The 115,343-nt window shown below is 61.3% G+C and carries 100 protein-coding genes and 5 pseudogenes (1 of these 105 running past the window's edge); 39 read left to right on the top strand and 66 right to left on the bottom strand.

Features of this window, described 5'->3' with window-relative positions:
* Positions 1-317 precede the first annotated feature (317 nt).
* Entirely contained in the window at positions 318-1,490 is a 1,173-nt protein-coding gene (locus FHT79_RS00005; RefSeq protein ID WP_183902836.1) for a tyrosine-type recombinase/integrase, read from the top strand.
* 93 nt (positions 1,491-1,583) lie between these two features.
* Here FHT79_RS00005 and FHT79_RS00010 read toward each other — a convergent pair whose 3' ends face one another.
* A complete protein-coding gene (locus FHT79_RS00010) occupies positions 1,584-1,961 on the bottom strand; it encodes a hypothetical protein (protein WP_168332975.1) in 378 nt (125 codons plus the stop codon).
* Positions 1,962-2,277: 316 nt separating this feature from the next.
* Between FHT79_RS00010 and FHT79_RS00015 the strand changes: the two genes are divergently transcribed.
* Positions 2,278-3,444 carry an ATP-binding protein gene (locus FHT79_RS00015; protein WP_097542437.1) on the top strand — a complete coding sequence of 389 codons (1,167 nt, stop codon included), beginning with the start codon at positions 2,278-2,280 and terminating at the stop codon, positions 3,442-3,444.
* 270 nt (positions 3,445-3,714) lie between these two features.
* Here FHT79_RS00015 and FHT79_RS00020 read toward each other — a convergent pair whose 3' ends face one another.
* A complete protein-coding gene (locus FHT79_RS00020; protein ID WP_183902837.1) occupies positions 3,715-4,596 on the bottom strand; it encodes a DMT family transporter in 882 nt (293 codons plus the stop codon).
* A gap of 60 nt (positions 4,597-4,656) precedes the next feature.
* Between FHT79_RS00020 and FHT79_RS00025 the strand changes: the two genes are divergently transcribed.
* Positions 4,657-5,262: a TetR/AcrR family transcriptional regulator gene (locus tag FHT79_RS00025; protein ID WP_097596194.1), complete on the top strand. Its 606-nt coding sequence runs from the start codon at positions 4,657-4,659 to the stop codon at positions 5,260-5,262.
* A 330-nt stretch (positions 5,263-5,592) separates the two neighbouring features.
* On the top strand, positions 5,593-6,501 hold the full coding sequence (locus tag FHT79_RS00030) for a nucleotidyltransferase and HEPN domain-containing protein (RefSeq protein WP_183902838.1): 909 nt from the start codon (positions 5,593-5,595) through the stop codon (positions 6,499-6,501).
* Between the two features lie 207 nt (positions 6,502-6,708).
* Here the strand turns inward: FHT79_RS00030 and FHT79_RS00035 are convergent, their stop codons facing one another.
* Positions 6,709-7,470 carry an SDR family NAD(P)-dependent oxidoreductase gene (locus FHT79_RS00035; protein WP_183902839.1) on the bottom strand — a complete coding sequence of 254 codons (762 nt, stop codon included), beginning with the start codon at positions 7,468-7,470 and terminating at the stop codon, positions 6,709-6,711.
* Between the two features lie 117 nt (positions 7,471-7,587).
* On the opposite strand from FHT79_RS00035, the gene FHT79_RS00040 reads away from it, so the two are divergent.
* Both FHT79_RS00040 and FHT79_RS00045 read left to right on the top strand, forming a co-directional pair.
* On the top strand, positions 7,588-8,481 hold the full coding sequence (locus FHT79_RS00040; protein ID WP_281414609.1) for a LysR family transcriptional regulator: 894 nt from the start codon (positions 7,588-7,590) through the stop codon (positions 8,479-8,481).
* A 241-nt stretch (positions 8,482-8,722) separates the two neighbouring features.
* Positions 8,723-8,938 carry a DUF3072 domain-containing protein gene (locus tag FHT79_RS00045; protein ID WP_097630254.1) on the top strand — a complete coding sequence of 72 codons (216 nt, stop codon included), beginning with the start codon at positions 8,723-8,725 and terminating at the stop codon, positions 8,936-8,938.
* 443 nt (positions 8,939-9,381) lie between these two features.
* Here the strand turns inward: FHT79_RS00045 and FHT79_RS00050 are convergent, their stop codons facing one another.
* On the bottom strand, positions 9,382-10,404 hold the full coding sequence (locus FHT79_RS00050; RefSeq protein WP_183902841.1) for a PHB depolymerase family esterase: 1,023 nt from the start codon (positions 10,402-10,404) through the stop codon (positions 9,382-9,384).
* Complete coding sequence (locus tag FHT79_RS00055; RefSeq protein ID WP_183902842.1) at positions 10,401-10,856, bottom strand: NUDIX hydrolase; 456 nt, start codon at positions 10,854-10,856, stop codon at positions 10,401-10,403. The genes FHT79_RS00050 and FHT79_RS00055 overlap by 4 nt, the downstream gene beginning before the upstream one ends.
* A gap of 63 nt (positions 10,857-10,919) precedes the next feature.
* On the opposite strand from FHT79_RS00055, the gene FHT79_RS00060 reads away from it, so the two are divergent.
* Positions 10,920-12,821, top strand: a complete 1,902-nt coding sequence (locus FHT79_RS00060) for an EAL domain-containing protein (protein ID WP_246713887.1) — start codon at positions 10,920-10,922, stop codon at positions 12,819-12,821.
* Between the two features lie 64 nt (positions 12,822-12,885).
* Here the strand turns inward: FHT79_RS00060 and virB11 are convergent, their stop codons facing one another.
* Genes virB11 through FHT79_RS00125 form a run of 13 tightly spaced genes read right to left on the bottom strand, consistent with a single transcriptional unit; the run spans position 12,886 to position 23,026 of the window.
* Positions 12,886-13,917, bottom strand: coding sequence for a P-type DNA transfer ATPase VirB11 (virB11, locus tag FHT79_RS00065; protein WP_097542445.1), 1,032 nt, complete (start codon positions 13,915-13,917; stop codon positions 12,886-12,888).
* Between the two features lie 6 nt (positions 13,918-13,923).
* Positions 13,924-15,096 carry a type IV secretion system protein VirB10 gene (gene virB10 / locus FHT79_RS00070; protein WP_097622517.1) on the bottom strand — a complete coding sequence of 391 codons (1,173 nt, stop codon included), beginning with the start codon at positions 15,094-15,096 and terminating at the stop codon, positions 13,924-13,926.
* A gap of 9 nt (positions 15,097-15,105) precedes the next feature.
* Positions 15,106-15,963, bottom strand: coding sequence for a P-type conjugative transfer protein VirB9 (virB9, locus tag FHT79_RS00075; protein WP_183902843.1), 858 nt, complete (start codon positions 15,961-15,963; stop codon positions 15,106-15,108).
* Positions 15,960-16,631 carry a virB8 family protein gene (locus tag FHT79_RS00080; RefSeq protein ID WP_183845171.1) on the bottom strand — a complete coding sequence of 224 codons (672 nt, stop codon included), beginning with the start codon at positions 16,629-16,631 and terminating at the stop codon, positions 15,960-15,962. The genes virB9 and FHT79_RS00080 overlap by 4 nt, the downstream gene beginning before the upstream one ends.
* Position 16,632: 1 nt before the next feature.
* Positions 16,633-16,917 (bottom strand): hypothetical protein, encoded by a 285-nt coding sequence (locus tag FHT79_RS00085; protein ID WP_097595445.1) that lies wholly within the window; start codon positions 16,915-16,917, stop codon positions 16,633-16,635.
* Positions 16,918-16,969: 52 nt separating this feature from the next.
* Positions 16,970-17,890, bottom strand: a complete 921-nt coding sequence (locus FHT79_RS00090) for a type IV secretion system protein (RefSeq protein WP_183902844.1) — start codon at positions 17,888-17,890, stop codon at positions 16,970-16,972.
* Positions 17,891-17,893: 3 nt separating this feature from the next.
* Positions 17,894-18,127 carry an EexN family lipoprotein gene (locus FHT79_RS00095; protein WP_097622515.1) on the bottom strand — a complete coding sequence of 78 codons (234 nt, stop codon included), beginning with the start codon at positions 18,125-18,127 and terminating at the stop codon, positions 17,894-17,896.
* Complete coding sequence (virB5, locus tag FHT79_RS00100) at positions 18,124-18,789, bottom strand: P-type DNA transfer protein VirB5 (protein WP_246713900.1); 666 nt, start codon at positions 18,787-18,789, stop codon at positions 18,124-18,126. Before virB5 ends, FHT79_RS00095 begins: the two co-directional genes overlap by 4 nt.
* Positions 18,790-18,821: 32 nt before the next feature.
* Entirely contained in the window at positions 18,822-21,188 is a 2,367-nt protein-coding gene (locus FHT79_RS00105; protein ID WP_183902845.1) for a VirB4 family type IV secretion system protein, read from the bottom strand.
* Positions 21,181-21,519, bottom strand: a complete 339-nt coding sequence (locus FHT79_RS00110; RefSeq protein WP_097542452.1) for a type IV secretion system protein VirB3 — start codon at positions 21,517-21,519, stop codon at positions 21,181-21,183. The genes FHT79_RS00105 and FHT79_RS00110 overlap by 8 nt, the downstream gene beginning before the upstream one ends.
* Before the next feature lie 5 nt (positions 21,520-21,524).
* Positions 21,525-21,824, bottom strand: a complete 300-nt coding sequence (locus FHT79_RS00115) for a TrbC/VirB2 family protein (protein ID WP_097542453.1) — start codon at positions 21,822-21,824, stop codon at positions 21,525-21,527.
* Entirely contained in the window at positions 21,821-22,483 is a 663-nt protein-coding gene (locus FHT79_RS00120) for a lytic transglycosylase domain-containing protein (RefSeq protein ID WP_097542454.1), read from the bottom strand. Before FHT79_RS00120 ends, FHT79_RS00115 begins: the two co-directional genes overlap by 4 nt.
* Before the next feature lie 3 nt (positions 22,484-22,486).
* On the bottom strand, positions 22,487-23,026 hold the full coding sequence (locus FHT79_RS00125) for a hypothetical protein (protein ID WP_097542455.1): 540 nt from the start codon (positions 23,024-23,026) through the stop codon (positions 22,487-22,489).
* A gap of 90 nt (positions 23,027-23,116) precedes the next feature.
* Between FHT79_RS00125 and FHT79_RS00130 the strand changes: the two genes are divergently transcribed.
* The 6 genes from FHT79_RS00130 to FHT79_RS00160 all read left to right on the top strand — a co-directional run bounded on the left by FHT79_RS00130 (position 23,117) and on the right by FHT79_RS00160 (position 37,112).
* Positions 23,117-23,470: a MarR family transcriptional regulator gene (locus FHT79_RS00130; RefSeq protein ID WP_097542456.1), complete on the top strand. Its 354-nt coding sequence runs from the start codon at positions 23,117-23,119 to the stop codon at positions 23,468-23,470.
* Positions 23,471-24,601: 1,131 nt separating this feature from the next.
* On the top strand, positions 24,602-32,905 hold the full coding sequence (locus FHT79_RS00140) for a hypothetical protein (protein WP_183902846.1): 8,304 nt from the start codon (positions 24,602-24,604) through the stop codon (positions 32,903-32,905).
* 176 nt (positions 32,906-33,081) lie between these two features.
* On the top strand, positions 33,082-35,157 hold the full coding sequence (locus FHT79_RS00145; protein WP_132573423.1) for a glycosyl transferase: 2,076 nt from the start codon (positions 33,082-33,084) through the stop codon (positions 35,155-35,157).
* 6 nt (positions 35,158-35,163) lie between these two features.
* Positions 35,164-36,330, top strand: a complete 1,167-nt coding sequence (locus FHT79_RS00150; protein WP_097595458.1) for a UDP-galactopyranose mutase — start codon at positions 35,164-35,166, stop codon at positions 36,328-36,330.
* A gap of 379 nt (positions 36,331-36,709) precedes the next feature.
* Entirely contained in the window at positions 36,710-36,907 is a 198-nt protein-coding gene (locus tag FHT79_RS00155; protein ID WP_097595561.1) for a hypothetical protein, read from the top strand.
* A gap of 13 nt (positions 36,908-36,920) precedes the next feature.
* Positions 36,921-37,112, top strand: a complete 192-nt coding sequence (locus FHT79_RS00160; RefSeq protein WP_164735891.1) for a hypothetical protein — start codon at positions 36,921-36,923, stop codon at positions 37,110-37,112.
* A 134-nt stretch (positions 37,113-37,246) separates the two neighbouring features.
* Here the strand turns inward: FHT79_RS00160 and FHT79_RS00165 are convergent, their stop codons facing one another.
* A complete protein-coding gene (locus tag FHT79_RS00165) occupies positions 37,247-37,654 on the bottom strand; it encodes a carboxymuconolactone decarboxylase family protein (RefSeq protein WP_097542660.1) in 408 nt (135 codons plus the stop codon).
* 274 nt (positions 37,655-37,928) lie between these two features.
* Here FHT79_RS00165 and FHT79_RS00170 point away from each other — a divergent pair, with 274 nt between their 5' ends.
* From FHT79_RS00170 to FHT79_RS00195, 6 genes are all read left to right on the top strand, one after another.
* A complete protein-coding gene (locus FHT79_RS00170; protein WP_097542461.1) occupies positions 37,929-38,858 on the top strand; it encodes a TauD/TfdA family dioxygenase in 930 nt (309 codons plus the stop codon).
* A 292-nt stretch (positions 38,859-39,150) separates the two neighbouring features.
* The gene (locus FHT79_RS00175; RefSeq protein ID WP_164735890.1) at positions 39,151-40,047 is read left to right on the top strand and encodes a cyclase family protein; all 897 of its coding nucleotides are present in this window, start codon (positions 39,151-39,153) and stop codon (positions 40,045-40,047) included.
* 278 nt (positions 40,048-40,325) lie between these two features.
* Entirely contained in the window at positions 40,326-41,354 is a 1,029-nt protein-coding gene (locus tag FHT79_RS00180) for an NADP-dependent oxidoreductase (RefSeq protein WP_097542463.1), read from the top strand.
* A 162-nt stretch (positions 41,355-41,516) separates the two neighbouring features.
* A complete protein-coding gene (locus FHT79_RS00185; protein ID WP_097542464.1) occupies positions 41,517-42,470 on the top strand; it encodes a sulfonate ABC transporter substrate-binding protein in 954 nt (317 codons plus the stop codon).
* A gap of 251 nt (positions 42,471-42,721) precedes the next feature.
* Entirely contained in the window at positions 42,722-43,039 is a 318-nt protein-coding gene (locus FHT79_RS00190) for a succinoglycan biosynthesis protein exoi (RefSeq protein WP_097630243.1), read from the top strand.
* A gap of 955 nt (positions 43,040-43,994) precedes the next feature.
* Positions 43,995-44,678: a redoxin domain-containing protein gene (locus tag FHT79_RS00195; protein ID WP_097542467.1), complete on the top strand. Its 684-nt coding sequence runs from the start codon at positions 43,995-43,997 to the stop codon at positions 44,676-44,678.
* Positions 44,679-44,708: 30 nt separating this feature from the next.
* Here FHT79_RS00195 and FHT79_RS31985 read toward each other — a convergent pair.
* The 9 genes and pseudogenes from FHT79_RS31985 to FHT79_RS00235 all read right to left on the bottom strand — a co-directional run.
* Positions 44,709-44,875, bottom strand: a pseudogene (locus FHT79_RS31985) (nucleotidyltransferase); the annotation flags it as partial.
* A 131-nt stretch (positions 44,876-45,006) separates the two neighbouring features.
* Positions 45,007-45,255 (bottom strand): hypothetical protein, encoded by a 249-nt coding sequence (locus FHT79_RS00200; protein WP_164735889.1) that lies wholly within the window; start codon positions 45,253-45,255, stop codon positions 45,007-45,009.
* A 28-nt stretch (positions 45,256-45,283) separates the two neighbouring features.
* Positions 45,284-46,681, bottom strand: coding sequence for a dihydrolipoyl dehydrogenase (lpdA, locus tag FHT79_RS00205; RefSeq protein WP_097542469.1), 1,398 nt, complete (start codon positions 46,679-46,681; stop codon positions 45,284-45,286).
* Positions 46,682-46,686: 5 nt separating this feature from the next.
* On the bottom strand, positions 46,687-47,928 hold the full coding sequence (locus FHT79_RS00210; protein WP_127429936.1) for a dihydrolipoamide acetyltransferase family protein: 1,242 nt from the start codon (positions 47,926-47,928) through the stop codon (positions 46,687-46,689).
* A gap of 3 nt (positions 47,929-47,931) precedes the next feature.
* Positions 47,932-48,945, bottom strand: coding sequence for an alpha-ketoacid dehydrogenase subunit beta (locus FHT79_RS00215; RefSeq protein ID WP_097542471.1), 1,014 nt, complete (start codon positions 48,943-48,945; stop codon positions 47,932-47,934).
* Position 48,946: 1 nt separating this feature from the next.
* Complete coding sequence (locus FHT79_RS00220; protein WP_097542472.1) at positions 48,947-50,179, bottom strand: 3-methyl-2-oxobutanoate dehydrogenase (2-methylpropanoyl-transferring) subunit alpha; 1,233 nt, start codon at positions 50,177-50,179, stop codon at positions 48,947-48,949.
* Positions 50,180-50,242: 63 nt separating this feature from the next.
* Positions 50,243-51,370, bottom strand: a complete 1,128-nt coding sequence (locus tag FHT79_RS00225) for an acyl-CoA dehydrogenase family protein (protein ID WP_097542473.1) — start codon at positions 51,368-51,370, stop codon at positions 50,243-50,245.
* A 13-nt stretch (positions 51,371-51,383) separates the two neighbouring features.
* Positions 51,384-52,571: an acetyl-CoA C-acyltransferase gene (locus tag FHT79_RS00230; protein WP_097542474.1), complete on the bottom strand. Its 1,188-nt coding sequence runs from the start codon at positions 52,569-52,571 to the stop codon at positions 51,384-51,386.
* A 23-nt stretch (positions 52,572-52,594) separates the two neighbouring features.
* Complete coding sequence (locus tag FHT79_RS00235; protein ID WP_097595464.1) at positions 52,595-53,362, bottom strand: 3-hydroxyacyl-CoA dehydrogenase; 768 nt, start codon at positions 53,360-53,362, stop codon at positions 52,595-52,597.
* A 92-nt stretch (positions 53,363-53,454) separates the two neighbouring features.
* Between FHT79_RS00235 and FHT79_RS00240 the strand changes: the two genes are divergently transcribed.
* Entirely contained in the window at positions 53,455-54,519 is a 1,065-nt protein-coding gene (locus tag FHT79_RS00240) for an AraC family transcriptional regulator (RefSeq protein WP_244604744.1), read from the top strand.
* Here FHT79_RS00240 and FHT79_RS00245 read toward each other — a convergent pair.
* A complete protein-coding gene (locus FHT79_RS00245; RefSeq protein WP_127430147.1) occupies positions 54,503-54,922 on the bottom strand; it encodes a hypothetical protein in 420 nt (139 codons plus the stop codon). The two genes, FHT79_RS00240 and FHT79_RS00245, sit on opposite strands and share 17 nt — an antisense overlap.
* On the bottom strand, positions 54,912-55,172 hold the full coding sequence (locus FHT79_RS00250; RefSeq protein WP_097542661.1) for a type II toxin-antitoxin system prevent-host-death family antitoxin: 261 nt from the start codon (positions 55,170-55,172) through the stop codon (positions 54,912-54,914). The genes FHT79_RS00245 and FHT79_RS00250 overlap by 11 nt, the downstream gene beginning before the upstream one ends.
* Before the next feature lie 168 nt (positions 55,173-55,340).
* On the opposite strand from FHT79_RS00250, the gene FHT79_RS00255 reads away from it, so the two are divergent.
* From FHT79_RS00255 to FHT79_RS00275, 5 genes are read left to right on the top strand one after another with little or no spacing between them, the layout of a single operon-like run.
* Positions 55,341-56,486 (top strand): isovaleryl-CoA dehydrogenase, encoded by a 1,146-nt coding sequence (locus FHT79_RS00255; RefSeq protein WP_127429934.1) that lies wholly within the window; start codon positions 55,341-55,343, stop codon positions 56,484-56,486.
* Positions 56,483-58,093, top strand: coding sequence for a carboxyl transferase domain-containing protein (locus tag FHT79_RS00260; protein ID WP_127429933.1), 1,611 nt, complete (start codon positions 56,483-56,485; stop codon positions 58,091-58,093). Before FHT79_RS00255 ends, FHT79_RS00260 begins: the two co-directional genes overlap by 4 nt.
* A 7-nt stretch (positions 58,094-58,100) precedes the next feature.
* The gene (locus FHT79_RS00265; protein ID WP_183902847.1) at positions 58,101-59,966 is read left to right on the top strand and encodes an acetyl/propionyl/methylcrotonyl-CoA carboxylase subunit alpha; all 1,866 of its coding nucleotides are present in this window, start codon (positions 58,101-58,103) and stop codon (positions 59,964-59,966) included.
* Positions 59,966-60,418, top strand: a complete 453-nt coding sequence (locus FHT79_RS00270; protein ID WP_047612454.1) for a MaoC family dehydratase — start codon at positions 59,966-59,968, stop codon at positions 60,416-60,418. Before FHT79_RS00265 ends, FHT79_RS00270 begins: the two co-directional genes overlap by 1 nt.
* Complete coding sequence (locus tag FHT79_RS00275; protein WP_047614756.1) at positions 60,415-61,251, top strand: CoA ester lyase; 837 nt, start codon at positions 60,415-60,417, stop codon at positions 61,249-61,251. Before FHT79_RS00270 ends, FHT79_RS00275 begins: the two co-directional genes overlap by 4 nt.
* Before the next feature lie 34 nt (positions 61,252-61,285).
* Here the strand turns inward: FHT79_RS00275 and FHT79_RS31990 are convergent.
* The 6 genes and pseudogenes from FHT79_RS31990 to FHT79_RS00305 form a co-directional block, all read right to left on the bottom strand.
* Positions 61,286-61,450 (bottom strand): annotated as a pseudogene (locus tag FHT79_RS31990) (BA14K family protein); the annotation flags it as partial.
* Positions 61,451-61,625: 175 nt separating this feature from the next.
* Positions 61,626-61,982: a hypothetical protein gene (locus tag FHT79_RS00285; RefSeq protein ID WP_088930359.1), complete on the bottom strand. Its 357-nt coding sequence runs from the start codon at positions 61,980-61,982 to the stop codon at positions 61,626-61,628.
* A gap of 76 nt (positions 61,983-62,058) precedes the next feature.
* Entirely contained in the window at positions 62,059-62,901 is an 843-nt protein-coding gene (locus FHT79_RS00290) for a DUF3313 domain-containing protein (protein ID WP_047612445.1), read from the bottom strand.
* A 254-nt stretch (positions 62,902-63,155) separates the two neighbouring features.
* A complete protein-coding gene (locus FHT79_RS00295; RefSeq protein ID WP_097542484.1) occupies positions 63,156-64,610 on the bottom strand; it encodes an efflux transporter outer membrane subunit in 1,455 nt (484 codons plus the stop codon).
* Positions 64,611-64,687: 77 nt separating this feature from the next.
* The gene (locus FHT79_RS00300; RefSeq protein ID WP_063475889.1) at positions 64,688-66,001 is read right to left on the bottom strand and encodes an ATP-binding protein; all 1,314 of its coding nucleotides are present in this window, start codon (positions 65,999-66,001) and stop codon (positions 64,688-64,690) included.
* A gap of 2 nt (positions 66,002-66,003) precedes the next feature.
* Positions 66,004-66,690 (bottom strand): response regulator, encoded by a 687-nt coding sequence (locus FHT79_RS00305; protein WP_047614748.1) that lies wholly within the window; start codon positions 66,688-66,690, stop codon positions 66,004-66,006.
* Positions 66,691-66,895: 205 nt separating this feature from the next.
* Between FHT79_RS00305 and FHT79_RS00310 the strand changes: the two genes are divergently transcribed.
* From FHT79_RS00310 to FHT79_RS00320, 3 genes are all read left to right on the top strand, one after another.
* Positions 66,896-67,996, top strand: coding sequence for an efflux RND transporter periplasmic adaptor subunit (locus FHT79_RS00310; RefSeq protein ID WP_176707395.1), 1,101 nt, complete (start codon positions 66,896-66,898; stop codon positions 67,994-67,996).
* Positions 67,996-71,142 carry an efflux RND transporter permease subunit gene (locus FHT79_RS00315; RefSeq protein WP_063475887.1) on the top strand — a complete coding sequence of 1,049 codons (3,147 nt, stop codon included), beginning with the start codon at positions 67,996-67,998 and terminating at the stop codon, positions 71,140-71,142. The genes FHT79_RS00310 and FHT79_RS00315 overlap by 1 nt, the downstream gene beginning before the upstream one ends.
* 640 nt (positions 71,143-71,782) lie before the next feature.
* A complete protein-coding gene (locus tag FHT79_RS00320) occupies positions 71,783-72,166 on the top strand; it encodes a hypothetical protein (RefSeq protein WP_143541108.1) in 384 nt (127 codons plus the stop codon).
* 68 nt (positions 72,167-72,234) lie between these two features.
* Here FHT79_RS00320 and FHT79_RS00325 read toward each other — a convergent pair whose 3' ends face one another.
* The 13 genes and pseudogenes from FHT79_RS00325 to FHT79_RS00385 form a co-directional block, all read right to left on the bottom strand.
* The gene (locus FHT79_RS00325) at positions 72,235-72,954 is read right to left on the bottom strand and encodes a ribonuclease activity regulator RraA (protein WP_047612424.1); all 720 of its coding nucleotides are present in this window, start codon (positions 72,952-72,954) and stop codon (positions 72,235-72,237) included.
* A 29-nt stretch (positions 72,955-72,983) separates the two neighbouring features.
* On the bottom strand, positions 72,984-74,726 hold the full coding sequence (gene araD, locus FHT79_RS00330) for an L-arabinonate dehydratase (protein ID WP_183902848.1): 1,743 nt from the start codon (positions 74,724-74,726) through the stop codon (positions 72,984-72,986).
* The gene (locus FHT79_RS00335; protein WP_348649665.1) at positions 74,717-75,490 is read right to left on the bottom strand and encodes an SDR family oxidoreductase; all 774 of its coding nucleotides are present in this window, start codon (positions 75,488-75,490) and stop codon (positions 74,717-74,719) included. Before FHT79_RS00335 ends, araD begins: the two co-directional genes overlap by 10 nt.
* 11 nt (positions 75,491-75,501) lie before the next feature.
* On the bottom strand, positions 75,502-76,923 hold the full coding sequence (locus FHT79_RS00340) for a mandelate racemase (RefSeq protein WP_097622498.1): 1,422 nt from the start codon (positions 76,921-76,923) through the stop codon (positions 75,502-75,504).
* Positions 76,920-77,936: a hydroxyacid dehydrogenase gene (locus FHT79_RS00345; protein ID WP_183902850.1), complete on the bottom strand. Its 1,017-nt coding sequence runs from the start codon at positions 77,934-77,936 to the stop codon at positions 76,920-76,922. The genes FHT79_RS00340 and FHT79_RS00345 overlap by 4 nt, the downstream gene beginning before the upstream one ends.
* Before the next feature lie 4 nt (positions 77,937-77,940).
* The gene (locus FHT79_RS00350) at positions 77,941-78,759 is read right to left on the bottom strand and encodes a TIM barrel protein (protein ID WP_183902851.1); all 819 of its coding nucleotides are present in this window, start codon (positions 78,757-78,759) and stop codon (positions 77,941-77,943) included.
* Between the two features lie 29 nt (positions 78,760-78,788).
* Positions 78,789-80,659 (bottom strand): annotated as a pseudogene (locus FHT79_RS00355) (glycosyl hydrolase).
* A gap of 69 nt (positions 80,660-80,728) precedes the next feature.
* A complete protein-coding gene (locus FHT79_RS00360; protein WP_063475879.1) occupies positions 80,729-81,562 on the bottom strand; it encodes a 5-deoxy-glucuronate isomerase in 834 nt (277 codons plus the stop codon).
* Positions 81,562-82,583, bottom strand: a pseudogene (locus tag FHT79_RS00365) (oligopeptide/dipeptide ABC transporter ATP-binding protein). The gene FHT79_RS00360 and the pseudogene FHT79_RS00365 overlap by 1 nt, the downstream one beginning before the upstream one ends.
* Entirely contained in the window at positions 82,583-83,632 is a 1,050-nt protein-coding gene (locus FHT79_RS00370; RefSeq protein ID WP_097595477.1) for an ABC transporter ATP-binding protein, read from the bottom strand. The pseudogene FHT79_RS00365 and the gene FHT79_RS00370 overlap by 1 nt, the downstream one beginning before the upstream one ends.
* Positions 83,622-84,755: an ABC transporter permease gene (locus FHT79_RS00375; RefSeq protein WP_047612395.1), complete on the bottom strand. Its 1,134-nt coding sequence runs from the start codon at positions 84,753-84,755 to the stop codon at positions 83,622-83,624. Before FHT79_RS00375 ends, FHT79_RS00370 begins: the two co-directional genes overlap by 11 nt.
* 12 nt (positions 84,756-84,767) lie before the next feature.
* Positions 84,768-85,754, bottom strand: a complete 987-nt coding sequence (locus tag FHT79_RS00380; protein ID WP_063475876.1) for an ABC transporter permease — start codon at positions 85,752-85,754, stop codon at positions 84,768-84,770.
* Positions 85,755-85,856: 102 nt separating this feature from the next.
* The gene (locus tag FHT79_RS00385; RefSeq protein WP_063475875.1) at positions 85,857-87,782 is read right to left on the bottom strand and encodes an ABC transporter substrate-binding protein; all 1,926 of its coding nucleotides are present in this window, start codon (positions 87,780-87,782) and stop codon (positions 85,857-85,859) included.
* 192 nt (positions 87,783-87,974) lie between these two features.
* Between FHT79_RS00385 and FHT79_RS00390 the strand changes: the two genes are divergently transcribed.
* On the top strand, positions 87,975-88,982 hold the full coding sequence (locus FHT79_RS00390) for a LacI family DNA-binding transcriptional regulator (protein ID WP_080759860.1): 1,008 nt from the start codon (positions 87,975-87,977) through the stop codon (positions 88,980-88,982).
* A gap of 89 nt (positions 88,983-89,071) precedes the next feature.
* Positions 89,072-90,409, top strand: a complete 1,338-nt coding sequence (locus FHT79_RS00395; protein WP_097595478.1) for an alpha-L-fucosidase — start codon at positions 89,072-89,074, stop codon at positions 90,407-90,409.
* Between the two features lie 87 nt (positions 90,410-90,496).
* Here the strand turns inward: FHT79_RS00395 and FHT79_RS00400 are convergent, their stop codons facing one another.
* Together FHT79_RS00400 and FHT79_RS00405 are read right to left on the bottom strand one after the other, a co-directional pair.
* Positions 90,497-91,237, bottom strand: coding sequence for a DUF4231 domain-containing protein (locus FHT79_RS00400; RefSeq protein ID WP_063475873.1), 741 nt, complete (start codon positions 91,235-91,237; stop codon positions 90,497-90,499).
* 117 nt (positions 91,238-91,354) lie between these two features.
* Complete coding sequence (locus FHT79_RS00405) at positions 91,355-92,059, bottom strand: GntR family transcriptional regulator (protein WP_183902852.1); 705 nt, start codon at positions 92,057-92,059, stop codon at positions 91,355-91,357.
* A 148-nt stretch (positions 92,060-92,207) separates the two neighbouring features.
* On the opposite strand from FHT79_RS00405, the gene FHT79_RS00410 reads away from it, so the two are divergent.
* Positions 92,208-93,119: a dihydrodipicolinate synthase family protein gene (locus FHT79_RS00410; protein ID WP_097595479.1), complete on the top strand. Its 912-nt coding sequence runs from the start codon at positions 92,208-92,210 to the stop codon at positions 93,117-93,119.
* Between the two features lie 112 nt (positions 93,120-93,231).
* Here the strand turns inward: FHT79_RS00410 and FHT79_RS00415 are convergent, their stop codons facing one another.
* Positions 93,232-94,293: a LacI family DNA-binding transcriptional regulator gene (locus tag FHT79_RS00415; RefSeq protein WP_097595481.1), complete on the bottom strand. Its 1,062-nt coding sequence runs from the start codon at positions 94,291-94,293 to the stop codon at positions 93,232-93,234.
* Between the two features lie 143 nt (positions 94,294-94,436).
* On the opposite strand from FHT79_RS00415, the gene FHT79_RS00420 reads away from it, so the two are divergent.
* From FHT79_RS00420 to FHT79_RS00450, 7 genes and pseudogenes are all read left to right on the top strand, one after another.
* Positions 94,437-96,758, top strand: a complete 2,322-nt coding sequence (locus FHT79_RS00420; protein ID WP_097595483.1) for an alpha-L-rhamnosidase — start codon at positions 94,437-94,439, stop codon at positions 96,756-96,758.
* Positions 96,759-96,795: 37 nt separating this feature from the next.
* Positions 96,796-98,079 carry an extracellular solute-binding protein gene (locus FHT79_RS00425; protein WP_183902853.1) on the top strand — a complete coding sequence of 428 codons (1,284 nt, stop codon included), beginning with the start codon at positions 96,796-96,798 and terminating at the stop codon, positions 98,077-98,079.
* Positions 98,080-98,145: 66 nt separating this feature from the next.
* On the top strand, positions 98,146-99,024 hold the full coding sequence (locus tag FHT79_RS00430) for a sugar ABC transporter permease (RefSeq protein WP_097595486.1): 879 nt from the start codon (positions 98,146-98,148) through the stop codon (positions 99,022-99,024).
* Complete coding sequence (locus FHT79_RS00435) at positions 99,021-99,848, top strand: carbohydrate ABC transporter permease (protein WP_047612366.1); 828 nt, start codon at positions 99,021-99,023, stop codon at positions 99,846-99,848. Before FHT79_RS00430 ends, FHT79_RS00435 begins: the two co-directional genes overlap by 4 nt.
* Before the next feature lie 3 nt (positions 99,849-99,851).
* On the top strand, positions 99,852-100,829 hold the full coding sequence (ugpC, locus tag FHT79_RS00440; RefSeq protein WP_063475867.1) for a sn-glycerol-3-phosphate ABC transporter ATP-binding protein UgpC: 978 nt from the start codon (positions 99,852-99,854) through the stop codon (positions 100,827-100,829).
* 127 nt (positions 100,830-100,956) lie between these two features.
* Positions 100,957-101,536 (top strand): annotated as a pseudogene (locus tag FHT79_RS00445) (ABC transporter permease); the annotation flags it as partial.
* A gap of 16 nt (positions 101,537-101,552) precedes the next feature.
* Entirely contained in the window at positions 101,553-101,909 is a 357-nt protein-coding gene (locus FHT79_RS00450; RefSeq protein ID WP_097595488.1) for a RidA family protein, read from the top strand.
* Positions 101,910-102,002: 93 nt separating this feature from the next.
* On the opposite strand, the gene FHT79_RS00455 is transcribed toward FHT79_RS00450, so the two are convergent.
* The 12 genes from FHT79_RS00455 to FHT79_RS00510 form a co-directional block, all read right to left on the bottom strand.
* Positions 102,003-103,457: an NAD-dependent succinate-semialdehyde dehydrogenase gene (locus FHT79_RS00455; protein WP_097595490.1), complete on the bottom strand. Its 1,455-nt coding sequence runs from the start codon at positions 103,455-103,457 to the stop codon at positions 102,003-102,005.
* Positions 103,458-103,467: 10 nt separating this feature from the next.
* Entirely contained in the window at positions 103,468-104,547 is a 1,080-nt protein-coding gene (locus FHT79_RS00460) for an ABC transporter ATP-binding protein (protein WP_097595491.1), read from the bottom strand.
* A complete protein-coding gene (locus FHT79_RS00465; protein ID WP_047612339.1) occupies positions 104,544-105,344 on the bottom strand; it encodes an ABC transporter permease in 801 nt (266 codons plus the stop codon). The genes FHT79_RS00460 and FHT79_RS00465 overlap by 4 nt, the downstream gene beginning before the upstream one ends.
* A gap of 1 nt (position 105,345) precedes the next feature.
* Positions 105,346-106,218 carry an ABC transporter permease gene (locus tag FHT79_RS00470; protein WP_097622474.1) on the bottom strand — a complete coding sequence of 291 codons (873 nt, stop codon included), beginning with the start codon at positions 106,216-106,218 and terminating at the stop codon, positions 105,346-105,348.
* Between the two features lie 113 nt (positions 106,219-106,331).
* Positions 106,332-107,342, bottom strand: coding sequence for an ABC transporter substrate-binding protein (locus FHT79_RS00475; protein ID WP_097622473.1), 1,011 nt, complete (start codon positions 107,340-107,342; stop codon positions 106,332-106,334).
* Positions 107,343-107,389: 47 nt separating this feature from the next.
* Positions 107,390-107,713, bottom strand: a complete 324-nt coding sequence (locus tag FHT79_RS00480) for an NIPSNAP family protein (RefSeq protein WP_097622472.1) — start codon at positions 107,711-107,713, stop codon at positions 107,390-107,392.
* A gap of 5 nt (positions 107,714-107,718) precedes the next feature.
* On the bottom strand, positions 107,719-109,182 hold the full coding sequence (locus tag FHT79_RS00485; protein ID WP_028756785.1) for an aldehyde dehydrogenase: 1,464 nt from the start codon (positions 109,180-109,182) through the stop codon (positions 107,719-107,721).
* 4 nt (positions 109,183-109,186) lie between these two features.
* On the bottom strand, positions 109,187-110,227 hold the full coding sequence (locus FHT79_RS00490) for an LLM class flavin-dependent oxidoreductase (protein ID WP_028756784.1): 1,041 nt from the start codon (positions 110,225-110,227) through the stop codon (positions 109,187-109,189).
* Positions 110,224-111,159 carry a flavin reductase family protein gene (locus FHT79_RS00495; RefSeq protein WP_028756783.1) on the bottom strand — a complete coding sequence of 312 codons (936 nt, stop codon included), beginning with the start codon at positions 111,157-111,159 and terminating at the stop codon, positions 110,224-110,226. The genes FHT79_RS00490 and FHT79_RS00495 overlap by 4 nt, the downstream gene beginning before the upstream one ends.
* The gene (locus FHT79_RS00500; RefSeq protein ID WP_028756782.1) at positions 111,156-112,001 is read right to left on the bottom strand and encodes an alpha/beta fold hydrolase; all 846 of its coding nucleotides are present in this window, start codon (positions 111,999-112,001) and stop codon (positions 111,156-111,158) included. The genes FHT79_RS00495 and FHT79_RS00500 overlap by 4 nt, the downstream gene beginning before the upstream one ends.
* 14 nt (positions 112,002-112,015) lie before the next feature.
* The gene (locus FHT79_RS00505; protein WP_028756781.1) at positions 112,016-112,618 is read right to left on the bottom strand and encodes an amino acid synthesis family protein; all 603 of its coding nucleotides are present in this window, start codon (positions 112,616-112,618) and stop codon (positions 112,016-112,018) included.
* A gap of 338 nt (positions 112,619-112,956) precedes the next feature.
* Positions 112,957-113,487, bottom strand: a complete 531-nt coding sequence (locus FHT79_RS00510; RefSeq protein WP_127429919.1) for a hypothetical protein — start codon at positions 113,485-113,487, stop codon at positions 112,957-112,959.
* Positions 113,488-113,535: 48 nt separating this feature from the next.
* Between FHT79_RS00510 and FHT79_RS00515 the strand changes: the two genes are divergently transcribed.
* Entirely contained in the window at positions 113,536-113,907 is a 372-nt protein-coding gene (locus FHT79_RS00515) for a hypothetical protein (protein WP_168332953.1), read from the top strand.
* A 47-nt stretch (positions 113,908-113,954) separates the two neighbouring features.
* On the opposite strand, the gene FHT79_RS00520 is transcribed toward FHT79_RS00515, so the two are convergent.
* On the bottom strand, positions 113,955-114,647 hold the full coding sequence (locus tag FHT79_RS00520; protein ID WP_028756780.1) for a GntR family transcriptional regulator: 693 nt from the start codon (positions 114,645-114,647) through the stop codon (positions 113,955-113,957).
* A 140-nt stretch (positions 114,648-114,787) separates the two neighbouring features.
* Positions 114,788-115,343, bottom strand: partial view of an FAD/NAD(P)-binding protein gene (locus FHT79_RS00525; protein ID WP_028756779.1) — the 3' end only. It continues 800 nt past the right edge of the window; 556 of the gene's 1,356 nt are visible here — the last part of the coding sequence; its start codon lies beyond the right edge, outside the window — the gene reads right to left on this strand; its stop codon occupies positions 114,788-114,790.

Here is a 115,343-nt window from a genome sequence, read left to right on the forward strand (position 1 = left end):
CCCCGCCGCTCACCGCGTTGGAGGGAAGGTCACATGGCTCAATTCTCAATGGAAATTATGCGCCTAACCGGCTCAGTTCTGCGTGGAAACCAACACCGGCCGCATCAGGGCAGTCATGCTGATTTTCGTGGGATCGTAAGCCATTGAAATCATGGTAAATGATTTGCTAAAGGAATGCTATCTTGGAGTTATCATTCCTCACTCCTTATGATGCACTAGGCCACGCCTAGCCATCGATAAGTACCAAGTATCGATAGTGATGGATTTGGCGGCGCAGAACCGCTAGAGTCGGGCAAGTCACAGCGCCAGAGACCGCCATGCCAGAGCCAAAAGCCCTCCCCTCCCCTGTCGATCCGGTGCTTCGCCGCGCCGAGGAAATTGATGCACTCGACGCCATCCTGCCGTTTGCCCGTCGTGATCAGCTAGCCGCATTGCTGACGGACGATGATGTCGCCACCTTAAAACATCTGGCGCAACAGGGCATGGGCGGCAACACGCTCAGGGCGCTCGCTTCCGATCTCGGCTATCTTGAGGCTTGGTGCGCGCTTGCCATCGGCTCTCCCCTGCCCTGGCCGGCGCCGGAGAGCCTGCTGTTGAAATTCGTCGCTCATCATCTCTGGGACCCTGTTGAACGTGCCGAGGATCCGAACCATGGCATGCCGGTCGAGGTCGAGACAGGATTGCGCGCCGAAGGGTTTTTACGGGTCAACGGCCCGCATGCGCCCGACACGGTGCGCCGGCGCCTGACCTCGTGGTCGATCCTGACACGCTGGCGCGGACTAACCGGAGCGTTTTCGGCGCCATCATTGAAGACCGCGCTCCGGCTTGCTGTGCGCGCCGCGCCGCGGCAAAGCCGCCGCAAGAGCAAAAAAGCGGTTACCGGCGATGTCCTGGCAAAGCTCATGGTCACCTGCGCCGGCGATCGTCTGGTCGATGTTCGCGATCGTGCCCTGCTGCTGACCGCCTTCGCTTCCGGCGGCCGCCGACGCTCCGAAATTGCAAGCCTTCGCATCGAGGATCTGATTGACGAGGAGCCGGTGCATGCCGACCCGCAGAATTCCGCCTCCCCTCTCCTGCCCTGCCTGACACTCAACCTCGGCCGCACCAAGACGACGAATGTAGAAGATAAGGCCCATGCCGTCCTGATCGGCCGTCCGGTCGGGGCTTTGAAGCGATGGATCCAGGAGGCAAAAATTGAGGCAGGGCCAATCTTCCGTCGTATCGACCAGTGGGGCAACGTCGATCGCCGCGCCTTGACACCGCAGTCCGTCAATTTCATCCTCAAGGCCCGCTGCAGGAAGGCTGGTCTCGATCCAGAGATATTTTCAGCCCACGGGCTGCGATCTGGTTATCTCACCGAAGCGGCCAACCGCGGCATCCCGCTTCAGGAAGCCATGCAGCAGTCATTTCATAAATCGGTGGCGCAGGCTGCAAGCTACTACAACAATGCAGAACGGAAGAACGGGCGGGCCGCAAGGCTGGTCATTTGACGGATTGACCCTCAAATCGCACCGTTGGCGCAAAAGTTCTACGAGGCAATTCAGGTCGCCGTCATGGAAGGCTGGAAATGTACTTGGTCTGCATCAACGCCAGCCACTGTCATAACGATAGCCTGTGCCGTCAAAATCGCGATAGCCGGAGTTGTCCTCATGACGCGGACCAACTCTGTAACGGTAGCCCGAGTCACCATAGTCGCGATAACCGACATTACCTTCATAGCGCGGGCCGCGGCTGTAGCGATAATCTGCGCCTTCATCATACCGCGGACGGTCCCTGTCCTCGATGAGAGCACCGGCAACCAGTCCGCCGATGAGCCCCGCCGCCAGCCCACCAACGATGGCAGCACTCCTGTCGCCGTGCCGGTGCTCGCGATAATCATGTGCGCTCGCGGAGCCATAGGAAGTGAAGATGCTGCCGGTCGCGACCAATGTAGCAAGTGTCGAGAGGATGATCTTTTTCATCGGCTACTCCATCAGAGCCTGTGTTGGGAGGTAAGGCTCTTTCTGGTTACTTGATGACATTGGCGCGCTGAACAGGCTGTGAATGTTGCGTTTCGCTGCCGTTCATCGACCGTTGGAGTTAAGGCCCCACGCCATCGGCCGCGGTAGAAATCAATCCAGTCATCGACCTTGGGTTAAAGATGGCGTTCCGAACAACCGACGCGGCGAGCCTTTAGGCACACGGCAATGTGAACGCCGCGCGACCCGCCAGCGGACGCAGCCGAGCTATCAACATATCGTCCTTGCAATTACGGAATTATACTCCATAAATGCAAGGATGATTGAACGTCGAATATCTACAAAACTGACTGAGTTGATCGATTCGAGCCCCGCCGTTGCGCTCATTGGCCCGCGTCAGGTCGGCAAGACTACGCTGGCTCTCGCCATAGCCGAACAACGCCCATCAATCTATCTCGACCTGGAATCGGATGCCGACCGCGCCAAACTCACCGAGCCGGAACTATATCTCAGCCAGCATAGCGACAAGCTCGTTATCCTGGATGAGGTTCACCGGCTACCAAATCTTTTTCAGAATTTGCGTGGGCTTATCGATCGGGGCCGGCGAAATGGGAGGAAGGCTGGCCATTTCCTGCTGCTCGGGTCCGCATCCATCGATCTATTGAAACAGTCGGGTGAGACGCTGGCCGGTCGCATCGCCTACCTTGAAATGGGTCCGATCGACGGCCTGGAAGTACCAGTTGATGATCTGAATAAGCTATGGGTGCGAGGCGGCTTCCCTGATAGTTTCCTTGCGGTAAATGATCGTGCAAGCCAGCGCTGGCGGCAGGACTTCATACGAACCTATCTGGAACGAGATATTCCCGTGCTTGGTCCTCGTATTCCTGCCGAGACATTGCGGCGCTTCTGGATAATGCTCGCACATCATCAATCCGGACTTCTGAATGCCGCAGAATTTGCGCGTTCGCTCGGCGTCGATGGCAAGACGGTCGCCTCCTATCTCGATCTCCTGGTTGATCTACTCCTCGTACGACGCCTTGAGCCTTGGCATGCGAATGTTGGCAAGCGCCTTGTCAAATCACCGCGGGTCTATGTTCGCGATAGCGGCATCACCCACACCCTTTTGGGACTGACCACTCAGGAGGACCTGCTTGGACACCCAGTCGCCGGGGCAAGCTGGGAAGGTCTCGTGATCGAGACGTTGATTGCAGCAGCCCCCCCCGGAACTCAGAGCAATTTTTACCGAACATTGGCTGGTGCGGAGATTGACCTCCTTCTGACGCCCCCGGGTGAACGACCTTGGGCTATCGAAATCAAGCGGAGCCTGACGCCGAAACTCGAGAAAGGCTTCTATCTTGCATGCGAAGATCTCGACCCAGCACGACGCATCGTCGTTTACCCTGGGCAGGAAACTTTCCGCCTAAAGCACGATGTGGAAGCAATGCCCCTAGCCTCGATAGGCAAAGCTCTGGTTGACCTTACCTAGCGGGCGTATCGCCTATAGAAGCCCGCTCCAGCATCTCTCTGGGCAACAATGCGCGAACAATGCGATAGCGCTCATTCAAACACACAGTTCTGCGGCATTACGCCGGTGGAAGGCCGCTGACGCGCGTTCCGTGTCGACCGGAAGACGCGCTGGAAGCGCCTCCTCTTTGATCATAAAACATACTCGCAAAGGGTCATTTCTTCGCGCATTCCTTATTTGTACAAAGCACCTGAAAAGCAGCCGCAAATACCCATGGCAAAACGACCAGCTTCAAATCAGCCGCCAAACGGGGGTAACAACCTTACGGCTCGGTAGGAGATACCAAAAGACAGAAGTCAAAACGACTGCACCGCCCAGAAGGACTGGTAGCGTGATCTCCTCGCTGTAGAAAATCCAGACCCATATTGGGCCAAGGATGACATCAAGCATGGATAATAGTCCGGCTTCACCTGAACCAATCCGGCGAGAGCCAAGCAACAAAAGCACATAACCAATGCCAGTCGTGAAAATCCCATAGAAAGCGCATGCGAGGAGTTGTGTCGATGTCGGTATCGAGTACTGCATGAGCGGAAGGGCGATGCAAAAGCAGGCCAACGCGGCCAAGACCGTCATCATCGTCGAATCCATGCTTGGAAACCGTTTGGCAATGACAATCTGCGTGGCGCATCCAGCCGTCATGATAAAAGCAGCCAGGATGCCAAGAAGGTCGTTTGCCGACATAGCTGCTCCGACCGAAATAACTACTCCCAGGAAAGCTAGACAGCCAGCGATCACGAAGCGGTATGTCACGGGGTCGTGCAGCCATAAGAAAGCGATCCCGGTCGCTACAAACGGAAGCGTGGCGTACACCGTCATGACATTCGCGACGGTCGTCCACTGTAAAGACGCAATATAGGTGATCGCCGCTACTGTAGAAACGACACATGCAACCACACCAGGCATGCCGAAAGTCCCTTTAACACCTTTCTTCGTCCATCTTCGGCGGATCAATACAAATGCGCCAAGCGTGACGAATGAGAAGGCCGACCGCCAAGCGACCATTGACCAGACATCCATGTCGGCGATGCGCACAAAAAGCCCGGCCGTGCTCCACAAAACAGCAGAAGAAATCACGAGATAGATGCCGACAAGCCTACTGCGTGCTATGCTCATATGAGGTCACTCCGTGGAGAGAGATGTGCATAAACAACCTAGTAGACGATTGGTCTAGTTATGGATGGTCAATCTGCGACGCGTGAACGCCTCATTTCCGAAGGTATGCGGCAATTGCTGGCGCATGGCTATGACGGTGTGGGGATCGGCCCGATCCTGAAGGCCGTCGATGTCCCGAAAGGGTCCTTCTATTATTTCTTTCAGAGCAAGGATGACTTCGTCGTTGCGGTCGTCGAAGCGTATGAGGAGAAGTACCGGCAGGTGCGGGAGAAATTCTTCACTGACATGTCGCTCCGTCCGCTGGCCCGCCTCGATGCCTATTTCGCAGCTCTTGAACAAGAGTATAAGGCGGCCGCCCCATATGCAGGGTGCCTTTACGGTATGATTGCCCAAAGCGCTGCAGGCCGGAGCGCAGTCGTTCTCGATGCGCTCGCCGCTTCATTCGAACGCTGGGAGAAAAGTATTCAAGGGGTGCTGGCCGCTGCGCAGCAGGATGGCGATATCGACAGTGACGAGAACATCAATGATCTAACAGCGAGTATCGTGGACGCTTACGAAGGGGCGCTCATTCGAGCTAAAGCCAAGGATGGTGTGTTGGCATTCACCCGCTTCCGTGAAATCGGGCTGAAACGTTTGATTTCGCCCACGAAGCTAAATGTCCGCTAGTCGCATTCAGCCAATCCGGAAGATTCCAATGATCCTGGCAGGTAATAAAGTGGTATCATTCCAACGAAATTGATTCCGCGTAATCAAGCTGATCGACATCCCCATTCAGAGGCGAAAGGGCATCTGCCTTTTCGGTGGCCAACGCGCCGGTGACGCAGCGTGTGCTCCCCGTTCCTGGAGTGCAGGACCTTCTTGGGAAGCCACATTCACGGTCGTCTTCGATTAACGCGGTTCCTCGAGAGAACGTGATCTCCGAGGCGATTAGTTCCCACAGATTCCCTCTCAAAACTGCGAGTAGACGATATTGGATCTTTCGCCTATCGATTGCTTATGAAATCGTCGCTCGATCATATGCCGCTTCGCAAGCAACGAGAACTCGGCCGGGTCCTCGAAATCCTCCACGAGGAATTCGGGGACGCGCTGAGGGAGGGCACGGCCGATTTCAAGAAGCGCGGTAGGATCTTGAAGATCATCCTGTTCGGCTCCTATGCCAAGGGCGGCTGGGTCGATGAACCCTTCACCATGAAAGGGTATCGCTCCGATTTCGACCTCTTGATCATCGTCAACAACCGCAAGCTCTGCGAGTTCTCCGAATACTGGTACAAGGCGGCCGACCGGCTGATCCACGAGGCCTCGATCGAAACGCCAGTGAGCTTCATCGTCCATTCCAGGCGTGAGGTGAATACCTACCTCAAGGAGGGGCAGTATTTCTTCTCTGACATTCGCAAGGAGGGCATCGTTCTCTATGAACTGGACGATGAGCCACTGGCGGAGCCCGAACTGCTTTCGACGGAGGATCGGCTTCGCGTCGCGAGAGAGCATTTTGATCACAGATCCAGGGCGGCATCGAAATTCCACAAAGGCGCGATGTTTTATTTGCGAGAAAGTGATTTCAACGAATCTGCCTTCTTAACTCATCAAGCACTCGAACAGGCCTATTCCTGCGTCCTACTCACTCTGACCAACTACGGCCCACCATCGCACAACATCAAGTTCCTGCGCTCGCTCGCCGAGGAGCAGGACCGCCGGCTGGCCGAAGCCTTTCCGCGTGATCAGCACCGGGAACGCGCCTGGTTCAACACGCTGAACGAGGCGTATGTTAAGGCGCGCTATTCGAAACATTACGAGATCAGCGAGGAGGCGCTCACCTGGTTGGGCGAGCGGACGACCGTTCTGCTTGAATTGGTGCAGCTGGTTTGCTCCGAACATCTCGAAAAGCTCAAACAAGACGGCCAGTAGGAGCCGGGTAGCGCGGCACAAGCTACGCAATCGGTGTGGTCGTTAGCCTCAGTTGCCCCCGGATCATTACACGTGGAAGACGGAAGGCTTGATCAGCAGCTTCAACGATGGCTTCAAGCCCGAGGGTGGAACTGCCGCCGAAGAACCAGCGAGCCGGCCTTGCGAGGTGTATGCGGTCAGTTCCCTGACGGATACGACAGCACCGCACTAGAGCCGGATACCGCCTATTGTGAAACCACCGTCGACAGTGATTTCCTGGCCGGTGACGAAACTGGCATCGTCCGACAGCAACCACGCCACGGTGCCCGCGACGTCTTCTGATCTGCCGTTACGGCGAAGAGGCGTGTGACTGGCGAGGCGAGCCGCGAAGACAGGGTCGATGACGTCATCGGCCATCGGCGTCAGGATGATGCCAGGGTTTATGGCGTTGACGCGGATGTTCCGTGGGCCTTGTTCCACCGCAAGGGTGCGCATCATCGCCTGCAGGGCACCCTTCGTGCCGGCATAGGCTCCGGCGCCTGGCATCACGCCACCAGCCGTCCAGGAGGCGTTGATGAGGATCGCACCATCGGCCAGAAACGGCAGGCATTGCTTGATGGTGAAAAAGGTGCCACGCAGATTGGTGGCGATCAGAGCGTCGAATTCGTCCGCTTCCGTAACAGCCAATGGCTTGAACTCGCCAAGCAAGCCGGCGTTGGCGAAGAGGGCATCCAGTTTGCCAAAGCGGGTTATCGTCGTCTGGACGGCCGCGGCGACCGCCTCGTTGTCGGCGATATCGCAGGCGATCGCGATGGCTGTGCCGCCGGCGGCCTCGATCTCCGACTGCAATTGGCTGATCGGCTCGGGCCGGCGTCCGACGAGAGCGACCTGGCCACCCTCTTCGACCAGTCGAAGGGCGGCGGCCCGCCCCATGCCCGTTCCCGCCCCCGTAATGAGGACCGTTTTGCCCGTGTATCTGTTCTGCGCCATGTCGTGCTCCTTGTTTGCAGCGTCACAGGAGTTGTAATTTCGCCCATACAAATGGATAATCGCGAAAATAATATCATCATTTAAAAGCAGAGCTATCGAATGGGCCTCTTCCGATCCATGCAGGTATTCGTGACAACCGTGCAAGAGGGCTCGATGAGTGCCGCATCCGGCAAGCTCGGGATGTCACCGGCAATGGTTGGGCAGCATGTGGCAGCACTTGAGGAGCGCCTCGGAACGCGTCTTCTGAACAGGACGACCCGCCGTCAGAGCCTGACGGATTTCGGCGCCAGCTATGTCGAACAGTGCCGAGATATTCTGGAGCGCGTGGCGATTGCCGATCAGGATGCCGAGGCTTTGCAAGCAGAGCCTCGTGGCAAGCTGAAGATGACGGCTCCGACGACGTTCGGCGCAGAGATGCTGATGCCGAGACTGCAGCGCTACCGCGCGCTTGCCCCGGATGTCACGCTGGATATCACCTTGACGGATCGCAATGTCGATATTGTCGACGAAGGATTCGATATTGCCTTCCGTATCGGCGAGTTGCCCGATAGCCGCTTGATCGCGCGCCGTCTTGCCCCTTACCAGATGATGATCTGCGCTGCACCAGACTACCTTGCTCGAAGGGGCAATCCAGGTCATCCAAGTCACCTGGCCAACCATGATGCCATCGGCTTTGCCCCGGCGGCACGGTCGCCATGGAAGCTGGCGAACGGCGACGTTACGGTCGAAGTCATTCCGCGGATATCGATCACTGTCAATAGCGGTCAGGCCGTGCGCATGGCCGCGTGCGCGGGCCTGGGAGTGATCATGCAGCCATCCATTCTGCTGCGTTCGGATGTCGAGGCAGGCCTGCTCGTTCAACTCTTTCCAGAATGGCATCTCCGTGAGCGACCGATGTCGCTTGTCTATCATCGCGATCGCCGCATGACGCCGCGCCTGCGCAGCGTCATCTCGTTTGCCATTTCAGAATTCGGCGCGACATCCGAATGGCGGGAAGATCCCCATTCCTAATGACCCGTCGTGGCGGGCTGGTCAGCCGACGGCTATCGGACTGGCGCGCTGCTTTCTCGGACGAACCGATCGACCACCGTTTTCGGCACTGACCAAGCGGCTGTTGCAATGAGCGGAATTCCTCTCGCTCGGCGGGGGCGCCTTTACGTCCGAACAAGAGCCATCGATGCCCAACGCGACGAATACAGCGGGAACAGCAGCACCACTTGGAACGTTTAGAGAACGAATTCAGGAGGCCGCTATGAGTGACAATCCGAAAAGCAAGACATCATCCAACACAGAGAAAGACCCCGACGATTGGGTCAGTGGCGACGAGCCGATGACCGGCGCGCAGCGGTCCTATCTGAAGACCTTGTCGGAACAGGCGCACCGGCCTGAAGCCTATGCCGAGGATCTGACCAAGGCCGAAGCGTCCAAGCGGATCGACGAACTCAAGCAGTCGCTCGATCTGGAATGAGCGGCCGTCTTGTCGTAGCCGATTGATTGAGGCCGAACGCCGAGGGCAGACTTTTGCGCCCCACTGTATTCCGATTGCGAAACGGCAAAAGGGCTGCTGCAACGCGAACCAGTCCGCGTGATTTTTGGTCCACAAAGGATTTACGCCGTTGGCCAGCGTGGTGGTCGCTGCGAGCACCCTCGCCGATCTTGGTTCCGGCCGCGGCCCGATAGTAGATCCCAGTTACCCGAAAGCGGCCACCGCCGCATTTGCATTGGCGATGACGTGATCGCGATCTTCAACATCTCACGAACCTCGTATCCCCGGGCCTGGGTATTTCCTTCACCTGCACTGTCAGCTGCTCGAAGACAAGCCTGGCATTTCATTGCGCGCACTGAGATGGTGTAGGTGACCCCATCGCGACCGGACTTTGCCTGGTGCGGTCGAACATGCCCGCGAACTGGTTACACTCGAAACCTCGACAAGCCCCATAATCGCATCATCTCAGCTGGAGCCGAGATATCTGCCGGGATCACATAAGGGTCAGCGGATCGTGGTGTTATGACGCTCTTGCTTTTCTTGATCGGAAGCCCGTGGCCCATGTTGCTGACCGAATAGAGGGCCACTTTCCTCTCGCCGGTCACTTTCCACGACTGCAAGCTGCCCCATGGTTTTTTCTCCAAGCGGCCGCTGCTTTCTACAATGCCCTGAACTTCGAGCCACTGAGCAACACAAGCGAGCGCATTGGCGGGCTTGACCACCCGGTCTTCCATGCCCTGCCAGATGGTTATCGGAGGCCATGCCCTGACTTCTGGCGAAATCTCGGCGATCGGCCGTCCCCATCCGCCCGGTGGCGGCGTCGCGCCTGACTTCATCGCGCGCAGGGCCGACATCGCGTCGCGGACGGATCCGAATGGCATGCCGGCGATGATTGCGGCGCCGGCAAACAGTGAGGGATAGATCGCGACAAGTGCGCCCGTCATCGCCCCGCCGGCGGACAGCCCCGCGATGAAGATCCTCGACCGGTCGATGCGATGTCGCTCGCATAGGTGCTCGATCATCTGCTTGATCGAACGGACCTCGCCGCGGTCTCGCGCGACGGCACTTGGTCGAAACCAGTTGAAGCAATCTTGCGAATTGTTTGCTCTCTTCTGCTGTGGATAGAGAAGAACGAAACCGCGCTCTTTCGCGAGCTTGGAAAAGCCCGCCGCGGCATCCAGGCTTTCAGGAGTCTGATGGCATCCGTGAAGCAAGACGACAAGCGCAGGGTTCTTCGGCAGCCGCGACGTCGGAACGAAGGATTTCATCACCAGGCGGCCCGGGTTGCTTCCAAAGGCGGTTGTCTCGACCAAAATCGGTTTCGCGGGACGGGGCGTTGAACGTTTCGTTTTGCGTCGGGTCTTTGCGACAGCTTTCTCGATCCGCTTGCTGATTTTCTTTTGAGCTCTGAGGACCTTTAATAGCGATCTGCCGAAACTGAGCTTCATAGGTCGATGTTCTCAACCCGACACAGGAGCGCTCGCAGACCCGGCCGGGCGGCCTCGCGCATGGCATCCTTCAGTGGGAACCAATGTGTTTTACGGATGCTTTTCTCCGGAAACTCGTCCGCGATGCGCGACACCTGGAGAAGATGGACGGACACATGGTAGTGGTTGGGACCCGTGTCCTTTCGATACGAAAAGGAACCGAACACGGTCGTGTCGACGAGGCCCACCACTCCGGCTTCCTCGAACGCTTCTCTGAGCGCCGCAGCGCTGGTGATTTCACCATACTCGACGCGCCCTTTCGGAATGCCCCAGCGACCGTTCCGTCGGCTGCCTACAAAAAGAATTTCAAGTCCACCGCCTTCGGTCCGACGATAGCAAAGAGCACCAGCCTGCGCGACATCGCGACCAGACAGGGTATTCGTAAGTTCCGTCTGGTCGTTTTCGTTGAGCATTGTCCGCCTCCGGTTTCGAAGCCCGCGCACGCTAGCGGGGCAACGTTCAAGAGTCCAGTTTGCTTGATCACCTCTGGTGGCACTCTCGAGTTGCGCTATTCTGGGCTTTTCTGCCAGCGGCATGCACGCGACTTAAATCAATGTTCACGCATGTATTCCATGGTGATTGTGCTTGGCCGGCAGTTTCCCCAACCGGATAATTTCGAAACCAGGCCCGGCACGATGCACGAGGCACGCATGACACCCAAGTCGTCTTCAATGAGCAGCTCGGAGCGGCGCATGCCGTTCACGGTGGTGAAATTTGCCGAGGCGACGAAATTATCCCTGATCTCGATCGACAGCCACGGAGATATCGAGTTCGTCAATCCCTCCGCCTGCGCGCTGTTCGGCTACACCAAAGGCGAGATGATCGGAAAGCCCATCACTATCATCATCCCGGAGCGGATGCGGGGCGCCCACATGGCAGGGCTGCAAAACGTGTCGGCGGGGCAAAAGCCAAATCTCGGTGGCAGGCCGGTCGAGGTGTCGGCGGTCAGGAAGGACGGCACGGAGTTTCCGATCGAAATCACCCTGTCGACCTGGCGTGGCAAACGCGGCTTCTGTGCCGGCGCCGTCATCACCGATATTTCAGAGCGACGGGAGAAGGAAGGGCGACTGTTGCGCCTGGCAAGCCAGGATACCCTGACGGGACTGCTTAATCGTCATCGCTTTTCCGCGCTGCTTGCCGATACGCTTGCTGCGGGAAACGCTGCCGCCATCATGCTCTTGGACCTGGATGGCTTCAAGGAAGTCAACGACACGCACGGACATTTGGTCGGCGATTGCCTTTTGCAGGCCGTCGGTGTCAGGCTCCCATACACGCTGCGTCCTGACGCTCATATTGCACGTGTCGGCGGCGACGAATTTGCGGTGCTGTTGCAGAATGTAAGCGACCCGCGTGCCGTTTATGCCCAAGCCGATGCTATCCTCCAGGCATTTGCAAAGCCGTTTGAACTCGGCGGACATGTCCTGGAACTCGGCACCAGCATCGGCTTTGCTCTTTCACCGGCCCACGGGGTGGAAGCCGAAGAGCTGATTGCCAGTGCCGACTACGCCCTGTATCGAGCGAAAGCCGCAGGCGGACACTCGATCCGGATGTATGACGCCACCATGCGAAGCGAGACGTCGGCGCGGCGCGAACTGCGCGATGAGCTTCTTGCCGGGATGCGTCAAGGTGAGCTGGAGCTCTTCTATCAGCCCCAGGTCAGACTCTCCGACGGTAAAATCATCGGGCTTGAAGCATTGATCCGTTGGCATCATCCCACCCGGGGCCTGCTGACGCCCGGAGCCTTTCTTCCTGCTCTCGATCAGAGCGCATTGGCTCTGGATATTGGCTGGTGGACGCTTGACGAAGCAGCGAAGCGCGCCAGCGAACTGCAGGCGTCAGGCTACAAAATCAAGATCGGCGTCAACCTCTTCCCGGGGCAACTCCGCGGCCCCAATCTCATCCACAAAGTGGCCAACGCACTTCAAAGGCACTCCCTTGCACCCGAGGGACTGGAGCTCGAAGTCACCGAAACGATCGCACTTGCCGATGACGATCGTTCTCTGGAGGCGATGACGGCCCTGCGGGAGCTTGGCGTTGGCATCGCCTTCGACGACTTTGGAACGGGATATGCTTCGCTCAGTTCCTTGCAGCGCTATCCACTGACGACGCTGAAGATCGATCGCGGTTTCATCCAGCAGATTCGCAGCAGGCCGAACGATGCTGCGATCACACGCGCACTGATCGGGCTCAGCCGAGACATGGGACTGAACACCGTCGCGGAAGGCATTGAAACCCGCGAACAGGAGGAGGCTCTCTTGGCCTTGGGTTGCCCATATGGCCAAGGCTACCTCTTCGGTCGGCCTATGCCGTTCAGCGCGGCCGTCGGTGTCATCGAGCAGAATGCAGCATCCACCCCGCCCAAAGCTGACTGCATTTGATGCTGTCCCGCGATGCATCCGACGCTTCGCCTTGACAGCTATGGCGTGCCGGGAAACCCCGGCGTCAGCAGTTTTGACCATCGCCGCGAGCGATTTTAGTTGCCGCGGCGGCGCGATAGTAGATTTCAGTCACCCGAAACCGACCCTCGAGGCGTTTGCACTGGACGATGACGTCGATCGCGATCTTCAGCATCGCGCGTATGTCGTTTCGCTCCAGGTCTCTCCCACCTTCGGATTCCTTCACCAGCAGAGTCAGCTGTTCGAATGCAAGGTCGGCGGAGTCGGCATGCACCGTTGTGATCGAACCCGGATGGCCTGAGTTCACATTGCGAATGTAGTAGAACGCGGTGCCGTCGCGCAGCTCCTGCAGAAGAATGCGATCCGGCCGCATGCGCAGGCAGGACTCGAGCAGATCCTTCGCCCCGACTTTTGCCAGCCCTTGGCCGCCCTTGGAGTAGAAGAGACGGACGTGGTTCGGCTGCGGGATGACGAGCTCCGGCGTGTCTTCAATCGAGATGATGCGTTCGCTCGACGGGATATGGCGAATCAAGGCTTTCGAGAGCGTCGTCTTGCCGGATCCTGTCGCCCCGGAGATGATGATGTTCTTGCGTGCGTAGACGGCCTCTCGCAGAAATGCCTGGTAGGACCCCGTTCTATAGAATTCCAGAAGCCTACGGTCGGCCGAGGAGATGTCCGCCTCGTGCCTCGCAACCTCGGCGAACAAGCCGCCCTGCTCAAGATCGTTGAGGCTGAGCGACACGGAAGACGGTTTTCTGATCGTGATGCTGACGGTTCCTTTCGTCGTAGCGGGCGGGATGACGATCTGGATCCGCTCGTCGCCGGGCAGCGTTGCCGAGAGGATGGGCCGGGTTTCGTCGATCGACTGGTTGGAAAAGCTTGCGACAGCGCGCGCCAGACGCATCAGCTTGTCGAACGACAGCTCCGGCAGATCATGGGCCTGCCACCCGGCCGTGCCCTCGGTGACCACCTGGGTCGGCCAGTTGACGATGATCTCATAGAGGGATTTGTCGCGCAGGAAGGGCGACAGGGGTGCCAACAGCTCTCGCACGACGCCTGAATCGGCTCCCTCTGTCATGGCGGGCTATTTCGTGACCAGGGTCGAGGCTGGCGCGAAGTCCCCGAGAACCGCCCGATCGGAGACTCGGTTGCGCGGTTCCGTCACGCGGAGGCGATAGACGCTCGAGAAATCGAGATCACGCGCAACGAAGATCGAGACGAGCTCCCCTTGATGCTTCAATAGCGTCGGCGCAATGTTGATCGACTGCTCGACGGCGATGGTCGCGGCCTGCTTGCCGGCGCTCGTCGTGTTGTCTGCATCGACATCGCTGTCCTGCAGCTGGCTGTTGACGTAGGAGGTGGCGTCGCCGACGATCGACAACAGGATCGCGCTGCCGAAACGCTCCCACCAATGGGTATCGACGTAACCGTCGACTCCGGCACGCCCAAGGGCGTCGGTTGCCGGCGACGCCAGGGTGATGATCACCCCCTTGGGCGTCTTTGCCCGGTTCCAGAGCACAAACAGGCGCTTCTGGCCGCGGCGAAGGCCGCCGCGATATTCGCCGACCACCTGCGTGCCCTTCTCCATCAGCACGACCCGGCCGTTATCCGAAAGGACGTCGCGGCTGATGACACAGCTCGTGAACCCGGGTTGGTCCGACGACAGTGCCGTCTCCAGAACGCATGGAATGGAGGTTCCCATGGCGACGATGAAGTCGCGATTCCCAAGCGTGCCGGCGCGCGAGCCCTGCAGCTGGGTCGGCGTCAACAGCCGATTGAAGCGCTGGTCCTCGTTTTCGGCCTGGGCACCGGGACCGCCCGAGTTGCTCCCGAGCGGAACGTAATTTGACGCGGTATCGGCGCTGGCGTCCTGGTCTCGAGAATGAGACGGAGAGGATTGCTTCCCACCATAGGCGATGACCGGCGCGCGTCGGGCAGCGTCGAGAAGCTTCTCGTCCTCGCCCGCCTGTTCGGGCATCCCGGGTGTTGGCAGCAGCGTTTCCGGCGGCGTGGCGACCGGTTGGACCGGTTCCTTCGCCGGCTCGAAATCCGACGTCTGCCGGATGACGACGCGTTCGGGCTGGATGCCATCTACGGGCTTATCCTGGCCGCGCATCGACCAGAGGGCAAAGCCGACGAAGGCGACGATGGCGAGCGCCACCGCACCGCGTCTCACCGTCGGATTGCTGTCGAGACCGCGGCCCGTCGTCGTTTCGGCGCGCTCACCGGGAATGTGGGTGCTGTCTTCCTCGGCCATGGCGTCCTCCTATTGTCCTGCCACAGCCTGCGTCTTCACGACGCGCTCGACAGAGGGTGAGGTCGTATTCGTATCGGGATCGATGCCGATACGGTCATAGGCCTCGTTGAAGACGCAGAGGACGTCGCCTCCCCTGCGCAGGATGAACTTGCGGCTGATCGCGTGCACCAGCACCAGGTTGTTCTCGACGGACTTCGGCACGAGGCTCTCGCTGCCGTCGGACTTTTCCATGTAGATCGCCGGCATTTCCTGGTTGCCGGCAAAGGAAAAGGTCGTGACCTTGCCATTGTCGTAGACGGCCTGCGGTTCAAGTGCCGAGGTCCCTTGAGCCGAATAGCGCCAGTTGCGTGGCCCATAGGCCTCGTGGAGAGCCAGAACCTTGTCAGCTTCTCCGGCCTGAGCTGCTTGCGCGCGGGCAGCGGTCTCCAGCTTCCGGCGTTCGGCCTCGTCGGCGGGATAGCGATACTTCACATAGAAGTAGGTGTTCTGCCCGGCCTCGACGCTGCCATCGCGCACCGTCAGCTCCATCTGGTAGCTGCGGGTCGAGCCATCCCGCCTGGTCGTGACGACCGAGATGTTCGTCACCGGCTGGTTTTCGCGGGGTTTTAAAAACAGGATGTTGCCGGCCGGCGCCACTTCCCACGCGACGCTGTTGCCGAGTGCCACATGGGCGATCTCCTCATCGGCGGCGAACTCTATCTGCACCGAAGACCGCAACGTGCCGACGATCTTGGTGATGTTATAGGGCTGGTAGTCGATGAAACGGACGCGGCTATCCTGCGATGCGCCTCGCGGGATATCGAGCGCCAGCGCGGTCGTGGTGAGTCCTGCGGTCACCGTCAGGGCGATGAGGAAACTCTGCTTCAATTGATGGCCTCCGGATCGGCGCGATAATCGCTGACGGCAAAACCAAGCGGATTGGTCAGCCGGTCGGTCGAGGACATCGGCGCGTTGACATAAGAAAAGGTGAGCGTCGCCACCCAGTGGGTGGTCCGGACGTCGTCACCACGCGTGACGGTCCTGGTATAGCGCACCGATACGACATTGGCGTTGATCAGCGAGATCGAGACGATGTTGACGCGTGCCGTCGCGCCGCGGCCATAGATATTCTGCGGAGAGTCCGGATTGCCGCCTCGGTAGATCGCCGCAAAACGCGTCTGCTCCGGCTGGGTCGAGAGCAGAGCGACGGTGCGAAAATTCTCCTCGGCCTCGCTCCAGACATAGGCTTCCCGCGCACGCACATATTTGGCGGCGAAATACTTGGTCACCGCCTCGTCGTAGCTGCCGGCAGTCGACGTCAGCGCCGAGACGACGTCGACGATGCCGGTCGAATTGTCGACCCGAACGACGAAAGGCTCGACCGTCTTCAAAGGCGTCAGCCCGGCAACGGCGACGATCGAGGTGGCGGCAAGCACGCTTGCGGCAATCGCGATAGACCAGGCGATGCGCGCCGACCGCTCCACCTGGACCAGCCGATCCTGATCGAAGCGGCGTGCCCTTTCGAAATAGCTCTTCAGACTGTCGGTACTCACGATCTCACCCCTCCTCGCATGGCCGATAGGAACCCGCGGCATCGAAATGCGCGAAGTCGGCTGGCCCCTCCGTCAGCGGCTCTTTTCCATAGGAAGACACCTGGCCGGCCGCCGTCGCCGGGACTGCGTCATTGCCGCTTTGCTTGGCGGGCTTGTTGTCCTCCCACTGCCACATGGCGCGGTTAAGCGGCCGGCGCGAATAGCCATCGCATTTGGGCAAAGGATGGGACCTCGATGCGCAGCCGGTGAACTCCAAGGCAAGGAGGAGCGAGACGATAATACGGATCATTGAAATGCAAACCTCTGAAACATTTGTCGTGGAGAAGTCGTCGTCCGGCCCCTCAAGATCTAAGACGGCGGCCGGCGGAACGGGCGCCGCGACCAACAGCTCTGGCACCATGCGAGGCGGCCCAGGCGAGCGTGCCCTCATGGGCGTCTCGGGCAGCACCATAGCCGTAGGTCAGCGACGCCCCGCCCGCTGCAAGCGCTGAGGCGATTCCGGGCAGTTGGTAGAAGACGTAAAGGGCAGCAAGGCAGATGGCGCAAAGGGCGACCGGGCGCATCATGACATCGGTATAGCTTTCGACCGCCGTGAAGGTCGTGTCGATACAGCTGATCAGCAGTGAACCGATCGCGACGACCAGGACCTGGAGAATGACGAAATTGGCGAGCTGACCGATCCAGGATTCGGTAAAACGACGGGTGGACTGGAACATCGCCAGCGCCACGAAGATCGGCCCGATGGCCAGCACGATGGCGAGCGCCAGCCGGGCATAGAGCGAGACGATATAGCCGATCGCCGCCACCGTGAAGCTCGCGCCGATGGCCATCATCCCGCCGATGCCGTTGACGATGTCGGCAGGCCAGGTGGCACGCGCCCAGATGTCCTTGGCGCATTTCTGGCCCTTGTCGAGCAGGCTGTCGAAGGTGGAGGCACTCGGTGCGCTACCCGAGTTCAGCGCCTGGGAAATCTCGCGCGGCAGCGTCTCGAAGAAAATCTGGGTGACATAGGTCTGATATTCGCTGGCGTTGCGCACCAGCATGACGATGATCGCAAGTTTCATCGCCCGGAAGGCGAATTCGACAATCGGCTCCTGGACCGAGCCCCGCAGGACAAGATAGCCATAGAGCACGACGTAGAGCGTCAGCGCCGCGGTGAGTGGGCCGCTGATCCAGCTGGTGATGTTCGACGTGCCCGACGAGATGAAACTCTCGAGCGGCGACTTGAACTGACCATCGACGAAGCTGAAGACCTGGTACATGGCTCAGCCTCCAAGCGCCCTGTTCATGCGTTCAAGCCGGAGCTTCCAGTCCGCCGCCTCGGCGTTTTGGCAATTCGGCGTCTGACGCAAGGCGCCAGGGTTGTTGCGGCATTTGCCTGTGATCTTTGCCAGCAGGGCCTGATCAGCCATCAGTTCGTCGACGGTATAGATCCTGTCGACCTCGCCGAAGCAGCCGGAAAGCGCAAGCGCGGCGATACCAGGAACGAGATATTTCATTTGAGCGCCTCTGCCATGGCATCCAGGCGCTTGCGCCAATCCTCGGCCTTGCGCTGGTCGTCGACCTGAACCTGTGCCTGCTGGACCATCTGCAGAGCCTGCATGCGCAGCACGTCGGTTTGCAGAAAGGCGGTTTCGGCCTGCAGGCGTGCCTGAAGGTCGGCGATATCCTTGGCGTCGGCTGCACCCGAGATCTGCTGGCGTAGCTGATCGATGCCGTCGATGCGCTTGGTGGCGGCATCGTAGATCTGCTGGCCGAGGCTCATCTGCCCGGCATTCTGGTTCTGAGCGCGGGCCAATTCCTGCGCATAGAAATCATTGGCATCGGTGCGATAGGTCGAATTTTCTTCGAGGAATTTCGAGGCGGAGGTGGCGAAGACACCGCTGCCCGAGCCTTTGAGCAAGCCTTCGATGGCATTGAAATCCTGCGGCAATGCCTTGCGGATCGAAGGGTCGTTCAGCAGACCGGCGACATCGGCCATGTTGGTAAGCTTGTTCAGCGATGCGTAAAGCTGCTGCGCCTGCTGGAGCTGCTGATTGAGCGTGTCGAGCTGGGATTTCAGCTGAGTGATGCTCTCGATCTGCTTGGCGATCGCCGTCTCGTCGATGACCGGAATGCCCTGTGCGAATGCCGTTCCAGCCGGCAACAGTGCAACCATCATCGCCAGAGCAAACTCTATTCTGATCCTCTCCATCAATCCGTCCTCCTTCTTTGCCGAAACACGGGTAGCCAGTCTTCCAGCCGGTCGCCGATCTCCGCCCGGATCGTCTCGGCGAGTTCGACGTTGGCGGTGCGGCCGGACAGGATGTCGAGCTCGTCGTCGAAGCCCCTGAGGTTCAATTCGGCGACGACGCTGTTGTGGCCCTGCTTGACGATGAAGCGCCGGCTTTCGACCGAAAGCTCGCGCGAGAGCAGTTCGAATTCGCGCTCCGTCAGTTTGAACCCGTCGACGTAATCGCCATGGTCGCCGCGCGGATTGGGAAGGAAGATCTGCGTCGGGCACTGCTCGATGATCGTATGGGCAATCGGCGAGACGATCGCGTCGCGCGGGCTTTGGGTCGCAAACAGCATCAGGCCGTTCTGTTTGCGGATCGTCTTCAGCTTGTTCTGCGCGAGGTCGCGAAAGCCTTCGTCCTGCAGCGCCTTCCAGAACTCGTCGATGACGATGATGATGCGCCGCCCGTCGATCAGTTGCTCGATGCGGAAGAACAGGTAGGCCATCAACGGGGTGCGGATTTCCTCATTGTCGAGGAAGTCGGTCATGTCGTAGCCGATGAACTTGGCGCCGATGCCGATGTCGTCGGTCTCGTTGTCGAACACCCAGCCGAGCGGCCCACCCCTTTCCCACCGCCTGAGCCGCGCCGCGATGCCTTCGGGGTCGGTATTGTTGAGGAAGGTGCGCAAGGCGCCGATCGAGCGTCCTTCGACCGGCAGGTCCGCCAGCCCGTCGATCGCCGAGGCGATGTCGCGCAGCTCCAGGACCGTCAGTTGACGCTTTGCCGACCCGACCAGCTGGCCGACCCAGCGGGCGAGGAACACCTTGTTTTCCGGGGTGAGTTCAAATGCCTTCAACGGCGCGCAGCCGGTGGCGACACCGTTTCGAAGCGGCAGGTAGGTGCCACCCGCGGCCCGGACGAACAGGTCGGCTCCGCGATCCTTGTCGAAGAAGACCATGTGCGGATCATGTTTTTCGAGCTGGGACAGCATGAAGTTCAAGAGCACCGTCTTGCCCGTGCCGGACGGGCCGCAGACGAAGGTGTTGCCGAGATCGCTATGGTGGAAATTGAAATAGAAGGGCGAACCGGAGGCGGTCTTCAGCATGGCGACGGCCGGTCCCCATTCATTGCCGTCTTTCCTGCCGGCGGGATAGGAATGGAAAGGGGAAAGTGCGGCAAAATTTCGCGAGGTGATGGCGCCCGATCTTGCCCGGTAGCGGAAATTGCCCGGCCCCTGCCCCCACCAGGCCGCCTCAAGGCCAAGATCCTCGCGGGCGACGACCGCACCCCCATTGGTGAGATAGGCGCGTGCCTTGGCCATATTGTCGGTGAGTTCCTTCACCGAGGGCGCAAAGACCGACAGGGCCAGATGATGTTCTCCAAGCACGAAGCGGTTCGATTCCAGATCGTCCATCGCATCGCCGAGCTCTTCGATCTGCGACGCCGCCTTGTCGCCGGCGCTGACCATCTGGTTCTGCTTGCGCCCCATGATCGTGCGCGCATCGGCTTTCGCGACGAAGGCGAAAGATTGCGTCAGGATAAGCTCGAAGGGCGCCGTCAGGATGCCGTCGAGCATGCCGCTGCGGGTGGTCGCCGGATATTCCTTCAACCCGAATATGCCGGCGTAACGGCTTGCGGCCTCATGACGGATCTCGACGGTCTCCCGCCCGAAGATCACCCGGTCCGAATAGATCGCCGAGGATATACGGCCTTCCGTCAGCGGGACGCGCTCGCGCCGGCCGCCGACGATCTGATGCAAAACCTCGCTCGGCTCGGAAAAGACGATGTCGTCCTGTTCGTAGAGGCAAAGCACACGAGGCTCGAAGCGTTTCAGCCCGGCAGTCACGTCGGAGACCTTGTCCCTCAGATGCTTCAGGGCATCCTCATCAAGCTCGACACGGTCGCGGCGCGCCTTGCGCAGGCGGGAGAGAAGATGGGCGGCTTTTTCTGCGGGATCCCGGCCCGGATGCCAGACAAGCGAGAGGTAAAGATCATTGCGAAACAGATCCTCTTCGATCATGCGGTCGCGATATCGAGCGTTCAGACCTTGCGAGAAGGGGTTGGCGAAGGCTCCGTCCGGGTAGGCGTTGTCGCGGCGGCGGATGACATGACTCCAGAGCGCCAGATGGTCGTCGGCGATATTGCGGTAAAGCGTATTGAGATCGCGGTGCAGACTGTTGAGGTCCATGACATCGGCAGTTTCGAAGGATATGCCTTCAAGCGCGACCATCACCATCAACGCCCTGGATTCGAGCGCGATCGTCGTCTCGTCGACATGACGGACGTATGGAATGAAAGTTTCGGGCCCGAGTTCGCGCGAGCGAAGCGTTGCGGTGCTAGGCAAAGCTCAAATCCTTTTCGTCATAGCGCCGGATGAGCCTCAGGGGCGACAAGCTGGCGCCGCCCCAATAGGCGGCGTTGCGCGACCGGCCGCGGGTCTCGATCCAGGAGATCAGGATGCGGAACATGTTGTGGTCATGCTTGACGAGCGTGCGGAATATGAAATGGAAGACGACGCCGACAAGTGCGTAGGCGATCGATCCCGCGGTGATATAGAGGATGGTCGTCAGCATGACGTTGACGCCCATCGCCTCCATCGTCACGCCGGCAATCATCGCCGGGCGCGTGCAGGCAAGAAACAAGATATCTTCCTCGATAGCGGCGGCTGTTTGCATGATGATCAGCTTCCGACGATCGTATTGACGAGTTCCGTCGCACCGAAGATTCCGCCGATGCCGATAATCCAGAAACCGGCGCGGCGAAGATCCATGTAGCCGAACATCCAGGCGATGCAGATGATGATGACGGCGATGACCGCAAGCAGCCTGGCAATATTGCCGGTCAGCATGTCGACGATGTTCTGCAGGACGGTTTCGACGCCGGCCGCCTGCGCGAAGGCCGGCTCTACCAGGCAGGCGCTGATGACGGCGGCCATCAGGAGAGGGGCTGCGACAGGGCGAAAGTCTGCTCTTGAGATCATTTTCGTTGCTCCGATCGTTCGTCTTGAAACACGAGAACCTGGGATGACCGCCGGACGTTGAAGACGTCCCACGATGCGGCTCCGCCGGATTGGGAAAGCAATTGTGTAGCCGGCGATATCTCCCGCCTGGCTGACGGGTCCGCGACAGGGGTTTCTTGCCGCGGCTCGGCGATAGTGAGAGACGCAAGGTCGGAAGGCAGGCGGCTCATTTCCTGGCGGACCTCAGCGTCATATTTGATCATTTCGCCAACAGACGGATCGTCACGCCCGTAGTAGGACTGAAGCATCACCTTTTCGGCTTGCGTCGCATCGGCCCCGGAGCGCAAGGCAAGGCGGTAGTAGCCATCGAGCAGAGTGGCCGTCGCCTTGAGGTTCAAGCAGGGATCGAACGCATCCGAAATCGAAAGCTTCAGTCTGCCCAGCTCCGCCGCCCCAATGCCGCCCAGACCGATCCGGATGTCCTGCCGATCGGCAACAAGGGAGGTCGCGCGCTCGATCGCCTCCGCCTTCGACGCGGGTTGGCGCTCAGGCGGCGGACCGCTGTTGATAGCAATGGCGAGTGGATTGAAGCCGCTCTCCAGACTGACGACGGCGGCAAGCGTCCTGACGTCCACCACGGGTGCGCAGTTCTGGGCGAGATCAACGAATGCCACAGCCATAGTTCAGTACCAGACCCGTTGCGTGCCCACCCCATCGATGGTGACGTCGACATAGTGGGGCTGCGATCTCACCATCGGGCGAGCGGTCGGATAACCCATGCATTGGCGCCGACCATCGACCAGCTGCCATCGCGGCGCCAAAACCGAATTGTTGCTGGAACTGCTGCTCTCCCCGAGATCGGGGCAGAACGCGTCGCTCACCGGCTGAAGGGCGATCGACACGCAGGTTATTTCCTGCCCGCGCGGACCATAATCGCTTTGCAGCCGGTATCCGCTTTCGCAGTAATACGGCTCATAGCCCGGGCGGGAACTGTGGAAGGTGGCGCCGCTGCAAGTGGGGAACGAATGCCCCTCGGCAAGCTCGCGCCAGAGCTTTTCGATCGGCGGGCGGCATTCTGCAAACTGCGTCGGGCCTCCGGGGTTGGAAAGGCACAGAATAACCTCGCAACCCCACTCATTTGCTTGCGCCCTGCCTGGTGAATTAAGATAGGGTGGCAATATGCAGCAGGCCGCGACAACCGTGTTGAACAGAAGGTTTTTCATGAGCACGACCCTTCAAAGACGTCCCATTGCGGAAGAGGTAGCGTGGTGCTAGTGCGATTTATACTGATTTATATAACACAGTAAAAAGACATGACAAGAGCAATTGCAACCCAGTGGCGTAATCTGGCTTTCTCAGGCCTTATCCTGCATGAGATCCTCGATCACCCCCAGGAAGACGAGACGCCTCAGGCAAGGCTGAAGCAGGTCGGCATGATGACGGTCCTCTACAGCATGAACCAAGCGCACCAGAAGCTAACTCTTTCCAGTATCATGGAAATCACGGCCCTAACGCGCAGCGGCGTCAAGGAGACGGTGGACCTTCTGGTGAGGCGAGGAATGTTGACCGAGACGATCGTCAAGAACTCTATGGGTCGTGGAACGGCGCGTCAGTTCGAGATCTCGGAAGCGCTTCTGGAGAAGCTAAGTTCGTTCGGAAACGAATGAGCAGCGGATTTAAGTGACGTTTTTCAGATCGTCCAGCATTCGGCTGCCATACCCTCCGGCGGATGATCTGGTAAACTGAGCTCATGATGACACCCGATCAATACAGTTTTCGCAGAGCGACACTGAACGACCTCGATTTGCTCATGGAATGGCAATCAAAGCCTCATCTGCGTGAATGGTGGAACTCGGATGAGCCATACGATGAAGAGCTGACCCTCGGGTAGCACGCTGGATTGTTTCATCCTTCGGACTTCCCTTCGCGTTCATGCAGGACTACACAGTCCATGGGTGGGAAGATCACCATTTTGCCAAACTTCCCGAGGGTTTCGCGGGGAATTGACCAATACATTGGCGACCCCGATACGATCGGTGTTGGGCACGGATCAGCATTTATCGGCGCCAGAATGCAGGCTCTCTTTGATGAGAAGGCGCCGTGATCGCAACCGATCCTCATCCTGGCAACGAACGAGCGATTGCCGTCTACAAAAAACTGGTTTTCGAACCGTTCGGACCGCCCCAGGAAACTCGGTGGGGCCTGATCTTGCCAATGATGGCGACGCGCTAAGGGTGGCAATCCACGGCAGCTTTATCCTCGGAGCAGAGCTTCTTTACATCGGCGTGATCCGACCCGGCACAGCTTAACAATCCCGAACAGGACGTCTTTGAGCGCGGCTGTCTCCCTGCCAGCAGGCGCCTAGGCTCCTGTTGTATTTAGACTAGAAGTTAGAGTTGAAGTGTCCGTGTTTGTGCAAAGTTGGAATGTCACTCCGCCCGGGTTTCGATGAGGTGGGGGTGCCATCTCGATCGAAACTGCATCAAGCCCTTTATGCGAGCCGTCGCATAGCCGTCAGCTGTTTGCCAACGCCTCTCCCCAACGTCCTTCTCGAACCGACGCGTGACATCGACCTGCAAATCAGGCCCTTGGACGGGATCGAGCGGCGGCTCACCGCACAATTCCGGTACCGATCAGTTTGACAACTACAGGTTCGCGCAAGCCAATCTGATTACACTCCTCTTTGCTGGGCAGTGAATTTTCAGAGCGTTGGTTCTTTTCAGAGCCCGGCCAAACAGGCGGTGCAGGCTTCGAAACGCTGAACTTTATTGTATTGGCTAACGCAAGAGTTTTTACATATGACGTCGATTGTTTCCTCCCTTACCAGCAGTCAGATCAGGTCTCTTGCAACGTCCACGGTTGCAGCCTGGACGACGGAAGATGTGGCCTCGCTTACCACCAAGCAGATCAGCGCCCTTTCGTCGTCTCAAATCGCTGCTTTGGACACGGAAGATGTCGATGTTCTCAGCTCGCAGCAATTAAGTGCCATTTCACAAAGTGCCATTGTCGGTTTGACCGTGGATCAACTGGCTGTCTTGAACAGCACTGACATCGAAAGCCTGAGCTCGCTTCAAATTGCGGCAATCACGACCGCGCAGATTGGCGCATTGACGACAGATCAGGCACAGGCCCTGACCTCATCTCAGGTGGGTGCTCTCAGTTCGTTGCAGCTCGCCGCTTTAAGCGCCGCGGATGTGGCGACTTTCTCGACCACCGATCTCGCGGCGATCACCAGCAAAGCCATATCGGGCCTGTCCACGGCCGCTATCGCAACCCTCTCGACGGATCAGATCTCTGCCTTGAGCGCGAGCGCGATCGCGGGGCTCACCACCAGCCAGATCGCGGCGCTGAGCACATCGCAGATCGCCGCCTTGACGACGGCCCAGGTCGGCGCCCTCAAGGCATCGCAAATCGCGGCCATGGGCACGAAAGACATTGTGGTGCTTTCCACCGCCCAGCTTGTTGCTCTCAGCACAGGTGCGGTTGCGAGCTTGACGACCAACCAGATCGCCGCCCTGAGCACGGCACAGGCCGAGGCACTGTCGGCCACGCAGGTAAAGGCGCTGAGCTCTACCCAGATTGCGGCCCTGGGGACAGACGACTTGGCCACCTTCTCGACCGCCGATATGGCGGCGATCACCAGTCAAGCCATATTGGGCTTGAGCACGGGCCTTGTCGCCGCCCTTTCCACCGAACAGGTGGCTGCCCTGAGCACGATCGCGATCGCTGGTCTGACGTCCAGCCAGATCGTCGCCTTGAGCACGGCGCAGATTGCCGCCATGACGACGAGCCAGGTCAGCGCGCTCAAGGCATCGCAAATCGCGGTCCTCGACACGAACGACATCACGGTCCTTTCCACCGCGCAGGTTGCCACCATGAGCAAAGCCGCGATCGCTGAGCTGTCGACCAGCCAGATCGTCGCCCTCAGCACCGCGCAGATTGCCGCCTTGACGACGACCCAGGTCGGCGCCCTCAAGGCGTTGCAAATCGCGGTGATGGACACCAACGACATCACGGTGCTTTCCACCGCGCAGGTTGCCGCCCTCGGCACATCAGGCATTGCGGGTCTGACGTCCGGCCAGATCGCCGCCCTGAGCACGGCACAGGCCGAGGCATTGACGACGATCCAGGTCGCAGCCTTGAGCTCGACCCAGATCGCGGCCCTGGGAACGGACGACATAGCCACTTTCTCGACCGCCGATATGGCGGCGATCACCAGTCAAGCCATGCCGGGCCTGAGCACGGCCGTGATCGCCTCCCTCTCGACGGACCAGATCGAGGCACTGAGCAAGGCCGGCATTGCGGGCTTGACGAGCGAGCAGATCGCCGCCTTGAGCACGGCGCAGGCTGGAGCATTGACGGCGAGCCAGGCCGCGGTTTTGAGCTCCAGGCAGATTGCGGCTTTAGGTACGGCTATCGTCGCATCCCTGTCCACCGCGCAGGTTGCCGCCCTCAGCACATCAGGCATCACCGGGCTGACCTCCGACCAGATCGTCGCCTTGAGTACGACACAGACCGAGGTCCTGTCTGCCGCACAGGTGAAGGCGCTGAGCTCAACCCAGATCGCGGCGCTCGGAACGGACGACATAGCCACCTTCTCGACCGCCGATATCGCGGCAATTACCGGCAAGGCGGTCACCGGCTTGAGCACGGGCCTTGTCGCGGCGCTTTCCACCGCGCAGGTCGCGGCCCTTAGCACGAGCGCGATCGCGGGTCTGGCGACCAGTCAGGTCGAGGCCCTCTCGACGGAACAGCTTGTTGCTCTGAACACGAGCGCTGTCGTTGCCCTGACGACCGGTCAGATCGCCGCCTTGAGCCCATCGCAGGTCGCCGCCTTGACGACGACCCAGCTTGGCGCCCTCAAGGCATCGCAAATCGCGGTCCTGGACACGGCCGACATCGCGGCGCTTTCCACCACGCAGCTTGCCGCCCTCAGCACATCAGGCATCACGGGTCTCACCTCCGATCAGATCGTCGCCCTGAGCACGGCGCAGGCCGAGGCACTGACCACCTCACAGGTGAAGGCGCTCAGCGCCGCCCAGATCGCGGCGCTCGGAACGGACGACTTGGCCACCTTCTCGACTGCAGATATGGCGGCGATCACCAGTAAAGCGGTAACCGGCTTGAGCACGGCCGGCATTGCCGCGCTTTCGACGAATCGGATCGCTGCTCTGGGCACGAGCGCCGTCGTTGCCCTGACGACCAGTCAGATCGCAGCGCTCGGCACATCGCAGATTGCCGCCTTGACGACGGAACAAGTTGGCGCCCTCAAGGCGTCGCAAATCGCGGTCGTGAACACCAAAGACATCACGGTGCTTTCTACCGCGCAGGTTGCCGCCCTCAGCACATCCGGTGTCACGGGACTGACCTCCGACCAGATCGCCGCCTTGAGCACGGCGCAGGCCGAGGCACTGTCCGCCTCACAGGTGAAAGTGCTGAGCTCCGCCCAGATTGCGGCGCTCGGAACGGACGACTTGGCCACATTCTCGACCGCCGATATGGCGGCGATCACCAGCAAGGCCATGGCCGGCTTGAGCCCAGACGGCATTGCAGCACTCTCGACCGATCAGATCGCCGCCTTGAGCACGAGCGCCGTCGTTGCCCTGACGACCAGCCAGATCGCCGCCTTGAGCACCAGCCAGGCTGGCGCGCTGACGACGACCCAGGTCGCGGTCCTCAGCTCAACCCAGCTCGGCGCTCTTGGGACGGATGACATAGCCACCTTCTCGACCGCCGATATCGCGACGATCAGCAGTAAAGCCATATCGGGCTTGAGCGCAGAACAGATCGCAGAGCTTTCCACCGCACAGGTTGCGGCCCTCAGCGCGAGCGCGGTTACTGGCCTGACGACCAGCCAGATCGCAGCCCTGAACACCAGCCAGGTTGCCGCCTTGAGCACCGCTCGCGTTGCGGTGCTGAGTTCAACGCAAGTCGCGGCCCTGGGGGCGAATGTCGTCGCATCCCTTTCCACTGCGCAGGTTGCGGCCCTCAGCGCCGCCGGTACGGCGGGTTTGACCACCGAACAGATCTCCGCCCTGAGCACGACGCAGGCGGAAGCATTGACGACGACCCAGGCTGCAGCGCTGACTTCAACACAGTATTCCGCCTTGGGGACGGATGATATCGCGACCTTCTCGACCGCCGATATTGCGGCGATCGGCAGCAAAGCCATATCGGGCTTGAGCACGGCCGTCACGGCAGCCCTCTCGACGGATCAGATCGCTGCCCTGAGCGCAGCAGGGGTTGCAGGTCTTTCGAGCAGCCAGATCGCGTCCCTGAAGCCGGCGCAAATTGCCGCCTTGACGACCGCGCGGGTTGCGGTGCTGAGTTCGGCGCAAGTGGCGGCTCTCGACAAGGACGCCGTTGCTTCCCTTTCCACTGCGCAGATCTCTGCCCTGAGCGCGGCCGGCATTGCGGGTCTGACCACCGAACAGATCGACACCCTGAGCACGGCCCAGGCAGCGGCATTGACGACGACGCAGGTCGCCATGTTGAGCTCGACCCAGCTTGCGGCCCTGGATGCGAACGATATCGCCGCATTCTCGACCGCCGATATTGCGGCGCTCGGCAGCAAAGCCATATCGGGCTTGAGCACGGCCGTCATAGCAGCACTCTCGGCGGATCAGATCGCCGCACTGAGCACGGCCAGCGTCACAGGCCTGACCACCAAACAGATCGACGCGCTGAGCACCGGTCAAATTGATTCCCTGCTCACCAAGCAGGTTGCGGCGCTGAGTTCAACGCAAGTCGCCACCCTCGGTACGGATGTCGTCGCTTCCCTTTCCACCGCACAGATTGCCGCCCTGAGCACATCCGGCATTGCGGGTCTGACCACCGATCAGGTCGAGGCCTTGAGCACGGCGCAGGCAGAAGCATTGACGACGGCTCAGGTCGCCGCGCTGAGCTCGACCCAGGTGGGTGCTCTGGAACCCAATGACGTCGCCACTTTTTCGACCGCCGATATCGCGGCGATCACCAGTAAAGGCATGTCGGGCTTGAGCACGGCTGTCATAGCGGCGCTTTCGACGGATCAGATCGCCGTCTTGAGTGCATCCGCGATCGCCGGGCTGACCACCAGCCAGATCGCCGCCCTCGGCACGTCGCAGATTGCCGCCTTGACCACCGCGCGGGTTGGGGTGCTCAGCTCAGCGCAGGTGGCTGTTTTGAGCACCGATGTCATCGCCGCCCTTTCCACTGCGCAAGTCGCCGCTCTGAGCGCATCCGGCATTGCGGGTCTGACCACCGAGCAGATCGCCGCCCTTTCCACTGTACAGGCGGAGGCCCTGACGACGACGCAGGTCGCCATGCTGAGCTCAAATCAGATAGCCGCCCTGCAGACGGATGATCTGGCCGCTTTCTCGACCAAGGACATCGCGGCGATCGGCTCGAGCGCCGTATCAGGCTTGTCCACGACCGCTATGGCTGCCCTCTCGGCGGATCAAATCGCGGCCCTGAGCACGTCAGGCATTGCGGGTCTGACCACCGAACAGATCAATGCGCTGAATTCCGGTCAGATCGACGCCTTGCTCACCAGGCAGATTGCAGCGCTGAGTTCGACGCAAGTCGCCACCTTGAGTACGGATCTTCTCGCCGCCCTCTCCACTGAGCAGATCGCAGCCCTGAGCACATCAGGCATCGCAGGCCTTTCCACCACACAGATTGCGGCGCTGAGCACCGCCCAGGCCGAGGCCTTGACGACCACGCAGGTCGGCGCTCTCAATTCCAAGCAAATCGCTGCTTTGAGTCCGGACGACATAGCCACGTTCTCCACCAAGGATATCGCGGCCATCAGTTCGGGTATCATATCGGGATTGTCCACCGCCGTTATCGCGGCCCTCTCGACGGATCAGGTCGCGGCCCTGAGCACGTCAGGCATTGCGGGCCTTTCCACCAAACAGATCGTCGCTTTGAGCACAGCACAGCTTGACGCTTTGACCACCGCTCAGATCGGCGCCCTCAGTTCGACACAGCTTGCTGTGCTGGATGCCGACGACATAGCCACGTTCTCGACCAAGGATATCGCCGCCTTCAGTGCGAGCGCCATAGCGGGATTGCCCACCGCTGTCATAGCCGTCCTCTCGACAGATCAGATCGCGGCCCTGAGCACATCCGGCATTGCACAGCTTTCCACCAAACAGATCGCCGCCCTGAGCACCGCACAGGCCGAGGCATTGACGACGATCCAGGTCGGGGCGCTGAGTGCGACGCAGCTTGCGGCCCTGGATACGGACGATATAGCGACTTTCTCAACCAAGGATATGGCGGCGATCGGTTCGAGTGCGATCACCGGATTGTCCACGACGGTTATCGCCGCGCTGTCCAGTGCTCAGATCGCTGCCCTGAGCACGGCCGGGATTGCCGGCCTTTCCACCAAACAGATCGCGGCCTTGGACGCCGGGCAAATCGACGACTTGCTGACCAAGCAGGTTGCTGTGCTCAACTCGACGCAGATCGCCGCCCTGAGCACCGCTGCGGTCGCTTCCCTTTCCAGCACGCAAGTTGCCGCGCTCAGCACGTCCGGTATTGCGGGTCTGACCACCACGCAGATCGCTGCGCTCAACACAGGTCAGGTTGGGGCCCTGACGACGACACAGGTCGGGGCTCTCAGCTCCAAGCAGCTTGTCGCCCTGAGCACGGATGATATCGCGGCCCTGTCAACCGCCCAGATTGCGGCGCTGAGCACGACCGGCATCGCCGGCCTGACGACCACGCAGATTGCCGCATTGAGCACGGACCAGGCCGAGGCTCTGACGACGCCCCAGGTTGCGGTGCTGAGCTCGACCCAGATTGCGGCGCTCGGAACGGACGATCTCGAGACCTTCTCGACTGCCGATATCGCGGCGATCAGTTCGAGTGCCATTTCGGGATTGAGCGCGGACACGATCGCAGCCTTTTCGACGGACCAGATCGCGGCTCTGGGTACGGCTGGCATTGCGGGCCTTTCCACCGCGCAGATCGAGGCCTTGAGCACCGATCAGCTGGAGGCCCTGACCACAGCTCAGGTCGGCGCGCTTGGTTCCAAGCAAGTTGCTGTCTTGGCGACCGCTGATATCGCGGGACTGACGACCGCGCAGATCGCGGCACTCAGCACGGCCGGCATCGCAGGTCTGAGCGCCGCGCAGATTGCCGCATTGAGTACCGATCAGGCCAGTGCCCTGACGACACTGCAAGTCGCAGTCTTGAGCTCGACCCAGATCGCGGCGCTCGGAACGGACGATCTCGAGACCTTCTCGACCGCCGATATCGCAGCGATCAGTTCGAGCGCAATATCGGGATTGACCGCAGACACGATAGCAGCCTTTTCGACGGGCCAGATCGCGGCCCTGGGCACGGCTGGCATTGCGGGCCTTTCCACCGCGCAGATCGTTGCCTTGAGCACTGGCCAGCTTGAGGCCCTGACGACCGCTCAGGTCGGCGCGCTTGGTTCCAAGCAGGTTGCTGCCTTGAGTACCGATGATATCGCGGGACTGTCGACCGCGCAGATTGCGGCTCTGAGTGCCGCCGGCATCACAGGTCTTAGCAGCGCGCAGATTGCAGCACTCAGCACAGGTCAGGTTGAGGCCTTGACGACGACCCAGGTCGGGGCTCTCAGCTCCAAGCAGACCGCGGCGCTCGGAACGGACGATCTCGAGGCGTTCTCGACCGCCGATATCGCAGCGATCGGTTCGAGCGCACTATCGGGATTGTCCACGGCCGTTATCGCGGCTCTGTCGACTGCCCAGATCGCGGCCCTGAGCACGGCTGGCATCGCCGGCCTGGCGACCACGCAGATTGCCGCATTGAGCACCGATCAGGCCAAGGCTTTGACGACGGCCCAGGTTGCCGTGCTGAGCTCAGCCCAGATTGCGGCGCTCGGAACGGACGATCTCGAGACCTTCTCGACCGCCGATATCGCGGCGATCAGCTCGACTGCCATATCCGGTTTGAGCACGGCCACCATCGCAGCCTTATCGACGGGTCAGATCGCGGCCCTGGGCACGGCTGGCATTGCGGGCCTTTCCACCGCACAGATCGAGGCCTTGAGCACCGATCAGCTGGAGGCCCTGACCACCGCTCAGGTCGGCGCGCTTGGTTCCACACAGGTTGCCGTCTTGACGACCGATGATCTCGAGGCCTTGTCGACCGCGCAGATCGCGGCTCTAAGCGCCGCCAGCGTCGCCGGTCTGAGCAGCGCGCAGGTCGGTGCTTTGAGCATCGAGCAGGTTGAGGTGCTTTCCACCACACAGATTGCCGGGTTGAGTTCGGCCGGCATCGCGGGCCTCGCCACCGACGACCTCGCAACCTTCTCAACAGCCGATATCGCAGCGATCAGCTCGGCTGCCATACAGGGATTGTCTACCGACTTTATCGCCACTCTCTCCACGGCTCAAATTGCCGGCCTGGGCACGGCAAGCATTGCCGGTCTGAGCAGCGTTCAGGTCGCAGCCCTCAGTATCGAACAGGTTGAAGCGCTTTCCACCACCCAGATTGCAGCATTGAGCTCGGCTGGCGTCGCAGGCCTGACCACCGAGGATCTGGAAAGCTTCTCGACAAAAGAACTGGTGGCGATCAGCTCGAGCGCCATATCGGGATTGTCCACAGCCGTTGTCGCCACGCTTTCCAGCGAGCAGGTCGCCGCTTTGACAAAAAGCCAGGTCGCCTCGCTGGGTTACAAGCAGGTGGCGGCCATGAGCACCGATCAAATCGCGGCCTTGTCGACGGCGCAGATCAGTGCCCTGAATGCAGTGCAGCTCGCCGCACTGGACACGGACGACCTCGCTCTCTTCTCCACCGACGACATCATCGCCTTGGGTTCAAGTGCGATTTCGGGACTGACCACCAGAGCCATCGCCGCCTTGACGACAGAACAGGCGGAGGCTTTGACCTCAAGCCAGGTCACCGGCCTGACTTCGGCCCAAGTCGCGGCACTGACCACCGAGGAGCTGGCAACCTTCTCGACCGCCGATATCGCATCGTTCAGCTCGACCGGTGTGGCTGGATTGTCCACGGACGATATTGTGAGCCTGTCGAGCGAGCAACTGAATGCTCTCATGGAAACCCAGATGGGGAATCTGAGTTCGGACCAGATAGCGGCAGTCATTTCGGTTTATCTGAATGCCTGATCGCACGGCGGGAGCGCGAGCGAGCAGCGCAAGGATTTCGGCCATCGCAAGGGTCGCAGTCCCACGCTGATTTCAACAGGCGTCTGCCCGACATGTTTAGAGCAAGCTATCGCCGTTAGCTATCGTTAGCCTTTCGCAAATGGTAGCAATGCCGGCCGTCAATTCGTGGGATGTCCATGGTCACCAATGATGCATCAGCGCCAATTCCCGTTCCGTCACTGGCTGGGATCCTGGAGCTCGCGCGCACTCAGCGCCTTTCATTCACGGACTTGTTTCAGTTCGCCGAAAGTCGCAGCGCCGTCGGGCAGAGACTCGAGGCGGCAGACGTCTATAAAGTCTGGATCGCCTTCAACGAGACTCATCCTTTCCTGCATCTCGTCTATTTCAATTATTCGGTCACCCTGCGGCAGTTGGGCGACGTGGCAGGCTCGATCCACGCATTGCGCGCCTGCTTGAAACTTAATCCGCGCTTTGGACCGGCGCACATCAATCTTGGACGGGCGTTGGAAGACAGCGGCGTTGCCACGCAGGCCATTCTGCAATGGCAGAGTTTCGTGGAGATGACTGCGGAGAGCACAGCCGACGGGCTGCTGCATCGCCTGCTGGCGCTTCAGCACATCGGGCGCGTCATGGAAAACGCGGGCCTCCTGGAAGACGCGGAAACGGCATTGTGGCAGGCGATGGAACTGCGGCCCGACAAGACGGAAGCCGGGCAACATTGGAGCGCGCTCCGCCAGCGCCAGTGCAAGTGGCCGACGCTGGTGCCGTCGGACCATGTCTCCATGCGTCACCTGCTCGATTCCATGTCGCCGCTGGCGCTCGCCTGCTTTTCCGATGATCCATTATTCCAGCTCGCCAAAGCCTACCGCTACAACAAGGCCTTCGTCGGACGTCCGGATACCAGCGGCTTCTCACGCAAGGTGCCCAAGCAGAAGACGGGAACCGGCCAGCGCCTTCGCGTCGGCTATGTCTCCTCGGATCTGCGCGACCACGCGGTCGGTTTTGCGCTTAGAGAGGTGCTGGAGCTGCATGACAAGAAGAGCCTCGAAATCTACGCCTATTATTGCGGCGAGCCGGTTGCAGGGGATGCGACCCAGGCACGCATGAAAGCTGCCGTTGATTGTTGGCGCGATATTGCCGCGCTGAGCGATGCCGACGCTGCAAGGCAGATCGCCGACGACGACATCGACATTCTTGTCGATGTCAACGGCTACACCAAGCATGCACGAACGAAAATCTTTGCCTACCGGCCAGCGCCTGTGGTGGTCAACTTTTGCGGTTATCCCGGCACCATGGCCAGCCCGTTCCATCACTACATCATCGCCGACGAACACATCATCCCGCCCGAGAACGAGATCTATTATTCGGAAAAGGTGCTCAGGATTGCCTGCAACCAGCCGATCGATCGCAAGAGGGTGATCGCCGAAAGGCCGTCGCGAGCAGAAGCCGGGCTGCCGGAAGACGCCTTCGTTTTTGCCTGCTTCAACGGCATGCAGAAAATCACGCAGGAAACCTTTGCCGACTGGATGAAAATTCTTCTTGCGACGACCGGCAGCGTGCTCTGGCTGCTCGCTGGAAACGACGATGTGGATCAACGCCTGCGCCAGGCAGCGGAGAAAGCCGGTGTCGCGCCGGAACGGCTCATTTTCGCGCCCAAGGCGCCGAATGCGAAGCATCTCGCCCGCATCGCGCTCGCCGACCTGTTCCTCGACACATTTCCCTATGGAGCGCATTCCACCGCAGCCGACGCGCTCACCATGGGACTGCCTATCCTGACATTCCCCGGCAAGAGCTTTGCCGCGCGTTTCTGCCATAGCATCGTTGCCGCCGCCGGCGTCCCGGAACTGATCTGCTCGGGGCCGCAGAGCTACATCGAAAGAGCCATTGGCTTTGCAAACGACCCCAAGAGCCTGAGAACGATCAGGGAATCCTTGCAGGCAAAACGGGAGAGCTGCACGTTGCGCGACATTCCAGCTCTTGCCGCCCGCCTCGAGGCGCTTTTCTGGCAAATGCAAGCAGAATCCGAAGGCGGTGAAACACCTGTGCCGGACTTGCGCAACCTCGACATTTATTACGACATCGGGATGGAACTCGTTCAGGACAATATCGCGTTTTCGGACGATCGGGCTTACAGGCAGGCTTACCGCAACAAGCTGGCCGAATGGCACGATTATGCGCCTTTCCCCTACGACAGCCGCCTGGCGACGGAAGGGTTCACCGCCTCGACAATAAGCGCCACCGGGAAGAGCTGATCGGCAATGCCGCGGATTGAAAAAATTGCCGTCGTCGGCGCGGGCCTTTCAGGTGCAGTCATCGGGCGTGAACTGGCCAAGGCAGGTCACGAGGTCGACGTCTTCGAAACGCGAAACCATATTGCCGGCAATTGCCACACGGAGCGCGACGCGGCGACCGGCGTCATGGTTCATGTCTACGGGCCGCACATTTTTCACACCGATGACAAGGACGTCTGGGACTATGTGAATGTCTTTCAGAATTTCCTGCCCTATAAGAACCGGGTCAAGACGACCAGTTCCGGGCAGGTCTATTCCCTGCCCATCAACCTTCACACGATCAATCAGTTTTTTGGCAAGGTGTTCAGGCCTGACGAGGCGCGCGCTTTCATCGACAGCTGCTCGGACAAAAGCATAAGCGATCCGAAGACCTTCGAGGATCAGGCGCTGCGCTTCGTCGGCAAGGACCTGTATGATGCCTTCTTCAAGGGATATACGCAGAAGCAATGGGGATGTTCGCCGGCCGAGCTTCCGGCGTCCATCCTGAAACGGCTTCCAGTCCGTTTCAACTACGACGACAATTATTTCTTCCACAAATACCAGGGCATGCCGGAGCACGGCTATACCGAGATGATCGGGCGAATTCTCGATCACACAAATATAACAGTCCATCTGGAAACGCGCTTCGATAGCGGTCTGCGCAAGAGCTTTGACCACATATTCTATTCCGGTCCGCTCGACGGCTATTTCGAATACGAATATGGCCGTCTGGGATATCGCACGCTGGATTTCGAGCGCTTTACCTATGAGGGCGACTACCAGGGCTGCGCGGTCATGAATTATGGGGATGTCGCCGTGCCCCATACGCGGGTGACGGAACACAAGCATTTTTCCCCATGGGAAGATCATGCCGGTTCGGTCTGTTATCGCGAATTTTCCAGGGCCTGCGGTCCGGACGACATCCCCTACTATCCGATCCGCCTGATAAAGGAAAAGCAGCAGCTTGGCCAATATGTCAGGCGCGCCTTACAGGAGGCTTCCGTCACCTTCGTCGGCCGGCTCGGGACCTACCGCTATCTCGACATGGACGTCACTATTCGCGAAGCGTTGGACACCGCACGGCTATATCTCTCCACGAGCGCCGGTGAGACGCCCATGCCTGCATTCTTGCATCCGCCGCTCCAGATGCCTTGATTGGCGCCGGAACGAGGACGCGAACCCGCCTTTTGACACCCGGCCGAGTCCGGCGTTGAAGTCATTTCAAAAATTTGCAGCATGCTTTTTTGGCAGTGCTCGTCCCAGTCGTTCGAATCCCGCTGCGCCGGGCGAGCGAGGGTGGCGATACGCGTTAGCGAAGTCTTTTCCGGACACGGAGGCCCTGTCGGCTCAGCCCCGGGAGCGGTCAAAAAAGCCGCAGTTCTAGAACTATTTTCTCCGATCATAGGAGTTATTTGGAATCGATCGGAATAGTCATCTCCGTTTACCGCTTATATAGTCTATTAAATTAATAGACTATAAACATGCCCGCCGCCGAATATGCGTCGCAAGAGGACCCATTTTACGGATGATCGCAATGGCCAAACAGGTGATCGAGTATGCCGGCGTTCCGGTCGGCATCGTCGTTCCAGACAAGGACCAGCTGAGGTTCATCGCCGTGAAGTTTCACGTGCATGACCTCGACGGCCAGCACTTCGCCGCGCCGTCGGACGTGCTGCGAGCAATCCACAAATTGATGTCGGCATCACAAGCCGGCATTCATCGCGCCGCCTGATCGGAGAAACACCATGGGCAGGCTACGCCAATTCTTCCGGCTCTCTGCGTTGCGCGACGAGCTCGAAACGAGGTTGCTTGCTCGAGAGTATCGCTCCCTGCTTCTCGACGACCATTTCGAAGACGGCACGGATAGGGAACTCCAATCGACATACGCGGAGCTCACCATCGAAATCTCTTCGCGCCAGTATCGGCACCGCCATTGAAAGCGCACCCGCTGTTCACGCCATCCTGAACAGCGCCGTCAGCGCTCAAGAAGTGACTGTCAACACCATCATCGACCTGTCGACCGCTTCCATTATCGATCGGCTGGCGTTGCGACCCAATCCCGAGCCGGGTTTTACCGGACCTCAAATTCGGGATCCGGCGGGACCTGCAAGGCCAGCGCAAGATGATTTGTCTGCGCCGCAAGCCCGATGATCGTTAGAAGTTCGCCATGCTGTGCATCCGTCATGCCGCGCGAACGGGCCGCTGCGGTATGGGATTGAATGCAGTACTGGCAAGCATTCGCCGTCGACACCGCTATGTAGATCATTTCACGTGTCAATGGATCGATCGCACCTTCCACGGTCATGACCGATTTCAGCGTTTCCCATACCCGCTTGAGGTTTGCGGGATCGTTCGCAAGCGCACGCCAGAAGTTGTTGATGAAGTCGGTCTTGCGCGTCGCCCTGATGTCGTCGAACACGGCTTGAACGGCCGGAATGGCCGCAGCCTCTTGGTCAGACAGGAGCTTGACTGTTGCCATCGAAAGTTCCTTTCCGGCGGCCTCCATGGACGGCCGTAAACATGATCTTTTCTTCGGTTGCGTCGGCAGGCGAGAATTCACCGACAAGAGGAAATATCTAACGCAGCCGTTTCGGGGAAGCGGGCAAAATTAGAATTATTTATCTATAGAATTTATAGATTATCCTGTTCCCTAGCCCTGTCGAGTTTAGCGATGAGATTTTCGATCGCCCGGTGGATGCCCATCGGGTGCATGTGACTTGCCGTCTTCTTCCAAGACCAACCAGGAGCTTTCCATGAGCAATCCAGTTCTCGTCAATCAGATCATTCCCGAGTCCGATGTCGTGCCGCTGACCGGCCGTGTCGGCGCCGAAATCAGGAGTATCCGCCTTGGCGGAGAACTTTCCGACGCGACGGTGGCAGCCATCAACCAGCTTCTCCTGAAACACAAGGTCATCTTCTTCCGCGACCAGCAACATCTTGACGATACCGAACAGGAAGCCTTCGCACGCCGCCTGGGCGACCTTGTACCGCATCCAACCCAGGGTCCGGTGGCCGGCACGGCTTCCATCCTCAATCTCGATTCCAGCCGCGGCGGCGGCAGGGCGGACCAGTGGCACACCGATGTCACCTTCGTGGATGCCTATCCTAAATTCTCGGTCCTTCGCGGCGTCGTCATTCCGGCAGCTGGAGGCGATACGATCTGGTCCAACACGCATGCCGCATATGAAAGTCTGCCGGCGCCGCTCAAATTGCTGGCGGACAATTTATGGGCCATTCACAGCAATGCCTATGACTACGCAGCCGTGCGCCCTCGCGCCACCGCTGAAGAGAAGAAGCATTTCGAGGAAGTCTTCACCTCGACCATCTACGAGACCGAGCATCCAGTCGTGCGTGTCCATCCCGAAACCGGCGAAAGATCGCTGCTGCTCGGCAATTTCGTTCAGCGTCTAGTCGGCCTGTCGAAGAGCGACTCCGCGAAACTTTACGAGGTGTTCCAGTCCTACGTGACCGCCCCGGAAAATACCGTGCGCTGGCGCTGGAGAGCCGGAGATGTCGCAATTTGGGATAACCGCGCGACCCAGCACTATGCGGTCAACGACTACGGCGACCAGCACCGGGTCGTGCGCCGCGCCACCGTCGATGGCGACGTCCCTGCCAGTGTCGACGGTCGCCGCAGCGTCACCCACGTTAAGGCTGCCCGGCCGAAAGCAAATGCCGCATGAGCGCGGCCGGACAGTGGAAGGACATGAAACTCGCAAGCGCTTGCCGTGCTGATCGCCTCGGCTGGCGCAGGCTCCGGAATCCACTTGAAGTCGGTTGCTGCAAAATTCCTTAAATCGGCATCGATTGAAGGATAACATCATGCAGTATGTCAAAGTCGACAGCGCCCTCTGCGTATGTGGAAATACGCGCGGCGCTGTCGTGAGATTCCAAGAGCGCACTATCGATGACATCGAGGCAGAAGGGAGATTAGCAATGAGGCGGTTTGCGACACGCGTTGCCATGATTTTCGGGATGACATTTTTCTCGGCCGTTGCGGCCGCTCGGGCCGACGAGCCGGGGCTCTGGAAGGTTTACAACGACGCCTTCAAGGGCGCGAAATATGTGGATCTGACCCATACCATCACTCCGAAAATCCCCGTTTGGGCGGGCTTCGGCAATTCAAGCTTTGCACCGGCAAAGGCGGGTGCGAATTTAGAAGGCTTCGCCAAGCAGGGCGATGTCTACACCTACGACAAGCATGGTTTCGAAGCGACGAGCTACCTGCTGACGACAGATCAGCTCGGCACGCAGCTCGATCCGCCGGCCCATTGGGCACCGGAATATGCCGCAATCGACGAGTTGCCGGCGACCTTCGCGGTCCGCCCGCTCGTCGTCATTTCTATCGAGGACAAGGTGAAGGCCGATCCCGGCTATCACCTGCAGGTCTCCGACATCAAGGATTTCGAGGCGAAACACGGAACGATTCCCGAAGGATCGGTTGTCTTCGTCCGCTCGGGCTGGTCCAAGACATGGCCGGACCCGGCGCTCTCGACCACCACGCCTTTTCCGGGCGTCAGCCTGGATGCGCTGAAATTCCTCCATCTCGAGCGCAAGATCCTGTTTCACGGCCACGAGCCGCTCGATACCGACACCACGCCCAACCTCGAGGGCGAACACTGGCTGATGCATAACGGCTTTGCGCAGGCCGAAGGCGTTGCCAATCTCGATCAGGTCCCGGAAACGGGTGCATTGGTCGCGATCGGTTATCCGAAATTCGGGGGTGGGCTTGGCGGCTATGCCCGCTATATCGCCATCTGCCCTCCGGATTGGCCGCATGGCGTGACCATCGGCTCGGTGCCGGAAGCGCCGCTCGCAAAATTTGACAAACCGCTTCACTACGATGAAGCGGCAGGCATGCGCATTCGATAAATCGGGCGGCGACATCAAGTCCGCTCGGAGAGGTCATTGCCCTTTCGCACACGCCGATCATCCACATAAGGAGGATGTTCGCGTTTGGCGGCCGCCGATGGCACGACATCGAGCTCGATGACAATGATCGAGCTCGTTTGGTCGTGGGATCGATGAGCGGTTGTAAGGGCGTCACGGCAAAGGCGCGGTCGGCAAGCAGGCACGGTCCGGATGGCGAGGCCCAGTTTTCGAAGCAAATCCCTGATACACCGAGGAAAAATCAGAAGAGGAACACATCCATGACCGCTCAACCCGTTGCCACCCGCATCGTTCTTGCATCGCGCCCATCCGGAAAGCCGGTGGCGGCCAATTTCCGGCTCGAGCGGGAGACGGTTCGGGATCTCGCCGAGGGCGAGGTTCTTCTTGAGACGCTCTATCTTTCCCTGGACCCTTACATGCGGGGCCGCATGGACGACGCCAAATCCTATGCCAAGCCGGTCGACGTCGGCGGCGTGATGGAAGGGGGCACGGTCGCGCGGATCGCACGCAGCCGCAACGCGGCGTTCAAGGCAGGGGACATCGTGCTTTCGCATTCCGGCTGGCAGAGCCATGCGATTTCAGATGGTGCGGACTTGCGGAAGCTCGATCCGCAAACCGCACCAATCACGACGGCACTCGGCATTCTCGGAATGCCCGGCTTCACGGCCTATGCCGGGCTTCGCAATATCGGCAAGCCCAAAGAAGGCGAAACGCTTGTGGTCGCCGCGGCGAGCGGCGCGGTTGGCTCGGCAGTCGGGCAGATGGCAAAGATTTCCGGGGCACGTGTCGTTGGAATTGCAGGCGGGCCTGAGAAATGTGACTACATACGCCAGGCGCTCGGCTTCGATGTCGCCATAGACCATCATGCAAGCGATTTTCCGGCACAAATTGCAGCCGCTTGTCCGAAGGGTATCGATGTCTATTTCGAGAATGTCGGTGGCCACGTCTGGAGCGCGGTGTTTCCATTGCTGAACGACTTCGCACGCATACCGGTCTGCGGGCTGATCGCGCATTATAACGAAGGATCCTCTGCCTTGAGCGGACATGATCAGCTTCCTGCGGTGATGCGCGCCATCCTGCGCAAAAGCCTCGCCATCCGCGGTTTCATCCAGCGCGAATTCGCCGATCAGCGTCCTGACTTCTATCAGCAGGCTGGAGCGTGGATCACCGAGGGACGGCTCAAATACAAGGAGGACATCGTTGACGGACTTGAAAACGCTCCAGAGGCTTTTCTTGGCCTTCTGGAAGGGAGGAATTTCGGAAAACTGATCGTGCGCGTCGCGCCCTGAAACATCGCCTTGACGTTTCCTATTTCGCGGCGCGGTTCTTTTTGCTCGTTGTCGCAACAGAACAAAAAAGCCAATCCCTAAGAAGCGGATGCCGGAGCACGTATATTCTATGAAAAAGATAGATACACTTTAATTTAGCCTCATCCTATTCCGGAGGCTATGATGAAGATTACAAGACGCGCTTTCACGGCGGTGGTGGCAGGCGCCATCGCGACACCTTTGACGCATGTTCGACTGGCTGGCGCAGCTGACAAGGTCGTGCGTATCGGCTACCAGAAATATGGAACTCTGGTGCTTCTCAAAGGCAAAGGAACGCTGGAGAAGAAGCTTGAATCGGTCGGCTACACGGTTGAATGGACCGAGTTTCCAGGCGGCCCTCAACTGCTCGAGGCGCTGAACGCCGGTGCCGTCGATTTCGGATCGACCGGCGAAACGCCGCCGATCTTCGCCCAGGCCGCCAACGCTCCGCTCGTCTACATCGCGCACGAGCCCCCTGCCCCGCGCGGCGAAGCCATACTTGTCCCGAAGGACAGCCCTATCAAATCGGTCGCGGAGCTGAAGGGCAAGAAGGTCGCCTTCAACAAGGGCTCGAACGTGCATTACCTGCTCGTCAAGGCGCTCGAAGAAGCCGGCTTGAGCTATGAGGACGTGGAAGCATCCTTCCTCGCCCCGGCCGACGGTCGCGCCGCCTTCGAAAAGGGCGCGGTCGATGCTTGGGTCATCTGGGATCCCTTCCAGGCAGCGGCGGAAGTGGCGGTCGAAGCGCGAGAACTCAGAAACGGCGAGGGCATCGTTCCCAATCACCAGTTCTATCTCGGCACCAAGGCGCTGGTCGACGGCCACGCCGAGGCGATCGATGTCTTGATCGAGGCCATTTCCGAGATCGACGAATGGACCAAGTCCGATACCGCGGCTGCGGCGGCCGAGCTGTCACCGTCGGTCGGCATCCCCGAACCTGTGCTCGTCAAGGCGCTCGAGCGTCAGTCCTACGGGGTCAAGAGCCTGGATGACACCGTCGTCGCGCAGCAGCAGAACATCGCCGACACGTTTTTCAAACTGAAGCTCATTCCCAAGCAAGTGAAGATTGCGGACGTCATCCGCAAGAGCAAGGCGTGATCCCCACCTGAGATCCTGGTCCCAGCGGGAAGGTCTGGCCAACCTTCTCGTTAGGAGCCGCGTTGTGAGCCTGCCGAGTGTAGCAAACCTCCGGCACGTGAGACGTTATGCGTCATCATCCCTGGAGCCCGAAGGAACGGAACGACTGATGCGGTTAGTTGGCGAGGCCCCCGCGCACTACGCCTTTTGGACGGATATCGTCGTGCTCCATCCGTCGCTACAATCATCGCGCGAAATGACGGGGATGGGGGATGCGTCAGGGCTATCGCAATCCACAGAAGAGACCGGTGCTTCTCAAGTTTCCGGGTTTGGTCATCGGCGCGCTCGCGTTTGGTGCGGCCGGCGGCTGGACCGCGAGCGACTTGCTGGCCTCATGGAGCGCTTCTGGCGGCTCCGGACAATCGTGCAGGATCAAGGGCAACATCTCCATCAACACGGGCGAGCGTATCTTCCACCTGCCGGGGCAGCGACGCTACGCAGAGACGAAGATCAGCCCCCAGTTCGGGGAAAGATGGTTCTGCTCAGAATTCGAAGCGTGGGCCGCCGGCTGGCGGAAATCGAAATCGTGATGCTTCGGCGTGGGGCCGGAGAAGCTTTGGCGCGGGCATGCCGCAGAGACCGGGCCGCATCGACTTAACACGTTCTCGGGGAAACGATGGTGCTACGGATCGGGGACTAACCCAGCCCCGATCCGTCAATCCAAGTTGACGTGAGAATCCTCGATAAGCCTTTAACCGCGCTCGCACCGGCGCCCGTCGTGGGACACCGCGAAGTCGCAGCAGTATCGGCTGCTACTCTCCCGTTTGGGGGTTCCTTGCAATTCGTTCGCCGGTTTGGGGGTTTCTTGCCCCTTCGCCCTGCACTTTCCCCGAGCCTGTCGGACCACTCTCCTTGGAGCCAGGCGCTTCGGCTCCGTTTTGCGGCCCGCCCAACCAATCATCGGTCTCGCCGGTACGCTGCTCATTCCATTTAAGCTGGCCCCGAAGATCTTCAGATACTGGCTGGGGAGGCTTTGCCGTGCCAGACGAGTTGGAAGGAGCGGCTTGGCTGGGGTCTTCGGGCGCAGCCGCGTATTCTGGGGGGTCTTGGATTGTCTTCTTGGCGGGAGGCGTCTTAGAGTTATCGGTCATCACGATCTCCACTGTTGCGCCTTGTTGGATTGGGTAAGGCGGACCAACGAAAATTATCAGACCAACGAATTGAAAACTACCGTAGGATTTAATGGTATATTTTACTGTCTCAGGTTGTAAACTTAGATCGACCGGCGAGAGCGGCGGAAAAGATTTCCCTCGAAGACCTCACAGAGGACATAGCGCCGCGGATTGCTGACCAGCCTGAATGCTCGCCCGCAGACGCTTTTACGTGCTATGATGGGCCGCACGGCTCAATCTCGACGTCGGCAATATGACAGATGGCCGAAAGCTACTTTGCCCCGGCGTAGAGAGTTTGCGCCCAGCACGGGTTCGAGCCCCGGAGCGCTGGGTGTGTTGCCTTTTTTGCTGATCCGAGGCGAGGAGGTTGTTCATGTCCACGAGTAGTGTCGACCGCCCGCTGCAACCCGGCGACCGGGCACCGAATGTTGTATTCGACGCGATCTCGCGCGAAGGCAAGATCGCGCTCGATGATTTTCGAGGCCGCAGCCCGTTACTGATCGGTTTGTTTCGAGGCCTACACTGTCCGTTCTGCCGGCGTCATCTCGCGGCGATGGCGCAACTCAACCCGGCCCTGAAGGAGAAAGGCATCGAATGTCTCGCAGTGGTCAAGACGCCAGTCGAGCGGGCGCGGCTCTACTTCCGCTACCATCCGCTACCCGACCTTCTTAGCGCATCCGACCCGGTGGGGGCTTCACATCGCGCCTTCGGTTTACCCATCCTCGAGTTCACGGAGAATGAAACCGAATGGCCGCACAAGCTCGGAATGGACGCGGTCATGACAATGCGGATCGATCTGCCGGGGGAGTTGCCCGTGCCGATGAACCCGGCTGCGGCGGGCGACTTTCTTGAGAAAAAGGACTGGTATGAAATTACGGCGGCCGACCGGCAGATTATGATCGCCGGTCACATGCCGCTTATCGGCGAGTTCCTGCTCGATCGGGAAGGCACTGTGCGCTGGAGTTTCACAGAAGCCGAAGAGGAAGGCCAAAATCTATGCCGGGCGCCGAGTCCCGAAGAATTGATGTCCGCAGCTTCCCAAGTCGCACATCTATAAGCTGCTGAAAATCTCGACGACCACCGTCCTCAGACGGTCGGCAGCCTTTACCAATACTCGGCGGACTCGCAGGGCTTCCCGTTGTTGACGATGATCAGCAGGTCGAAATCCGCCCGATAGCCCTTCGTTGTGAAGGGTTCATCCACCCAGCCACCTTTGGCGTAGAAGCCAAACAGGATGATCTTCAGGATCCGGCCACTTCCAACACCGCGCCTAATTTAACTGTTGGCGAAATGATGTAGGGCCAAGCCGAGGTCGGATACGCGCCTAAGCTCCTCGGCCGCGTGCATCTGCCTGTGGCTGATCGGGTCCGTATGACTGCCGCCGGCTAACGGCTCGCGGCCGTAGTCGATGGCGCTTCCCATAAGGCGGGGAACCTCGTCGCAGCTGCGAGCTGAGCGGCGTCGATCCGGCCGCGCGAGGCCAGCATCGTGATGTCGCTCTCCTTGATGTTGATGATCGGCGGGACCGTGCGCGGTTCGTCGCATCTGACGGATGTCGAACCAGCGACCCCTTGACCCCAGGAATTGGAGCCGTGATCGACGGTTTTGCCGCCGATCGCGACGCCTTCCAGCATTGTCAATGTCCGGACCTGGACTTGGGCCTCAGATATGCAGGGCACTTCCCAAAGCTTTCAGCGCCGCCTCCATCACCGCTTCGCTGCGGGTCGGATGTGCATGGATGGTGCCTGCGATGTCTTCCAGACGCGCACCCATCTCGATGGCCAGCGCAAAAGCCGCCGAGAGCTCGGAGACCCCGGCGCCCACCGCCTGCAGGCCGAGCACGAGATTGGTGTCGGCGCGGGCCACCACGCGCACGAAGCCCTCTTCGGATAGCATCGTCATCGCCCGACCGTTGGCGCTGAACGGAAACTGGCCGGTGCGGATTTCATAGCCTTGCGCCTTCGCCTCTGCCGGCGACAGGCCGGCGCTGACGATCTCCGGGTCGGTGAAGCAGATGGCGGGAATGCATCTTTTGTCCCAGGCCCGCTTCTTGCCCGCAATGATCTCAGCCACCATCTCGCCTTGCGCCATGGCCCGGTGGGCAAGCATCGGCTCGCCGGTCACGTCACCGATCGCATAGATGCCGCGCATCGACGTGCGGCAACGATCGTCGATCCTCAGATAAGGGCCGGCACGATCGAGATCGAGCTCTTCGAGACCCGACCCAGCCGTTCTCGGGCGGCGGCCGACGGTGACGAGGATGCGGTCCGCCGGCAGGCTTTGCTGACGGCCATCCGGTGTTTCGACGATCAATGCGTCGCCATCGTCGGCAAGGCCGATCGCCTTGGCGCCGGTCAACACCCGGATACCGCCTTCGGCCAACTTGCGCATGACGGGCCGCACCAGCTCGGCATCATATTGGGGCAGCACCTGCGGCGTCGCCTCGACGACCGTCACATCAGATCCCATCTTGGAAAAGGCCGTCCCGAGCTCCAGCCCGATATAACCGCCGCCGACCACGACGAGTTTGTTCGGCAGCTCGGTCAGCGACAGCGCCTCTGTCGAGGACATGACGCGGCCGCCGAAAGGCAGATCGGCAAGCTCCACCGGATCGGAACCGGTGGCGATCACCACGGTCTCGGCCCGGATGATCTGCTGGCCGGTTTCCGTCTCCACCTCCACCGTCTTGCCGTCGCGGAAGCGGGCCCGACCGTGGACGATCTTGACCCGCGCCTTTTGCAGCAGTCCCGAAACACCGCCTGTGAGCCGGCCGACGATCCCGTCCTTCCAGGCAATCGTTCTGCCGAGATCGATCGAGGCGCCTTCGACGCGGATGCCCATCGGGTTCCTGCCAGCCAGCATCTTTTGCGTCGCGTCGAATTCCTCAGCCGCATGGATCAGCGCTTTGGAGGGAATGCAGCCGACCGTCAGGCAGGTGCCACCCGGTTTACCGGCCTCGACGATGACGGTATCGATGCCGAGCTGTCCGGCGCGGATGGCGCAGACATAGCCGCCCGGACCGGCGCCGATGACGAGGAGCTTGCAGAGGATCTCTTTCATGGATCTCAGCCTTCGATGAAAATGAGCGCCGGCGTTTCGATCAGCGTGCGGATGCGCTGCACGAAGTTTGCCGCATTCCAGCCGTCGATGATGCGATGGTCGAAACTGGAGGAGAGGTTCATCATCTTGCGCGGCACGAATTGCGCGCCGTCCCAGACCGGTCGCGTGGCGATCTTGTTGACGCCGATGATCGCCACCTCGGGATGATTGATGATGGGTGTCGAGACGATGCCGCCGAGCGCGCCGAGCGAGCTGATGGTGATGGTGGAGCCGGAAAGCTCATCGCGCGTCGCCGTCCCGGATCGTGCTGCTTCCGCCAGCCGGTTCATCTCGGCGGCGCAATCCCAGATGCCGCGGGCTTCCGCATGCCGGACCACCGGCACGGTCAGGCCGGCCGGCGTCTGTGTGGCGATGCCGATATGGACGGCACCGTGGCGGGTGATGATGCCGGCATCGTCGTCGAAGGTGGCATTGACGTCAGGCTGCTCGGAAATCGCCTTGACCAGTGCGCGCATCAGGAAGGGCAGAACAGTCAGCTTCGGGTGGCCTGGCCTGCGGTCGCCGTTCATGGTGGCGCGAAGCTCCTCGAGCGCGGTCATATCCACTTCCTCCACATAGGTGATGTGGGGGATGCGCGAGGCGGAAAGCACCATCTTCTCGGCGATGCGGCGGCGCAGGCCGGTCAGCTTGATCTCCTCGGTCGCCGTCTTCCTGGCAAAACCGTTCTTCACTGCTGCGGGAGCGGCTCCTGGGGTCAGGAATTGCTCGATATCCTCGCGCAGGATACGCCCGGCCGGTCCTGTCCCCTGCACCTGCCTGAGATCGACACCGCTTTCCCTGGCAAAAAGCCGCACCGAGGGAGCGGCAAGCGGCTTTTCCGTCGATGCAGCCGCCGGCACTGGCGCTGGCGCTGGCGCTGCCGGGGTAGGTTTTGCAATGTCGGCCATGGGGGCTTCGGCAATCGGCGCCTGCCCAATCACCACAGGCTGCGTCTCGCCGACATCTCCCGCCGTCTCGATCCGCACCAGCGGGGCCTTGACCGCGATGCGGTCTCCGACCTCGCCGGCAAGCCAGATGACGGTGCCATGGACGGGCGACGGAATTTCCACGGTGGCCTTGTCGGTCATGACGGCGGCAATCACCATGTCCTCGCGGACGGGATCGCCTGTCTTCACGTGCCATTCCACAATCTCGGCCTCGGCGACCCCTTCCCCGACATCGGGCATCTTGATGATGAATTCGCCCACGGCTCAGGCCTCCATGACTTCGGCAAGCGCCCGCCCGACACGGCCGGGACCGGGGAAATAGTCCCACTCCTGCGCATGCGGATAGGGCGTGTCCCAGCCGGCGACACGCACGACCGGCGCCTCGAGATGATAGAAGCAATGTTCCTGCACCAGTGCTGCGACCTCGGCGCCGAAGCCCGACGTCAGGGTTGCCTCATGCACGACGACGCAGCGCCCCGTCTTGGCGACCGATTTGACGATCGCATCGAGATCGAGCGGCAGCAGGCTCCTCAAATCGATCACCTCGGCATCGATGCCGGCATCTTCGGCTGCGGCAAGCGCCACATGCACCATGGTGCCGTAGGCAATCACGGTCACCGCCGATCCGACGCGCCGCACCTCGGCCTTGCCGATCGGAATAGTGTAATGGCCATCGGGCACCTCGCCGAGGTCATGCTTCGACCAGGGCGTCACCGGCTTCTCGTGATGGCCGTCGAAGGGGCCGTTATAGAGCCGCTTCGGCTCCAGGAACATGACGGGATCGGGATCCTCGATCGCTGCGATCAGCAGGCCTTTGGCATCGTAGGGATTGGAAGGCACGATCACCTTCAGCCCGCAGACGTGGGTAAAAAGCGCCTCCGGGCTCTGGCTGTGCGTCTGGCCGCCGAAGATACCGCCGCCGGTCGGCATGCGCACGACGATCGGGCAGGTGAAATCGCCGTTGGACCGGTAGCGGATGCGCGCCGCCTCCTGCGTCAGCTGGTCATAGGCCGGATACATGTAATCGGCGAACTGGATTTCGACACAGGGCTTCAGCCCGTAGGCGGCCATGCCGATCGCCGTGCCGACGATGCCGGATTCGCTGATCGGCGTATCGAAGCAGCGTGTTCTGCCGTATTTTGCCTGCAGGCCCTGCGTCGAGCGAAAGACGCCGCCGAAATAGCCGACGTCCTCGCCGAAAACGACGACATTGTCGTCCTTCGCCATCGAGACGTCCATGGCGCTGCGCACCGCCTCGATCATCGTCATCCTGGCCATGTCAGTACCCCGCCTGCTGCCGCTGACGGCGGATATGCGGCGGCATCTCGGCATAGACGCCCTCGAAAATGTCGCGCACCGAGGGCCTGCCGCCGGCGTGCAGGGTGCCGTGCGCCTCTGCCTGGCGCTGCGCCTCGATCACCTCATCCATGATTTCGGCTTCCGCCTGCACATGCCGCTCCTCCGACCAGACACTCTTGACGATCAGATGTTTCTTCAGCCGCAGCACGGGATCTCCGAGCGGCCAGGCCTCCGATTCCGTCTTCGGCCGGTAGGCGCTCGGATCGTCGGAGGTCGAGTGGGCGCCGACGCGGTAGGTCACATATTCGATCAGCGTCGGGCCGAGATTGCGCCGCGCGCGCTCGGCCGCCCAGCGGGCGACCGCATGGACGGCGAGATAATCGTTTCCATCGACACGCAGCGCCGGAATGCCGAAGCCAAGGCCGCGGGCGGCGAAGGTGCCGGAGCCGCCGCGGGCGATGCCCTGGAAGGTGGATATCGCCCACTGATTGTTGACGATGTTGAGGATGACCGGCGCCTTGTAGGTCGAGGCGAAGACCAGCGCCGAGTGGAAATCCGATTCCGCCGTCGATCCGTCGCCGATCCAGGCCGCGGCAATGCGGCTGTCGTTCTTGATCGCCGAGGCCATCGCCCAGCCGACGGCCTGCACATATTGGGTAGCGAGATTGCCCGAGATGGTGAAGAAGCCGTGCTCCTTGGAGGAATACATGATCGGCAGTTGCCGGCCGCGCAGGGGATCGCTCTCGTTCGAGTAGATCTGGTTCATCATCTCGACCATCGGATAGTCGTCGGCGATCAAGAGGCCCGCCTGGCGATAGGTCGGGAAATTCATGTCTCCCTTCTCGAGCGCCTTGCGGAAGGCGCAGCTGACGGCTTCTTCGCCGAGATGCTGCATATAGAAGGAGGTCTTGCCCTGCCGCTGCGCCATCAGCATGCGGGCGTCGAAGGCCCGCAGTTTCATCATGTTGCGAAGCCCGGTCAGCAGCTCCTCATCGGAGAGCGACCCGGCCCAGGGGCCGACCGCCTCGCCGTCGCGGTTCAAAACACGGATGATGGAATAGGCAAGATCGCGGATGTCTTCCGACGCGACATCCACCTCCGGCCGCGGCACCGCGCCGGCCTTGGCAATCCTGACATTGGAAAAATCAGGCTGGCCGCCAGGTCGGACGGCGGGTTCGGGGACGTGCAGGCTCAAACGAGCAGAATCCACCATGTCGTTTCTTTCCTCCCTTGCCGGCCTTGCCCCTCTCCTCCGAGAGCCGGGCCGGATGTCGTTCTATAGATTGCGGGCGATCACCATGCGCTGCACGTCGCTCGTTCCTTCGTAGATCTGGCAGATGCGCACATCGCGGTAGATGCGCTCGACCGGATAGTCGGCCATGTAGCCATAACCTCCATGGATCTGGATCGCATCGGAGCAGACACGCTCGGCCATCTCGGAGGCAAAGAGCTTCGCCATCGAGGCTTCCGACAGACAGGGCAGCCCCGCCTCCCGGAGCGAGGCGGCATGAAAGACGAGCTGCCGCGCCGCCTCGATCCGCACCGCCATATCGGCAAGGCGGAAGGCCACGGCCTGGTGCTCAAAGATCGGTTTGCCGAAGGCCGTGCGCTCGCGGGCGTAGTCGCGCGCCGCCTCGAAGGCCGCCCGCGCCATGCCGACGGCCTGCGCCGCAATGCCGATCCGCCCGCCCTCGAGATTGGCGAGCGCGATGCGATAACCTTCACCTTCCGCACCGAGCCTCAGCCCGGCCGGGATGCGCATGTTGTTGAAGGCGATCTGGCAGGTATCGGTGGAATGCAGCCCAAGCTTCTCTTCGACGCGGATCACCTCGTAGCCTGGCGTCTCCGTCGGCACGATGAAGGCGGTAATGCCTTTCTTGCCGGCGTCGGGATCGGTGACGGCAAAGACGATGATGACATCGCCGTTCTTTCCCGAGGTGATGAATTGCTTGGAGCCGTCGAGCACATAGTGGTCACTGTCACGCCGCGCCCGGGTCTTCAGGTTCGAGGCATCCGAACCCGCCTGCGGCTCGGTCAGCGCAAAGCCGCCAATCCATTCGCCGTTGGCCAGTTTCGGCAGGAAACGCTGCCGCTGCTCCTCGGTGCCGAATTTCAGGATCGGCACACAGCCAACGGAACTGTGCACGCTCATGATCGTCGAACAGGCTCCGTCGCCGGCGGCGATCTCCTCAAGTGCTGCGGCATAGGCGACCACGCCGGTATCCGAGCCGCCATAGGCTTCCGGCACCAGCATGCCGAGCAGCCCGAGTTCACCCATCTCCTTCAGTTCCTCGCGCGGAAAGAGATGCTCCCGGTCGCGTTTGGCTGCCCCCGGCGCCAGCCGGTCGCGGGCAAAGTCGCGGGCGAGATCTGAAATCTGCTGCTGGAGGTCGGAAAGGATCATCTGTTCTCTCCTCCTATTGCCGCTCGATGGCGACGGCGGTCGCCTCGCCGCCGCCGATGCAGAGCGCCGCCATGCCGCGCTTCAGATCGTAGCGCTCCAGCGCCGCAAGCAGCGTCACCAGGATCCGGGCCCCCGAAGCGCCGATCGGATGGCCGAGCGCGCAGGCGCCGCCATGCACATTGACCTTCTCATGCGGCAGGTTGAGATCGCGCATCGCCGCCATGGCGACGACGGCAAAGGCCTCGTTGATTTCGAAAAGATCGACCTCCGACAACGATAAGCCGGTGCGATCGGACAGTTTCTGCAGCGCACCGATCGGTGCGGTAGCGAAAAGATTGGGCGCCTGCGAATGGGTGGCATGGCCAAGGATGGTGGCAAGCGGCTTGAGGCCGCGATGCTCCGCCTCGGAACGGCGCATCAGCACGAGGGCTGCCGCGCCATCGGAAATCGAGCTGGAATTGGCGGCAGTCACCGTGCCGCCGTCTCGGAAGGCCGGTTTCAGCGTCGGGATCTTGTCGAGCTTCGCCTTGCCGGGCTGTTCGTCGCGGCTCGCCACCTGCTCAGTCCTGCCGGATTTCACCGTAACCGGCACGATCTCGCGGTCGAAACAGCCTTCGGCAATCGCCTTCTGCGCCCGCGTCAGCGAGGCGATGGCGTAGCTGTCCTGCGCCTCGCGCGTGAACTGATAGGCCTCGGCGCAATCCTCCGCGAAGCTGCCCATCAAGCGCCCCTTGTCATAAGCATCCTCCAGCCCGTCGAGGAACATATGATCCACGACACGCCCATGGCCGAGCCTGTAGCCGCCACGGGCCTTGTCAAGGAGATAGGGCGCATTCGTCATGCTTTCCATGCCGCCTGCAACCGCCACCGAGGCGCTGCCTGCGGCGATCAGGTCATGCGCCATCATCACGGCCTTCATGCCCGAGCCGCACATCTTGTTGACGGTGCTGGCCGCCGTCGCGAAAGGCAGGCCGGCATGGATCGCCGCCTGGCGCGCCGGCGCCTGGCCCTGCCCGGCCGGCAGGACACAACCGAAGATAACCTCCTCGATCGCCTCGGCCGCGATGCGGCTGCGCTCAAGCGCTGCGCGGATCGCCGTCGCTCCAAGCTCCGGCGCTGTCGCCTCTTTCAGCTCTCCCTGAAAGCTGCCGATCGGGGTGCGCGCTGCACCGACGATGACGATGGGATCCTGCAAAACCATCTTTCCTCCTTGGGGCGACGCGTTCACCGCGCGCCCATCCGCAATGCGCCGTCGAGGCGGATGACCTCGCCGTTCAGCATGTTGTTTTCCAAGATATGGCGCACCAGCCCGGCAAATTCCGCCGGCCGGCCGAGCCGCGGTGGAAAGGGCACGCTCTTGCCGAGTGCGGCCTGAACCTCAGCCGGCATATCAGCCATCATCGGCGTCTCGAAAATGCCGGGCGCGATCGCGACGACGCGAATGCCGTGACGCGCAAGCTCGCGGGCGATCGGCAAGGTCATCGCCGCCACCCCACCCTTGGAGGCGGCATAGGCTGCCTGGCCGATCTGACCGTCGAAGGCGGCGACCGAGGCCGTATTGACGATGACGCCGCGTTCGCCTTCGGCATCCGGATCGGTCTTCTGGATCGCTGTGGCGGCAAGCCGGATCATGTTGAACGTGCCGATGAGATTGATTCCGACCGTGCGGGCAAAACTTTCCAGCCGATGCGGCCCGTCGCGGCCGATCACCTTTTCGGCCGGTGCGACGCCGGCGCAATTCACCAAGCCGCGCAAGCCGCCGAAGGCGTCGACGGCAGCGGCAACCACCGCTGCTCCCTGCTTCTCATCGGCCACGTCGGCCTTGACGAACTGTGCAGCGCTTGCGAATTCCCAGGCGACATGTTCGCCCGCTTCGACATTGAGATCGGCGATCGTCACGCGCCCGCCTGCCTCGACAAGCGCGCGCACCGTGGCAGCACCGAGGCCGGAGCCACCACCGGTGACGATGAAGCTTGCTCCTTGGATCAACATGAATCTGTTCCTCCCTGCCGGCGGCGACCGCCTCCAAGCGCAACCGACGGGTACGATTCTATTCGCTCCACCTATTGCAAGCGATGACAGAAATGCTCCATTATTTCGGCCAGTTTTGCCATAGCGAGGGTGGGGTGGCCGAAATCGAGCGACGGATGATTGCGCCGGCCTTTGTCGAGGAGGCGCTCGACAGCCTGCGGCGACTAGATAAGCCGACGCAGCCTATTCTTGCGCGCGTGGGACTGCCCCGGGTCGACCAGCCGGTCTCGGCAGAAACCTACGGCGCGCTGTGGCTGGCCATCGCCGCCGAGCTCGACGACGAATTCTTCGGCATGGGCGGCCGACCGATGCGCAGCGGCAGCTTCACACTGCTCTGCCACTCTGTGCTGCATGCGCCGACGCTGGGTCATGCGCTTCGTCGGGCGCTGCGTTTCCTCGATATCGTGCTCGACGATCCCAGGGGACAGCTCGTCATCCGCGACGGTCTGGCCGAGGTCGAGCTTCGGGATGCCGGCGGCCCGCGTTCGGCCTTCGCCTACCGTACCTATTGGATCATCCTGCACGGCATCATCTGCTGGCTGGTTGGCCGGCGCATTCCGATCCGGCGCGTCGATTTCCGCTGCGCCGAGCCTAAACAGGGCGCCGACTACCGGCTGTTCTTCGGTGCGCCGGTGCGTTTCTCGCAAGCCATCAGCCGGCTGGGCTTTGACAGCACCCTGCTCGACCTGCCGATTTCACGCAGCGAACAGGCGCTCAAACAGTTCCTGCGCGGCGCGCCCGCCAATATTCTGGTGCGCTACCGCTATGATGCCGGCATCGCCGCAGCCGTGCGCCGCCGCTTGAGTCAGGCAACACCTGCCATGTGGCGGAGCTTCGCCGAGCTCGCCGCTGATATGCGCATGCCGCCCTCCACGCTCCGCCACCGCCTGCACGACGAGGGACAAAGCTATGCCGCCATCAAGGATGACATCCGCCGGGATCTCGCCGTTGACCTGCTGCTGAACACGCCGAAGACCATCGGCGAGATCGCCGTCCAGCTCGGCTATTCCGAGCCGAGCGCCTTCTTCCGGGCCTTCAGGAAATGGATAGGCAAGAGCCCTGAGGCCTTTCGGCGGGACGGAACGGAAAATCGAGAGGATGTCAGTCGAATCGATTGACTCGTTCTGACCGGCCCCGCGCGTTCGCGAACATGACGGCAATCTTCATCACGAAGGACTTGCTGAAGCGACCAAGAACCTCCTGATGAGGCTCGATGTACCAGGAACGCTCGACGATATCGTAATTGTATTCGTCGACGACGATCCAACTTTGTTTGAGATCACCGAGACCAGCACGCCGACGTTCGATATCGGGAATTTCCAGCGCAGCCCTTCCCGACGGCGGCGGTTGCGTGGTGATTGCCAGAAGGGCGAGATGCGTATTTCCATCGCTCGCACTGCGGATCGCAATGATGACACAGACCGGGCGCTGTTTGCGCCACTCCGTCTCACCACGCTGCTGCTGCCATGCCCAGAGATAGGGATAGGTTATCACCTCGCCAGGGCGAAACTCATGGTTCATCGTCGTAACTTTCCCCGCGCGCCAGTCGCTCAATCGCCTCGCCGAACAATTCGGCATGCTCATCCGGCATCTCCGAAATGTGATGCGCGCGACGCGGGTCCTCGCCGCTGCGCATCCTCTGATAGTGTTCATAGCTCATCAGCACGAAACGGGGCTTGTTGTGGCGGGTAAGAATAACCGGCTCGCGGCTCGCGACATCGGTGACATCACCAATCTGTTTATTGAGATCACCTGTCGTGAACTGTCGCATGACTATACTCTCCGGTTTAATTTCCATATATTCCATATTTTCCATCTTTTCAAGAAAATGGCGTTCACGCGCCCTCGACGAGAATTCTCAAGGCTCTCCACCCGTATCATTCAAGGGCACTTTGACCCCGCCGCAACCCGCGCTACATATTTCAGCGGGAGGAGTGCCATGTTTGATTTTTCGCTCGGCGAAACCGCGGACGCGATCCGTGAAACGACGGCGCGGTTTGCTGCCGCTCATATTGCTCCGCTGGCTGCGGAAATCGACGAAAGCAACACGTTTCCACGCCACCTCTGGCCTGAGATGGGCGCCCTCGGCCTGCATGGGATTACCGTCGAGGAAGAATTCGGCGGCGCCGGTCTCGGTTATCTCGATCATGTCGTCGCCATGGAGGAGATTTCACGGGCCTCGGCTTCCGTGGGCTTGAGTTACGGTGCCCATTCCAATCTCTGCGTCAACCAGATCCGCCGCTGGGCCTCGCCGGAACAGAAACGCCGTCATCTGCCGAAACTGATCTCCGGCGAACATGTGGGTTCGCTTGCCATGTCCGAGGTGGGCTCCGGTTCCGATGTCGTCTCCATGCGCTTGCGTGCCGAGAAAAAGGGGGACCGCTATGTTCTGAACGGCGCCAAATTCTGGATCACCAACGCGCCGCATGCCGATGTGCTGGTCGTCTATGCCAAGACCGATCCCGCAGCCGGCCCGAAAGGCATTTCCGCCTTCATCGTCGAAAAGGGCCTGCCGGGCCTCAGCGTCTCCAAGAAACTCTCGAAGCTCGGCATGCGCGGCAGCGATACCGCCGAACTGGTCTTTCAGGATTGCGAGGTGCCGGCCGAGGCGCTGATGGGCCGGGAGGGAGAAGGCGTGAAGATCCTGATGTCCGGCCTCGACTACGAGCGCGCAGTGCTCGCCGCCGGGCCGCTTGGCATCATGCAGGCCTGCCTCGACGTCGTGTTGCCCTATGTCAGCGATCGCAAACAGTTCGGTAAGCCGATCGGTGACTTCCAGCTGATGCAGGGCAAGATCGCCGACATGTATGTCGCGCTGAATTCGGCGCGCGCCTATGTCTATACCGTTGCCCGGGCCTGCGATGCCGGCCGCGCGACGCGCACGGATGCGGCCGCCGCGATCCTCTTTGCCAGCGAGAATGCCGTGAAGGTCTCGCTGGAAGCGATCCAGGCACTCGGCGGCGCCGGCTATACCAAGGAATGGCCGGTCGAACGCTTTTTGCGCGACGCCAAGCTCTACGATATCGGCGCCGGTACCAACGAGATCCGCCGCTACCTGATCGGCCGGGAGCTCATCGCATCATGACGGTGATTTCGACTGCGATCGACCGCGATAGCGAGACCTTCAAGGCCAATACAGCCAAGAACAAGGCCCTTAGCGACGAACTCCACGACCGCTCGGCGAAAGCGCGCCAGGGTGGATCGCAGGCAGCGCGCGAGCGCCATACCGGCAAGGGCAAGCTCCTGCCGCGCGACCGGATCCAGCTGCTCATCGATGCCGGCAGCCCGTTCCTGGAGATCGGCACGCTGGCGGCCAACGGCATGTATGATGATGAGGCGCCCGGCGCCGGCATCATAACAGGCATCGGCCGTGTTTGCGGCCGCGAGGTGATGATCGTCGCCAATGACGCGACGGTGAAGGGCGGCGCCTATTACCCCCTGACGGTGAAGAAACATCTGCGGGCGCAGGAGATTGCTCTGCAGAACCGGCTGCCATGCCTCTATCTGGTCGATAGCGGTGGCGCCAATCTCCCGCATCAGGCCGACGTCTTTCCCGACCGCGACCATTTCGGCGCGATCTTCTACAACCAGGCCCAGATGTCGGCCGAGGGAATCCCACAGATCGCCTGCGTGTTGGGAAGCTGCACCGCCGGCGGCGCCTATGTGCCCGCCATGTCCGACGAGACGGTCATCGTGCGCAATCAGGGCACGATCTTCCTCGCCGGTCCGCCGCTGGTGAAGGCCGCGACCGGCGAGATCATCTCGGCCGAAGAGCTCGGCGGCGCCGAGACCCATGGCCGCCGCTCCGGCGTTGTCGATCATGTCGCCGAGAACGATGAACATGCGCTGCTGCTCGTGCGCGATATCGCAGCCACCCTCAACACTGTGAAATCAGTCGATATCGACCTCCAGCCGCCGCGACCACCGAAACTCGATCCCGAAGATCTCTGCGGTCTCATCCCGGATGATGTGCGTTCACCCTACGACGTGCGCGAGGTCATCGGACGGATCGTCGATGGCTCGGAACTGCATGAGTTCAAGCCGCTCTACGGCACCACGCTGGTCTGCGGTTTCGCCCGCATCTGGGGCATGCCGGTCGCCGTCATCGCCAATAACGGCGTGCTGTTTTCCGAAAGTGCGCTGAAGGGCGCCCATTTCATCGAGCTCGCCTGCCAGCGGCGCATACCCTTGCTTTTCCTGCAGAATATTTCTGGCTTCATGGTCGGCGGCCGCTATGAGGCTGGCGGCATCGCCAAGGACGGGGCCAAGCTGGTGACGGCCGTTGCAACCGCCACCGTGCCGAAGGTCACCGTCATCATCGGCGGCAGTTTCGGTGCCGGCAATTACGGCATGTGCGGCCGCGCCTATCGCCCGCGCTTCCTCTTCACCTGGCCGAACAGCCGCATCAGCGTGATGGGCGGCGAACAGGCGGCCTCCGTGCTTGCCACCATTCGCCGAGATTCCATGGAGGCGCGCGGTGAGAATTGGCCCATGGAAGAGGAGGAAGCCTTCAAGGCGCCGATCCGCGCCGGCTACGAGGCCGAGGGCAATCCCTATTATGCCACCGCCCGCCTTTGGGACGACGGCATCATCGATCCACGCCAGACGCGGGACGTGCTGGGCCTTGCCTTTTCCGCCTGCCTGAATGCGCCGATCCCGAAAGGGCCGCGCTTCGGCCTGTTCAGGATGTGAGGCGTCGATGATGGAAAGCCTGCTCATTGCCAACCGGGGCGAAATCGCCCGCCGCGTCATCCTCACGGCCAGGATGCTCGGCATCCGCACCATTGCCGTCTATTCCGAAGCCGATGCCGGCCTGCCCTTTGTCAGGGAGGCGGACGAGGCGATCGCCATCGGCCCCTCGCCGGCCCGCGAAAGCTATCTCTCGCCGCAGCGCATCCTGGAGGCTGCCCGCAAGAGCGGCGCCGCTGCGATCCATCCGGGCTACGGCTTCCTGTCGGAAAATGCCGATTTTGCCGAGGCGGTGGAGAAGGCCGGCATCGTCTGGGTCGGCGCGCCGGCCGCTGCCATCCGGGCGATGGGGCTCAAGGATGCCGCCAAGGAATTGATGCAGGCAGCCGGCGTGCCCGTGACCCCCGGTTATCTCGGATCGGACCAGGGCGAAGAGAGGCTGGCGGCGGAAGCCGAGGCCATCGGTTATCCCGTACTCATCAAGGCGGTTGCCGGCGGCGGCGGCAAGGGCATGCGCCGCGTCGACCGCGCGCAGGATTTCGCCGAACGTCTCGCCTCCTGCCGCCGTGAGGCGGCCGCCGCCTTCGGCGACGACCGCGTTCTGATCGAACGCTATATCGCCAATCCGCGCCATATCGAGGTGCAGGTTTTCGCCGACAAGCTCGGCAATTGCGTGCATCTCTTCGAACGCGATTGTTCGCTGCAACGCCGTCATCAAAAGGTGATCGAGGAGGCCCCTGCCCCCGGCCTCGATGCCGCCACCCGGGCGGTGATCTGCGAGGCGGCGGTCAAGGCCGCAAGAGCGGTCAACTATGTCGGCGCCGGCACCATCGAATTCATCGCCGATGCCTCCCAGGGCCTGCATCCTGACCGTATCTGGTTCATGGAGATGAATACGAGGCTGCAGGTAGAACACCCCGTCACCGAGGCGATTACTGGCGAGGATCTGGTGCTCTGGCAGTTGAAGGTCGCGAGCGGCGAGCCCTTGCCGAAAAGCCAGGACGAGATCGCCATGAATGGCTGGGCCTTCGAAGCCCGGCTCTATGCCGAAAATCCGGCCGCCGGTTATCTGCCTTCGACCGGCCGGCTCGACCATCTGCGCCTGCCGCAATCCGTCCGCGTCGACAGCGGCGTCGAACAGGGCGATGAGATCACCGCCTTCTACGATCCGATGATCGCCAAGATCATTGCGCATGGACCGGACCGCGAGGCAGCCCTTTCGAAACTTGCAGCCGCCTGCGCCGAAATCGAGGTCTGGCCGGTCAGATCCAATGCCGGCCTGCTTGCCCGCATCGCCGTCGATCCGGATTTTCGCGCCGCTCAGATCGATACCGGCTTCCTCGACCGCCATGGCGATAGCCTTGTGGCGACGGAGCCGAGCGAAATCGCGATCGACACCGCAGCCGCCGTGCTTTCAAGAAATACCGATGATGATCCCTGGGCCGCGCTTGCCGGATTCCGCATCGCCGACGCGGATGACAATCGGGTGCGCATCCGTATCGGCGATCACCTCTTCTGGGGGCAATCACGTCGGAAGCCTGAGGCAAATATCGTCACGATTGGTGAAACGACCGTACTTTTCGACGGCGGCAATGCCTGGCCGATCAGCCTGCCCGTCGCCAGCGAAATCGAGGCGAGCCAGGGTGCGGGCGATGGCGCGATCCTTTCGCCGATGCCCGGCCTCGTGATTTCGGTGGATGTCGCCGAAGGCGATCATGTCGCCAAGGGGGAGCGTCTGCTGACGGTCGAAGCGATGAAAATGGAGCATTCGCTGCGCGCGCCTTTTGACGGCATTATCGGAAAACTGCAGGTTTCCACCGGCGCCAGGGTCTCGGAGAACCAGCTGGTCGTCACCGTCACGAAGGAGCAGGATTGATGGCCGGCCGCTATTTCGACGAATGGACGCTCGGCGACCGCATCGCCCACGAGATCCGCCGCACGGTCACCGAGACCGACAACCTGCTGTTTACGACGCTTTCCCACAATCCGCAGCCGCTGCATCTCGATGCCGATTATGCGGCCGGCACCGAATTCGGCCGGATCGTCGTCAACGGCACCTTCACCTTTGCGCTCACCGTCGGTCTTTCGGTCGGCGACACCACGCTCGGCACGCTCGTCGCCAATCTCGGTTACGACAAGGTGACGATGCCGAAGCCGGTCTTCATCGGCGACACGCTGCGGGTGGAAACGGAGGTGACGGAACTGCGCCGCTCGAACTCCCGCCCCGACGCCGGCATCGTCACCTTCCGGCACATCACCCTGAACCAGCGCAGCGAGATCGTCTGCCAGTGCCTGCGCACCGTCATGCTGAAGGTAAAGCCGTCATGAGACTTCGCTCGCTGCTCTTCGTGCCCGGCGATCGGCCGGAGCGTTTCGAGAAAGCACTCGCCTCGGGCGCCGATGCCGTCATTCTCGATCTCGAAGATTCGGTTGCACCCGCCAACAAGCCACGCGCCCGCCAGGCCGTCCAAGAATTCGTCCTGCGCCAGACTGGCGAAACCAATCTCCTGATCCGCATCAATCCCCTCGCCTCCCCGGAGTTCGAAAACGACCTTGCCGCTCTGAGTGGCCTCCATCCTTTCGCGATCATGCTGCCGAAGGCCGAGGGGGCGGCTTCGGTGCTGAAGCTCGCAGGCTCACTTGCACCTGAAATCCCCATCTTGCCGATCGCAACCGAAACGCCGTCGGCGATCTTCGAGATCGGCAGCTACCGGGACGTCGCGGCCAGCCTCTGCGGCCTTACCTGGGGTGCTGAGGATCTGCCTGCCGCGATCGGGGCTGCGACCGCGCGACGGACGGATGGCCGTTACACGCCGCCTTACGAGCTTGCCCGCTCGCTGACGCTATTTGCCGCCCATGCCGCCGCCGTTCCGGCCATCGACACCGTCTATCCCGATTTCCACGATCATAGCGGTCTCAGGGCCTATGTCGGCCGCGCGCGGCGCGACGGCTTTTCCGGCATGATGGCCATCCATCCGAGCCAGGTCGAAACGATCAACCACGCTTTCACGCCTGACGCTTCCGAGATCGCCTGGGCGGAGAAAGTCGCCGCCGCTTTTGCCGCCAGGCCGGACGCAGGCGTCATCCAGCTTGAGGGGCGCATGCTGGATATGCCGCACCTCAAGCTTGCCCTCCGGCTCCTGAACGCCGTCGGACGTTAGACAACCGCTCCGGCGGGCCTGGAACGATGCCAGCTCAATCGTAGGGGGAATAACATTGCCTGCGCGGTCCCCTGGAGGGCTGAAAGCTATTGTCATAGGCTGAATACGACCGGTACCGGCGCGCGCACCAAGCATAGTGTCTCCCGTCATATTCATTCGAATATTCCTCCGATGGCGGAGGAGCATCGGGCGGTGGCGGCATGACAACGGTTGGGAGCCCCGGAGGGCCGGGAATCAACGGGATGGGGGGCGGAACTTGCGCCATGGCAACCGATTGCGCTGCCAGAAACAGCGAGACCGTGGCGAACACCAGTAAATAATTCATCGGAAACTCCTCATGTTGCGGTGCATCTCTGAAAGGTGCCCGCCTGACGTCAACGGCTGAACTTCAGATCCGGCTTGTCGCCGTCCCAGCCCTGAAGCCCTCCGGGAACCGAGCGGAATCGAAGACAGTGCGTACCCATCTTGCCGGATATGCACATCGCATCGTCCTTGACCGTCCAGGTGACGGGGAGCGCAAAGGGCATCGGACCGCGAATGCTTCCGGTGCCGTCCTTCTCCAGGGTGACTTTGAGTGCCTTGCCATCCGGCGCCAGTGCCGACCAGGGAATTCCATCGGCGAGGATTGCGGCCGCCTTCTCGGACGGCAGGAACTGTTCCTGTGCTGGGAATGCCGGGCTCGCCGCGAGTGCTGCCATCACCGCCCCTGCAAGCCGTAGATATGTCTTCATGTCGATGTCCTTTCTGCTGGTTTTTGAAATGCCACAGCCGCCATGCCGCGCGTGATAGATGACCGCCGCCTGGCTGCTATTGAGAGACCGCCGCGCCCTTATCGCTCCAGCTCGGCGGCAGACCGAGCTGACCGGCGACCGCCCCTTTGATGCCGGGCGCGGGTCCGAAGGCCTTGCAGGCGTCGTCTTTCGGATCGCTGTCGAACGACGCCTTGATCTTCTGCATCAGCCGGATGGACGATGTTGCCTTGAACGGATCCTGACCCTTGATCAGCATGCGGCTGAAATCGGCGCCGAATGCCGATGACAGGGAATAAGCATCCCCGACCGAGGATATCCGTGCCTTCGTCGTCAGCATGTTCGCGCCGCGCGACCAGATCATCGCCGCCTGCTGCGTACCGTCCTGTCCGACCGCCTCGGCTTCCGCCGACAAGCCGCCGAGACCGATCGGAATCCTCGGGATTGGAACCATTGCCACCGAAGCGCCGAGTGTGGCGACGGTGGAGGTCGCGGCAACAGCACGGTTCGTGGCGACGATGTCGGTGACGGTCGCATGGACGACGAGATCCGCCGGCTGGTTTGGACCCACGACCTTGAAACGGTCGCTGAGACCCCTGCACAGCGCCCGGTCGATCGCATTGGTCAGGAGTGCCAGGTCTTTCGGTTCGAAAGAACCGCCGCCGGCATTCTCGACCCTCGTCGGAGCGATGCGCACCGTTTGCGCGGCAAGAACCGCCGGCGAATTCACCCGCAATTTTGCGTTGGTCAGAGAACCGCCCGAGACCGCCATTCCCGCATAGGAGCCAAGCGAGCTGCCCTGCTGCAGGGGTACGTTCGTGCAGGAAGAGAGCAAGGCGAGGAGGACGGCGCAAACGGCCGCCTGCGTCGGCATTTTCACGGGTTGAATGTTGGAAGCCATCGGCGAATCTTCTGAACCGGGATCATCGATTCAGCTTTTAGAGAGGCCAGCGTTAATGGCGGTAAAGCCAGTGTAAAGTTGGGTAAAATATAGAAATATAACGGCCGCGGGCAGCATTTGACCGGCACCGCCGCGGATAGAGCAATTCCGTTTTTCTTCGAATCATGGAATTGCTCTATCTCTTTGTTTTCACGCAATTCCGGGCGCAAAACCGCTGCACACTTTTGCTGGAATTGCTCTAGCCGGGCGGCCGATCAGCCCGACTTCGCCACTCGCTTCGAGGCGACAGGCTCTTCTTGGGTGAGGTAACCGGCGCCGACGGCGACATAGAGATCCACATAGTCCTTGGCAACCTGCTGCACGGTAGCGGCAAGGCTTGCCTGAGCATCGGAGACGGACCGCTGGGCGTCGAGGACATCGAGCAACGACGAGGCGCCGTCCTTGTAGCTTGCGGTCGACAGTGCCAGGGATTCCTCCGCCGTCTGCACCTGCCTGCGCAACGGCGCCAGTGTCTGCGTGTCGCGGCGAACTGCCGACAGCGCGTTTTCCACCTCTTCGACCCCGTTCAGCACCGCCGCTTTCCAGGCGAGATACTGCGCCCTCGCATCCGATTTCTCGATATCGACATTCGCGCGCAATTTGCCGCCGTCGAAGATCGGCAGGTTGAGCGTCGGTCCGAAGGACCAGCTGGTGAGGCTCGAGCCGCCGGCACCCGAGGATTTGACCCAGCTCGGCGAGATCGAACCGGAGAGCGAGATCGACGGATAAAGCTGGGCTTCGGCAGCACCGATATCGGCGACGGCCGCCGCCAGCTCGCGTTCGGCCTTTCTTATATCAGGACGGTTGCGGATGAGATCGGCCGGAATGCCGGCGCGAATATCGCCGCGGAAAACCGGCTGACCGGCGCTTTTCTGCAGCTCGTCCATCAACGAGGCCGCCGGCATCCCGAGCAGCGTGGCAATGTGATGGGCCGATTCGGTGAAGCTCTGTTCGAGGCCGGGAATGTCGGACTTTGTCGACTGCACCAGGCCCTCGGCCTGAACGACGTCGAGGCGGGAGGCCGCACCTGCCTTGAGCTGCAGCTGCGTGAGTTCGTAAGTTTGCTGGCGGGATTTCAGGCTCGCCCGTGCAAGCGCGATGCGCTCCTGGTAATAGCGGGCGTCGATATAACTCTCGACCAGGTCTTTCAGGAAGGTGAGCTTTGCATTGTCGGCCGTCGCATAGGCGGCTCCCAGCGAGGCGATGGCACTCTCCTTGGAGCGACGGTACTGGCCGAAGATGTCGAGCAGCCAGGAAAGGCTGGCCTCACCGCCTGTGGTATTCGTGGTGCCGACCGTCGTGCGCAGCCGCCCCTTTTCACCGGATACCGTGTGCGATGCGTCGACACTGAGGCTCGGCAGACTGCCGGCGCCGGCAACCGTGACATTGGCGGCAGCCGAATTGATGCTCTCGAGCGCCTGCAGCACATCGAGGTTTTCGCTGAGGCCATGGGCCACCAGGCCGTCGAGCCGCTTGTCGCGATAGGCCTTCCACCACTCAGCCGTCACGACATTGCCGTTGCTTTTGGTGGTACCCTCTTCGAATTTGGCGGGAAGCGGCATCTCAGGGGGAACGTGATCCGGACCGCTGACGCAGCCTGCGAGCAGCAGCGTGAAGGCGGATGCGGCGTAGCGGAGGGATGATAGTCTGGTGCGGAGCGACGGACTCACTGGCAAGCTTTCTGAACCGGGATCGGAGATCCAGGCTTAGCGAGGCCAGCGTTAATGGCGGTAAAGAAACTGTAAAGTTAGGTAAAATCCCGGGATGCTTGATCATCAACCGAACCATAGGGCGTCGGCCGTCTCGGAAGTTCCAGCGTGATCGCCAGGCCTCCGGCGTCAGGCAACGACGCATGCGCACGCCCGCCATGGCGCTCGATGGCCTGCCGGGTGATGGCAAGACCCAGGCCGTATCCGCCTCTTGGCACCGCCTCTTTCCCGCGTGAGAACGGCTGGAAGATGCGTTCGAGTTCGTCGCGCCTCACGCCTGGCCCCCGATCGGTGACGCAGATTTTGAGGCGCTCGGCCGCCGCCTCGCAAGACACGGATATGTGCGAATGTTCGGCCGTGTATTTGACGGCGTTGCGCACGACGTTTTCGAGTGCCCGGTAGAGCAGCTCGCCTTCGACCTCGGCGCGGAAGCTGCCGTCGACGCTTGTCGTGATCGACACATCTCGTGCCTGGGCTTCGAATGCGGCGTCGCCAAGGATTTCATTCAGCAGTTCGATGACATCCAGGGCCTGGGTCTTCAGCGGCAGGCCGGAGCCGGCGGTGAGCCTGGCAAGGGTCAGAACTTCGCCGACCAGCGCGTCGAGCCGTTCAACCTCCCGGTCCATTCGGTCCAGCATGGCGCCGAGTTTGGCCGGGCTCTGCCGAAGAACGCCGACGGCAGCCTGCAGGCGGGACAGGGGCGAACGCAATTCATGGGAGACATCATGGAACAGCCGCTGCTGCGCATCCTGAAGCTCCTGAAGCCGCGCGGCGGTGGAATCGAAGTCATGCGCCAGCGCAGTGACTTCATCCTTTCGGCCGGCCATCTGGTCGCCGATACGGAAGTCGAAGCGGCCATGGGCGAGCGCGCTCAGGCCGTCGCGCAAATGCACGACGGGTCGAATGAGATAGCGGGCGAGTGCTGCGGCAGCGACCGTACTCGAAACGAAAATCGAAAGCCAAGGCACCAGCAGCGCCAGGTTATCCACCACGTTGAGAAGGAAGTTCGCTTCCGGCGCCACGGAGATCCGGTAGCAAATTCCGTCCTTCAGAATGGACTTCGTCTCTGCCCTACCTTCGTCTCCGCACGCAGGCGACCCCATGGTTTTCGAAAGAGTCAGGCCCAGCGGCACCGTATCTTCACTTGAGCGGATGAAGCGCTCTGCGGCGTCCTCCCCATCCCTTGCGAGGACGTTCGCAGTCAGCTTCAGAATGATCGCTCGCTCCTGGTATTCCCGATCGCGGCCAGGCGGCGGGATCTGAAAGAGGTTGACGATCACGATTATAACAGTGAGCGTCGTTGCAAGCGTCAACCAGATCGTCGCGAAGAATTTCCAGAAAAGCCTAGGCATGGTCAGTCCACGAGAAGTTGATAGCCCTGGCCGCGAACGGACTGGATCCAGGATTGCCCGTCCTCCCTCAGTCCGAGCTTCTGGCGCACGCTGCTGATATGGACGTCGATACGGCGATCGAACGGGGTCAGCGGCTTGCCGAAGGCCCGTTTCGAAATGTCCTGCTTCGACACGAGCTGGCCGGCGCTGCGGGCAAGCACTTCGAGCAGGCTGAACTCGGTGCCGGTCAGCTCCAGGCTTTCTCCGCGCCATTCGGCGATCCTGCTGCCCGGATGGAGCACGAGCTGCCCCGCCCTGATCGTGTCGGTCGACGCGCCGGCTGCCGGCTGCCCCGCCCGGCGCAGGATGGCGCGCAGCCTCGCCGCCAGTTCGCCCGGCGAGCATGGCTTCGGCACATAGTCGTCGGCACCGAGATTGAGGCCCGATATCCTGTCCACGTCATCGCCCCTTGCGGTCAGCATCAGCACCGGAACCTGGCTGAGCTTCCTGATCCTCTGCAGAACCTCGATCCCGTTCATCCGAGGCATCATGATGTCGAGCACGATGATATCGACCGTATTGCCGGCAGCAGCGGCAATGGCAGCGCGACCGTCCGTATCCGTTACGACGTCATATCCCTCTTCAACGAGATATTCCTGCAGAAGCGTCGTCAGCTCGGCATCGTCGTCGATGAGGAGAACCTTGTTCATTCACTTCGTCCGTCATTAATTCGATGAAGCCATACAGCACAAACACCGTCGCGTGAGCGAGTTTTACCTATCTTAACACTAACTTGACCGCACTTAACGTTCGCCCCGTTACTTATCCTGCCATGACATGGACGCGCGGCGAGGCCGGTTGCGCGCATGAGTGGCAATCATCCGCCAAGTTGGCGCGGATCGGGAAAGGGCAGCGATGCCTTTGACCACAAGGAGTGCATCGTTGAGAAAACCATCTGGAATATTCGCCACCGCTCTTATTGCGGTAGCGCTTCTGCTGCCGCTGCGCAGTGCCGTGGCGGATCAAGCCGCCGCCGCCGCCCTGACCGTCTCGCTGGCGGCGCCGGCTGAGCGGGACTGGCCGGAAACCGTTCCGGCAAGCGGCTGGCTAAAACCCTGGCAGGAAGCCATCATCGCCTCCGAGACGAGCGGACTTCGCATCACCGAAATCCTGGCCGATGTCGGCTCCGTGGTTAAGAAGGGGCAGACCCTCGTCCTGATGTCGCAGGACAGTGTGCAGGCCGATCTTCGCAAGCAGGAGGCGGCCGTCGTGACCGCGAAGGCAAACCTCACAAAGGCAAAGGCCAATGCCGATCGCGCTCGCCAGCTTCAACCCTCCGGCGCCCTCTCGGACGAGAAGATCGTCGAATATCTTGCCGACGAACAGACCGCGGCGGCAAGTCTCCAATCCGAAGAGGCAGCGCTCGACAGCCAGAAGATCAAGCTCGACCAGACAACCGTCACGGCCGTCGATGACGGTCTGATAACCTCGCGCTCGGCCGAGCTCGGCGCCGTCGTTTCCTCCGGCAGCGAATTGTTTCGCATGGTCCGCCAGCAGCGGGTCGAATGGCAGGCCGAGGTTTCCGCCCGCTACCTCTCGCGCATTTCGGAAGGATTGCGCGTCGACATCGACGGGCCGGACGGACGCCGCATTCAGGGCAAGGTGAGGCTCGTCGGACCTTCGATCGACACCAATACGAGCCGGGCGATCGTCTATGTCACCCTTCCCCAGGACGTTCAGCCGCGCACCGGTCTTTATGTCACCGGCACCGTCGAACTCAGGACCACGCCAGCGCTGACGGTTCCCGAGACCGCGATCGTTTTCCGTGACGGGATCAACTACGTCTTTGCGGTCGGCGAGGACAAGCGGGTAAAACGGGTGCGGGTCGAGACCGGGCGCCGCAATGACGGCGAAGTCGAGATCATCTCGGGCATTGATAAATCGGCGAGAGTGGTGACGTCGGGCGGAGCGTTTCTGTCGGACAACGATCTCGTGAAAGTCGCGGGAGAAGGCTGATGAACTTTTCCGCATTTTCAATCCGCAATCCCGTACCGGCGATCCTGCTCTTTGCGATGCTTGCCGTCGGCGGCCTGCTGGCCTTCAAGCATCTGGCGGTGCAGAACTTCCCTGATATGGATCTTCCGACCATCAAAGTGACTGCGACGCTCGACGGCGCCGCACCTTCGCAGCTGGAAACCGAGGTCGCCCGCACGATCGAGGACAATCTTGCCTCGCTGAGCTATCTCGACCACATCACGACAACGATTACCGACGGCTCGGTGTCGATCAGCGTCTCCTTCAAACTGGAGAAGGACAGCGAGACCGCCTTGAACGAAGTCCGCAATGCCGTAGACAGCGCAAAGTCCGATCTGCCGGCGCAGATGCAGACGCCAAGCGTCAGCAAAGTCACCGTGCAGAATTCGGCGCTGGTCACCTATGCTGTCCGGTCTTCCGTCCTCAACGAAACCGAGCTCTCCTGGTTCATCGACAACGATCTGACCAAGGCGCTGCTCTCGGTGCCGGGCGTTGGACAGGTCAATCGTATCGGTGGTGTCGATCGCGAGGTTCACGTCGACCTCGATCCGACGACGATGGCCGCATTCGGCGTCACGGCGACCACTGTGTCGGCGCAGTTGAAATCGGTTCAGGCCGATACCTCAGGTGGCCTCGGAGAGATTGGCGGCACCCGTCAGACCTTGCGCACGCTCGGCGCCGTTGCCTCGGTCGACGCGCTGAAGGAACTGCGAATTCCCCTGGCCAACGGGCAGCAGGTTCGCCTCGACGACGTCGCATCCGTCACCGACAGCTTCGCGGAGCGATCTTCGATGGCCTATCTCGACGGCAAACCGGTGGTGGCGGTCGAGATCAAGCGCTCGAACGGCTTTTCGGACAGTGGTGTCGCCGCGGACGTCGACAAGGCAATGAAGGAGTTTGCGGCCAAGCATTCCAACGTGCAGATCGAGGAGGCCTACAGCACGATCGGGCCGATCCTCGACAATTACGACGGTTCGATGCACATGCTGTACGAAGGCGCGATCCTGGCGATCGTCGTCGTCTGGCTCTTCCTTCGGGACTGGCGTGCGACGATCCTGTCGGCCGTGGCGCTGCCATTGTCCGTCATACCGACCTTCCTCGTCATGTACCTGGCCGGATTCAGCCTTAATATCGTCACCCTGCTTGCGCTGTCGCTCGTCGTCGGCATCCTCGTCGACGACGCCATCGTCGAAGTCGAGAACATCGCCCGCCATTTGCAGATGGGCAAGCGGCCGATCGACGCCGCTCTGGAGGCGGCCGACGAGATCGGGCTCGCCGTCATCGCCACCACCTTCACCCTGGTCGCCGTCTTCCTGCCGACGGCCTTCATGAGCGGCATACCGGGGCTCATCTTCCGCCAGTTCGGTATCACCGCCGCCGTTGCCGTCCTCGTTTCGCTCGTTGTCGCACGCCTGCTGACGCCGATGATGGCCGCCTATTTCATGAAGGCCCATCCGAAAGAGGAAAAGGACGGCCGCATCATGCGCGCCTATATGGCAATCGTGAAAGCCGCCATGAACCACAGGAAGACCACGGTGGCCGTGACCGCCGTCGTCGTCGCGCTTTCGCTGGCCACGATCCCGCTCCTGAAATCCGGCTTCCTGCCCGCTTCCGACGACGCGCGGGCCCAGATCACGCTCACCATGCAGCCGGGCGCCACCATCGAGCAGACAGACGCCACGACAAGGCAGGCCGCCGATATCGTCGGCAAGCTCCAGGACGTGACGCATGTCTTTTCCGCGGTCGGTTCCGCATCCTCGGGCGGCGGCCCAGATTCCAGCACCTCGAGCAGCGTCGGATCCGCGACCATCGTCGCCGTGCTCCCACCCATCGGCGAGCGCGACCGCAAACAGTCGGAAATCGAAAACGACATCCGGCAGGCTCTCTCGGTCCTTCCCGGTGTGCGGATCGCCGTTGGCGGCGGCGGCAACGGCACGAAGCTCGAGATCACCCTTGCCAGTGACGACGCCAACGCGCTCGACAGCGCCGGCACGGCGCTTGAAGAACAGCTGCGCACGCTTCAGGGCATCGGCGCGGTGACATCGACCGCGGCCAGGCAGGCGCCGGAGATCCAGATCACGCCCGATTTCGCCCGCGCAGCAGCGCTCGGGGTGACGTCGAGCGCCATCGCCGAGGCCGTGCGCGTGGCGACGGATGGAGAATATTCCGCCGATTTGCCAAAGCTCAACCTGCCGCAGCGCCAGGTTCCCATCGTCGTCCGCTTCAGCCCCGAGACGCGCACCAAACTCGACGACATCAAGAACATGCGGGTGTCTGGGACGAACGGCAATGTCGATCTCGGGTCGATTGCCGATATCCGGATCGGCGGCAGCCCGTCGGAAATTGACCGCATCGATCGTATGCGCAATGTCACTCTTTCAGTCGAGCTCAACGGCCGCATCCTGGGCGACGTCAACCGCGAGGCGCAGGCGCTGCCGGCGCTTCAGCATCTGCCATCGGGCGTCACCCTTGTCGAACAGGGAGAACTCCAGCGCAGTTCGGAGCTGTTCCAGAGCTTTGGTCTGGCGATGGCAATCGGGGTTTTCTGCATCTACGCGATCCTCGTTCTGCTCTTCCACGACTTCCTGCAGCCCCTCACGCTTCTGATGGCTCTGCCGCTCTCGCTCGGCGGCGCGCTGGTGCCGCTGGTGGTGACCGGAACCAGCTTCTCGATGGCGGCCGTCATCGGGCTGCTCATGCTCATGGGCGTGGTGACGAAGAATTCGATCCTTCTGATCGAATACGCGATCATGTCGCGCCGCCAGGGCATGCCCCGGTTCGATGCTCTTGTGGATGCATGCCACAAACGCGCGCGACCGATCATCATGACCACCATTGCCATGGCATCCGGTATGCTGCCGGTGGCCCTCAGCCTGACAGGCGGCGATTCCAGCTTCCGGCAGCCGATGGCGATCGTGGTGATCGGCGGGGTGATGATGTCGACGCTGCTCAGCCTCGTCGTCATCCCTGTCATCTTCACCTTCGTCGACGACTTGAACGAGGCGCTCAGGCGCCTCGTTCACCGGACCGGCCCGGAAACCGCCGAGGCCGAACCGCATCCATCCAACGATCACACGACGATCACCTTCAAGCCTGAGCTTTCGAAGCGGGGGCAAGGTCAGAGATGACTGCTCTCGCCGGGTTATTGGCCAGAAGGTCCCGCGCCCGATAAGGGCGACGCCTGGCGATCGTCAACCTCTTCGGTCGAGTTCCTCTCCCCCGGAACGAGACCGCGGGACGTAATGCCCCCGCAGGCGGCATCGTGCCGCCTGCGCGTCCTGCACCGTGTGGAAAGTCCAGGCATGCATCGCGTTGGTGGCAACTGCCCTCGTTTGAATCTTTACCAAACTTTACACTTCCTTAACCGCGCTTAACATCCGAACAGCTATTAGAGTTCGACCTCAGCTCAATCCGGAGTGTCGTGTGTCCAAGGCACATCGAAATATTCTGCGTTGCCGCTTCGCGGAGCGGAAAGTCATACTTGCCGAGGCTTCGCGATGCATTCTCAAGTTTAAATCAAGTTATGAGTATTGTTATACTTTCTTGAGCGCACTCTTTATTATGGTAATTCAGTTTTATATTTCAAATCATTACGGCACAGCGCCTCATTTCTTGAGACTTAGGAGCAAATCAGACCGTATGGAAAACGCTCGAAAAGAGCGTGATGCTCTGTCGGAAGACATTTCAATTGGTGGAACGGGGTGATTGATGACATGCTCCGGATTAGATCGAGTTCAATACCCTTTTGGACGCCAGCACTCCCTGGCTATGGCGATCGCGGTGACCGGTGGGCTGCTGATGTCGATGCTGCTCAGCCTCATCGTCATCCCTGTCATTTTCACACACGTCGACGACCTGAACGAGCCGGAAACCGCCGACACGGAAGCGCATTCATCCAACGATCACACGACGATCACCTTCAAGCCCGAACCTTCCAAGGGAGGGCAAGGCCAGCGATGGCTGCTTTGGCGCGCACTGCGGCAGAGAAGATGGGCGGCGTTGCAATGGCAAGAGGGTCGCAACCCGATACGGGCGATTCCTGCCGACCTCAGTGACAACCTCTTCGGTCGAGTTCCTCTCCCCGGAACAAGGCCGCGGGACGTATTCCCCCCGCAGGCGGCGTCAGCCGCCTGCGCGTCCTGCCGTCGTTGACCCGGCTTTCGGGATCGCCGGGTCGCGGGCGAATTGAAAACCACCGCCATCCCTGAAAATCGCCAGGTCTAACGACCATGCTTGGCACGCCAGGTGGCAAAATCCTCGATATTGCCCGGCTGTGTTGCCGGATAGAGGCCGATGATCGACTGACCGGCCAGCACCCGTTCTGTGACGAAATCCTCGTAAGCCGTCATTTCCACCGCCTCATCGGCAATCTCGTCGGCCAATTCGGCCGGAATGACGATCACCGCTTCATCGTCGCCTACCATGATATCGCCGGGCCACACCGCCACATCGCCGCAGCCGATCGGCACATTGATGTCGAGCGCTTGATGCAGCGTCAGATTGGTCGGCGCCGACGGGCGGTTGTGATAGGCGGGGATCGACAGTCCGGCAATTTCCGGGCTGTCGCGAAACCCGCCATCGGTGACGACGCCTGCCACGCCCCGCACCATCAGCCGCGTCACCAGAATAGAGCCGGCGGATGCGGCGCGCGGATTTTTGCGGCTGTCCATCACCAGCACCGCCCCGGCCGGGCAGCTTTCGACGCAGGCGCGCTGCGGATGCTCCGGATTGCGGAAAACCTCGAGCTTGTTCAGGTCTTCGCGCGCCGGAATGTAACGCAGCGTATAGGCCGGGCCGACCATGTTCCGGCCTTTACCGGCGACCGGCTGCACATCCTGAATGGTCTGGTTGCGCAGGCCGCGCTTGAACAGCGCGGTGCTGATGGTGGCAACGCTGACTTTCATGAGTTTGTCGCGCGTGGTGTCCGAAAGTGTCGTCATGCCTGCATGTCCTCCTGGAAAATGTCTGGCTAGAAAATATCCGGTTCCCCTGCCGCCGGGCCAAATTCCGGCAGCAGATAGTCGAAATCGCAGCCCTTGTCGGCCTGGCTGACATGCGACGCGTACATCCAACCGTAGCCACGGCCGAAACGGTCGGCGGGCTTCACCCAGGCGGCACGGCGCCGCGCCAGTTCGAATTCGTCGACCAGCATGTCCAGCCGGCGGTTGGGAATGTCGATCCTGACGATGTCCCCATTCTGCAAAAGGGCGAGCGGGCCGCCGACATGGGCTTCGGGCGCCACATGCAGCACGCAGGCGCCGTAGCTGGTGCCGCTCATGCGCGCATCCGAGAGCCGCAGCATGTCGCGATGCCCTTGTTTCAGCAGTGCCTTGGGCATCGGCAGCATGCCCCATTCCGGCATGCCGGGACCGCCGAGTGGCCCGGCATTGCGCAGCACCATCACGTGATCGGGCGTCACATCAAGCGCCTCGTCCTCGACTGCCGCCTTCATGTCGGGATAGCTGTCGAAAACCAGGGCGGGACCTTGATGGACATGGAAGCGCGGGTCGCAGGCCACCGGCTTGATCACCGCGCCATCGGGCGCCAGATTGCCCTTGAGCACGGCCAGCGATCCCTCCGGGTAGATCGGGTTGGAAAGCGGCCGGATTACATCGTCATTATAGACCTTCGCGTCGGCCAGCGCCGCACCCAGGGTTTCGCCCGAAACCGTCATGGCGCTGAGATCCAGCCGCTCCCTGATCTGCGACATCAGCGCCACGAGGCCGCCGGCATAGTAGAAGTCTTCCATCAGATAGGTCTTTCCGGAAGGGCGGATATTGGCCACGACAGGCGTGGTGCGGCCGAGCGCGTCCAGATCATCCAGCGTCAGCGCGACCCCTGCCCTGCGCGCCATCGCCAGCAGATGGATGACCGCATTGGTCGAACAGCCGGTCGCCATGGCGACCGTCGCCGCATTGCGCACCGCCGCCGGCGTCACGATCCGGTCCGGCGTCAGATCCTCCCAGACCATGTCGACGATCCGGCGTCCTGACTGGGCCGACATGCGGATATGATTGGCATCGGGCGCGGGAATGGATGAGACCCCCGTCAGCGTCAGACCCATCGCATCGGCAATCGCGGTCATGGTCGAGGCCGTGCCCATCGTCATGCAATGGCCGTAGGAACGGGCAATGCCGGCCTCGATGCCGGCCCATTGTTTATCGGATATCGTTCCGGCGCGCCGTTCGTCCCAATATTTCCAGGCATCCGATCCCGATCCAAGCTGCTGGCCGGCATAATTGCCGCGCAGCATCGGCCCCGCCGGCAGGTAGATCATCGGCACCCCGGCGCTGAGCGCCCCCATGATGAGGCCCGGCGTGGTCTTGTCGCATCCGCCCATCAACACCACGCCGTCGACCGGGTGGGCCCGGATCTGCTCTTCGGTCTCCATCGCCAGAAGGTTGCGATAGAGCATGGTCGTGGGCTTCATGAAATTCTCTGACAGCGCCAGCGCCGGCATTTCCACCGGAAAGCCGCCGGCCTGGAGCACGCCGCGCTTCACGTCTTCGACGCGATGCTTGAAATGGGCGTGGCAGGGATTGAGATCCGACCAGGTCGACAGGATGCCGATCAGCGGCTTGCCGGCCCAATCGCCGGCGTCGTAGCCCATCTGCATCAGGCGCGAGCGATGGCCGAAGCCGCGCAGGTCTTCGGATGCGAACCAGCGCGCCGATCGCAGGTCTTCCCGTGTCTTCGTCACTTTCAAAGACATGCCGACATGCCTCCATCCACGTAAACTATGTGACCGTTGACATAGCTTGAAGCGTCCGAAGCGAGAAAGATACAGGCGCCCGTCAATTCCTCAAGCCTGCCCCAGCGGCCGGCCGGCGTGCGCCGTTCGATCCAGCTCGAAAACTCCGCATCGGCGACGAGCGCGGCATTGAGCGGGGTATCGAAATAGCCGGGGGCTATGGCATTGACCGCCAGTCCATAACGCGCCCACTCGGTCGCCATGCCTTTGGTGAGATTGCCAAGCGCACCCTTGCTTGCGGTATAGGGCGCAATTCCCGGCCGGGCGAGCGCCGTCTGGATCGAAGCGATGTTGATGATCTTGCCGCGCCCGCGCTTGATCATGTGGCGGGAGACGGCTTGCCCGACATTGAAGGCGCTGGAGACGTTCGTGCGCATCAGCAGCTCGAACATCTCGGGGTCGAACTCCTCCAGGGGCGCGCGATGCTGCATGCCGGCATTGTTGACCAGAATATCGATCGGCCCGCTGGCTTGCTCGAATGCGTCGATGGCGGTACGCACGGCCTTGGCGTCGGTCGCATCGAACAAAAGTGTCCGCGGCGGCGTGCCGGCACCGCCCAGGCCCTCGGCTGCAGCGGCGAGCTTTCCAGCATCACGGCCATTGAGGACGATTTCGGCGCCTGCCGCAGCAAGGCCCTGAGCCAGGCTGAAGCCGATGCCCTGGCTCGATCCGGTGATAAGCGCCCTTTTGCCGGACAGATCGAACAGTTCAATACCCTTTGGCACGGCAGCACTCCTCATGACAGCGGCGTCATCGCTTCGAAATCGGGCAAGGCGCCGCTCGCATAGCCGACGGCCCCGAGCGAAGCGATGGCGATCCGGCCGTCGCGGATCGACAGCAGCGGTCCATCGGGACCCTGCTCGTAGAGATCGGGATGAGCCGCGGCAAAGCGCGCCTTCTCTGCCTGCGGCGCGCCCTGCATGCCGGCGACATAGTGATGACCGTTGCGCTCGACATGGGAGAGGCCAAGCAAGGACACCAGCGCCAGATCCTGCTGCACGGCAAGCCCGGCCTGGCAGGTCAGATCCTCGCCCGAGAGGAACAGTCCCGGCACCGCTCCGGTTCTGATGCGGATCGCTTTCATGAGCGAGCGATAAATGCCCTTGCAGGTTTTCGAGGAGACGCCGGTGTAACCGAGCCCGCGGGCGGGGGCGAAGGCCTCGTCGCCGTCGTCGCTCTCATCGATCAGGAAGGGCAATTGCGCCGCGAGAGCCCCGAGCGGCGTTTCCATGGTGATCGCGCGTGAGAACGGCTGTTCGACAAAGGCGATGGCCGCGCGCAGCCTGGCGAGCTGTGGCATGGCCTCGATCCGCTCCAGCAAGGCGGCAAGCTGTTCGGCAGAGCCGAACTGTTCGTTGCCGTCGACCGTCACCCGATAGTCGGGCACCCTCTCCAGCACGGCGGCGATCCGCAGCAGGCGGTCGATATCGGCCTCGATAGCGCCCGAAAGCTTGATCTTGAACCAGTGATTGCCATAGCGCCTGATCACCGCCTCGAGGCTTTCCGGCAGGCCGTCGTGCACAGGATGGACGATATCGCCCTCTGTGATCGGGTCGAGAAGCCCGATCGTATGCCGCGCCGAGATCGCGCCGGCAGGGCGAAGATCGGCCAGCACCGCCGAGGCGGCGTCCGCGTCGATATCGCCGGGCAGCATCGGGCCGCCGATGCCGACGAGATTGCCTCGCACCGCCTCGAAGAAGGAAAGTCCCGCAAGGCGGCAATAGGCATCGAGCGCGGCGCGGGCGATCAGCGACGGGCCGAAACCGGCGGCCAGCGGATTTCCAGGCAGGCGCCGCACCGTTTCCATCTCGTTCAGGCGGGCTGCGGCAAACAATGTCGTCGGCTGAGACGGTTCGAGCGAGGCAGCGGCAGCCGCACGGATCGAGGTGCGCAACTGATCGACATTTTGCGCCGGCGTCAGCGCCGGATCCTTGTCGAACCATTTCGGCACCATCAATTCGGCGGCGCCGCCGATGGCGGTTCGCCCCTTTTCGTCCTCGACGCGGACCCCGAGGAAGGCTTGCGGCGCCTTTTCAAGGGTGGCCGCGCCAAAGCGGAACGGCAGACGCAGGCTGATATCGCGCTCGAAGGCGTCGATCTCGATGATCTTGATGCGTGGGGCAGTCACGGAACCTCCAATACTTCTGTCCACCGTCACGCCATCCGGTCGAGCATGGCGCGGGTCACTTCATGCCGGAGCGGTTCGCGGCGAAGCAGCCGGCCGATCTCGTCCACCATGGTCTGTCCCTGCGCGAAATGCGCCTCTTCAGTATGGCCGGCAGCATGCGGTGAAATGGTGACATTGGCCAGGGCCGGATCGCGGAACGGGCTATCCGGAGGCAGCGGCTCGTCGTCAAAGACGTCGAGCGCCGCCTCGATACGGCCGGAGCGGATCGCGGCGAGCAGCGCTGCCTCGTCGACCAGCTGCGAGCGCGCCGTATTGATGAAGAGTGTGCCGAGGCGCAGCAGCGCCAGTTCGTGGGCACCGATCATCCGGCGCGTTTCGGGCAGGACAGGCGCATGCAGGGAAATCACGTCGCTTTGCACGAGCATATCGTTCAGCCCGGCGCTGACAACGCCGAGGGCTGCGGCCTCGCTCTCATCCAGGAACGGATCGACGACCAACACGCGGCAACCGAAGGGAACGAGCAGGCGCATCACCGCCCGCCCGACATAGCCGGCGCCGACGATGCCGACCGTTCTGGCGCCCAGCAATCTCTGCGGCACGGCGGCGCGAACGTCGAGCCATTCACCACCATTGCGCAAGTGATGATGCAGCCGATGAATGCCGCGCATGGCGAGCAGCGCTTCGGCGACGACGAATTCGGCAACCGAGGCGGCAATTTTCGAGGCGGCATGGGTCACGCGAAGGCCATCGTCGAACAGACGCGCCGGGACCAGTGTGCGGACACTGCCTGCCGAATGAGCGACAAGGGCGAGCTGCGGATGGCGGGCGCGCACGGCGGGGTCGAAGGGCGGTGTGCCCCATCCGGTGAGGCATGCGGTGGCGCCTTGCAGCAGGTAGTCGACATCGCCGGCGTCGATTGTGGCGCCGGCCGGCCAGCGCACCGCGCCAAGGGCGTTCAATTGGGTTATCGCCGCATCGTCCAGCATCATCCGGCGGGTCTTTTCGGTCAGCAATACGGCAATGACGGGAGCCTGTTCGTTCATGGTTCTACTCTTTCGCTGCGGCGACCAGGCGCCTGAGATGGGCGAGATCGGCGCGGACCTTGTCGAGCGCCTGTTGCCGGGGAACCCGGTATTGCGAATGCACCGACAACACACCGGTAAATCCTGTCGTCACCATATGCCGAACGATGTCGCTCCACGGCACCATGCCTTCGTCGAGCCCGTACCAGTCCGAATGCCATGCGCGCTGGCCGTGGGCTCCGTAAGTGCCGGGGAACCAACCGCTGTTCTTGACGCCCATGCAGCAGAACCACGGATCAAGAATGTCGAGGGTCAGACGCCAGTCTTCGCTTCCCTCGCGAATGATCTGATTGGCCGGATCGACATAAGCGCCGATCCTGACGGGATCTCGCCCGGCCAGCAATTGCACCGCCAGCGCGCCCGAGCTGTGCAGGGTCCCGCCGTGGAGCTGGATGGTCAGCGTGACGGCGAAGCGTTCGGCCAGGCGCTCGAAGCCGTCGAGATCACGCCGCGCCTCATCGAGCTGAACCTGCCAGCGCCGCAACGGGTCGTAACGCCAGAAGCCAAGCCTGATCTGGCCGATGCCGGCCTCGCCGCAACAGCCGAGAAGCCGGGATGCGGCATCGTCGGGCCGTGTGGAATCGATGGTCGCCATCGGAGCACGCACCCCGGCTGCGGCAAAGAGTTTTACGGCCTTGACGATCTCGTCCGGCCTGTCTGGGGAAACGGCATGGCCATCTCGAATGAGAAGATCGGCACAATCGAATCCCAGGCCGGCAGTGATCTCGGCCGCCCTCTCGAGCGGCAGGCCCTCCAGGGTCTTGGTGAAATAGGCGATATCCATGGATCAGATCCCAGAGAGAAAGGCGCTGTTCATGAGCGGGCGATACAAAGCTCGCTGCGGCGGCCGAATGCATCGCGGGCGCAGACCGCATACCGCACGCCCTCCGGCGGCGACATATGCAGGAATGCGGTCGAGATCAGCGGCGCGGGACTGACCTTTTCAAACGTCCCGCCATCGGCGCTGGCCAGGACATCGTAGAAGATGGCAGGGCCGGCATCGCCGGCAGCCCAGAACAGCATGCGCTCCTCCCGGCCGCCGAGACCGAGGTAGCGTTCGACGACAAGGCCGGTCGGTGCAGCCGGGGCCGCGCTGGTGTCGGGAACGACAAGCACCTGCGTCAGTGACGGCAGCGGCACATCGAGATCGACACTGATCCGGCCGTCGTCGCAGGCGACGACGCTGACTGGATGCAGCAAGGCGGGCTCCTGTGCCCGGCGCAGCTCGGCAAACTGCGCTTCATCAGGTGCCGGCGGCGCGCCGACCGGCTCGAAGGGGCCGCGCGGGTTGCTTTCGTCGCGCTGGGCTTCCCAGACCTCCATCGGATTGGTGAATTCCTCGTCGATGCGCAGCAGGCAAAGCGCATGGCGGCCAGGAACCAGGCCGCTCACCTCGAGGCGGACGGCGGTCCGGCCCGAACGGTTGATGGCATCGACACTGTGGATGAGGCTGATGGAAACACCGCCGCCCGGCAGCCGTGTCGGCAGGATCGCCAGGCCATCCTGGTCGGGAGCAAGCGGCGGTTCGGCCGTCACCTTGCAGACGGTATCGCCAAGCGTTGCGAGCAGTTCCATCGATGTCAGGCCGGGCTTCTTGATGATGTCGAAGGGCGGCGCCCGATCGACATCCGTCACCACAGTGCTGAGATCGGTCTTGTGCTCCCATTGCGCCTTGGTGAAATTGCGCGGGCCGAAATAGGCAAAGATGGTGCGCTGGCTCCAGCCGCCGATAAAGGCATGGTCATTGCTGAGGAAGGTGAAATTCGCCGCTTTCGGGGCGATGATGCGGCGGTCGTGCTGTTCGATGATGCGGGCGATGATCCCGGCGTAATAGGCTTTGCCGTGCCAGCTATGATGATCGCTCCAGCCGAGCTGCGGATCGCATTCGTCGTTGATCACGGGCAGGCCCGCGAGACGCGGGTGATTCTCCTTGAGATAATCGACGACGAGAAGCGTGCGGTCGACGATGCCGTTGGTTTTCGGGGTCAGATCTTCCTTGCTGCCATTGACGCCCTTTTCGTGGATCGAGATGTAGTCGAGTCGAGGCGCGGCGGGCCGTTGCCGGTCAGGCAGCTCGTGCCGCTGTCGCAATGCGCCATCAGGGCGCGAAAGATCGGCGAGAGCGTGCGGGCGGTGCCAGGCCCGCCCATCGGCAGGCTGGGATCGACGGCATCGAGGCCGGCGACGCAGGCGTCGTAGTAATTGGTGTAACCCTTGATCCCATAGGTCCACCAGCCGGAGTCGGCCTCGTTCGTCGTTTCGAAATACCATGTTCGCAATTCGTCCATGCCGTAACGTGCGCCATAGCGATCTGCCGTCACCGTCACGAGATCGCGCCAGCGCTTGACCTGATCCATATCCTCATAGTCGGTGAACACACCCGACGGGTTGCCCATCAGCTCGAAGAACGGCTTCAGGCGGTGTTCGATCATCACGTCGAGCGCGCGGTCGAGCAGGGACCAGTCGTAGCCGGCCCCGCCCTTTGCGCTCAGCAGATTGTAGAGATAATGCACACGCAGGAACTTGATGCCCTCATTCGGCAGGCCGCCGATATAGGCGAGCATCTGGCGCATCTCGGGCTCGAGCAGCAGCTCGGCCGGCGAAAAGCCGGTGCCGCGCCAGAACCGGTTGAACGGGCGCACCGCTTCACCGGCATCAATATTTATTCGCGTACGTTCACGCATGGGTCGTCTCTCCTTGGGCGGAAATTTGGCGGCGCGCCGCAAAGCCGGCACACGGGGCCAGGAGCCGGATTATTTGAACTTGTCGCGCATCGCATCGATGCCGGGGATGGTTTTGGTCAGATGCTGATGGGCGGGGTCGAAGCGCTGGATCAGACCTCGGCGATGCTTGCCGACCAGGATGGTGAAGATATAGCCGCGATGCCCCGGAGAGGTGACCGTCGGGTGGTAACCCCGGTCGACCAGGACAGTGTCGCCGTTGCGGGTCATCAGGATCTTGACCGGGCCGTCCTCGTCATAGGTGATCTGACTGCCGAAGCCGGTCTCCGGCTGGAAGCGGTAGTGATAGAGTTCTTCGTGCCGGGTCTCGACATCGCCGTCCTCGGTATCGTGCTTGTGAGGGGGATAGCCGGACCAGCAGCCTTCGCCGGCATAGAGTTCGCTCACCAGCAGGTTGCCGCAGCGTCCGTTCTGTCGTTGGCCGAGCAGATGGACGATCCGCCGCTGGCTGTGCGTGTCAGACGAACCGACATTGACCGCATCGACCTCATCCGGCGTCACCCGAAACGGGGCGTAGCGGGTGTCGCAGAGACCGCCGGCGATGGCGACCTCTGCCGGCGCGCCACGAGCCGATATCCGGACATTGACGCCGACGGGCGCGTAAACCGAGTCCGCATCGCCTCCCCAGATATCGGCTCGCCGGCCCACGGCTTCGAACATGATGCCATCCACCTCGATATCCACCTGACCCGATAGCACGACGTAGAGGCTTTCGTGCGCGGGCAGCCGCCGGATGTCCTGCTTGTTGGAGGCAAGCGTGACGAGATCGAAGTAGATGAGATCGAGCGTCGCGGAGGAGGTATCCACGATGGGACGCTGCTCGGAGCGTGGAATGAATTCAGGCATCAATTGAACTCCGGAACGGTACGGTCGGCGAAAGGATTAAGCGACAGGGATTCGGCGTGGTGACAGGCCACGGCGTGCCCATCGGCGGTGACGGTGCGCAAGCCCGGCACCTCCTGCTTGCAAAGGCCGGTGGCGTAGCGGCAGCGCGGATGAAATGCGCAGCCGGGCGGCGGATGAGCGGGGTCGGCAACCTCGCCCGCCAGCCGGATGCGTTGACCGTGGCGGCGCATCCTCGGATCGGCGATCGGCACCGCCGAGAGCAGCGCTTCGTCGGCGCCTTTTCGACGACCCGGCCGACATACATGACGGCAATATTGTCCGAGATGTGCCGGACGACCGAGAGGTCGTGGGCGACGAAGAGATAGGTCAGTCCGAACTGCTCCTGCAGATCCTGCAGCAGGTTGATGGTTTGCGCCTGGACGCTGACATCGAGCGCCGAGACGGCCTCATCGGCAATCACCAGGCGCGGATTGGACGCCAGCGCCCGGGCGATGCCGATGCGCTGGCGTTCACCGCCGGAGAAAGCATGGGGATAGCGGTGCATATATTCCGGCCGCAGGCCGACGCTCTGCATCAACTCGGCGACCCGATGTTCGAGTTCACGCCCCTTGGCGATGCCGTTGACAGCAAGCACCTCGCCGATGATGTCGATGACGGGCAGGCGCGGATTGAGCGAGGATTGCGGATCCTGAAACACGATGCGCAGGTCGCGATGGATTTCGTCGAGGGCGGAACCGGACAGCGTGGCGAGATCGACCGTGCCACCGCTGCGGCTACGATAGCGGATTTCGCCGCTCGTCGGCTGATAGATGCGCAGGACCGTGCGGGCAAGCGTCGACTTGCCGCAGCCGGACTCGCCGACAATCCCCAGTGTTTCGCCATCCTCGACGCGAAGCGAAACGCCGTCGACCGCCTTGACGTGGCCGACCACACGCCGGAATGCGCCCTTGCGAATGGGGAAATGCATCCTGAGATCATTCAGTTCGAGCAGAGGGCTTCGTTGGATCATGGGATCGGCCATCATCGTCCTCCTTCGTAAAGCAGACAGCTGGCGACATGCCGGTCGCCGATGGCGACGGGCTGCGGATCCCTTTGGTCGCAAAGGCCGGCCCTCGCCTCTTTGCATCGAGGATGAAAGCTGCAGCCCTGGGGTCGGTTGAAACGCGAGGGCACCATGCCGTCGATGATCGCCAGCCGTTCGCTGGGTTGTCCATGCATGCGCGGCACCGATTGCAGCAGCGCCTTGGTGTAGGGGTGGGCCGGAGCGTGGAAGATCGTGTCGACATCGCCTGCCTCCACGACCCGGCCGACATACATGACGACGACTTCATCGGCGATTTCGGCCACCACGCCGAGATCATGGGTCACGAACAGCACCGAGAGCCCGAATTCGGCCTGCAGCGAGGCAAGCAGATCGAGGATATTGGCCTGGGTGGTCACATCGAGCGCCGTCGTCGGCTCGTCGGCGATCAAGAGCTTGGGGCGGCAGGCGAGCGCGAGCGCGATGCAGACGCGCTGGCGCATGCCGCCGGAAAACTGGAAGGCATAGCTTTCCATACGCTCGGCCGGCCTGGGAATGCCGACCAGAGCCAATGTCTCGATGGCATGCTCGCGCGCCTCCTTCTTTCCCATCTTCAGATGCAGGCGGATCACTTCCACCATCTGGTTGCCGATCGTATGAACGGGGGAAAGGGCCGCCATCGGCTCCTGGCTGATCAGGCCGATCTGGGCACCACGGATCGCCCGCATATCGCGGCCGCGCGGATCGAGCGCCGCCAGGTCGACGGAGGGTGCTGCGGGATCCGGCCGGTAGCGGATTGCTCCCGAGACGATCCGCCCTCCGCGCGGAACCTGGTTGAGAATCGAGCGGCCGGTAATGCTCTTGCCCGAACCGGATTCGCCGACGACGCAGACCGTCTTGCCGCGCGGAATGGAAAAGGAGACGCCGTCGACCGCCCTGATCGTGCCCGCACCGCTGAAGAAATGGGTCCTGAGATCGTCGACCTCGATCAGCGGGTTGCGAGCACCGTGCCGGTCGCCGGTGGTGGCGAAATTAGGATCAGTATTCATAGGGATCTGCAGCATCGCGTAATCCATCACCGAGGAAATTGAGGGCGAGCACGGTGACGATCACCGCAAGACCGGGAAGAAACAGCCAGGGCGCGCTCGTGACCGCGAGAATGTTCTGCGCCTCCTGAAGGAGCACGCCCCAGCTCACGACAGGCGGGCGCAGTCCGATGCCGAGGAAGGAGAGCGCAGTTTCCGCGAGGATCATCGTCGGGATGGCGAGCGTCACCGAGGCGATGATGTGGCTCATGAAGGACGGCACCATGTGCCGCCAGATGATGCGCATCCGCGAACAGCCATCGAGACGTGCGGCAATCACGAAATCCTCCGTCTTCAGCGACAGGAAGCGCCCGCGCACCACCCGCGCCAGATCGGTCCAGCCGATCAGCGACAGGATGACCGTGATCCAGAGATAGACCAGGATCGGATCGGCGCTGATCGGAACGGCAGCCGCAAGGCCCATCCAGAGCGGGATGGTCGGGATGGAATTGATGAGTTCGATGGAGCGCTGGATCACATCGTCGACCCAGCCGCCGTAGAGCCCCGAGATGCCGCCCAGGATGATGCCGAGGATGAGACTGATTGCGACCCCGATCAGTCCGACGGACATCGAAACGCGGGTGCCGTGGACCGTCCGGCTGAAGACATCGCGACCCAGCCGGTCGGCGCCGAACAGGTAGAAGGGTTTGCCCATCTCGGTCGGGCCGATCAAGTGCCGGTCCAGATTAAACAGGCCCCAGAGCCGATAGGGTTCGCCTTTCACGAAGAAGCCGATGGGAATGACGACGGCCGGATCGGCCACGTAATTGCGGCTGAGCGCGATCGGATCGACCTTCATCGAATAACCGTTGACATAGAGGGGATGAAACTGCCCCGCCGCGTCGTGGCCGGCGAATCTGATCTGCTGCGGCGGCGCATAGGTGTAGCGGGAATCATAGGTCTGCGATGAAACCGGAGCGAGAACCTCGGCAAACAGGGCGACCATGTAGATCAAGAAGATGACGACGCCAGCGGCCAGCGCCAGCCGATGGCGACAGAAGCGCCGCCAAATGAGCTTCCACTGCCCGGCGACCGCGTCGGAATTCTGGATCAGTTCAGGTGATAGCGCGATGGCTTGATCGGTCATATCTCTCGTCCTTCAGCCGTTGCGAATGCGTGGATCGAGCCAGGCAAGCAGCAGGTCCGAGATCAGCGTGCCGATCAGCGTCAGCATGCTCATCAGCAGGATGAAGGTGCCGGCCAGATACATGTCCTGGGCAAACAGGGCGTTGAGCAGCAGCGGCCCGGTGATCGGCAGGCTGAGAACGATGGAGACCACCACCGAGCCGGAGACGAGGTGCGGCAGCACCCAGCCGACGGTCGAGACGAACGGGTTGAGCGCCACCCGCACCGGATATTTCAACAGCAGCCGGATTTCGCTCAAACCGCGGGCACGGGCCATGTCGACATAAGGCTTGTTGAGCTCGTCGAGCAGGTTGGCGCGCATGATGCGGATCAGCGCTGCGGTGGCGCCAGTGCCGAGAACGACGACCGGGATCCACATATGCGAAATGAGATCGCCGAGCTTGGCCCAGCTCCAGACGGCGTTGATATAGGCGGGCGAAAACAGCCCGCCGGTACTTTGGCCGAAATACTGTGCCGAAACATACATCAGCACCAGCGCCAGCAGGAAGTTCGGGATGGCAAGGCCGAGAAAGCCGAAGAAGGTGGCGACGTAATCGCCCGCCGAATATTGCCGCACGGCCGAATAGATGCCGATTGGAAAGGCGACCGCCCAGACAAACAGCAGCGTGGTGACCGATACCACCATCGTCAGGCCCATGCGGGCCCAGATCAGCTCGCTGACCGGCTTGTTCCAATCGAGGGACTGGCCGAAATCGCCGCGCAGCAGGATGCCGCTGATCCATTTCCAGTATTGGACCGCCCAGGGCTGATCGAGGCCATAGCGTTCGCGCAGGCCGGCGATGACACCGGGATCGATCGTTTCGTTCTGGGAGGCCAGACGCGCGGTCATCGCGGTCAGGAAGTCGCCGGGCGGCAACTGGATGATGATGAAGGTCACGACTGAGATCGCGAACATCATCGGGATCATATAAAGCAGACGTCTGATGATGAAGCCGGCCATGGTCAAGCTCCTTCAATCGCCGATCGCCGATCGGATGATTGGGACTGGGCTGGTATTGCTGGGACGGCACCCGGAGACGCCATCCCTGTCGGTCGCGTGCCGTTACTGCTGGTAGTAGAAGGTCTCCGGCTTTGCCGGTCCTGGCGTCATGTAGAACGATGTGCTGGGGATGACCTTCGGGACATTGCGCATATTGGTCTTGACGATGCCGACGCGGTCCGGCTCCAGGTTGGTGCCGATGACGTAGAATTCGTCACGGGTGATCGCCAGCAGTTCCTTCATCGCCGCCAGCTGCTTTTCGAGCGTCGGCGCTTCCTGTACCTGCCGGTAGAGATCCATCTGCTTCTTGGCAGCGGGGCTCGGCTCCTCAGCGTTCGGATCCTTGGGGTTCTGGTAGTAGAGGCCCCAGGCCGTCGCGAAGCTCGATTCATATTCGTGCGGAAAGTACCATTTGGGGTCGAGCAGGCCGAGGAAGTCGTAGCCGCCGCCGCCAACCCATCCCAGGCCGTCATTTTCATTGTTCTGCAGCCGGGAGAAGATCAGCGAACGTTCGGCCGGGCGGGGCTGCATGTCGATGCCGACGGCCCGCCAGTAGCGCTGGATCATCTCGAGCGCGTCCACCTGGATCGGGCTTCCGGTCAAAGCGTCGATCGCAAAGGTAATCCGCTTGCCGTCCTGGCCGAGGCGATAGCCTTCGGCGTCATGTTTGGTCAGGCCCGCCTTGTCGAGATATTGATTGGCGAGATCGACATTATATTCCAGATACTGCGTCGCCATCTTTTCGTCGTAGAGCGCGGTGCCTTCACGCGGCGCTGCCTGATAGGGTTTAGCCTGTCCGGCATAGATCAGCTGGTTGAGCTCTTCGCGGTTGATGGCATAGCTGAGGCCGATGCGGAAATCCTTGTTGGAGAAGACGGCGCGCAAGGCCGGATTCTTGTGCGTCTGGTTGAGGGTGATCAGCAGGGCGTTCGACCACGCCGGCCGGGCGATAAACAGGCCGTAGCCGCCCTTCTCCTGGTTCTGCACGATCACGGTTCGGGCGTCGGTCGTCTCGATGAAGCGATTCTGCATGTCGATTTCGCCGCTGATCGCCTTCAGGATGATTGCCTGGGTATCCTGCATCACATCGATGGTGATCCGATCGAAGTAAGGCAGCTGGTTTCCTGCCGTATCCACCTTGGCATAATATGGATTGCGTTCGGCAACGACCTGCGTGGTCCCGTTATAGGGCGCGGTCAGCACCCAGGCATCGAGTGTCGGGCGGCCGAGATCGCGCCAGCGGCCGGGAAAGCCGATCTTGTTGTTGAAGAGCTGGACCCAGTCGGTTGCGCCGGCTGCTTTCACCAGGGCGTCGATACCGTCGGGATTGAAATCCTTGTGGAATTGCTTGAGGTAGTGCGCCGGTGCGGCTGCCAGAATATCGGAGCCGCGCACAGTGGCCATGTTCATCAGGAACAGGCCGTTCGGTGCGGCAAACTTGAAGACGACCTTGTCGTCGGCGAGCTTTTCGACCTTGACGGTCTCCCCGCCTGCGGTCAGCCAGTCGGGCGCTGCAGGCGTGATCTTGGTGTTGCGCAGCACGTTCTCGTTCCACCACACCAGATCGTCGGCGGTGAAGGGCTCGCCGTCCGACCAGCGCGTGCCTTCGCGCAAGGTGAAGGTATATTCGGTGGCATTGGCATTGACCTCGACGCTTTTGGCGATATCGGGGATCACCTCGGTCCATTCCGGGTTCCAGCGGACCAGTCTCGTATAGCCGATCGAACGCTCGATCTCGCTGTCGCCACCGCCAAAGGTGGCCGTGCGCCAGGTGCCGCCATAGGTACCGACCGATTCAAGCGGCGTGAGCACCAGCGGCTCCTTGGGCAGCCGTTTTTCCACAGGCGGCAGCTTGCCGGCATCGACCAGCGCCTTCAGTTCCGGCGATTCTTCAAAGCCGAATGCGGCGCCGGCCCAGCCGGCGCCAATGAGGATCGCCGCGGCAACGGTCGAGACAACCTGCTGTCTTAAGATTCTGACGTGTTGCATTCTTTCCTCCCAATATTCCGCTCTAGGTTATCGTTAACGTATTCTCCTCTTTCTCGAACGTTATCGTTACCGTACAATCTTGTCAAAGAGATTCTCCCTGCCTTGCATTGAGCCGGAGTTGCCTTGGCTTTCCGGGAAATTATGCTAGTTATCGTTATCGTAAGTTTCTAACCCCTCCGAGAGACAGTCCCGTTGAGCCGCCCTAAAGAGCCAGAATCCAAAATAACCATCGCCGATGTTGCCCGCGCCGCAGGAGTGTCGCCGATGACGGTGTCGCGCGTGCTCAATGACCAGGGCGGAGCCAGTGCGGAGACCAGTCAACGGATTATTCTGGCGGCGAGCGAACTCAACTACCGGCCCAATCCCTTTGCGCGCGGATTGCGGTCCGATCGATCGAAGGCCATCGGCCTTCTCGTTCCCGACATCACCAATCCGTTTTTTCCCGAAGTCATCCGGGGAGCCGAGGATGCCGCGAGCGCTGCCGGCTACAACCTGCTTCTGTCCAATGTCGTCGAGAACAGCAAGCGGGAGGAAGAGCTCATCGAAACGCTGCTCAGGCATCGGGTCGACGGGATCATCGTCTGCAGCCCGCGACTGCCCGATGCCGCCTTGCATAAGGCGCTTGCGCCCCACCGGGCCGTGGTGCTCATCAACCGCGAGGCGCCCAACGAGGTCGCCGGGACGATCGTCACCGACTACGAGACAGGAGCATCGCGCGCCATCGACCATCTGGTCGAGCGCGGACGCCGCAAGATCGCGATCATCGCCGGGCCGCGCAGTTCGTTTGGCGGCAAGAGCCGTCTTGTCGGAATTCGCAAGACGCTGGCGGCCCACGGGCTGAAGGCGCAAGGCATCGTCTATTGCGATCCCACCGCCGCCGGCGGCCAGACGGCGGCCGCGCAATTGCTGGCGGAAGCGCCCGGCATCGATGCGCTTGTCTGCTACAACGATCTTAATGCGATCGGCGCCATGAAGGCCTGCCGGGCCGCCGGCATTTCGATCCCCGGGCAGATTGCCCTGATCGGTTTCGACGACATTCCGACGGCCGAACTGCTGTCTCCGGCGCTCACCACCTTGCGGGTGCAGAAGCGGGAAATGGGGGAGGAAGCTGTGCGTCTGCTGCTCAGCCGCATCGCCACCAGAAACCGCCAGCACGGCATCGTCATCGTGCCGGAGCTCATCATCCGTGAAACGACCTGAACGCCCCGGAGCATGATGCCGAAACGTGTGAGCGGTCTTCGGACGACATCATGCTCCAATCTTAAAGTTTGGAACGGGAGGAATATCCGATGGATATCGACAATCTGCAGTCACTGGCCCTGCCTGAGGAGAAGAAGGCCTGGTTCGTTCACGACCGGTTCGGCATGTTCGTGCATTGGGGGCTGTACGCGCTGCCGGCACGCCATGAATGGGTCAAGAGCCGCGAAGAACTGAACGACGCCGACTACCAGAAATATTTCGATCACTTCGATCCCGATCTCTACGACCCACGCGAATGGGCGAGGCGCGCAAAAGCCGCCGGCATGAAATATGTGGTGCTGACCACCAAGCACCATGAAGGCTTCTGCCTCTGGGATACCCAGGCCACCGACTTCAAGGTGACCAACACGCCTTATGGGAAAGATCTGTTGCGCCCCTTCGTCGACGCCTTCCGCGCCGAGGGCCTGAGGATCGGCTTCTACTATTCGCTGATCGACTGGCATCATCCCGACTTTACGGTCGATCCGCGCCACCCGCAGCGCAATCATCCGGATGCGCTGAAAATCAACGAAGGCCGGGATATCAGCCGCTATGCCGCCTTCATGCGCGAGCAGGTGCGCGAGTTGCTGACCGAGTTCGGCCAGATCGACATCATGTGGTTCGATTTCAGCTATCCGCAGTGGAAGCTCGGCGAACTGGTTGGAAAGGGCCATCAGGATTGGGAAAGCGAGAAACTCGTGCGCCTGGTGCGCGAACTCGCCCCTGATATCATCATCAACAACCGGCTCGATCTCGCCGGCCTGCAGCCCGATATCGTCACGCCGGAGCAATATATGCCGCGGGCCCGGCCGCTACGCGACGGCAAGCGCGTCGTCTGGGAAGCGTGCCACACGCTCAGCGGCTCCTGGGGTTATCACCGCGACGAGGACACCTGGAAAAGCACGGAGCAACTGGTGCAGATGCTGGTCGGCACCGTGGCCATGGGCGGCAATCTGCTGATGAATGTCGGGCCGACGGCGCGCGGCACGCTCGACCACCGCGCGATAGCTGCCCTTGCCGCTTATGAGGAATGGATGGCGATGCACGAGCGCAGCATTGTCGGCTGCAGCCAGTCCGACTTCACCGCGCCGGCCGATTGCCGCCTGACCCAGAATGGCGATCGTCTCTATATCCACCTCTTCAACTGGCCCTATCGCCATCTGCATTTCGATGCGCTGGCGGGCAAGATCGAATATGCGCAATTCCTGCATGATGGCAGCGAGGTCACCTGGCTGCGCCCGTCCGCCAATACGTTATGGGCAAACACCCAGTTCCCCGTCGGCGAGGATCAACTGACATTCGTCCTGCCGGTGCGCCGGCCTCAGATCGTGGTCCCGGTCATCGAAGTCAAGCTCAAGGCAGGGAGTGCCCCAGGCGTCCAGGATTAGAAGGTGGTGACCAGCTTGCCTGAGCGGACATATACCCGCTCAGGAGAATGGCTCGGCCGGTCCCGCCGCCGGATGCCGACAACGGGCTCAGGGATTGGCTGCGGTAGTCTCCACGAAGAACTGGTTGAGCTGCTTCATTTCAAGCGCATGAGCGCGCTTTCTAAGAGCGACGGCCTGTTTGAGCGTCTCAAGCTCATCCGTTATGTCAATGAGATGAGCCTCGGCGACGAGCATCTCGGCTTCGATCCTTCCCTGCTCTCTCAATTGCCAGGCATCTCGGATGCGGAATTGAACGATGATCGTGCCGAAAAGCGCCGCGAGCGCCGAACTCATCATAGGAAGCCATTGGGGAACGGCCGTGCCATAGGCCGAAAACAACGAAGAGAGGCCGCTCAGAACGATGATCCCCATTGTGAGAAAATTCCAGAGATACTGGTTGACCCTGGAGGATCGCGCATACCAGTTTCGATGCGTCCGCAGGTCACGCAAAGCCTGCCTTTTGATCTCCACCGTATCCGATGGAAGCATCCTTTCCGCTCTCTCTCGAGCAAACTCCCGTCTTGCTGCCAAAATCACGTTGATGACAACGATGGTTATCCCGAAGGTAATCATGAACCAGGAGATGTAGCTCAAGGGAATTTGGTCGAGGATGACGTTCGGAGGAAATTCCGGCTCAAAAACCTCAATTAAAGCGCCAAGCGATATCAAGAATACAGATAAAACAACAACCGCTATAGAAAGCATCCCTAATATATTTCTATATCGTGATGGCAATGGCATTTGCTGCTGCAAAGCAGGGTCATCGTCCCTCTTCCTGAACAAATCCATCACCCTATCCTCGGGGTTGGAGGTTTGACCACAGTCAAACTTGCAACACACGAAAAATCAAGTAACGTTTACTAATGATACTTGATTAGGCGATCGCCGGCGGCTCTATCGCTTGCTTCAGGATAAGCTGATTGCCACCGGCCGGTCGAGATCGCGAGCGATATAATCCTGGATCTGGCGGACGATCTGCCCGGCGTGAGCGATCGCCAGCTGATCGGCCCGTTCGGCGTCGCCGGCCTCGATCGCGGCGATCATCTCCTCATGTTCGTCGACATATTGGCCCGGCAGGCGGTCGTCGAAGGTCGAATAATACAAGCGAAGAATGCGCCGGCCCTCGTCGAGCAGCCTGGCGAAGAAGGCCGTATAATAGGAATTGCCGGCCAGTTCGGCGATCGCCACGTGAAATTCGCGGTTCGCCTCGATCATCGCATAGGCGTCGCGCGCGGCAACGGCATCGGCGAAGTCCCTCTGATGCGACCGGATCACCTTCATGACTTCGGGGTTACGCCGCTGGGCGGCGCCGCGCGTCGTGACCCGGTACATCAGCGTCAACGCCTCGAAATAGGTGGGCAGGCTGGCGAAATCGATCGTCGCGACGATCGTGTTCCTGTTCGGCAGGGTCGTGACCAGCCCATCGGCGGCGAGCCGCAACAGCGCCTCGCGAATGGGAGTCCTCGACATCCCGAACCGTTCAGACAGCCGCACTTCATCGAGCGGACTGCCGGGCTCCAGAGCCATCGACAGGATTTCCCGGCGCAGCGTGATATAGACGCTCTGCGTGCCGGAACCGCGCACCCGCACATTCTCCGCCTCGTTCTGCATCCGCGCCTCCGCTGTCATGAGAGCCTTGTATTGCGTTTCGGCCGATTCCCGCAACGGCAGTCTTCCGCCTGCAAATTTCAGGATCGTGCCGGATTGAATCTTGTCGACAGTTTGTATATAACGCGATCAAATTCAAGGAGGTCGATCGATGACAACAGGATGGAAGGGCGTATTTCCCGCCGTAACGACACAATTCAACGAAGATCTTTCCGTGGATCTGGCTGCGACCCAACGCGTCCAGGACGCGCTGGTGAACGACGGCGTCAACGGGCTGATCGTCATGGGCACCTGCGGCGAGAACAATTCGCTCGATCCCGAGGAGAAGCGCACGATCCTGAAGGCCGCCGTCGAGGTCGTCAACGGCCGCGTTCCCGTTGTGACAGGCGTCTCCGAATTCGACACGCGCCGTGCCGTCGCCTATGCCCGCGACGCCGAAAAACTCGGCGCCGATGGCCTGATGCTGCTGCCGGCCATGGTCTATGTGCCGAAGCCGGAAGAGCTGATCGCGCATTTCCGCACCGTCGCCGAGGCGACCTCGCTGCCGATCATGCTCTACAACAACCCGCCGGCCTACCGCGTCAATATCGGCGCCGATGTGCTGAAGGTGCTTGCCGAGGTGCCGAATATCAAGGCGGTCAAGGAAAGCGCGCCGGATCCGCGCCGTTTCACCGATCTCATCAATGAATTCGGCGATCGTTTCGACATCTTCGCCGGCCTCGACGACGTTGCGCTCGAAGGCCTGATGCTCGGCGCCAAGGGCTGGGTCTCCGGCCTCACCAGCGCCTTCCCGGAGGAATCCGTGCAGCTGGTGGCTGCCGCCGAACGCGGCGACTGGGAAGAAGCCCGCAAGATCTATCGCTGGTTCATGCCGCTCCTGCATCTCGATGCCGAACATGATCTCGTGCAGTCGATCAAACTCGCCGAGCAGATCATGGGCCGCGGCTCCGAGCGTGTCCGCCTGCCGCGCCTGCCGCTTTCTGGCGCCCGCCGCGCTGAAGTTACTGCGATGGTGGAGAAGGCCGCGGCCACGCGCCCCTCGAAGATCCGCCAGGCTGCCTGAGACAACGGGGCCGGCAAACGCCGACAAGCGGTTGCCGGTCTTTCCATTCTCGCTACTTTTCGGGCGAGAGCCCGTTGTCGCCCGGCCGCGGCAGACCTTCTGGCTTTCGTTCCTATCTCGTGTTCTTGGAGTTTCCGGAACGGATCAGGCTGTTTCGGCTGACGAGCGACGGTATCTGGAAAATATGCTCGGCAGCTGTGCGGCCTTCTATTCTGGAAATGAGGGTTCGCGTTGCGATCTGACCGAGTTCCCTGCCCGACTGGTCGATGCTTGCGAGGTTGACGAGACCGAGGGCTGCCGTAGACGAGTTGTCGTATCCGATGACGGCGAGATCTTCGGGCACGCGCACACCCAATTCCATCGCCAGGCTCAGAAGGGTGATCGCGTCGAGATCGCTCCAGCAGAATACGGCGCGCGGCCTGTCTTTCCGCGATAGGAATTTTCGCATCGCCTCTTCCCGCTTTGGCGAAGCAATGGGAATTTTGCCGATCGCTGGCGAGGAGCCGAGCCCGCCACGCTGCATGGCCCGGCGGAACCCGATCTCACGCTGGCGCACGACGGAGACCGCGTGCCCTTGGCGCTCGCCAAGGCTCAGCATTTCGACGTCGCGATAGCCGCAGGCCAGAAGCGCTTCCACGGCGATCTCCGCACCGCGCTGATCGTCTGCATTGACGGTATCGAAAGCCGTGGCGCTGGCATCGTGGTAACCGACCGCGACGATCGGTATCTGGACTGCGAATTTAGCGAGGATCTCCGAGGGCAACCGCGGCGCAACGAGGATAAGGCCATCCATCTTGTAGTCGATCATCGACTCGATCAACGACGTTTCCAGTTGCACACGCGCATCGCTGACGCCGATCATCGCCTGATAGTGCGAGGGCGCCAGCACCCCGTTGACGCCGGCAATCACCTCCGGAAGAAAGGGATTGCGGATGTCGATCAGGAGCACACCGATGGTGAAACTCCGGCCGCGCAGCCCGCGCGCCGCCCGCGAGGGGCGATATGCGAGGGCCTCGATGGCATCCATCACCCTTGCGCGCAGTGCGTCACTGACGCCGTAGGCATTTCGCATCACCTTGGAAACCGCTGCGACCGATACGCCTGCATGAGCTGCTACGGTCCGGATCGTCACGCGATCGTTTCGTTGCGGCTTTTGTTTTTCTTCGACTGACATGAAATCTCTGACTTGCGGCTGCGGGCCGCCAACATCGCCCGCAGAACCACCATGACAGACTGGCAACGAAAATTCTATTGCGCTTCCGAAGAAAATGTAGAACGTTATATGGAGAACGTTCTACAACTCGTCGGGAGGACTTGATGAACTTTCAGCCGGCAGCCATCAGCGGCAACCTCGTTTTGCGTGCCTGGTCCGGGGATATGATCGCGCCACTATCGGATAGCGGTCAGGGAACGGCCGCAAGCTTCGTCTCCAAGACTTTTGAACATGATGGCGCCAAGCTTCCCGTCGAGCTCTTTATCTCCGCACTTGGCCTCTACCGCTGCTTCATCAACGGCGTTCGCGTCGGCGACGACCTGTTGACACCCGGCTGGACCAACTACGACGATCGCCTTGCCTATCAGCGATATGATGTCTCGAATCTGCTCAAGCCGGGCCAGAACCGCATCGAAATCTGGCTTGCCGACGGATGGTATCGGTCGCCTTTGATGTGGGGCGCCCAGGCGATCCCGAATTGCTGGGGCAACAGGATCGGCGCCATCGCCGATCTGCTCGGACCGGATGGCAACCTTCTTTCCACCGACACCACATGGCGAAGCGGTCTTCTGCCGATCCTGAAGTCCGGGATCTACTTCGGCGAAATCTATGATGCCCGCCAGGAAAATTACGCCGAGACCCATGGCACCGAGAAGCTGGACTTCGACAGGGCGCTGCTTGTCGCGCATGAAACGGCTGCAGTGCGCGAGTTGCGGCCACTCACCCCGGTTGACAGCTGGACCGACGATAACGGCAGGACCGTCTACGATTTCGGCCAGAATGTCGGCGGCTATGCCAGATATACGGTCCGCGGAACCGCCGGTGCCGAAATTCGGGTGGAGCATTCGGAGGTTCTCGGCCCCGACCGTCATTTCGACAATCGCAACTATCGCACGGCGGCCGCCCATACCGTCTACACGCTACGTGGCGACGGCGACGAAACCTACGCGCCGCATTTCACCTTCCATGGTTTCCGTTATGCCCGGGTGACCATCACAGGCGTCGCAAAGATCCTGTCGATCGCATCCGTCCCGATCTCGTCGGTCCCCGATCCGGCCGGCGGTTTCACGTCGGGCAATGCGCTGGTCAATCGCCTCGTCGAGAATACCATCTGGTCGCAGCGCGCCAATTTCGTCGAAGTACCCACCGATTGCCCGCAGCGCGACGAACGTTTGGGCTGGACGGGCGACGCCCAGGTATTTGCCGCAACCGCTTGCTGGCTGAGCGACAGCCAATCCTTCCTGAGGAAATATCTGCGCGACGTGATGGCCGACCAGCGCGAGGACGGCGCCGTCTCACACTTTTCGCCGGATCCGACACGTCTGCATCCGGCCGATTTCCCGGGCTATGCCGGCTCGACCGGCTGGGGCGACGCGATTGTCGTCATCCCCTGGGTACTCTATACCCATTACGGCGACCGGGCAGTCCTGGCGGAATGCCTGGATTCGATGGTGCGTTGGGTCGATTTCGTCTGGTCGATCTCGGACGGTCCGCTGGTGCGCCCGCCGTCGCATTGGGGTGCCCGCGGCTTCACCTTCGGCGACTGGCTGCAGCCGGTCGGCGACAACCGGAAGCCTCGCCCGACGATCGCCGACGATTGCGCGGCGACGCTCTACCACTTCATCTCGACCGACCTTCTGGCAAGGATCGCAGCCACGCTCGGCGAGCATGCGCTTGAAGAGCGAATGAAAAGCCGCGCCGACGAGATCCGGCGGGCATTCACCAACGAATTCATCACGCCATCGGGACGGCTCGCGCATAACGACCAGACGTCCTATGCGCTCGCCTTCCTCCACGAGTTGATACCGGCCGAGCACAAGCAAGCCGCGCAGCAGCATTTCCGGCAGGTGATCATCGATGCCGACTACAAGATCGGCACCGGCTTCATCGGCACGCCTGCCCTGCTGCCGGCGCTGACGAAGCTTGGGATGGACGATCTGGCCGAAAAGGTCTTCCTGCAGGAAGATGTACCGGGCTGGCTCTATCAGGTCTCGAAGGGAGCGACGACGATCTGGGAGCGCTGGGATTCCATGGCGCCCGACGGCACCATCTACGAACCCGACATGAACAGCTACAACCACTATGCCTATGGCGCCGTCTGCCAATGGCTGTTCGAAAGCGTCGCCGGGATTTCGCCGAGCCCGCGCGCACCGGGATTCGCCGAGGTGATCGTCGATCCCGCACCGATTCCGTCCCTTTCGCCGGTTTCAGCCCATCATGACGTGAGCCAAGGGCGCATCGAGGTTGGCTGGCAGTGCGACGGCAACGAAGTCACCTATGTGCTGACGCTTCCGGAAGGCTGCATCGGTCGTTTCCGGCCCGGAAAGCGACATCAAAACCCGTCGCTCAATGGAGCGCCTGTGGCCGAGGAAGCCGTTCTTCCCGCCGGAACACACAGACTGGTCTTTTCCCTACCCGAATCTTGAGGAGCATACACGTCACACCGTTCAGAGGAGGAACGTCATGACACATCGGATAAAGCTCATTCTTGCCGGCACGTCCGCGCTTTTGGCATTGGTCGCGGCCGGTCCGTCGCATGCGGAAGTCACGCTGTCATTCCTGATCGACAATAACCCGGACACAGTCGCGGCGGCCGAGGCACTGGTTGCCGCCTATCAGGCAAAGGCACCCGACGTGACGATCGAAATCGAGCCGCGGGCCGGTGGCGGCGAAGGCGACAACATCATCAAGACGCGGCTGGCGACCGGCGAGATGTCCGATGTGTTTCTCTACAATTCCGGTTCGCTCTTACAGGCGCTGAAACCGACGCAGACGCTTGTCGATCTGAGCGGCCTGTCGTCGCAAGCGAAGGTCGACGAAAGTTTCAAAGCGGTCGTGCGTGCCGATGGCAAGCTCTATGGCGTTCCCTTCGGCACGGCGATGGCAGGCGGGATCCTCTACAACAGGAAAATCTACCAGGACCTCGGCCTCTCCGTCCCGAAGACATGGGCCGACTTCATGGCGAACAACGCGAAGGTCAAAGCTGCCGGAAAGGTCGCCGTGGCGCAGACCTATCGCGACACCTGGACCTCGCAGCTGTTCGTTCTGGCTGACTATTACAACCTGCATGCGGCCGTGCCGAACTTCGCCGCAGACTATACCGCCAACAAGGCAAAATACGCCGAGACGCCTGCGGCCCTGAAGGGCTTCGAACGTCTGAAGGACGTTCACGACGCCGGTCTGATGAACGAAGATTTTGGCGCGGCAAGCTACGACGATGGCCTGAGAATGGTCGCAACCGGCGAGGCGGCGCATTATCCGATGCTGAGCTTCGCGGTCGGCGCCCTCAAACAGAATTATCCGGACAACCTCAACGATGTCGGCTTTTTCGCGCAGCCGAGCGACGACGCTGCGACCAACGGCTTGACGGTCTGGATGCCGCCAGCCCTTTACATTCCGGTGACCAGCCAGCACGCCGAGGAAGCACGGAAATTCGTCGATTTCGCGGGAAGCGTCGAGGCCTGCAAGATCATGGTGGAAACCAACGCCGTTCAGGGGCCTTCCCTGATCGACGGCTGCGACCTGCCAGCTAGCGTACCGCCTGCGATCAAGGACATGCTCCCCTATTTCGAGGCCAAGGACAAGACGACGCCGGCGCTGGAATTCGTTTCGCCGATCAAGGGACCGGCTCTCGAGCAGATCACCGTCGAGGTCGGCTCCGGCATTCGCCAGCCCGCCGAGGCAACGAAACTCTACGACGACGATGTCCGCAAGCAGGCCAAGCAGCTCGGCCTGCCCAACTGGTAGCGGTCTTTCGGGCCAGTTATCCTCGCTCCTGACGGAGCGAGGCTCCACCCGATCGAAGAGATTGAGATGACCGAGACACGCCGCCGCTCGCGCAAGTCGCCCTACCCGCTCTGGTTTTTCATTCCCGCCGCCATCATCTACGGCGTGCTGTTTCTGTTTCCGACGATATCGTCTCTCTGGTTCAGCCTGACGCGCTGGGATCTTTCGACGGCCGAATTCATCGGGCTTGAAAACTTTCAGCAGTTCTTTTCCGAACCATTCCTGGTCAAAGGGCTCGTCAACACGCTGATCTACGCCGTGACGACCTCCGGCCTGAAGACGGTCTGCGGACTGCTGCTGGGCGTGCTGCTAACCAGCAATATCTTCGCCCGCGGTTTCCTGCGCACGCTGGTCTTCTTCCCCGTCCTGGTCTCGACGATCGGCATTGGCATCACCTTCACGGTGATGATGCATCCGACCAAGGGCATCATCAATGTCACGCTCGAGACGCTCGGCATTCCGGGACCTGGATGGCTCACCAATCCGGCGCTCGCGCTTTTTTCGGTGGCTCTGGTCGATGTCTGGAAGGGTGTCGGCCTCGCCACCCTGATCTTCATCGCCGGTCTTGCCGCAATCAGCCCCGATTATTACGAGGCGGCGAGAATTGACGGCGCCACGCGTCTCCAGCAATTTTCCCGGATCACTCTGCCGCTCGTGCGTCCGGCCACCGTCATCGTCGTGACATTGTCGCTGATCGGCGGGCTCCGTTCCTTCGATCTGATCTGGGCCATGACCCGCGGCGGGCCCGGTTTCTCCTCCGACGTGATCGCCTCGGTCATCTACAAGCAATACCAGGCGGGTTTCTATGGCCTGTCGACGGCCGGAAACGTCATCCTGTTTGCGCTGATCGCGGCAATCATCCTGCCCTTCACCCTGTGGTTCAACCGGCGCGAGGTCGGGGAATGAGAAACGTCCGCCCTTATGTGACCGGCGCGATAGCCCTTGCGGTGGCGGCGATCATCTTCGTCATGCCGTTCGTCTTCGTCGCTCTCCAGGCGGTCAAATCGAAATCCGAAGCGTCCCGGCTCGATTTCGAATTGCCCGAGCATTGGCTGTTCTGGGATAATCTGGTGGCCGTCTTCAAGGCCCGCGACTATCAGCTTGCGCTTGCCTATTTCAACTCCACCCTGATCACGGTCGTCTCGGTCACCATCCTGATCCTGCTGTCGGCGATGGTCGGATATGTCATGCAGCGCCGCAAGACCGTCTGGAACAGGGTGGCCTCCATTGCCCTCTTCATGGGCCTGATGATGCCGCCGGCGGTCGTGCCCACCATCGGCCTGTTGCAGGATATCGGCCTGTTCAAGACCATGACCGGGATGATCCTGATCCAGGTCGCCTATAATCTCTCCTTTTCGATTTTGCTTTATCGGTCATTCATCTCGACCATACCGCGCGATCTCGATGAGGCGGCGCTGATCGACGGCGCCAAACCCCGGCAGATTTTTTTCAGAGTGGTCCTGCCGCTGCTGAAACCGGTGACCGTGACCAATGTCGTCGTGCAGTCAATCGCGATCTTCAACGATTTCACCAATCCGCTCTACTACCTTCCCGGCAAGGAGAACGTCACGGTGCAGCTGACGCTCTATAATTTCCAGAGCATGTATACGAGCCAGTACAACCTGCTCTTCATGAACATCCTCCTCGTGACGATCCCGCCGCTGATCGTCTTCATCTTCTTCAACCGGCAGATCGTCGCGGGTATGACGGCCGGCGGCGTAAAGGGGTAGCAAATGGCTGAGCTCACTCTGAAACAGGTTCGCAAGAGCTTCGGCGCCCTCGAAGTCATCAAAGGGGTCGATCTCGAGGTTGCCTCCGGGGAGTTCGTGGTGTTCGTCGGTCCGTCAGGATGCGGGAAGTCAACGCTGCTGCGCATCATCGCCGGCCTGGAAGACACGACCTCAGGCACGCTGACCATCGGCGGCAAGGACGTCACCTATGCCGAGCCCTCCGAGCGCGGCATTGCCATGGTGTTCCAGAGCTACGCGCTCTACCCGCATATGACCGTCGCCGAAAATATCGGCTTCGGCCTTTCACTCGCCCGCCGCCCGAAGGCGGAAATCGCCGCCAAGGTCGCGGCGACGGCGGAAACGCTGCAACTCACCCAGCTCTTGGAGAGAAAACCGAAAGCCCTCTCCGGCGGCCAGAGGCAGCGCGTCGCCATCGGCCGGGCAATCATCCGCGATCCCAAGGTCTTCCTGTTCGACGAGCCGCTCTCCAATCTCGACGCTTCGCTCCGAGCCCAGATGCGCCTCGAAATATCAGATCTGCACGCCCGGCTGAAATCGACGATGATCTATGTCACCCACGACCAGGTCGAAGCCATGACGATGGCAGACAAGATCGTCGTCCTGAATGGCGGGGTGGTCGAACAGATCGGCAGTCCGATGGAGCTCTACCGTAACCCCGCGACACCCTTCGTCGCCGGCTTCATCGGCAGCCCGAAGATGAACCTATACGGCGGCGAGACGGCACGGCGATTGAACTGCACGACCTACGGCATCCGTCCCGAACATATCAGGCTGTCCGAAGGCGCCGGACAATGGCAGGGCAGGATCCGGCATTTGGAGCGGCTCGGCGCCGACGCGATCCTCTACCTCGAGGTCCCCGAACTCGGCGAGATGGTCGTGCGCGCCGAAGGCGAGACGCCGTTTACGCCGGGCATGACGGTCTGGGCAAATCCAGTCGAGGGAGCGGAGCATCGATTCTGAGGCGCGCTGCCCGATCCAATTCCGCACCAGACGAAAAGGCCCCGGCCAACATCGCACTGAAAAGTCTGTGGAGTGTCAGGCGACGCCTACTTGTCGAAAGAAACAAAGGTCTCGCCGCCAAGCCATGCTTCTGTCGACCTTCCTCGGCACGCTTGCCACCATCGGCCTCAGCCGGCCATCCTGCCCGGCGCGGGCAACGCTGACCGCCATTCTGATTTCACCGATGATCGTGCCGGTCATCGTTTCGGCGTCGGCATCTATTATGCCTTCGCCGCCGTCGGTTGCTCAACAGCCTGACCGGGTTGGTGCTGGCGCATACGGCGATCGGTGCACCCTTCGTGGTGATCACCGTGACCGCGACACTCGCAAGCTTCGATCACAATCTGATGCGGGCGGCATCCAGCCTCGGCGCCGCCCCGGTTGAAGCGACCTTGCGCATCATGCTGCCCATCATTGCGCCGAGGGTGGCGTCCGGCGCCCTCTTCGCCTTCGTCACGTCGTTCGACGAAGTGGTGATTGCACTCTTCATCGCCGGTTCCGAAGAACGCACGCTGCCGCGCCAGATGTGGAGCGGCGTACGGGAAACGCTGAGCCCGACGATCGCCGCCGTCGCCACGCTCCTCATTGTGTTTTCGACACTATTCCTCGTTACGATCCAATGGCTGCAGCGCCGCGCCAAACGACAGAAGACTGCGCATAGAGATTAATTCAAGGGGGTTGGACATGCAGATCGAACGCTACGAAACCGGAAAGCGGATGAGCCAGGCCGTGACCTATGGCGGCTTCGTCTTCCTCGCAGGCCAGGTCGCCATCGACGCACCAGGCACGTCCGTCCGCGAGCAGACCACCAACATCCTGGCGCGGATCACGCGGCTTCTAGAAAGCGTGGGCAGCAATCCGACGCGGATCCTCAGCGCAACCATCTGGCTTGCTGATATCTCCGAGTTCGAAGAGATGAACATCGTCTGGGACGCCTGGATGCCCCCAGGTGATGCGCCGGCGCGCGCGACGGTGGAAGCGAGGCTCGCCGGGCCGGAATTCGCCGTGGAGATCGGCATTATCGCAGCGACTGGCAATTGACAGTCCGTGCCTCGACCCAGCCGTCACATCCGCAAGCGGCTCCGATGTGACATACAGTCGATGCTGACGACAGGCATTCTGGTCCCGGCCAATTTAGGCAATGCCACCGAGGCATACGTATTTAAGCTCGGTATATTCGTCCAACCCGTGCCTTGACCCTTCGCGGCCGAGGCCCGACATCTTCACGCCGCCGAACGGCGCTTCGGCGGTGGAGACGAGACCGGTATTGACGCCGACCATGCCATATTCGAGCGCTTCGGCTACGCGAAATACCCGCGACAGATCGCGCGCGTAAAAATAGGAGGCCAGTCCGAACTCGGTGTCATTTGCCTGTTCGATGACGTCCTCTTCGTCGCGGAAACGAAACAGCGGGGCAAGCGGCCCGAAGGTTTCCTCGCGGGCGACCTGCATGCCGGCAGCGACATCGCGCAGGATCGTCGGCTCGAAGAAATGGCCGCCGAGCGCGTGGCGCTTGCCGCCTAAGACGATCCCGGCACCCTTTGCAACGGCGTCGCTGATATGGCTTTCGACCTTGGCAACGGCATTGTCGTCGATCAGCGGGCCGAGCACGACGTCGCGCTCCAGACCATTGCCGACCTTCAAGCCCGAAACCGCCTTGGCAAGCTTGGCGGCAAAAGCCTCATAGACGCCGTCCTGGACATAAAGCCGATTGGCGCAGACACATGTCTGGCCGTTGTTGCGGAACTTGGCGATGAGCGCGCCTTCGACGGCAGCGTCGAGATCGGCATCGTCGAAGACGATGAAGGGGGCATTGCCGCCAAGCTCGAGGCCGAGCTTTTTGATCGTCGGCGCGCATTGCCGGTAAAGCAGTTCGCCCGTCCGGGTGGAGCCGGTGAATGTCAGCACTCTGATGTCACGGCTTGATGTCAGCGCACCGCCAATGGCGGCTGCGTCACCGGTCACGATGTTGAGCAGCCCCGGCGGCAGGCCGGCACGCTCCGCAAGAACCGCGATTGCAATGGCGGAGAATGGCGTCTGCAGCGCCGGCTTGAGGACGACGGCACAGCCGGCGGCAAGCGCGGGACCGATCTTGCGGGTGATCATCGCGTTCGGAAAATTCCAGGGCGTGATCGCCGCCACCACGCCCGCGGGCTGGCGCAGCACCAGGATCCGCTTGTCCGGCTGATGCCCTGGGATGGTCTCGCCGTTGATTCGCCGTGCCTCTTCGGCGAACCATTCGATGAAGCTCGCACCATAGGTGATTTCGCCCTTGGCCTCGGCAAGGGGTTTTCCCTGCTCCAGCGTCAGGATCATCGCCAGATCGTCGCGGTTTTCGATCATCAGGCGGTGCCATGCCTTGAGAACGTTGGCGCGCTCCCCGGCGGTCTTCTTCGCCCAAAGCTTCTGGGCAATGACGGCGGCGCGGATCGCGTCTTCCGTTTCCGCCGCACCAAGGTCTGGGACCACCCCCAGCGGCTCGCGCGTCGCCGGATTGCGGACCGTCGCCGCCTTGCGGCCTTCGGCTTCGATCCAGCGATCGGCGATGGGGCATGCCTGGCGGAACAGCGAGGGATCATTGAGCTTCATAGGACAACTTTCAACAGAATACGTGAGCGGCGCCGGGATCGAAATCCAGATGGACTATATCTCCACGGCTGAGCCCGGCAATAGCCTCATGACCGAACGGCAAGCGGACCGAAAGCGCCTCGCCTGCCGCCGTTTTGGTCGAGACGTGGATATTGTTGCCGAGAAAGGTAATGTCGCTGACCGTCGCGGCAAGACCCGCGCCGGCCGCCCGGGCGCGCGACAATCGAATGCGCTCGGGCCTCAGCATCAGGGCTGCCCTTGCACCGGAGGTCCCTTTTCCATGCACCGGAATTTGATTGAAGATGGTCCCGCCGCCCAGGGTAATGGTGGCTTGTCCGTCGGAAGATGACACCAGGTCGCACGAAATGAAGTCGCTGTCGCCGATGAATTCGGCAACGAAGCGGGTCTTGGGATTGGCATAGAGTTCGGGGCCGGTCCCGATCTGGTCGATGACGCCCTTGGAAAAGACGGCGATGCGGTCGGAGAGCCGCAGCGCCTCCTCCTGGTCGTGCGTGACATAGAGGATCGTCACTTCGGTCTGCTGGTGGATCCGGCGGATCTCATGCTGGATTTCCTCGCGCAGCTTCTTGTCGAGCGCCGATAGCGGCTCGTCCATCAGAAGCACCGGCGGATCATAGGCGAGGGCCCTGGCAAGGGCGACGCGCTGTTGCTGGCCGCCGGACATTTGCGCGGGCTTCCGATCCTCGAAGCCTTCGAGCCGAACGAGGCGCAGCATCTCCTTCACCTTGCTGTCGACCTCGGCCTTGGACTTGCGCCGGACCTTCAGCGGGAAGGCGATGTTTTCCCCCACCGTCAGATGCGGAAACAGGGTGTAGCGCTGGAACACCATGCCGATGTTGCGCTTGTGCGACGGCGTGGCCAGCAGGGTCTTGCCCTCCAGCGTGATGTCGCCTTTCGTCGGATTTTCAAAGCCGGCCAGGATGTAGAGGGTCGTGCTCTTGCCGGATCCGGACGGTCCGAGAAAGGTCAGGAACTCCCCGCGCCGGACGTCGAGATTGACGTCGTGCACGGCGACGACAGGGCCGTATTCCTTGCGTATTCCGCGGATCTGAAGGAATGGTTCTTTCATTGTTTCAGTACCTTACGCACGACGGCAACAAGCGCCATCAAGATGATCGTCAAAAGGATGAGAAGGGTCGACGCGGCGGCGACTACAGGCGTCAGATCTTGCCGCAGCGTCGCCCATACCTTCACCGGCAGCGTCTGCAGGGTCGGACTGGACATGAAGATCGCCACCACCACCTCATCCCAGGATGTCAGGAACGAGAAGACGGCAGCCGAAAACAACCCATGGCTGATCGCCGGCAGGGTGACCCTGATCTTTGCTTCCAGAGGCGAGGCGCCGCAGAGAACCGCCGCATCCTCGATCGACTTGTCGAAGCCCTCCAGCGCACTTGATATGGAGAGGATCGAGAAGGGCAGCGCCAGAACGAGGTGCGAAATGACGAAGCCCGCCAAGGTGCCGCCCAGGCCGATCCTCAGAAAGAAGGCATAGAGGGCAACCGCAAGGACCACGACGGGAAGGATCATCGGCGTCAGGAACAGTGCTTTCAGCGCGTCGCGGAACAGGAACGAACCGCGCACCAGCCCGAAGGAGGTCACAAGCCCGAGCAGCACCGACAGGATGGTGACGATGACCGCGATCTTGAAGCTCGTCAAAGCGGATTCCAGCCAGCGCGGATCGGCAAAGAGCTCGCCGTACCATTGAAATGTCCAGCCGGGCGGCGGGAAGATCAGCCACTGGGAGGAGCCGAAGGAGAGCGCCGCGATAAAGACGATCGGCAGCAGCAGGAAAGCCGCGGTCAGAAGCGTTATCGTCAGCAGGATATATTTCCACCAGCCGAGGCGGTCGAAATTGAGCAGCATGTCAGCGCCCTCCCGGGTTCTGGTTGCCGAAGAAGCGCAGTTGCACGGCATAAAGCGACAGGGTCACCACGAGGAGAACCAGCGCCGCAGCACCGCCCATGCCCCAGTTGACCAGCGACTGCACGAATTGCGCGATCAGTTCTGCGAGCATCATGTTGGCGGTGCCGCCAAGAAGCGACGGCGTGACGAAATAACCAAGCGACATGACGAAGACCATGAGGGCGCCGGCCGCCATGCCGGGCATCGCCAGGGGCAGCAGGACACGGGTCAGGCATTGCCACCGGTTGGCGCCGCAAAGGGCGGCCGCCTGCAGGGTCGACGGATCGATCTTCTTGATCACGCCGTAGAGCGGCAGGATGATGAAGGGCAGCATGATATAGGTCATGCCGATCGTGACGCCGGTCAGATTGTTGACGAGTGCCAGGGGCTTGTCGATCAGGCCCATTCCGATCAGCATCTTGTTGATGAGGCCCGTCCGCTGCAAAAGCACCATCCAGGCATAGGTGCGGGCCAGCAGGTTGGTCCACATCGACAGGAGCAGGATGGCAAAGATCACCGACGCCAGGCGCCCGGGCATGATGGCCAGCGCCCAGGCCACCGGGAAGCCGATCAGCAGCGAGATCACCGTGACCAGACCCGAGACGATGAAGGTGTTGGCGAAAATCTTGAGATAGGTCGCGGAGCCGATCAGCTGCGCATAGTTTCCAAGGCCCGGCACGGGTTCCAGCACGCTTCGCAACAGGAGCACCGCCACCGGTGCGATGAAAAAGATCCCCACGAAGGCGAGCGCCGGAACGACCCCGCTAAAACCTGTTGGCCTGCGCACCTTTGGCAGGGGCGCTATTGCAGCGGAGGCATCGCTATACGTCGACATGACAGTCCTTCCCACCCGTCAGTTTCCACAGGCGCCGAGGCCTGACAAACGGGCACTGACGCTGCGGGAGGCACGGCGAACATTCGCCGTGCCCGTTCATCTCATCTTCCAGGCTATTTCGCCTGCCAAGCGTACCACTTCTCGCCGATGGCATCGCGGTTCTCAGCCCAGTAGTTCATATCGGCATTGACCTGGCTTGCCGTCTGCTGGTCCGGCAGGGTCTTGGCCGTCTCCGGATCCATCAGTTTGGCCGAGTCGACGTTGATAGGCGCATATCCGGTGGCCTTCGCCAGGGCGGCCTGCGGTTCGGCCGAGGTCGCCAGTGCAATGAACTTCATCGCGGCTTCGACATTCGGCGAACCCTTCGGCACGACGAGCGCATCGGCAGCGGTGATGTTCTGTTCCCAGGACGTCTCAACCTTGATGCCGGTCGCAGCAAGTGCGGTCATGCGGCCATTCCAGACACTGCCGAAGGGAGCCTCGGCGGATGCCAGAAGCTGCTGCGACTGCGCGCCGCCCGACCACCAGATGATATCGGATTTGATCGTATCGAGCTTCTTGAAGGCACGATCGAGATCAAGCGGATAAAGCTTGTCGGCAGGCACGCCGTCGGCAAGCAGCGCAGCTTCGATTACACCGGGAGCCGACCATTTGTAGAATGTACGCTTGCCCGGAAACTTGGCGGTGTCGAACAGATCGGCCCATGTCTTCGGGCAGGCGCTGACGGCATCGGCATTGCAGCCGATCACGAAGGAATAATAGAAGCTGCCGACAGAATAGTCGGTGACGAAGCGCGGATCGAGCTTGGATTTATCGATGACGGAGAAATCGAGCTTCTCAAGCTGGCCGTTCTTGCCGGCCTGGGCGGCATAGTCACCTTCGACGTCGACGACGTCCCAGGTGACCTCACCGGCCTCGACCATCGCCTTGAGCTTGCCGTAGTCGGTCGGTCCATCCTGCACGACGGTGATGCCGGTCTTCTCGGTGAACGGGCTTGCCCATGCCGCCTTCTGCGCGTCCTGGGTCGTTCCTCCCCAGCTGGAGAAGACCATGTTGTCGGCGTGTGCCGGTGCAGACACAGCCACGAATGCGGCAACCGCCGCGAAAGCAAATGTTGTTTTCATGTTCCCTTATCCTTGTTCTGGTTTGTCCTACGGGTATGCCTATGCCGTCAGTGCGCCTCGCTCCTGAGAGAAAAGTTAGCTGGCTTCATAATCTTGTTTTCCGCCACTTCGACCAGATCGCGGATCTTGGGCAGGAAGGCCTGCCACCGGGGATCGGCCATAAGCCTCTGGCGCCGCGCCTCCCGGTCGTCCAGGCTGGTAAAGGCCCAGATGTGGACGATCTCGTTGATCGTCCCGATTTCCGAAAAGAAGTAACCGACGAGTGTGCCGAGATGGCCCTTCTGGATCTCGATCCCCTCTTCCTCGACGACCTTGAGATATTGCGGGATCGTGCCGTTCTTCAGCCGATAGGTCCGGATTTCGTAAAACATCGGCGCTACCTCATCACGAAGGGATCGGGGATCGGATCGTCCGATGTCCTGAGCCAGATCGTCTTGGTGCGGGTATAGTCGAGCACTGCTGCCATGCCGCCTTCCCTGCCATGGCCCGACAGGCCGAAACCGCCGAACGGTGCGATCGGCGATACGGCGCGGTAGGTGTTGACCCAGACGATCCCGGCGCGGATCCCCTTCATCAGTCGGTGCGCCCGGGTGAGATTCTGGGTGAAGACGCCGGAGGCCAGGCCATAACGGGTGTCGTTGGCAAGGCGCAGCGCCTCGGCCTCGGTCTCGAACGACACGACGGACAAGACCGGCCCGAAGAATTCCTCGATCAGCGAGGGCGAGGCGACATCGTCGCAGTCGAGGATCGTCGGCGGGAAATAATAGCCTGCACCGTCGATCTTGCTGCCGCCCGTGACAAGGCGGGCGCCGCTTTCGATCGACCTGGCGACGAGCGCGCCGATATGGTCCTGCTGGCGCTTGGTGGCAAGCGGGCCGACTTCGGTCGCCATATCGAGCGGCGCACCGATCCGGATCGCCTCCGCCTTCTCGCGCAGCAGGGCGACGAACTTGTCCTTGACGCTGCGCTCGACGATGAGGCGCGATCCGGCAACGCAGCTCTGCCCCGTTGCCGCAAAGATGCCCGCGACCTGGGCGTTGGCGGCGCTTTCGAGATCCGCATCGGCAAAGACGATGAAGGGTGACTTGCCGCCAAGTTCAAGCGAGGTGGAAGCGAGGTTTTCGGCCGAGTTGCGAACGACGTGCCGGGCGGTTTCAGGACCGCCGGTGAAGGCGACATGCGCGACCTTCGGGTGCCGCCCGAGAGCCGCACCACAGGAGGCGCCGAAACCGGTGATGATGTTGACGACGCCTGCGGGAAAACCCGCCTCGTGCACGAGGCGCGCAAATTCGAGAAGCGGCGCCGGCCCGTCTTCGGAGGCCTTGACCACCATGGTGCAGCCGGCCGCCAGCGCCGGGCCGATCTTGACCGCCGACAGGAAAAGCTGGCTGTTCCACGGCACGACCATCGCAACGACGCCGATCGGTTCACGGCGAAGCCAGACATCCATGTCAGGCTTGTCGATCGGCAGATAGGCGCCTTCGATCTTGTCTGATATGCCGGCATAATAGCGGTAGTATTCGGCGACATAAGCGATCTGCGCCGATGTTTCGCGGATGATCTTGCCGGTGTCGCGCGTCTCCAGCTCCGCGAGGACCTGTGCGTTGGCGGCGACCAGATCGGCCAGCCTGTAAAGCAGCTTGCCGCGTTGCGTGGCCGTCATTTTCGGCCAGGGGCCTTCGTAAAGCGCCCTGTCGGCCGCGTTGACAGCCAGATCGACATCACCTTCGCGCGCTTCGGGCATCTCAGCCCAGACCGCGCCAGAGGCGGGATCGATGCTCGGATAGCTGGCCTCGCCATCGGAGAATTCGCCGTCGATATAGTGCTGGAAACGCCGCATGGTCTTACTCCTGAAATGCCGGCATGACCTCGGTGATGAAGCGTTCGAGCGACGCCTTCTTGCGCTCGAAGCTCATGCCGGTGTCGATCCAGAAGGAATATTCGTCATAGCCGAGCGCTTCATACGCCTTGAGCCTGGCGATGACGGTCTCAGCGTCGCCAACCACATTGTTGGTGCGCATGACCTGATCCGAGAGCATCTCGTTTGCTCTGATCTGTTCGTCCGGAATCCGTTCAATCAGGCCCTGGGTAACCGGCTTCTCATTCTTGAACCAGGCGAAGAAATAATTGTAGTAGACGCTGAGTTCATGGGCGGCCTGGGCGACATCGTCCTCTGACGAGCCGACATAGGTATGGCGCAGCAGCATGATCTTCGGCCGCTCGACATCGGGATTCTTGGCGCAGGCGTCGTTGAAGCGCTCCATCAACGACTGGACCTCGTCGTCGCCCTGCCAGAGCGGCGTCACCTGAACGTTGCAGCCGTTGGCAACGGCAAATTCATGCGAGTTCGGATCGCGCGCCGCAACCCAGATGGGCGGGTTCGGCTGCTGCAGCGGCTTCGGCGCCGAGGTGGTCGAGGGAAACTTGAAGAACTCCCCGTCATGGGCGTAGTCGCCGGCCCATATGCCCTTGACCGCCGGAATAAGCTCGCGCATGCGCTGGCCGGCGCCCCAGGCATCGAGACCGGGCAGCAGACGTTCATATTCGAAGGAATAGGCGCCGCGCGCGATACCGATATCGAGCCTTCCGTCGCAGATGATGTCGGCCATGGCGGCCTCGCCGGCTAGCTTGATCGGGTGCCAGAAGGGGGCGATCACCGTCCCCGTCCCAAGCCGTGCCCGCGATGTGCGGCGCGCCAGATCGGCAATGGTCACGAACGGGTTGGGCGCAATGGTGAAATCCATGCCATGGTGCTCGCCCGTCCAGATCGCATGCATGCCGCCCTTGTCGGCAATCTCGCAGAGCGCGACGAATTCCTCATAGAGGCTTTTGTGGCTCTGGCTGGCGTCGAGCCGTTCCATATGGACGAAGAGGGAGAACTTCATGATTTTGCGCCCTTGGCTGGAATGGGATGAACGGTGCCGCCGGTCTCGTCGCCGAAATAGACGCCGAAATTGCCGATCGAGCTTTCCATCGCAAAACGGTTGACGATATCGGCGGTCGAACTGGTCTTGAACTTTGCCGCAACCAAGGCGTCAGGTTTTACGAACCTGCCGCCGGCAGGCTCGCCCTCGCCGGCAACGGCGTGATAGACGATGTGCTGCTTGCCGTCGCTCTTGCCCTCATAGACCGAATAGAGAAAGCCGATGCTGACCTTCAGCCCGGTGAGCGACTCCAGGTATGTTTGCAACGCCTCGGTCGGGTTGCCATCATAGGCGTCGACGCTTGGCAGGGAGAGCACATCCTCGCCGAGCAGCAGTACCTCTCCGCGGCGCTCGACGACGGCGGCCAGTTTGATATTGCCCTCGCTTGCCGCGGAAACCGCCTTGCTTGCCAGCGTCGGCGTGAAATAACCGCCGCGCGCATAGCCGAGACCGTTGCGGCCGCTATTGTCGAAAGCTTCGATGCGTCCCATCAAAATGACGTGGTCGCCGGCCTCGATGACCTGTTCCATGGCGCATTCGAACCAGGCCGCCACATTCGAGAATATCGGGCAGCCTGCCGATCCCCTCGCCCACTCGACCGCCGCAAACCTGTCTTCGACCGGGCGCGCAAAAGTGTTCGACACGTCTTTCTGCGTTTCCGAAAGCACGTTAATGGCAAAATGCGGCGCTCCGGTCATGATGGCGAAATTGCGCGACGTCTTGGCAAGGCAGACGAGCAGCAGAGGTGGATTGAGCGAGACCGAGGTGAAGGAGTTCGCCGTGAAGCCGATCGGATTTCCATCCCCGTCGCAGGCGGTGACGACGGTCACGCCTGTGGGAAAAGCGCCGAATGCATCTCGCAATGCCCTTGGGTCGACAGTCTGGATTGTCATCGTTCATCCTCCCCGAACGACAGCCACTCAGCGAGCAGCGAATTGACGATATCAGGCGCGGTCAGGTTCACCATGTGACGATGACCTTCGACGATACGGACGTAGCCCTGCGGCGCAAGCTCTGCCATTTGCGTCGCCATCAGGGGTGTCGAATTCGGATCATCGGACCCCGTCAGGAACAGGGCCGGACCGGCCACATCCTTCCAGCCATCGGCGTAGGTCTCGTCTCCGCCCGCAAAGGCAGCGTAAGCGACGGCATAGCCCTGGGGATCAACGAGGTTCAGCCACTTTCGTGTCAATTCACGCGCAACGATGCTGTCCGCATCATCGCCGAACCAGCGGGCCAGAGGCCCTTCCTTGTCGACGCCCGCCACCGGAATGGCCGCAGCCCGCGCCAAGACGGCAGCCTTGGCTTCAGGGTCGCGCCTGTAGACGCCATTGAGGTATGCGACACGGCTGATACGCTTGCCAAAGGTCGCTGCCGCCCCTCCCGATACCAATGCGCCCATCGAGTGCCCGGCAACATTTGCCGCGTCGATCGCCATCTCGTCGAGAAAGCGGCCGAACCAGGCGACGAATTCCTCGAGCCGACTGCCTGCCGGCAGCTTTGCGCTCTCACCGTGTCCCGGCATGTCGACGGCGATGACGCGATGGTCCGCAGACAGAAATGCGATCTGCGGAGCCCAGGCCTCGAGCCGCATGCCGACGCCGTGAATGAGAACCAGCGGCTCACCACTGCCGGCCTCGTGATAGGCCGTGCCGCTTGCCGTCTTCTTTCGGGGCAAGGCACCGGCGGCGTTCGTTGCTGCAGCGGTGCCTGCGGTCGATCCGGCTGTCAGCATCTCAAAGCGCTCCCTCAAACGCCCGCAGGATTGGCGACGTCCTGCCCCAGGTCCTTCAGATCCTGGTAGCGGTCGCCGATGCGGTGATGGGGGCGTCCGCCTATCGAAGCACCGAGGGCCACGACGATCTCGTCGGCGGCAGGCGCGTCGGGGATCGACGTCTGGATGGTCAGGTAGTGCGAGCGGCGACCCTCATCGTTCTTGTCCATCAGCGGGATCATGATCGGCGCGTTGGCAGGACCGCGTGTGTTGCAGAAGGCGAGATAGGACTTGGCGCCGACGGCTTGGCGATAGAAATTGCCGAAGCGCAGCGTATGGATGAGCGCCGATCCGTGTTCGATCTCGCCGTCCAGGCCGACGACCGCGGACTTTCCATATGCTTCGACGGCGTCACCGGAGCCGACCGCATCGATGATCATCTTGGTCAGCAACTCGCCGAGCACCGGAGCGCCTGCATGGATTTCAGGCTTGAGGTCATCGACGAAGCCACGGCCCGCCCAGGGATTCTTCACGACCGCGAAGGCGGTAAACAGCTTCAGCGGAACCGCCGCGGCCTTGCCGCCCTCGATCAACGTCGTCTCGATCTGCAGTCCCGTCTTGCGAATTTGAATGGCCACCGAACACCTCATTTCTCAGTTTCGTATGATGGTATACCATAATATATGAGTGTCAAGTTCGTTCCCGCGAAGACGCGGACTTAGACAATCCTCCCAAGATACTCATTCAAAAACAAAGGCTTATCCGTTGAACGCGATCGCCGCAGATCAGCTGCTGCCAATGTTGGCCGGCTCCCGAATCTCGACGTCGGCACGCGTGCGCATTCGACGCTCCGGAAGCACTTTCCTTCTTTCAGCCTGTGGTGAACCGCCAGGGGCCCCGCGGCGGCCCGCAGGCGCAACGAAGCCGGACGCCACAACCATCCCAGTTCCTATGATACCGCCTCATATATTATTTATTATGGCATACCATCACATTGAGCAAAGTTGAGTGTCAAGCGCGGAGTATGAATTGTCGTGAATTGCACGGGGTCATCATGGCGAATGCCGTCTGCATCCGGCCGGTATGTGGATTCAGTTCCGTGCGGCAGCTCGCTCAACGTCCATGCTCCGCAAAGGGACCTTGATACGGCTTGACGCATTTGTCTGCGGGCGCCTATCGAGCTTTGATCATTCTCGCCCGGGGAATGAGCTTGTCGCCACAAGAAAAACGCATGCGGATGATCCGTCAGGTCGTGATCATCGGCATTGTGCTCCCCGCCTTTTTGGACTTCACCGTCTACCGCCTGAAGACAGGCAATTTTGGATAAATGCGCGCCCTTGCGCAGTGAATGCGTATGTTTCCCAGAAGGATTATGACCGCGGGTCGGGAGAGGGAAAAAGCCGTGTCGTCGATCTATCTCCTTCCGCACATTGCCGAAAGCGGAAATCCACATGCGTCCTGAACGTGGCGCATCGATCGAAGCGAGCTTTGCGTCGGAGAGCGTCAAAGCCGGTCTGCTCGCACGCCTTGCAAGCTCGCAGGGGGTGCCCGCACTTTGACGCAAATTGCCTTGTTCGATGTGCAGAGAAGGTTGCCGGTTTGGCACGCGATGTCGGAGGTGTTCCTCGACAGCGAATTGCAGGCAAAGGACTATCGCCGGATCGCCAAGGCGCTCGACATATCCGGATACTCCCTTGCGGAGCTCCGATCCATCCTGGAGGACGAGGTGGCCCCGGCATTTGCATCAAACCTCTGCTCCGTTGCAGGAGAATGGGCCGGTTGGCGCGAGAACGATGTCCAAACCATCATGTTCCAATCGCTGTCGCGGCGACGTTTTCGTCTTCTGTCATGGCTGAAACGGGTGTTGCGTCGACGGCATATCGAGCAAGAATGGGAGAAGATCGCGCAATTCCTCGAACAGGGATGAGGCCACCCTCGCAATATGCCGCAATACCGCAGCGGCCTGCGCCTCGCCTATTCGGCCGGCTTCTTGGCGGACAGTACCGCTTCGGCGATCGCGCTCGCAGCGGCGACGTGATCCATCGCCGCCCGGTAAGCCCCCTCGCCGTCGCCGCGGCGGATGGCATCGACGATCTTCGACATCTGTGCCGGTCCTTCGATGCCGCGCCCCTCCGTCTTGATCGTCATCGAACGCAAGTGGTTTATGCGCACGGTGAGGAGGTTGACGACGCCCCAGGCAACGTGCCTGTCGACCATCGTGAACAGTGTTTGATAGAAGGAAGAGGTGTTGGTCAGCACACCCGCCATATCGTTATCGCGGTAACTGTTGCGAATCCCACTCAGGGATTCCTCCAGCGCGGCGACGATCTCGGGGCTGCGGCGCTCGGCGCATAGCCGCGCCGCCATGCCTTCGAGCGCGCCGCGGATCTCATAGATCTGTTTGGCTTCCTCGATGTCGAGCTGCGCGACGATCGGCCCCTTGTTCGGCAGATTGGCGACAAGCCCTTCCGATTCGAGATGTCTCAGAACCTCGCGCACCACCGTTCGGCTGACCCCGAGCTGGGCGCAGAGATCGCGCTCGACAAGGCGATCTCCGGGACGGAAATATCCGTTGACGATGGCCTCGCGGACCTTGTCGAGCGCCAATTCCCGCAAGGTCTTTGCAGGACGCTCGACTCTAATGGCGTCCTTCAGAGCACCGCTCATTCTGTACCTCAGTGTTGGACTGACTTCGCACGCTCAAATTCCCCAGCGGCAGCCGAATGCAAGAATCGTATTATGGCGTACCAGATACTGTAGCTGTCGGCGACCGACAATTCAACAAGCGCCGTGCCGCCCGGAAAGGTTCAGCCTCTCGAAACGATCTCCTCGGCTACGGCCTTGGCTTGCACCCGGATATCCGGAACGGCGGTGATCTCCCAGAATTGTCCCGCCGTCAGGGCGCCGACTGCGAAGAGTCGGGCCGGCGAGATCTCGGACGGGGCTGTCACCTCGGAAGCGGCATTCACCTGGATCCCGAGACCAAGGGGATCGGGGACGATCAATTGAAACCGGCTCATCTCCTTCAGGAGCGGTGAGTGGCTGATCCCGGCGCGCTCCATTCCCGTGCAGTTGACGAGCCAGTCCGCATTGATCCCGGCGATCTGCGGCGTTGCTCTCACCCTGTAGCTGGCAAGGAGCCTGCCCTCCTGGGCTCCGAGCGATTTCAGGAAACCCGCGTGGAAACGAACGATTCCGTCCGAGACCAGCTTCTCAAACTTGTCGAACACGTCGGGCGCGACCCGATGGCGATGGATATTCCACCAGGGAAGCGCATGCCTGAGGAATCGCGACCGTTCCTTGCTGGAAAGCCGTTGCCAGAGAGCCTGCGTTGCGGGCCTCAGACCGTCCATCACGCCTCGC

The organism is Rhizobium sp. BK212, assembly GCF_014197475.1.
Lineage (GTDB): Bacteria > Pseudomonadota > Alphaproteobacteria > Rhizobiales > Rhizobiaceae > Rhizobium > Rhizobium anhuiense.

Excerpts from the sequence above, each read along its gene's own strand:
- FHT79_RS00240 (WP_244604744.1), top strand. The coding sequence starts at position 53,455 with ATGCTCCATTATTTCGGCCAGTTTTGCCATAGCGAGGGTGGGGTGGCC.
- FHT79_RS00465 (WP_047612339.1), bottom strand. The coding sequence starts at position 105,344 with ATGCTGCTCAATTTCGACCGCCTCGGCTGGTGGAAATATATCCTGCTG.
- FHT79_RS00125 (WP_097542455.1), bottom strand. The coding sequence starts at position 23,026 with ATGAAAAACCTTCTGTTCAACACGGTTGTCGCGGCCTGCTGCATATTG.
- FHT79_RS00085 (WP_097595445.1), bottom strand. The coding sequence starts at position 16,917 with ATGATCCGTATTATCGTCTCGCTCCTCCTTGCCTTGGAGTTCACCGGC.
- FHT79_RS00430 (WP_097595486.1), top strand. The coding sequence starts at position 98,146 with ATGACCGAGACACGCCGCCGCTCGCGCAAGTCGCCCTACCCGCTCTGG.
- FHT79_RS00035 (WP_183902839.1), bottom strand. The coding sequence starts at position 7,470 with ATGGCGCAGAACAGATACACGGGCAAAACGGTCCTCATTACGGGGGCG.
- FHT79_RS00435 (WP_047612366.1), top strand. The coding sequence starts at position 99,021 with ATGAGAAACGTCCGCCCTTATGTGACCGGCGCGATAGCCCTTGCGGTG.
- FHT79_RS00265 (WP_183902847.1), top strand. The coding sequence starts at position 58,101 with ATGATGGAAAGCCTGCTCATTGCCAACCGGGGCGAAATCGCCCGCCGC.
- FHT79_RS00130 (WP_097542456.1), top strand. The coding sequence starts at position 23,117 with ATGACAAGAGCAATTGCAACCCAGTGGCGTAATCTGGCTTTCTCAGGC.
- FHT79_RS00470 (WP_097622474.1), bottom strand. The coding sequence starts at position 106,218 with ATGTCGACGTATAGCGATGCCTCCGCTGCAATAGCGCCCCTGCCAAAG.
- FHT79_RS00235 (WP_097595464.1), bottom strand. The coding sequence starts at position 53,362 with ATGTTGATCCAAGGAGCAAGCTTCATCGTCACCGGTGGTGGCTCCGGC.
- FHT79_RS00110 (WP_097542452.1), bottom strand. The coding sequence starts at position 21,519 with ATGCAAACAGCCGCCGCTATCGAGGAAGATATCTTGTTTCTTGCCTGC.
- virB11 (WP_097542445.1), bottom strand. The coding sequence starts at position 13,917 with ATGACAGAGGGAGCCGATTCAGGCGTCGTGCGAGAGCTGTTGGCACCC.
- FHT79_RS00395 (WP_097595478.1), top strand. The coding sequence starts at position 89,072 with ATGGATATCGACAATCTGCAGTCACTGGCCCTGCCTGAGGAGAAGAAG.
- FHT79_RS00190 (WP_097630243.1), top strand. The coding sequence starts at position 42,722 with ATGCGTCAGGGCTATCGCAATCCACAGAAGAGACCGGTGCTTCTCAAG.
- FHT79_RS00040 (WP_281414609.1), top strand. The coding sequence starts at position 7,588 with ATGCAGGTATTCGTGACAACCGTGCAAGAGGGCTCGATGAGTGCCGCA.
- FHT79_RS00275 (WP_047614756.1), top strand. The coding sequence starts at position 60,415 with ATGAGACTTCGCTCGCTGCTCTTCGTGCCCGGCGATCGGCCGGAGCGT.
- FHT79_RS00020 (WP_183902837.1), bottom strand. The coding sequence starts at position 4,596 with ATGAGCATAGCACGCAGTAGGCTTGTCGGCATCTATCTCGTGATTTCT.
- FHT79_RS00230 (WP_097542474.1), bottom strand. The coding sequence starts at position 52,571 with ATGGTTTTGCAGGATCCCATCGTCATCGTCGGTGCAGCGCGCACCCCG.
- FHT79_RS00165 (WP_097542660.1), bottom strand. The coding sequence starts at position 37,654 with ATGGCAACAGTCAAGCTCCTGTCTGACCAAGAGGCTGCGGCCATTCCG.
- FHT79_RS00405 (WP_183902852.1), bottom strand. The coding sequence starts at position 92,059 with ATGCAGAACGAGGCGGAGAATGTGCGGGTGCGCGGTTCCGGCACGCAG.
- FHT79_RS00450 (WP_097595488.1), top strand. The coding sequence starts at position 101,553 with ATGCAGATCGAACGCTACGAAACCGGAAAGCGGATGAGCCAGGCCGTG.
- FHT79_RS00480 (WP_097622472.1), bottom strand. The coding sequence starts at position 107,713 with ATGTTTTACGAAATCCGGACCTATCGGCTGAAGAACGGCACGATCCCG.
- FHT79_RS00245 (WP_127430147.1), bottom strand. The coding sequence starts at position 54,922 with ATGAACCATGAGTTTCGCCCTGGCGAGGTGATAACCTATCCCTATCTC.
- FHT79_RS00455 (WP_097595490.1), bottom strand. The coding sequence starts at position 103,457 with ATGAAGCTCAATGATCCCTCGCTGTTCCGCCAGGCATGCCCCATCGCC.
- FHT79_RS00325 (WP_047612424.1), bottom strand. The coding sequence starts at position 72,954 with ATGACGACACTTTCGGACACCACGCGCGACAAACTCATGAAAGTCAGC.
- FHT79_RS00495 (WP_028756783.1), bottom strand. The coding sequence starts at position 111,159 with ATGACAATCCAGACTGTCGACCCAAGGGCATTGCGAGATGCATTCGGC.
- FHT79_RS00420 (WP_097595483.1), top strand. The coding sequence starts at position 94,437 with ATGAACTTTCAGCCGGCAGCCATCAGCGGCAACCTCGTTTTGCGTGCC.
- FHT79_RS00115 (WP_097542453.1), bottom strand. The coding sequence starts at position 21,824 with ATGATCTCAAGAGCAGACTTTCGCCCTGTCGCAGCCCCTCTCCTGATG.
- FHT79_RS00285 (WP_088930359.1), bottom strand. The coding sequence starts at position 61,982 with ATGAAGACATATCTACGGCTTGCAGGGGCGGTGATGGCAGCACTCGCG.
- ugpC (WP_063475867.1), top strand. The coding sequence starts at position 99,852 with ATGGCTGAGCTCACTCTGAAACAGGTTCGCAAGAGCTTCGGCGCCCTC.
- FHT79_RS00025 (WP_097596194.1), top strand. The coding sequence starts at position 4,657 with ATGGATGGTCAATCTGCGACGCGTGAACGCCTCATTTCCGAAGGTATG.
- FHT79_RS00090 (WP_183902844.1), bottom strand. The coding sequence starts at position 17,890 with ATGTACCAGGTCTTCAGCTTCGTCGATGGTCAGTTCAAGTCGCCGCTC.
- FHT79_RS00415 (WP_097595481.1), bottom strand. The coding sequence starts at position 94,293 with ATGTCAGTCGAAGAAAAACAAAAGCCGCAACGAAACGATCGCGTGACG.
- FHT79_RS00225 (WP_097542473.1), bottom strand. The coding sequence starts at position 51,370 with ATGATCCTTTCCGACCTCCAGCAGCAGATTTCAGATCTCGCCCGCGAC.
- FHT79_RS00270 (WP_047612454.1), top strand. The coding sequence starts at position 59,966 with ATGGCCGGCCGCTATTTCGACGAATGGACGCTCGGCGACCGCATCGCC.
- FHT79_RS00310 (WP_176707395.1), top strand. The coding sequence starts at position 66,896 with ATGCCTTTGACCACAAGGAGTGCATCGTTGAGAAAACCATCTGGAATA.
- FHT79_RS00145 (WP_132573423.1), top strand. The coding sequence starts at position 33,082 with ATGGTCACCAATGATGCATCAGCGCCAATTCCCGTTCCGTCACTGGCT.
- virB10 (WP_097622517.1), bottom strand. The coding sequence starts at position 15,096 with ATGGCCGAGGAAGACAGCACCCACATTCCCGGTGAGCGCGCCGAAACG.
- FHT79_RS00215 (WP_097542471.1), bottom strand. The coding sequence starts at position 48,945 with ATGGCCAGGATGACGATGATCGAGGCGGTGCGCAGCGCCATGGACGTC.
- FHT79_RS00385 (WP_063475875.1), bottom strand. The coding sequence starts at position 87,782 with ATGCAACACGTCAGAATCTTAAGACAGCAGGTTGTCTCGACCGTTGCC.
- FHT79_RS00300 (WP_063475889.1), bottom strand. The coding sequence starts at position 66,001 with ATGCCTAGGCTTTTCTGGAAATTCTTCGCGACGATCTGGTTGACGCTT.
- FHT79_RS00045 (WP_097630254.1), top strand. The coding sequence starts at position 8,723 with ATGAGTGACAATCCGAAAAGCAAGACATCATCCAACACAGAGAAAGAC.
- FHT79_RS00155 (WP_097595561.1), top strand. The coding sequence starts at position 36,710 with ATGGCCAAACAGGTGATCGAGTATGCCGGCGTTCCGGTCGGCATCGTC.
- FHT79_RS00005 (WP_183902836.1), top strand. The coding sequence starts at position 318 with ATGCCAGAGCCAAAAGCCCTCCCCTCCCCTGTCGATCCGGTGCTTCGC.
- FHT79_RS00170 (WP_097542461.1), top strand. The coding sequence starts at position 37,929 with ATGAGCAATCCAGTTCTCGTCAATCAGATCATTCCCGAGTCCGATGTC.
- FHT79_RS00095 (WP_097622515.1), bottom strand. The coding sequence starts at position 18,127 with ATGAAATATCTCGTTCCTGGTATCGCCGCGCTTGCGCTTTCCGGCTGC.
- FHT79_RS00375 (WP_047612395.1), bottom strand. The coding sequence starts at position 84,755 with ATGACCGATCAAGCCATCGCGCTATCACCTGAACTGATCCAGAATTCC.
- FHT79_RS00030 (WP_183902838.1), top strand. The coding sequence starts at position 5,593 with ATGAAATCGTCGCTCGATCATATGCCGCTTCGCAAGCAACGAGAACTC.
- FHT79_RS00010 (WP_168332975.1), bottom strand. The coding sequence starts at position 1,961 with ATGAAAAAGATCATCCTCTCGACACTTGCTACATTGGTCGCGACCGGC.
- FHT79_RS00410 (WP_097595479.1), top strand. The coding sequence starts at position 92,208 with ATGACAACAGGATGGAAGGGCGTATTTCCCGCCGTAACGACACAATTC.
- FHT79_RS00380 (WP_063475876.1), bottom strand. The coding sequence starts at position 85,754 with ATGGCCGGCTTCATCATCAGACGTCTGCTTTATATGATCCCGATGATG.
- FHT79_RS00260 (WP_127429933.1), top strand. The coding sequence starts at position 56,483 with ATGACGGTGATTTCGACTGCGATCGACCGCGATAGCGAGACCTTCAAG.
- FHT79_RS00195 (WP_097542467.1), top strand. The coding sequence starts at position 43,995 with ATGTCCACGAGTAGTGTCGACCGCCCGCTGCAACCCGGCGACCGGGCA.
- FHT79_RS00400 (WP_063475873.1), bottom strand. The coding sequence starts at position 91,237 with ATGGATTTGTTCAGGAAGAGGGACGATGACCCTGCTTTGCAGCAGCAA.
- lpdA (WP_097542469.1), bottom strand. The coding sequence starts at position 46,681 with ATGAAAGAGATCCTCTGCAAGCTCCTCGTCATCGGCGCCGGTCCGGGC.
- araD (WP_183902848.1), bottom strand. The coding sequence starts at position 74,726 with ATGTCTTTGAAAGTGACGAAGACACGGGAAGACCTGCGATCGGCGCGC.
- FHT79_RS00460 (WP_097595491.1), bottom strand. The coding sequence starts at position 104,547 with ATGAAAGAACCATTCCTTCAGATCCGCGGAATACGCAAGGAATACGGC.
- FHT79_RS00180 (WP_097542463.1), top strand. The coding sequence starts at position 40,326 with ATGACCGCTCAACCCGTTGCCACCCGCATCGTTCTTGCATCGCGCCCA.
- FHT79_RS00015 (WP_097542437.1), top strand. The coding sequence starts at position 2,278 with ATGATTGAACGTCGAATATCTACAAAACTGACTGAGTTGATCGATTCG.
- FHT79_RS00150 (WP_097595458.1), top strand. The coding sequence starts at position 35,164 with ATGCCGCGGATTGAAAAAATTGCCGTCGTCGGCGCGGGCCTTTCAGGT.
- FHT79_RS00370 (WP_097595477.1), bottom strand. The coding sequence starts at position 83,632 with ATGAATACTGATCCTAATTTCGCCACCACCGGCGACCGGCACGGTGCT.
- FHT79_RS00120 (WP_097542454.1), bottom strand. The coding sequence starts at position 22,483 with ATGGCTGTGGCATTCGTTGATCTCGCCCAGAACTGCGCACCCGTGGTG.
- FHT79_RS00050 (WP_183902841.1), bottom strand. The coding sequence starts at position 10,404 with ATGAAGCTCAGTTTCGGCAGATCGCTATTAAAGGTCCTCAGAGCTCAA.
- FHT79_RS00485 (WP_028756785.1), bottom strand. The coding sequence starts at position 109,182 with ATGCGGCGTTTCCAGCACTATATCGACGGCGAATTCTCCGATGGCGAG.
- FHT79_RS00160 (WP_164735891.1), top strand. The coding sequence starts at position 36,921 with ATGGGCAGGCTACGCCAATTCTTCCGGCTCTCTGCGTTGCGCGACGAG.
- FHT79_RS00200 (WP_164735889.1), bottom strand. The coding sequence starts at position 45,255 with ATGCTGGAAGGCGTCGCGATCGGCGGCAAAACCGTCGATCACGGCTCC.
- FHT79_RS00315 (WP_063475887.1), top strand. The coding sequence starts at position 67,996 with ATGAACTTTTCCGCATTTTCAATCCGCAATCCCGTACCGGCGATCCTG.
- FHT79_RS00425 (WP_183902853.1), top strand. The coding sequence starts at position 96,796 with ATGACACATCGGATAAAGCTCATTCTTGCCGGCACGTCCGCGCTTTTG.
- FHT79_RS00220 (WP_097542472.1), bottom strand. The coding sequence starts at position 50,179 with ATGGTGGATTCTGCTCGTTTGAGCCTGCACGTCCCCGAACCCGCCGTC.
- FHT79_RS00490 (WP_028756784.1), bottom strand. The coding sequence starts at position 110,227 with ATGAAGTTCTCCCTCTTCGTCCATATGGAACGGCTCGACGCCAGCCAG.
- FHT79_RS00255 (WP_127429934.1), top strand. The coding sequence starts at position 55,341 with ATGTTTGATTTTTCGCTCGGCGAAACCGCGGACGCGATCCGTGAAACG.
- FHT79_RS00520 (WP_028756780.1), bottom strand. The coding sequence starts at position 114,647 with ATGAGCGGTGCTCTGAAGGACGCCATTAGAGTCGAGCGTCCTGCAAAG.
- FHT79_RS00475 (WP_097622473.1), bottom strand. The coding sequence starts at position 107,342 with ATGAAAACAACATTTGCTTTCGCGGCGGTTGCCGCATTCGTGGCTGTG.
- FHT79_RS00185 (WP_097542464.1), top strand. The coding sequence starts at position 41,517 with ATGAAGATTACAAGACGCGCTTTCACGGCGGTGGTGGCAGGCGCCATC.
- FHT79_RS00250 (WP_097542661.1), bottom strand. The coding sequence starts at position 55,172 with ATGCGACAGTTCACGACAGGTGATCTCAATAAACAGATTGGTGATGTC.
- FHT79_RS00290 (WP_047612445.1), bottom strand. The coding sequence starts at position 62,901 with ATGGCTTCCAACATTCAACCCGTGAAAATGCCGACGCAGGCGGCCGTT.
- FHT79_RS00175 (WP_164735890.1), top strand. The coding sequence starts at position 39,151 with ATGACATTTTTCTCGGCCGTTGCGGCCGCTCGGGCCGACGAGCCGGGG.
- FHT79_RS00500 (WP_028756782.1), bottom strand. The coding sequence starts at position 112,001 with ATGCTGACAGCCGGATCGACCGCAGGCACCGCTGCAGCAACGAACGCC.
- virB5 (WP_246713900.1), bottom strand. The coding sequence starts at position 18,789 with ATGATGGTTGCACTGTTGCCGGCTGGAACGGCATTCGCACAGGGCATT.
- FHT79_RS00350 (WP_183902851.1), bottom strand. The coding sequence starts at position 78,759 with ATGGATATCGCCTATTTCACCAAGACCCTGGAGGGCCTGCCGCTCGAG.
- FHT79_RS00320 (WP_143541108.1), top strand. The coding sequence starts at position 71,783 with ATGGCGATCGCGGTGACCGGTGGGCTGCTGATGTCGATGCTGCTCAGC.
- FHT79_RS00055 (WP_183902842.1), bottom strand. The coding sequence starts at position 10,856 with ATGCTCAACGAAAACGACCAGACGGAACTTACGAATACCCTGTCTGGT.
- FHT79_RS00345 (WP_183902850.1), bottom strand. The coding sequence starts at position 77,936 with ATGAACGAACAGGCTCCCGTCATTGCCGTATTGCTGACCGAAAAGACC.
- FHT79_RS00360 (WP_063475879.1), bottom strand. The coding sequence starts at position 81,562 with ATGCCTGAATTCATTCCACGCTCCGAGCAGCGTCCCATCGTGGATACC.
- FHT79_RS00140 (WP_183902846.1), top strand. The coding sequence starts at position 24,602 with ATGACGTCGATTGTTTCCTCCCTTACCAGCAGTCAGATCAGGTCTCTT.
- FHT79_RS00305 (WP_047614748.1), bottom strand. The coding sequence starts at position 66,690 with ATGAACAAGGTTCTCCTCATCGACGACGATGCCGAGCTGACGACGCTT.